General features: G+C 68.4%; 112 protein-coding genes, 2 tRNA genes and 2 pseudogenes (1 of these 116 only partly in view). 52 read left to right on the top strand and 64 right to left on the bottom strand.

The window, feature by feature from the left end:
* Positions 1-88 precede the first annotated feature (88 nt).
* The 5 genes from GTH33_RS06580 to GTH33_RS06560 all read left to right on the top strand — a co-directional run bounded on the left by GTH33_RS06580 (position 89) and on the right by GTH33_RS06560 (position 5,167).
* A complete protein-coding gene (locus GTH33_RS06580) occupies positions 89-1,492 on the top strand; it encodes an MFS transporter (protein ID WP_243848504.1) in 1,404 nt (467 codons plus the stop codon).
* 10 nt (positions 1,493-1,502) lie between these two features.
* Positions 1,503-2,402, top strand: coding sequence for a 2-dehydro-3-deoxygalactonokinase (locus GTH33_RS06575; protein WP_163957734.1), 900 nt, complete (start codon positions 1,503-1,505; stop codon positions 2,400-2,402).
* Positions 2,403-2,577: 175 nt separating this feature from the next.
* Entirely contained in the window at positions 2,578-3,216 is a 639-nt protein-coding gene (locus GTH33_RS06570) for a 2-dehydro-3-deoxy-6-phosphogalactonate aldolase (protein ID WP_163957733.1), read from the top strand.
* Positions 3,213-4,214 (top strand): AraD1 family protein, encoded by a 1,002-nt coding sequence (araD1, locus tag GTH33_RS06565; RefSeq protein ID WP_163957732.1) that lies wholly within the window; start codon positions 3,213-3,215, stop codon positions 4,212-4,214. The genes GTH33_RS06570 and araD1 overlap by 4 nt, the downstream gene beginning before the upstream one ends.
* Before the next feature lie 44 nt (positions 4,215-4,258).
* Complete coding sequence (locus tag GTH33_RS06560; protein WP_163959672.1) at positions 4,259-5,167, top strand: Gfo/Idh/MocA family protein; 909 nt, start codon at positions 4,259-4,261, stop codon at positions 5,165-5,167.
* Between the two features lie 190 nt (positions 5,168-5,357).
* Here GTH33_RS06560 and GTH33_RS06555 read toward each other — a convergent pair whose 3' ends face one another.
* The 3 genes from GTH33_RS06555 to GTH33_RS06545 are packed head-to-tail and all read right to left on the bottom strand — an operon-like array spanning position 5,358 to position 8,301.
* The gene (locus GTH33_RS06555; RefSeq protein WP_163957731.1) at positions 5,358-6,596 is read right to left on the bottom strand and encodes an adenosylmethionine--8-amino-7-oxononanoate transaminase; all 1,239 of its coding nucleotides are present in this window, start codon (positions 6,594-6,596) and stop codon (positions 5,358-5,360) included.
* Positions 6,593-7,210 carry a dethiobiotin synthase gene (gene bioD / locus GTH33_RS06550; protein ID WP_163957730.1) on the bottom strand — a complete coding sequence of 206 codons (618 nt, stop codon included), beginning with the start codon at positions 7,208-7,210 and terminating at the stop codon, positions 6,593-6,595. Before bioD ends, GTH33_RS06555 begins: the two co-directional genes overlap by 4 nt.
* Positions 7,207-8,301, bottom strand: coding sequence for an 8-amino-7-oxononanoate synthase (locus GTH33_RS06545; protein WP_163959670.1), 1,095 nt, complete (start codon positions 8,299-8,301; stop codon positions 7,207-7,209). Before GTH33_RS06545 ends, bioD begins: the two co-directional genes overlap by 4 nt.
* A 127-nt stretch (positions 8,302-8,428) precedes the next feature.
* Here GTH33_RS06545 and GTH33_RS06540 point away from each other — a divergent pair, with 127 nt between their 5' ends.
* The gene (locus GTH33_RS06540; protein ID WP_249055021.1) at positions 8,429-9,295 is read left to right on the top strand and encodes a DUF4886 domain-containing protein; all 867 of its coding nucleotides are present in this window, start codon (positions 8,429-8,431) and stop codon (positions 9,293-9,295) included.
* A 100-nt stretch (positions 9,296-9,395) separates the two neighbouring features.
* Here the strand turns inward: GTH33_RS06540 and dnaN are convergent, their stop codons facing one another.
* Together dnaN and GTH33_RS06530 are read right to left on the bottom strand one after the other, a co-directional pair.
* A complete protein-coding gene (gene dnaN, locus GTH33_RS06535; protein WP_163957728.1) occupies positions 9,396-10,511 on the bottom strand; it encodes a DNA polymerase III subunit beta in 1,116 nt (371 codons plus the stop codon).
* A 139-nt stretch (positions 10,512-10,650) separates the two neighbouring features.
* The gene (locus GTH33_RS06530) at positions 10,651-11,253 is read right to left on the bottom strand and encodes an outer membrane protein (protein ID WP_163957727.1); all 603 of its coding nucleotides are present in this window, start codon (positions 11,251-11,253) and stop codon (positions 10,651-10,653) included.
* Between the two features lie 133 nt (positions 11,254-11,386).
* On the opposite strand from GTH33_RS06530, the gene GTH33_RS06525 reads away from it, so the two are divergent.
* From GTH33_RS06525 to GTH33_RS06510, 4 genes are all read left to right on the top strand, one after another.
* Positions 11,387-12,037, top strand: coding sequence for a histidine phosphatase family protein (locus GTH33_RS06525; protein WP_163957726.1), 651 nt, complete (start codon positions 11,387-11,389; stop codon positions 12,035-12,037).
* Complete coding sequence (locus tag GTH33_RS06520) at positions 12,034-12,516, top strand: hypothetical protein (RefSeq protein WP_163957725.1); 483 nt, start codon at positions 12,034-12,036, stop codon at positions 12,514-12,516. Before GTH33_RS06525 ends, GTH33_RS06520 begins: the two co-directional genes overlap by 4 nt.
* 263 nt (positions 12,517-12,779) lie before the next feature.
* Positions 12,780-13,988: a dual-specificity RNA methyltransferase RlmN gene (rlmN, locus tag GTH33_RS06515; RefSeq protein ID WP_420877069.1), complete on the top strand. Its 1,209-nt coding sequence runs from the start codon at positions 12,780-12,782 to the stop codon at positions 13,986-13,988.
* A 9-nt stretch (positions 13,989-13,997) separates the two neighbouring features.
* Positions 13,998-14,756, top strand: a complete 759-nt coding sequence (locus tag GTH33_RS06510; RefSeq protein WP_163957723.1) for a sulfite exporter TauE/SafE family protein — start codon at positions 13,998-14,000, stop codon at positions 14,754-14,756.
* Between the two features lie 220 nt (positions 14,757-14,976).
* Here GTH33_RS06510 and GTH33_RS06505 read toward each other — a convergent pair whose 3' ends face one another.
* On the bottom strand, positions 14,977-15,594 hold the full coding sequence (locus tag GTH33_RS06505; RefSeq protein ID WP_163957722.1) for a flavin reductase family protein: 618 nt from the start codon (positions 15,592-15,594) through the stop codon (positions 14,977-14,979).
* Between the two features lie 26 nt (positions 15,595-15,620).
* Here GTH33_RS06505 and GTH33_RS06500 point away from each other — a divergent pair, with 26 nt between their 5' ends.
* From GTH33_RS06500 to GTH33_RS06475, 6 genes and pseudogenes are all read left to right on the top strand, one after another.
* Positions 15,621-16,346: a cytochrome b/b6 domain-containing protein gene (locus GTH33_RS06500; protein ID WP_163957721.1), complete on the top strand. Its 726-nt coding sequence runs from the start codon at positions 15,621-15,623 to the stop codon at positions 16,344-16,346.
* Positions 16,343-17,089, top strand: a complete 747-nt coding sequence (locus tag GTH33_RS06495) for a molybdopterin-dependent oxidoreductase (protein ID WP_163957720.1) — start codon at positions 16,343-16,345, stop codon at positions 17,087-17,089. Before GTH33_RS06500 ends, GTH33_RS06495 begins: the two co-directional genes overlap by 4 nt.
* An 18-nt stretch (positions 17,090-17,107) precedes the next feature.
* Positions 17,108-18,336: pseudogene (locus tag GTH33_RS06490) on the top strand (class I SAM-dependent methyltransferase).
* Positions 18,337-18,429: 93 nt separating this feature from the next.
* Positions 18,430-19,158, top strand: coding sequence for a peptidylprolyl isomerase (locus GTH33_RS06485; RefSeq protein WP_163957719.1), 729 nt, complete (start codon positions 18,430-18,432; stop codon positions 19,156-19,158).
* The gene (queA, locus tag GTH33_RS06480; protein ID WP_163957718.1) at positions 19,155-20,186 is read left to right on the top strand and encodes a tRNA preQ1(34) S-adenosylmethionine ribosyltransferase-isomerase QueA; all 1,032 of its coding nucleotides are present in this window, start codon (positions 19,155-19,157) and stop codon (positions 20,184-20,186) included. The genes GTH33_RS06485 and queA overlap by 4 nt, the downstream gene beginning before the upstream one ends.
* A gap of 2 nt (positions 20,187-20,188) precedes the next feature.
* Positions 20,189-20,644 carry an EF-hand domain-containing protein gene (locus GTH33_RS06475; RefSeq protein WP_163957717.1) on the top strand — a complete coding sequence of 152 codons (456 nt, stop codon included), beginning with the start codon at positions 20,189-20,191 and terminating at the stop codon, positions 20,642-20,644.
* Between the two features lie 16 nt (positions 20,645-20,660).
* Here GTH33_RS06475 and GTH33_RS17860 read toward each other — a convergent pair whose 3' ends face one another.
* Complete coding sequence (locus GTH33_RS17860) at positions 20,661-20,825, bottom strand: hypothetical protein (protein ID WP_166753188.1); 165 nt, start codon at positions 20,823-20,825, stop codon at positions 20,661-20,663.
* Between the two features lie 66 nt (positions 20,826-20,891).
* Between GTH33_RS17860 and tgt the strand changes: the two genes are divergently transcribed.
* The 3 genes from tgt to GTH33_RS06460 all read left to right on the top strand — a co-directional run bounded on the left by tgt (position 20,892) and on the right by GTH33_RS06460 (position 25,182).
* Positions 20,892-22,028 (top strand): tRNA guanosine(34) transglycosylase Tgt, encoded by a 1,137-nt coding sequence (gene tgt / locus GTH33_RS06470; protein ID WP_163957716.1) that lies wholly within the window; start codon positions 20,892-20,894, stop codon positions 22,026-22,028.
* A gap of 2 nt (positions 22,029-22,030) precedes the next feature.
* Positions 22,031-22,219: a hypothetical protein gene (locus tag GTH33_RS06465; protein WP_163957715.1), complete on the top strand. Its 189-nt coding sequence runs from the start codon at positions 22,031-22,033 to the stop codon at positions 22,217-22,219.
* Positions 22,220-22,344: 125 nt separating this feature from the next.
* Complete coding sequence (locus GTH33_RS06460; protein ID WP_163957714.1) at positions 22,345-25,182, top strand: M16 family metallopeptidase; 2,838 nt, start codon at positions 22,345-22,347, stop codon at positions 25,180-25,182.
* Between the two features lie 395 nt (positions 25,183-25,577).
* On the opposite strand, the gene GTH33_RS06455 is transcribed toward GTH33_RS06460, so the two are convergent.
* A complete protein-coding gene (locus tag GTH33_RS06455) occupies positions 25,578-25,976 on the bottom strand; it encodes an EF-hand domain-containing protein (protein ID WP_163957713.1) in 399 nt (132 codons plus the stop codon).
* A 135-nt stretch (positions 25,977-26,111) separates the two neighbouring features.
* Here GTH33_RS06455 and GTH33_RS06450 point away from each other — a divergent pair, with 135 nt between their 5' ends.
* From GTH33_RS06450 to GTH33_RS06440, 3 genes are all read left to right on the top strand, one after another.
* Positions 26,112-27,329 carry an argininosuccinate synthase gene (locus tag GTH33_RS06450; protein ID WP_163957712.1) on the top strand — a complete coding sequence of 406 codons (1,218 nt, stop codon included), beginning with the start codon at positions 26,112-26,114 and terminating at the stop codon, positions 27,327-27,329.
* Between the two features lie 389 nt (positions 27,330-27,718).
* Positions 27,719-29,431 carry a hypothetical protein gene (locus tag GTH33_RS06445; protein WP_163957711.1) on the top strand — a complete coding sequence of 571 codons (1,713 nt, stop codon included), beginning with the start codon at positions 27,719-27,721 and terminating at the stop codon, positions 29,429-29,431.
* 9 nt (positions 29,432-29,440) lie between these two features.
* On the top strand, positions 29,441-31,057 hold the full coding sequence (locus GTH33_RS06440; protein ID WP_208404124.1) for a hypothetical protein: 1,617 nt from the start codon (positions 29,441-29,443) through the stop codon (positions 31,055-31,057).
* On the opposite strand, the gene GTH33_RS06435 is transcribed toward GTH33_RS06440, so the two are convergent.
* The 4 genes from GTH33_RS06435 to GTH33_RS06420 all read right to left on the bottom strand — a co-directional run bounded on the left by GTH33_RS06435 (position 31,038) and on the right by GTH33_RS06420 (position 33,688).
* Complete coding sequence (locus GTH33_RS06435) at positions 31,038-32,180, bottom strand: GNAT family N-acetyltransferase (protein ID WP_163957710.1); 1,143 nt, start codon at positions 32,178-32,180, stop codon at positions 31,038-31,040. The two genes, GTH33_RS06440 and GTH33_RS06435, sit on opposite strands and share 20 nt — an antisense overlap.
* Positions 32,181-32,249: 69 nt before the next feature.
* Positions 32,250-32,714 carry a RidA family protein gene (locus GTH33_RS06430; RefSeq protein WP_163957709.1) on the bottom strand — a complete coding sequence of 155 codons (465 nt, stop codon included), beginning with the start codon at positions 32,712-32,714 and terminating at the stop codon, positions 32,250-32,252.
* 78 nt (positions 32,715-32,792) lie between these two features.
* Entirely contained in the window at positions 32,793-33,416 is a 624-nt protein-coding gene (locus tag GTH33_RS06425; RefSeq protein WP_163957708.1) for an HAD family hydrolase, read from the bottom strand.
* The gene (locus GTH33_RS06420; protein ID WP_163957707.1) at positions 33,413-33,688 is read right to left on the bottom strand and encodes a DUF3572 domain-containing protein; all 276 of its coding nucleotides are present in this window, start codon (positions 33,686-33,688) and stop codon (positions 33,413-33,415) included. Before GTH33_RS06420 ends, GTH33_RS06425 begins: the two co-directional genes overlap by 4 nt.
* A 36-nt stretch (positions 33,689-33,724) precedes the next feature.
* Between GTH33_RS06420 and GTH33_RS06415 the strand changes: the two genes are divergently transcribed.
* The gene (locus tag GTH33_RS06415; protein WP_163959665.1) at positions 33,725-34,087 is read left to right on the top strand and encodes a response regulator; all 363 of its coding nucleotides are present in this window, start codon (positions 33,725-33,727) and stop codon (positions 34,085-34,087) included.
* 180 nt (positions 34,088-34,267) lie between these two features.
* Here the strand turns inward: GTH33_RS06415 and GTH33_RS06410 are convergent, their stop codons facing one another.
* The gene (locus tag GTH33_RS06410) at positions 34,268-34,999 is read right to left on the bottom strand and encodes a MauE/DoxX family redox-associated membrane protein (RefSeq protein WP_166753187.1); all 732 of its coding nucleotides are present in this window, start codon (positions 34,997-34,999) and stop codon (positions 34,268-34,270) included.
* A 315-nt stretch (positions 35,000-35,314) separates the two neighbouring features.
* A complete protein-coding gene (rpmG, locus tag GTH33_RS06405; protein WP_017977469.1) occupies positions 35,315-35,482 on the bottom strand; it encodes a 50S ribosomal protein L33 in 168 nt (55 codons plus the stop codon).
* A 176-nt stretch (positions 35,483-35,658) separates the two neighbouring features.
* On the opposite strand from rpmG, the gene GTH33_RS06400 reads away from it, so the two are divergent.
* From GTH33_RS06400 to GTH33_RS06385, 4 genes are all read left to right on the top strand, one after another.
* The gene (locus tag GTH33_RS06400; protein WP_163957706.1) at positions 35,659-35,994 is read left to right on the top strand and encodes a hypothetical protein; all 336 of its coding nucleotides are present in this window, start codon (positions 35,659-35,661) and stop codon (positions 35,992-35,994) included.
* Between the two features lie 29 nt (positions 35,995-36,023).
* Positions 36,024-36,590 carry a TMEM165/GDT1 family protein gene (locus GTH33_RS06395; protein WP_163957705.1) on the top strand — a complete coding sequence of 189 codons (567 nt, stop codon included), beginning with the start codon at positions 36,024-36,026 and terminating at the stop codon, positions 36,588-36,590.
* Positions 36,591-36,688: 98 nt separating this feature from the next.
* A complete protein-coding gene (locus GTH33_RS06390; protein WP_163957704.1) occupies positions 36,689-37,180 on the top strand; it encodes a Dps family protein in 492 nt (163 codons plus the stop codon).
* A 93-nt stretch (positions 37,181-37,273) separates the two neighbouring features.
* The gene (locus tag GTH33_RS06385) at positions 37,274-37,459 is read left to right on the top strand and encodes a DUF1328 family protein (protein ID WP_163957703.1); all 186 of its coding nucleotides are present in this window, start codon (positions 37,274-37,276) and stop codon (positions 37,457-37,459) included.
* Between the two features lie 19 nt (positions 37,460-37,478).
* Here the strand turns inward: GTH33_RS06385 and GTH33_RS06380 are convergent, their stop codons facing one another.
* On the bottom strand, positions 37,479-38,309 hold the full coding sequence (locus GTH33_RS06380; RefSeq protein WP_249055019.1) for a metallophosphoesterase: 831 nt from the start codon (positions 38,307-38,309) through the stop codon (positions 37,479-37,481).
* 50 nt (positions 38,310-38,359) lie between these two features.
* On the opposite strand from GTH33_RS06380, the gene GTH33_RS06375 reads away from it, so the two are divergent.
* On the top strand, positions 38,360-39,955 hold the full coding sequence (locus GTH33_RS06375) for a cisplatin damage response ATP-dependent DNA ligase (protein WP_163957701.1): 1,596 nt from the start codon (positions 38,360-38,362) through the stop codon (positions 39,953-39,955).
* A gap of 48 nt (positions 39,956-40,003) precedes the next feature.
* Here GTH33_RS06375 and GTH33_RS06370 read toward each other — a convergent pair whose 3' ends face one another.
* From GTH33_RS06370 to GTH33_RS18285, 4 genes are all read right to left on the bottom strand, one after another.
* Positions 40,004-40,375, bottom strand: coding sequence for a VOC family protein (locus GTH33_RS06370; RefSeq protein ID WP_163957700.1), 372 nt, complete (start codon positions 40,373-40,375; stop codon positions 40,004-40,006).
* Between the two features lie 85 nt (positions 40,376-40,460).
* Positions 40,461-41,150, bottom strand: coding sequence for a helix-turn-helix transcriptional regulator (locus GTH33_RS06365; RefSeq protein WP_163957699.1), 690 nt, complete (start codon positions 41,148-41,150; stop codon positions 40,461-40,463).
* A 55-nt stretch (positions 41,151-41,205) separates the two neighbouring features.
* Complete coding sequence (locus GTH33_RS06360) at positions 41,206-42,003, bottom strand: glutaminyl-peptide cyclotransferase (protein WP_420853551.1); 798 nt, start codon at positions 42,001-42,003, stop codon at positions 41,206-41,208.
* 271 nt (positions 42,004-42,274) lie between these two features.
* A complete protein-coding gene (locus tag GTH33_RS18285; RefSeq protein WP_163957697.1) occupies positions 42,275-43,117 on the bottom strand; it encodes a cold-shock protein in 843 nt (280 codons plus the stop codon).
* A gap of 283 nt (positions 43,118-43,400) precedes the next feature.
* Between GTH33_RS18285 and GTH33_RS06350 the strand changes: the two genes are divergently transcribed.
* The 6 genes from GTH33_RS06350 to GTH33_RS06325 all read left to right on the top strand — a co-directional run bounded on the left by GTH33_RS06350 (position 43,401) and on the right by GTH33_RS06325 (position 48,678).
* Positions 43,401-44,021 carry a ribonuclease D gene (locus GTH33_RS06350; RefSeq protein ID WP_163957696.1) on the top strand — a complete coding sequence of 207 codons (621 nt, stop codon included), beginning with the start codon at positions 43,401-43,403 and terminating at the stop codon, positions 44,019-44,021.
* A 51-nt stretch (positions 44,022-44,072) separates the two neighbouring features.
* Complete coding sequence (gene lptC, locus GTH33_RS06345; RefSeq protein WP_163957695.1) at positions 44,073-44,702, top strand: LPS export ABC transporter periplasmic protein LptC; 630 nt, start codon at positions 44,073-44,075, stop codon at positions 44,700-44,702.
* 6 nt (positions 44,703-44,708) lie between these two features.
* Entirely contained in the window at positions 44,709-45,245 is a 537-nt protein-coding gene (locus GTH33_RS06340) for an LptA/OstA family protein (protein ID WP_163957694.1), read from the top strand.
* Between the two features lie 189 nt (positions 45,246-45,434).
* On the top strand, positions 45,435-46,214 hold the full coding sequence (gene lptB / locus GTH33_RS06335; RefSeq protein WP_163957693.1) for an LPS export ABC transporter ATP-binding protein: 780 nt from the start codon (positions 45,435-45,437) through the stop codon (positions 46,212-46,214).
* Between the two features lie 143 nt (positions 46,215-46,357).
* Positions 46,358-47,836 carry an RNA polymerase factor sigma-54 gene (rpoN, locus tag GTH33_RS06330; RefSeq protein WP_163957692.1) on the top strand — a complete coding sequence of 493 codons (1,479 nt, stop codon included), beginning with the start codon at positions 46,358-46,360 and terminating at the stop codon, positions 47,834-47,836.
* Positions 47,833-48,678 carry an endonuclease/exonuclease/phosphatase family protein gene (locus tag GTH33_RS06325; protein WP_163957691.1) on the top strand — a complete coding sequence of 282 codons (846 nt, stop codon included), beginning with the start codon at positions 47,833-47,835 and terminating at the stop codon, positions 48,676-48,678. Before rpoN ends, GTH33_RS06325 begins: the two co-directional genes overlap by 4 nt.
* An 8-nt stretch (positions 48,679-48,686) precedes the next feature.
* On the opposite strand, the gene GTH33_RS06320 is transcribed toward GTH33_RS06325, so the two are convergent.
* On the bottom strand, positions 48,687-49,490 hold the full coding sequence (locus GTH33_RS06320) for a hypothetical protein (RefSeq protein WP_163957690.1): 804 nt from the start codon (positions 49,488-49,490) through the stop codon (positions 48,687-48,689).
* A gap of 77 nt (positions 49,491-49,567) precedes the next feature.
* The gene (locus GTH33_RS06315) at positions 49,568-50,566 is read right to left on the bottom strand and encodes a ligase-associated DNA damage response exonuclease (RefSeq protein ID WP_163957689.1); all 999 of its coding nucleotides are present in this window, start codon (positions 50,564-50,566) and stop codon (positions 49,568-49,570) included.
* A gap of 191 nt (positions 50,567-50,757) precedes the next feature.
* Between GTH33_RS06315 and GTH33_RS06310 the strand changes: the two genes are divergently transcribed.
* Positions 50,758-53,163: a ligase-associated DNA damage response DEXH box helicase gene (locus tag GTH33_RS06310; RefSeq protein ID WP_163957688.1), complete on the top strand. Its 2,406-nt coding sequence runs from the start codon at positions 50,758-50,760 to the stop codon at positions 53,161-53,163.
* Positions 53,164-53,314: 151 nt separating this feature from the next.
* Here GTH33_RS06310 and GTH33_RS06305 read toward each other — a convergent pair whose 3' ends face one another.
* On the bottom strand, positions 53,315-55,249 hold the full coding sequence (locus GTH33_RS06305; RefSeq protein ID WP_163957687.1) for a potassium transporter Kup: 1,935 nt from the start codon (positions 55,247-55,249) through the stop codon (positions 53,315-53,317).
* 137 nt (positions 55,250-55,386) lie between these two features.
* Between GTH33_RS06305 and pdeM the strand changes: the two genes are divergently transcribed.
* Positions 55,387-56,049 carry a ligase-associated DNA damage response endonuclease PdeM gene (gene pdeM, locus GTH33_RS06300; RefSeq protein WP_163957686.1) on the top strand — a complete coding sequence of 221 codons (663 nt, stop codon included), beginning with the start codon at positions 55,387-55,389 and terminating at the stop codon, positions 56,047-56,049.
* Between the two features lie 49 nt (positions 56,050-56,098).
* On the opposite strand, the gene msrA is transcribed toward pdeM, so the two are convergent.
* The 4 genes from msrA to pabB all read right to left on the bottom strand — a co-directional run bounded on the left by msrA (position 56,099) and on the right by pabB (position 60,201).
* Positions 56,099-56,752, bottom strand: coding sequence for a peptide-methionine (S)-S-oxide reductase MsrA (msrA, locus tag GTH33_RS06295; RefSeq protein WP_163957685.1), 654 nt, complete (start codon positions 56,750-56,752; stop codon positions 56,099-56,101).
* Positions 56,753-56,790: 38 nt separating this feature from the next.
* Positions 56,791-56,937 carry a hypothetical protein gene (locus tag GTH33_RS17855; RefSeq protein WP_166753186.1) on the bottom strand — a complete coding sequence of 49 codons (147 nt, stop codon included), beginning with the start codon at positions 56,935-56,937 and terminating at the stop codon, positions 56,791-56,793.
* A 257-nt stretch (positions 56,938-57,194) separates the two neighbouring features.
* Entirely contained in the window at positions 57,195-58,394 is a 1,200-nt protein-coding gene (locus tag GTH33_RS06290) for a pyridoxal phosphate-dependent aminotransferase (protein ID WP_163957684.1), read from the bottom strand.
* A 34-nt stretch (positions 58,395-58,428) separates the two neighbouring features.
* The gene (gene pabB, locus GTH33_RS06285; RefSeq protein WP_208404121.1) at positions 58,429-60,201 is read right to left on the bottom strand and encodes an aminodeoxychorismate synthase component I; all 1,773 of its coding nucleotides are present in this window, start codon (positions 60,199-60,201) and stop codon (positions 58,429-58,431) included.
* 107 nt (positions 60,202-60,308) lie between these two features.
* Here pabB and GTH33_RS06280 point away from each other — a divergent pair, with 107 nt between their 5' ends.
* The 6 genes from GTH33_RS06280 to GTH33_RS06255 all read left to right on the top strand — a co-directional run bounded on the left by GTH33_RS06280 (position 60,309) and on the right by GTH33_RS06255 (position 64,338).
* Positions 60,309-60,983 carry an MBL fold metallo-hydrolase gene (locus GTH33_RS06280; RefSeq protein ID WP_163957683.1) on the top strand — a complete coding sequence of 225 codons (675 nt, stop codon included), beginning with the start codon at positions 60,309-60,311 and terminating at the stop codon, positions 60,981-60,983.
* A gap of 355 nt (positions 60,984-61,338) precedes the next feature.
* The gene (rpmF, locus tag GTH33_RS06275) at positions 61,339-61,518 is read left to right on the top strand and encodes a 50S ribosomal protein L32 (protein ID WP_163957682.1); all 180 of its coding nucleotides are present in this window, start codon (positions 61,339-61,341) and stop codon (positions 61,516-61,518) included.
* Positions 61,519-61,553: 35 nt separating this feature from the next.
* The gene (gene plsX / locus GTH33_RS06270; RefSeq protein ID WP_163957681.1) at positions 61,554-62,585 is read left to right on the top strand and encodes a phosphate acyltransferase PlsX; all 1,032 of its coding nucleotides are present in this window, start codon (positions 61,554-61,556) and stop codon (positions 62,583-62,585) included.
* Entirely contained in the window at positions 62,582-63,550 is a 969-nt protein-coding gene (locus GTH33_RS06265; RefSeq protein ID WP_163957680.1) for a beta-ketoacyl-ACP synthase III, read from the top strand. Before plsX ends, GTH33_RS06265 begins: the two co-directional genes overlap by 4 nt.
* A gap of 123 nt (positions 63,551-63,673) precedes the next feature.
* Complete coding sequence (locus tag GTH33_RS06260; protein ID WP_163959661.1) at positions 63,674-63,973, top strand: integration host factor subunit alpha; 300 nt, start codon at positions 63,674-63,676, stop codon at positions 63,971-63,973.
* A gap of 5 nt (positions 63,974-63,978) precedes the next feature.
* Positions 63,979-64,338 (top strand): MerR family transcriptional regulator, encoded by a 360-nt coding sequence (locus tag GTH33_RS06255; RefSeq protein WP_163957679.1) that lies wholly within the window; start codon positions 63,979-63,981, stop codon positions 64,336-64,338.
* Between the two features lie 171 nt (positions 64,339-64,509).
* Here GTH33_RS06255 and GTH33_RS06250 read toward each other — a convergent pair whose 3' ends face one another.
* From GTH33_RS06250 to GTH33_RS06235, 4 genes are all read right to left on the bottom strand, one after another.
* Positions 64,510-64,719: a hypothetical protein gene (locus GTH33_RS06250; RefSeq protein ID WP_163957678.1), complete on the bottom strand. Its 210-nt coding sequence runs from the start codon at positions 64,717-64,719 to the stop codon at positions 64,510-64,512.
* Positions 64,720-65,296: 577 nt separating this feature from the next.
* Positions 65,297-66,952: a peptide chain release factor 3 gene (locus GTH33_RS06245; protein ID WP_249055015.1), complete on the bottom strand. Its 1,656-nt coding sequence runs from the start codon at positions 66,950-66,952 to the stop codon at positions 65,297-65,299.
* Between the two features lie 183 nt (positions 66,953-67,135).
* On the bottom strand, positions 67,136-68,011 hold the full coding sequence (locus tag GTH33_RS06240) for an aldose 1-epimerase family protein (RefSeq protein WP_163957677.1): 876 nt from the start codon (positions 68,009-68,011) through the stop codon (positions 67,136-67,138).
* A gap of 115 nt (positions 68,012-68,126) precedes the next feature.
* Entirely contained in the window at positions 68,127-68,726 is a 600-nt protein-coding gene (locus GTH33_RS06235; protein ID WP_249055013.1) for a L,D-transpeptidase family protein, read from the bottom strand.
* A 206-nt stretch (positions 68,727-68,932) separates the two neighbouring features.
* Here GTH33_RS06235 and GTH33_RS06230 point away from each other — a divergent pair, with 206 nt between their 5' ends.
* A complete protein-coding gene (locus GTH33_RS06230) occupies positions 68,933-69,643 on the top strand; it encodes a murein L,D-transpeptidase catalytic domain family protein (protein WP_163957676.1) in 711 nt (236 codons plus the stop codon).
* Positions 69,644-69,994: 351 nt separating this feature from the next.
* On the opposite strand, the gene pheT is transcribed toward GTH33_RS06230, so the two are convergent.
* From pheT to rpmI, 5 genes are all read right to left on the bottom strand, one after another.
* Positions 69,995-72,385, bottom strand: a complete 2,391-nt coding sequence (gene pheT / locus GTH33_RS06225) for a phenylalanine--tRNA ligase subunit beta (protein WP_163957675.1) — start codon at positions 72,383-72,385, stop codon at positions 69,995-69,997.
* A gap of 138 nt (positions 72,386-72,523) precedes the next feature.
* A complete protein-coding gene (pheS, locus tag GTH33_RS06220) occupies positions 72,524-73,621 on the bottom strand; it encodes a phenylalanine--tRNA ligase subunit alpha (protein ID WP_208404154.1) in 1,098 nt (365 codons plus the stop codon).
* Between the two features lie 29 nt (positions 73,622-73,650).
* Positions 73,651-73,974 (bottom strand): GIY-YIG nuclease family protein, encoded by a 324-nt coding sequence (locus GTH33_RS06215; RefSeq protein WP_163957673.1) that lies wholly within the window; start codon positions 73,972-73,974, stop codon positions 73,651-73,653.
* A gap of 215 nt (positions 73,975-74,189) precedes the next feature.
* Complete coding sequence (gene rplT, locus GTH33_RS06210; RefSeq protein WP_037532450.1) at positions 74,190-74,555, bottom strand: 50S ribosomal protein L20; 366 nt, start codon at positions 74,553-74,555, stop codon at positions 74,190-74,192.
* A gap of 12 nt (positions 74,556-74,567) precedes the next feature.
* Positions 74,568-74,771, bottom strand: a complete 204-nt coding sequence (rpmI, locus tag GTH33_RS06205; protein ID WP_017977259.1) for a 50S ribosomal protein L35 — start codon at positions 74,769-74,771, stop codon at positions 74,568-74,570.
* A gap of 161 nt (positions 74,772-74,932) precedes the next feature.
* Between rpmI and GTH33_RS06200 the strand changes: the two genes are divergently transcribed.
* Positions 74,933-77,098, top strand: a complete 2,166-nt coding sequence (locus GTH33_RS06200) for an AsmA family protein (protein WP_163957672.1) — start codon at positions 74,933-74,935, stop codon at positions 77,096-77,098.
* Between the two features lie 158 nt (positions 77,099-77,256).
* On the opposite strand, the gene GTH33_RS06195 is transcribed toward GTH33_RS06200, so the two are convergent.
* Complete coding sequence (locus GTH33_RS06195; RefSeq protein ID WP_163957671.1) at positions 77,257-78,075, bottom strand: inositol monophosphatase family protein; 819 nt, start codon at positions 78,073-78,075, stop codon at positions 77,257-77,259.
* A 65-nt stretch (positions 78,076-78,140) separates the two neighbouring features.
* On the opposite strand from GTH33_RS06195, the gene GTH33_RS06190 reads away from it, so the two are divergent.
* Both GTH33_RS06190 and GTH33_RS06185 read left to right on the top strand, forming a co-directional pair.
* The gene (locus GTH33_RS06190; RefSeq protein ID WP_163957670.1) at positions 78,141-78,671 is read left to right on the top strand and encodes a peroxiredoxin; all 531 of its coding nucleotides are present in this window, start codon (positions 78,141-78,143) and stop codon (positions 78,669-78,671) included.
* 64 nt (positions 78,672-78,735) lie between these two features.
* Entirely contained in the window at positions 78,736-79,791 is a 1,056-nt protein-coding gene (locus GTH33_RS06185; RefSeq protein WP_163957668.1) for a GGDEF domain-containing protein, read from the top strand.
* A gap of 457 nt (positions 79,792-80,248) precedes the next feature.
* On the opposite strand, the gene GTH33_RS06180 is transcribed toward GTH33_RS06185, so the two are convergent.
* Complete coding sequence (locus GTH33_RS06180; RefSeq protein ID WP_163957666.1) at positions 80,249-80,869, bottom strand: YbhB/YbcL family Raf kinase inhibitor-like protein; 621 nt, start codon at positions 80,867-80,869, stop codon at positions 80,249-80,251.
* Positions 80,870-80,873: 4 nt separating this feature from the next.
* Positions 80,874-81,380 carry a hypothetical protein gene (locus GTH33_RS06175; protein ID WP_166753184.1) on the bottom strand — a complete coding sequence of 169 codons (507 nt, stop codon included), beginning with the start codon at positions 81,378-81,380 and terminating at the stop codon, positions 80,874-80,876.
* Between the two features lie 41 nt (positions 81,381-81,421).
* Here GTH33_RS06175 and GTH33_RS06170 point away from each other — a divergent pair, with 41 nt between their 5' ends.
* Positions 81,422-81,835, top strand: a complete 414-nt coding sequence (locus GTH33_RS06170) for a DUF1810 domain-containing protein (RefSeq protein ID WP_163957664.1) — start codon at positions 81,422-81,424, stop codon at positions 81,833-81,835.
* Between the two features lie 10 nt (positions 81,836-81,845).
* Here the strand turns inward: GTH33_RS06170 and GTH33_RS06165 are convergent, their stop codons facing one another.
* On the bottom strand, positions 81,846-82,199 hold the full coding sequence (locus tag GTH33_RS06165; protein WP_420853550.1) for a tRNA-binding protein: 354 nt from the start codon (positions 82,197-82,199) through the stop codon (positions 81,846-81,848).
* Positions 82,180-82,854 carry a glutathione S-transferase family protein gene (locus GTH33_RS06160; protein ID WP_163957662.1) on the bottom strand — a complete coding sequence of 225 codons (675 nt, stop codon included), beginning with the start codon at positions 82,852-82,854 and terminating at the stop codon, positions 82,180-82,182. The genes GTH33_RS06165 and GTH33_RS06160 overlap by 20 nt, the downstream gene beginning before the upstream one ends.
* Before the next feature lie 95 nt (positions 82,855-82,949).
* On the opposite strand from GTH33_RS06160, the gene GTH33_RS06155 reads away from it, so the two are divergent.
* Together GTH33_RS06155 and GTH33_RS06150 are read left to right on the top strand one after the other, a co-directional pair.
* A complete protein-coding gene (locus tag GTH33_RS06155; protein ID WP_163957661.1) occupies positions 82,950-83,216 on the top strand; it encodes a type II toxin-antitoxin system VapB family antitoxin in 267 nt (88 codons plus the stop codon).
* Between the two features lie 78 nt (positions 83,217-83,294).
* Positions 83,295-83,582, top strand: coding sequence for a type II toxin-antitoxin system VapC family toxin (locus GTH33_RS06150; RefSeq protein WP_163957660.1), 288 nt, complete (start codon positions 83,295-83,297; stop codon positions 83,580-83,582).
* Positions 83,583-83,586: 4 nt separating this feature from the next.
* Here GTH33_RS06150 and gltB read toward each other — a convergent pair whose 3' ends face one another.
* The 5 genes from gltB to GTH33_RS06125 all read right to left on the bottom strand — a co-directional run bounded on the left by gltB (position 83,587) and on the right by GTH33_RS06125 (position 92,048).
* Entirely contained in the window at positions 83,587-88,140 is a 4,554-nt protein-coding gene (gltB, locus tag GTH33_RS06145) for a glutamate synthase large subunit (RefSeq protein ID WP_163957659.1), read from the bottom strand.
* A 9-nt stretch (positions 88,141-88,149) separates the two neighbouring features.
* The gene (locus GTH33_RS06140) at positions 88,150-88,722 is read right to left on the bottom strand and encodes a DUF2059 domain-containing protein (protein WP_163957658.1); all 573 of its coding nucleotides are present in this window, start codon (positions 88,720-88,722) and stop codon (positions 88,150-88,152) included.
* Complete coding sequence (locus GTH33_RS06135) at positions 88,719-90,152, bottom strand: NAD(P)-dependent oxidoreductase (protein ID WP_163957657.1); 1,434 nt, start codon at positions 90,150-90,152, stop codon at positions 88,719-88,721. Before GTH33_RS06135 ends, GTH33_RS06140 begins: the two co-directional genes overlap by 4 nt.
* A 153-nt stretch (positions 90,153-90,305) precedes the next feature.
* Positions 90,306-91,103 (bottom strand): undecaprenyl-diphosphate phosphatase, encoded by a 798-nt coding sequence (locus GTH33_RS06130; RefSeq protein WP_163957656.1) that lies wholly within the window; start codon positions 91,101-91,103, stop codon positions 90,306-90,308.
* A gap of 15 nt (positions 91,104-91,118) precedes the next feature.
* Positions 91,119-92,048 (bottom strand): complex I NDUFA9 subunit family protein, encoded by a 930-nt coding sequence (locus tag GTH33_RS06125; protein WP_163957655.1) that lies wholly within the window; start codon positions 92,046-92,048, stop codon positions 91,119-91,121.
* 108 nt (positions 92,049-92,156) lie between these two features.
* On the opposite strand from GTH33_RS06125, the gene GTH33_RS06120 reads away from it, so the two are divergent.
* Positions 92,157-92,243: transfer RNA gene (locus GTH33_RS06120), tRNA-Leu, on the top strand.
* 637 nt (positions 92,244-92,880) lie between these two features.
* Here GTH33_RS06120 and GTH33_RS06115 read toward each other — a convergent pair.
* Positions 92,881-92,970: transfer RNA gene (locus tag GTH33_RS06115), tRNA-Ser, on the bottom strand.
* Positions 92,971-93,150: 180 nt separating this feature from the next.
* On the opposite strand from GTH33_RS06115, the gene GTH33_RS06110 reads away from it, so the two are divergent.
* Positions 93,151-93,906 (top strand): DUF1134 domain-containing protein, encoded by a 756-nt coding sequence (locus GTH33_RS06110; RefSeq protein ID WP_243848361.1) that lies wholly within the window; start codon positions 93,151-93,153, stop codon positions 93,904-93,906.
* Positions 93,907-94,004: 98 nt separating this feature from the next.
* Here the strand turns inward: GTH33_RS06110 and pyrC are convergent, their stop codons facing one another.
* The gene (gene pyrC, locus GTH33_RS06105) at positions 94,005-95,030 is read right to left on the bottom strand and encodes a dihydroorotase (RefSeq protein ID WP_163957653.1); all 1,026 of its coding nucleotides are present in this window, start codon (positions 95,028-95,030) and stop codon (positions 94,005-94,007) included.
* 70 nt (positions 95,031-95,100) lie between these two features.
* On the opposite strand from pyrC, the gene ygfZ reads away from it, so the two are divergent.
* Positions 95,101-95,829 (top strand): CAF17-like 4Fe-4S cluster assembly/insertion protein YgfZ, encoded by a 729-nt coding sequence (gene ygfZ, locus GTH33_RS06100; protein WP_163957652.1) that lies wholly within the window; start codon positions 95,101-95,103, stop codon positions 95,827-95,829.
* On the opposite strand, the gene GTH33_RS06095 is transcribed toward ygfZ, so the two are convergent.
* The 17 genes and pseudogenes from GTH33_RS06095 to GTH33_RS06015 form a co-directional block, all read right to left on the bottom strand.
* Entirely contained in the window at positions 95,808-97,118 is a 1,311-nt protein-coding gene (locus GTH33_RS06095; RefSeq protein ID WP_163957651.1) for a UDP-glucose dehydrogenase family protein, read from the bottom strand. The two genes, ygfZ and GTH33_RS06095, sit on opposite strands and share 22 nt — an antisense overlap.
* 1,379 nt (positions 97,119-98,497) lie before the next feature.
* Positions 98,498-99,619: an OmpA family protein gene (locus GTH33_RS06090; protein WP_163957650.1), complete on the bottom strand. Its 1,122-nt coding sequence runs from the start codon at positions 99,617-99,619 to the stop codon at positions 98,498-98,500.
* A 114-nt stretch (positions 99,620-99,733) separates the two neighbouring features.
* Positions 99,734-100,237 (bottom strand): DUF2793 domain-containing protein, encoded by a 504-nt coding sequence (locus tag GTH33_RS06085; protein ID WP_163957649.1) that lies wholly within the window; start codon positions 100,235-100,237, stop codon positions 99,734-99,736.
* A gap of 2 nt (positions 100,238-100,239) precedes the next feature.
* Entirely contained in the window at positions 100,240-102,405 is a 2,166-nt protein-coding gene (locus GTH33_RS06080; RefSeq protein WP_163957648.1) for a GTA baseplate fiber-binding domain-containing protein, read from the bottom strand.
* Complete coding sequence (locus GTH33_RS06075; protein WP_249055011.1) at positions 102,405-102,797, bottom strand: peptidoglycan endopeptidase; 393 nt, start codon at positions 102,795-102,797, stop codon at positions 102,405-102,407. Before GTH33_RS06075 ends, GTH33_RS06080 begins: the two co-directional genes overlap by 1 nt.
* Positions 102,790-103,587, bottom strand: a complete 798-nt coding sequence (locus tag GTH33_RS06070) for a DUF2163 domain-containing protein (protein ID WP_163957646.1) — start codon at positions 103,585-103,587, stop codon at positions 102,790-102,792. The genes GTH33_RS06075 and GTH33_RS06070 overlap by 8 nt, the downstream gene beginning before the upstream one ends.
* A pseudogene (locus GTH33_RS06065) lies at positions 103,584-105,859 on the bottom strand (DUF2460 domain-containing protein). Before GTH33_RS06065 ends, GTH33_RS06070 begins: the two are co-directional and overlap by 4 nt.
* A 351-nt stretch (positions 105,860-106,210) precedes the next feature.
* Positions 106,211-106,753: a tail tape measure protein gene (locus tag GTH33_RS06060; RefSeq protein WP_163957643.1), complete on the bottom strand. Its 543-nt coding sequence runs from the start codon at positions 106,751-106,753 to the stop codon at positions 106,211-106,213.
* On the bottom strand, positions 106,746-106,949 hold the full coding sequence (locus GTH33_RS06055; RefSeq protein ID WP_163957641.1) for a phage tail assembly chaperone: 204 nt from the start codon (positions 106,947-106,949) through the stop codon (positions 106,746-106,748). Before GTH33_RS06055 ends, GTH33_RS06060 begins: the two co-directional genes overlap by 8 nt.
* A complete protein-coding gene (locus GTH33_RS06050) occupies positions 106,946-107,260 on the bottom strand; it encodes a gene transfer agent family protein (RefSeq protein ID WP_163957639.1) in 315 nt (104 codons plus the stop codon). Before GTH33_RS06050 ends, GTH33_RS06055 begins: the two co-directional genes overlap by 4 nt.
* Positions 107,257-107,664 (bottom strand): phage major tail protein, TP901-1 family, encoded by a 408-nt coding sequence (locus GTH33_RS06045; protein WP_163957637.1) that lies wholly within the window; start codon positions 107,662-107,664, stop codon positions 107,257-107,259. Before GTH33_RS06045 ends, GTH33_RS06050 begins: the two co-directional genes overlap by 4 nt.
* Positions 107,665-107,677: 13 nt before the next feature.
* Entirely contained in the window at positions 107,678-108,106 is a 429-nt protein-coding gene (gene gp17 / locus GTH33_RS06040) for a tail completion protein gp17 (protein WP_249055009.1), read from the bottom strand.
* Positions 108,103-108,633: a head-tail connector protein gene (locus tag GTH33_RS06035; protein WP_163957634.1), complete on the bottom strand. Its 531-nt coding sequence runs from the start codon at positions 108,631-108,633 to the stop codon at positions 108,103-108,105. The genes gp17 and GTH33_RS06035 overlap by 4 nt, the downstream gene beginning before the upstream one ends.
* A 60-nt stretch (positions 108,634-108,693) precedes the next feature.
* A complete protein-coding gene (locus GTH33_RS06030) occupies positions 108,694-109,695 on the bottom strand; it encodes a phage major capsid protein (RefSeq protein ID WP_163957632.1) in 1,002 nt (333 codons plus the stop codon).
* Positions 109,696-109,734: 39 nt separating this feature from the next.
* The gene (locus tag GTH33_RS06025) at positions 109,735-110,118 is read right to left on the bottom strand and encodes an HK97 family phage prohead protease (RefSeq protein ID WP_338054404.1); all 384 of its coding nucleotides are present in this window, start codon (positions 110,116-110,118) and stop codon (positions 109,735-109,737) included.
* Positions 110,106-110,426 carry a DUF6127 family protein gene (locus tag GTH33_RS06020; RefSeq protein WP_163957630.1) on the bottom strand — a complete coding sequence of 107 codons (321 nt, stop codon included), beginning with the start codon at positions 110,424-110,426 and terminating at the stop codon, positions 110,106-110,108. The genes GTH33_RS06025 and GTH33_RS06020 overlap by 13 nt, the downstream gene beginning before the upstream one ends.
* A protein-coding gene (locus tag GTH33_RS06015) for a phage portal protein (protein WP_163957628.1) crosses the window boundary here: on the bottom strand, positions 110,423-110,552 show its end. It continues 974 nt past the right edge of the window; only the last 130 of its 1,104 coding nucleotides appear in the window; its start codon lies beyond the right edge, outside the window — the gene reads right to left on this strand; the stop codon is at positions 110,423-110,425. Before GTH33_RS06015 ends, GTH33_RS06020 begins: the two co-directional genes overlap by 4 nt.

Genomic DNA, 110,552 nt, shown 5'->3' with positions numbered 1-110,552 from the left:
TGACCCGGCGTATGGCGCCTTTATAGTCAGACAAATAACCGGGGCGCAAGGCGGCCCTACGTCGCCACGAGCGGAAGAGGATGGAAGAATGGCAGGACCGATAGCAATGCCGCCAAGGGCGGGCGCAACCACGGCACCCGCGGGCAAGAAATCCGGAACGATCCTTGCGCTGATCTATGTGACCACGCTGTTCTTCATCTGGGCCTTCGTCACCAACCTGATCGATCCGTTGGTGAAGAGCATGAAGGTGATCTACACCCTCAGCGACTTCGAGACGCAGCTCAACCAGTTCGCGTTCTTCATCGCCTATGGCGTCATGTCGATTCCCTCGGCGTGGTATCTGTCGCGCCGCGGCTACGCCAATTCGATCGTCCTCGGGCTCGCCGGCGTGATCGCGGGCTGCCTCGTCGCCTGGTCGACGACCTATTCGAACAGCTTCATCACCGTCCTGCTCGGCCTGTTCGTCGCGGCCTCGGGGATCACCCTGCTGCAGGTCGCCGCCAACCCGCTGATCGCGTCGATGGGCAGCCCGACCGGCTCGCACTTCCGCCTCAATCTCAGCCAGGCGTTCAACTCGCTCGGCGCCTATGTCGGCGGCACGTTCGGCGCGGCCTATCTGCTGCGCGGCGACCTGTTCGCCAAGGATGCGGTGCTGACGCCGGCACTCAAGACCGACAGCCTCGGTTTCGTGACGCACGTCTATCTGATGATCGCCGTCGTGCTGGCGGCCTTCACCCTCGCCGTCTTCTTCGCGCGGCGCACCATCGCGTCCCATGCGCCGGCACTCGCCGACAAGGTCGAATCGCCGCTGGCGGCGCTGCGCTCGCGCTGGGCCAACCTCGGCTCAATCGCGATCTTCCTGTATGTCGGTGCGGAGGTGTGCGTCATCTCCGGCATGATCTTCTTCCTTGAACAGCGGCACATCCTCGACGTGCCGGCACAGATCGCGGGCTATGTCGCGCCCCTGTTCATGCTGCTCGCCATGGTCGGCCGGTTCGGCGGCAGCGTGCTGCTCCGCTATTTCAAGGCGACGACGCTGCTGACGCTGGTATCGGCCGGCGCGTCGGTGCTGTGCGTGGTCATCGTGGCGACCTTCAACATGGACGCCAGCCCGCTCGGCGGCACGGTCACCCTGCCCGGCGGCTATGTCGCACCGCTGACGATGGGCTTCCTGCCCGCCGCCGCCGCGCTGCTGCTCGGCCTGTGCAACTCGATCATGTTCCCCACGATCTTCACGCTGACGCTGGAACGGTCGACCGCCCCCGCCTCCGCCACCTCGGGCCTGATGTGCATGGCGATCTGCGGCGGCGGGTTCGTCTCCGTGCTGTACGGCGCGGTAATCGATCAGTTCGCCCACGTGACGCAGGACGGTGCGCGGTCGCTCGCGTTCATCGTGCCCCTCGCCTGCTATGTCTACGTGCTCTGGTACGCCCGCGCCGCGCGCAACGCCGCGACGCACGTGATCGAAGAGACGGTCGAAGCGACGGCCTGAGGACACGGGGATGACGCCGACTTCCAGCGCTGCCGGTGGCGCGATCATCGCGGTCGATTGGGGCACCACCAATCGCCGCGCCTATCGGATCGACGCGGATGGCGTCGTCGTCGACAGCGTGCGGGACGATCGCGGCGTGCTGGCGATGGCGGCGGACGATTACGTGCCCGCCATCGCCACGCTGCGCGAACGGCTCGGCGACCTGCCGGTGATCGCTGCGGGCATGATCGGCTCGACCCGCGGCTGGCGGGAGGCGGCCTACGTCCCCGCCCCCGCCGATCTTGCCGCCCTTGCCCGGGCCGCGCTGCGGATCGATGCCGCAGACGTCACCATCGTCCCCGGCATATCCTGGGCCGACGGTCCGCGTGCCGACGTGATGCGCGGCGAGGAGGTGCAGGTGCTCGGCGCGATCACCGCCGGCCTTGCCCCGGCGGATGCGCTTTTCTGCCAGCCCGGCACCCATAACAAATGGATCGCCGCCCGCGACGCCCGCATCGTCGATGTGACGACCGTGATGACCGGCGAACTCTTCGCGCTGCTGAAGGCGCATGGCATCCTCGCGGGCATGCTCGACGGCCCCGTCGCCGACGGCGCTGCGTTTCGCGAAGGGCTCGCCCGCGGTGCCGGCGCCTGCGACCTCGGCGCGGCGCTGTTCGAAGTGCGCGCCGCCGTCCTTCTCGATCGCCGCCAGCCGGACGATGCCGCCGCCTATGCCAGCGGCGTGCTGATCGGCAACGACGTCGGCGCACGCGATGTGGCGGGCAACACCGTCCACCTGCTGGCGGACGGCACGCTCGCCGCGCTGTACACCGTCGCGATCGAAACGCTCGGCGGCCACGTGACGCCGGTGGATGCGACAACGGCCTTCATCGCGGGCATCCATCACCTACGCGCGCATCTCGCCGTATGAGGCACGCCCCCTTCGGTTTCCCGGCGCACGCCGGAACCCTTGGTCTTGCCCGGCGCATGAATCGCATCGCCGCCGTCCGCATGCCATCCTTGCGTCTCGGCCGGCGCCGGCGCGACGACGATGCATGGGCCGGCACCGATTCCCACCTGCCGCACCATCCCCCGGAGTATTTTCGATGACCGACCCGGCCACCCGCTTTGCGGAGGCGTTCGCCGCCTGTCCGCTCGTCGCGGTCCTTCGCGGCCTCACTCCCGCCGAAGCCGAACCGGTCGGCGACGCGCTGGTCGATGCCGGCTTCACCCTGCTCGAAGTGCCGCTCAACTCGCCCGATCCGCTCGCCAGTATCGCCGCCATGGCCAGGCGCTACGCCGGTCGCGCGATCGTCGGCGCCGGCACCGTCCTCACCACCGACGACGTTGCCGCGGTCGCCGATGCCGGCGGCGAACTGATCGTCTCGCCCAACACCGAGCCGGACGTCATCGCCGCCGCGGTCGCCCGCGGCCTGATCTCGCTGCCGGGTTACTACACCCCCAGCGAAGCCTTCGCCGCGCTCGCCGCCGGTGCGCATGGCCTGAAACTGTTCCCGGCCGAGGGCGCCGCCCCCGCCTTCCTCAAGGCACAGCGCGCCGTCCTGCCCAAGGCCACCAAAATCCTCGCCGTCGGTGGGATCACCCCCGACACCATGGCCGCCTGGTCCGCCGCCGGCGCGGACGGTTTCGGTCTCGGTTCCAACCTCTACCGTGCCGGCAAGTCCGCGGCCGCCGTCGCGCGCGACGCGGCCGCCTTCGTCACCGCAGTGAAAGCCCTCGCATGACCAGTTCCGCCATTCCCGCCCGTCTCGTCCAGCAGCGCCTGCCCGACGGCACGCGCCGCGTGATCCTCGCCGGGGAGGCCGCGCATGTCCTCACCGGCGTCGCCTCCACCCGCGATCTCGCTCTGGCCGCCATCGCAGACGGTGTCTCGCTGCTCGATGCCGCCCGCGCCCGCCGTTCCGACGAGACGGTGGACCTCGCCGCCGCGCTCGCCGCCGGCGAACTGCTGCCCGCGATCGACCATCCCGACAGCGCCCGCCTGATGCTGGCGGGCACCGGCCTCACCCATCTCGGCTCCGCAGCGGGTCGCGATGCGATGCACAAGGCCGCCGCCTCCGGCCAGCAGACCGATTCGATGCGCCTGTTCCTCGAGGGGATGGAGGGCGGCCGCCCCGCCGCCGGACAGGCCGGCGCGCAGCCCGAATGGTTCTACAAGGGCGATGGCCAGTCGCTCGTCGCGCCGGGTGCGCCGCTGACCTCGCCCGCCTTCGCACAGGACGGCGGCGAGGAACCCGAACTCGCCGGCATCTACCTGATCGGCGACGACGGCACCCCCTTCCGCCTCGGCATCGCGCTCGCCAACGAATTCAGCGACCATGTCACCGAACGCCACAACTATCTGTGGCTGGCGCATTCCAAGCTGCGCCAGGCGGCGCTGGGCGCGGAACTGCTGCTCGGCGAACCGCCCGCCGATATCCAGGGCACCAGCCGGATCGAACGCGATGGCGCGGTCCTGTGGGAAAAGCCGTTCCTGACCGGCGAGGCGAACATGTCGCACAGCCTCGCCAACCTCGAACATCATCACTTCAAATACGCCGCCTTCCGCCGTCCCGGCGATATCCACGTCCACTTCTTCGGCACCGCCACCCTGTCGTGTGCCGATGCCGTGCAGACGCAGGCGGGCGATGTGTTCGCGATCGAGGCCGCGCCGTTCACGCTGCCGTTGCGCAACCCGCTCGCCATCGCCCCCGCAGCCCCGGTCGCGGTGGCGCCGCTGTGAGCCAGCCGCACCGAACCGGCCCCCTTCGCCTGGCCCTCGTCGGCATGGGCAAGATCGCCCACGACCAGCACGTTCCCGCCATCGCCGGCAATGCCGACATCCAGCTTGCCGCCACCGTCAGCCGCGAGGGCAAGGGCGTCGCGGGCGTCCCCCATTTCCGCGACATCGCCGACCTGATCGCCAGCGGGATCGCCATCGATGCGGTCTCGCTCTGCACCCCGCCGCAAGTCCGCCGCGCCATCGCCGCGCAGGCGATCGCGCAAGGCTGGCACGTCTTCCTCGAAAAGCCGCCCGGCGCGACGCTGGCGGAGGTCGCGCAATTGCAGGGGGCAGCGGCGGCGGCCGGCATCAGCCTGTTCGCCGGCTGGCATTCCCGGTACGCCGCCGGCGTCGAACCCGCCCGCGCCTTCCTCGCCGAGGCCGCCATCCGTTCGGTGACGGTCACCTGGCGCGAGGACATCCGCGTCTGGCATCCGGGCCAGGCCTGGATCCTGCAGGCCGGCGGCTTCGGCGTGTTCGACCCCGGCATCAACGCCTTGTCCATCGTCACCCGCATCCTGCCCCGCCCCTTCTTCATCGCCGACGCCGAACTCGACTTTCCCGAGAATTGCGACGCCCCGATCGCCGCTCGGATCACGTTCGGCGACGACCACGGCCTGCGCATCGCCGCCGACCTCGACTTCCGCCAGGAAGGGCCGCAAAGCTGGGACATCGCCGTGGAGACCGATGCCGGCACGCTGATGCTGCACGACGGCGGCGGCCGGCTGGTAATGCCGGACGGCACCGAACCGACCCCGGTCGACGCCCTCCATGGCGAATATGCCGGCCTCTACGACCGTTTTGTCGCGGTGATCCGGGCGGGGAAGAGCGATGTCGATATCGCACCGCTGCGCCACGTCGCCGACGCGTTCCTGCGTGGGCGTCGGATGATCGTGGCGCCATTCGTGGAGTGATCCAAGCGCGGACCCGAAGGATGAAGGCGTTCACGCGCAGGGGGAAGGCGTTGCGCCCTGCGCACAGCGCCTTCCTCGACGATGGGCAGCGAAAGAACCCAACCGCTACCGCTGACGCGGCCTTTCTTCTCGACGCCTCCTCCACGCCTCCGCGCAAACGTCCCCCCGTCCCCGCGCGGCCCCGCGTCACTCAAGCCAGACCGGCAGCCGCCTCGCCGATCGCCGCATACACCGCGTCCAGATCGTCATCCCCGATGCAATATGGCGGCATGACATACACCACATTCCCCAACGGCCGCAGCAACAGGTCCCGCTCACGAAAGAACGCCAGCAACCGCGGCCCCAGCGCCGACATGTAATCCGCCCCCTCGGTTCCCAGGTCGACCGCGGCGATCGTCCCCAGCGTCCGGACGTTGCGCACGCCCGGCAGGGCCGATATCCGCACCGCCTGCCGCGCCGCGAGGTCGGCGATCCGCGCCAGCACCGGCTCCTCTTCCCAGATCGCGATGTTCGCCGCCGCCGCCGCACAGGCGATCGGGTTCGCGGTATAGCTGGACGAATGGAAGAACATCCGGGCGCGATCCTCGCTCCGATGCGCCTGATAGATCGCCTCGCTCGCCATCGTCACCGCCAGCGGCACCGCGCCCCCGGTCAGCCCCTTCGACAGGCACAGGATATCGGGCACCACGCCCGCCTGCTCGCACGCCAGCAAGGTTCCGGTCCGTCCCCAGCCGGTCATCACCTCATCCGCGATGAACAGCACGCCGTATCGCGCGCAGATCGCCCGCATCTCCGCCAGCACCCATGCCGGATAGACCAACATACCCCCCGCGCCGCACACCAGCGGCTCGACGATCAGCGCCGCCGGCGCCTCGCGACACGCCGTCTCCAGCGCGTCCAGCGTCGTCTGCTCCCGCCCGGCCGCGGGGAACGGGATCGTCGCCACGTCGAACAGCAACGGTTCGTACGCGCGATTGAACGCCCCGCGCGCACCGACCGACATCGTGCCGATCGTGTCGCCGTGATAGCCGTGTTCCAGCACCAATATCCGGTGCCGCGGCTCGCCCCGGTTCAGCCAGAACCCCAGCGCCATCTTCAGCGCCACCTCGACGCTGGTCGATCCCGAATCGGAAAAGAACACCCGCGTCAGCGTATCCGGCATCAGCCGTAACAACCCCGCCGCCACCGCCTCGGCCGGCTCGTGGGTCCAGCCGGCGAAGATGATCTGGTCCATGCGCGCCGCCTGATCGGCGATCGCCGCCATGATCCGCGGCTCGCGATGCCCGTGCGTCGTCACCCACCATGACGATATCGCATCGATCACCCGCCGCCCGTCGCTGGTGAACAGCGCCGCCCCCTCCGCCCGCACGACGGTCGGGATCGGTTCGCCCAGGCCATGCTGCGTGAACGGATGCCACACCGCGCTCATGCGAAATCCTCGATCCGAAACCCCGCGGCGAACGCCCGCGCCAGCCCGGCGGCATCCAGCGGGTCCACCCGCCCCAGCCGCCCCAGTCTTCGCACCGCACCGATGCGGCAGATCGTCGCCTCGCTGTCCTCCTGCGCATCGCCGTTGAACGCCACGCCCAGGATCGGCACGGCCCGCGCCCGCAACGCCTCGATGCTCAACAGACTGTGGTTGATCGTCCCCAGGCCGGTGCGCGCCACCAGCACCACCGGTGCGCGCCATGCCGCGAACATGTCGGCATACAGCATGTCGTCCGCCAGCGGCACCAGCACCCCGCCCGCACCCTCGACGACCAACGGCCCATCGACCACCGGCAGCGCCAATCGGGCGGGATCGATCGTCACCCCGTCGATCGCCGCGGCGCGATGCGGCGAACACGGCGTCGCCAGCCGGTACGCCTCGGGCAGCACCCGCTCGACGCCCAGCGCCCGCACGCCCGCGCCATCGCCGCCCTCGTCCAGCCCCGCCTGTACCGGCTTCCAATAGGTCGCGCCCAACGCCACGGTCAGCGCCGCCGCGAACACCGTCTTGCCGACGTCGGTGTCGGTCCCCGTCACCACGATCGCGCCGTTCATCGCAACACTTCTCCCAACCCGGCGATCGCCGCTTCATCGACGTTGCAGGTGATCGCCACCCGCAACCGCGCCGTCCCCGCCGCCACCGTCGGCGGCCGGATCGCACGCACGTCATACCCCGCCGCCTGACACCGTTCCGCACGGGCGACCGCCGCGCCGTCCTCGCCGACGATCACCGGGAACAGCTGCGATCCGCTCGCGAAGCCCAGCGCGCGCTCTGCGGCCGCCACCAGCGTCCACAATCGTGCCTGCCGCTCGGGTTCGTCGACCAGGCAGCGCAGCGCCTCGCGCACCGCCGCCGCGATCAGCGGCGATGGCGCGGTGGAAAAGACGAAGCCGCGCGCCCGGTTGACCAGCATCGCGCGCAGCAAGTGCGGCACGCACAACAGGCCGCCTTCCGCGCCCAGCGCCTTGCCGCAGGTATGCAGCGTCACGACGTTCTCGGCGCCGTGCAGCGCTTCGGCCAGGCCGCGGCCGGCGCTGCCGAACACACCGGTCGCATGCGCCTCGTCGATCAGCAGCATGGCATCGTGCCGCGCGGCGATCGCGACCAGATCGTCCAGCGGCGCCCGGTCGCCATCCATGCCATACAGGCTCTCGATCGCGATCCACGGCGTCCCCGTGCCGCCGTCCGTCCGCCATCGCCGGATCGCATCCTCGAACGCATCGGCATCGTTATGCGCCACCGTCACCCGGGGCGCCCGCCCCAACTGCATGCCGTCGTGCGCGCTTGCATGGACCAGCGCATCGTACACCACCAGATCGCCGGGTTGCGGCAGGGTGGCGAAAGCCGCCATGTTCGCGGCATAGCCATTGGCGAAGAACAACGCCGCCTCGCTGCCGAAATGCGCCGCCGCCTCCGTCTCCAGCGCCTCATGCTCGGGATCGTTGCCGCGCAGCAGTCGCGATCCGCCCGATCCGATCGCGACGCCGCGATCCAGCGCCGTCGCCACCGCCGCGCGCAGCCGCGGCGAACCGGCCAGTCCCAGAAAGTCGTTGGAGGAAAAATCGGCGCCGGCGCGCGGGCGCAGGCTACGCAACCGGTCGGCCGCGTCCAGCCGGGCCAGATCCTCGCGATAGAATTGCAGCATCGCCGCTCCTGTAGCGCCTTGGCGTCGGCATGCCAGCACCACATCCGGGCTGGCGTTCGGCGACGCCGATCCGGTACGGGCCTCGGCGTTGACCACCACGTCGAGGATGCCGCCGATGCTCTCACGCATGTTGATCGCCGCGGGGCTCGCCATCGCGGCCCCCGCCGCCGGCCAGCGCGCGCCGGCCCCCGTCCAGCTGCCGCGCACGATCCTGTTCGTCGGCAACAGCTTCACCCAGGGCGCGCATTCCGCCGTGCGCAACTGGCACGCCGACCGCGTCACCGACCTGACCGGCGCCGGCTATGGCGGCGTGCCCGCCTTGTTCAAGGAATTCACGCTCGAAGCCGGCCTCGCCTATGCGGTCAGCCTGGAAACGCAGGGCGGGCAAAGCCTCGCCTTCCATTACGACCAGCGCCGTCACCTGTTCGACCGGGCTTGGGACGTCGTCGTCCTGCAGGAATACAGCACGCTCGACCGCGATCGTCCGGGCGATGCCACCCGCTACATCCGCAGCGTGGGCCAGCTGGGTTCGCTCTTCCGCGTCCGCAACCACGCGGTGAAGGTCGAACTGATGGCGACCTGGTCGCGTGCCGACCAGACCTATCAGCCCGGCGGCGCCTGGGCCGGCCGGCCGATCGCCGCCATGGCCGATCACCTGCGCCTCGCCGCGGACCGCGCCAAACGCACCAACCTGTCGGTATCCGGGGTGATCCCGGTCGGCCAGGCGTGGAACCGTGCCTTCGCGGCGGGCATCGCCGATCCCGATCCCTATGATGGCATCGCCTTCGGCCAGACGGATCTGTGGTCCTACGACCATTATCACGCCAGCACCGCGGGCTATTATCTCGAAGCGCTCGTCGTCTTCGGCCACGTCACCGGCGTCGATCCGCGCACGCTCGGGCGCAACGAACGCGCCGCCGACGAACTGGGCCTGTCGCCGGACCTCGCCGTCGCGCTACAGGCGATCGCACGCGAACAATTGGTCGCGCGCTAGACCGGATTTCGCATCGGGCCACATCGCCGCCGCGACGGCGCCGGCGTTGCGGACGAACCCGGCGTTGGTAGCGGGGGGCAACGCCCCCCCGCTGGTGCGATCAGACGCGCATCGGCATCAGCACGTACAGCGCCGGTGCCTTGTCGTTCTCGCGGATCAGCGTCGGCGCGGCGGCATCGTTCAGGTGCACTTCCACCACGTCGCCGTCGATCTGCCCCAGGATATCGAGCAGGTAACGGCTGTTGAATCCGATCTCGAACGGCATCGCGGCATAATCGCCCGGCACCTCTTCGGCCGCCGTGCCGTTTTCCGGGCTGGTGACCGACAGCGTGATCTTGTCGCGATCCAACGCCATCTTCACCGCCCGCGTCTTTTCCGTCGCGATCGTCGACACCCGGTCGACACCCTCTTCGAAGCTGCGCGGATCGAGCTTCAGGATCTTGTCGTTCGCGGTCGGGATGACCCGCGAATAATCGGGGAACGTGCCGTCGATCAGCTTGCTGGTCAGCACCGCCTGCCCCAGGTCGAACCGGATCTTGGTGCCCGACAGCGACACGCCGACCGAACCGTCGACCTCGTCGAGCAGCTTGCGCAATTCGGCCACGCACTTCCGCGGCACGATCACGTCGGGCATTCCCGCCGCGCCTTCCGGTCGCGGCAGCGTGACGCGGGCCAGCCGGTGGCCGTCGGTCGCCGCCGCCTTCAGCGTCGGCTCGCTGGCGTCGTCCTGTACGTGCAGGAAGATGCCGTTCAGATAATAACGCGTCTCTTCGGTCGAGATCGCGAAGCGGGTCTTGTCGATGATCTGCTTCAGCGTATCCGCTGGCATCTCGAACTGGGTCGGCAGCTCGCCCTCGGCGATCACCGGGAAATCGTCGCGCGGCAGCGTGCCGAGGCTGAAGCGCGCGCGACCCGCGACGATCGACATGCGACCCTCTGCCGCGTGCAGCTGCACCTGGCTGCCCTCGGGCAGCTTGCGCGCGATGTCGAACAGCGTGTGGGCCGACACCGTGGTCGACCCCGGCTGGTCGACCGCCGCCAGGATCGATTCGTTGATCTGCAGGTCCAGATCGGTCGCCATCAGCCGCAGCTGGCCCTCGGCGGTCGCCTCCAGCAGCACGTTCGACAGGATGGGAATGGTGTTGCGCCGCTCCACCACGGACTGGACATGGCTCAGTCCCTTGAGGAGCGTTGCGCGTTCGATCGTCGCCTTCATCAGTCGTACCCCCGTCCCCCGAGTCCGGGGCGTGTCCCGCCTGTCCTACCCATGAAAAAGGGGTCGGAGCAAGCACTCCGACCCCTCGGGCGATTCCGGTTAACAGGGCGTTAGCGCGGCAGCCCGCCGGATCGCCGCATCAAAAGCGCATGCCGACGCCTACGACGATCTGGTGACGGTCGATGTCGATGTCGTAGCTGCCGTTCGCACCATTGGCGCTGCCATAGTTCGAATAGCGATATTCGCCTTTGACATAGGTGTTGGCGCCGAGCTGGTGCTCCAGGCCCGCACCCAGGCGGAAGCCGTCCAGATCGGTGTGGTCGCGGGTGCTGGCGGACCCGACGTCGTAGCGCGTCTCGACCCGGGCGTTCGTATAGCCCGCCTTGGCATAGGCCATCGTGGTCGGATTGAGCGGAAAGCCCACGCGTCCGCCGACATACAGGTCGCGCCCCATGCCGACGCGGAAGCGGTCGCCCGACACCAGCAGGTTGTCGGTGCGCGTGTCCGTGGTGGATCCGGTCAGTTCGCCCTCGGCGCCCACGACCAGATTGTTGAGCTGCACGTCATAGCCGACCGCACCGCCATAGACGATGCCGTCGTCGGACGCATGGCCATCGCGCAGCGCGTCATAGCCGGCGATGCCCTCGATGCGCAGGCCGGTGAACGGCGCCGGTGCCGTCTGGGCGAGGGCGGGGGTGGCGACGCTGCCGGCGACGAGCGCGGCGAGGATAAGATTACGCATAAGCAACTCCATGACTGCCATCCCGACTGCGGGACGGACGGCTCCAATGGCCGACGGGGGCGAGCGTTGCATGAACCTCAGCTAAACACGGAAAACCGTTGCTTTTGTGCCACAGCGATCCGACACCGGCGCGATGATGCAGACCGATCGCGCGACCGCCCGCAAGGGCCGTGACTTCATCGCCCGGCATGGCGAAACCGTGTTCAACGCCGCCCGCCGGCTGCAGGGCGATCATCCCCACACGCCGCTGACCCGCGCCGGCTTTGCGCAGGCGGACGAGATCGGGCGGGCGCTGCGCGACCTGCTGGGGGCACGCCCGGCGCTGACGTTATGGGCATCGCCGACGGGCCGGGCGTTGCAGACGCTGGCGGTGATTGCCGAACATCTCGAGCTCGACTGGCACGCCGCCGGCACCGACCCCCGCCTCTCCGAGATCGGCATGGGCAGCTGGGGCGGCCGCTATTACGCCGATGTCGTCGGCGAGGTCGGCCCGGTGGTGACGGCCGAGGGCCTGCTGCGCCCCGCCGCCGATGGCGAGGATTACCGCCAGATCGCGACCCGCGTCGGCGGCTGGCTCGCGGACACCGACGCCGACGCCGGCGACCGGCTGGTCATCTCGCACGGCATCTCCAGCCGGGTGTTGCGCGGGATGATGACCGGCGCGCACGATCATCCCGAATGGGGCGCACCCATCGCTGCCGGCCTGCCGCAGGGATCGCTGGTCCTCGTCGCGAACGGAGCCGAATCGATCGCCCACCTCGGCACCGGACACGCCCCGGCGTGAGGCCGATCGCTGCCGCCCAACTCCTGCTCCTGCTCCTCCCGTCCCCGGCAGCAGCGGCGCGAGAGACGATCGGCGTGTACAAAAGCTGGGGCGCCTTCCGCGACACCGCGCCCGCCCGCTGCTACGCCATCGCGCGTCCCGCGGTGGCCGGCGGGCGCAGCGGCGGCTGGGCGAGCGTCTCCACCTGGCCCGGTCGCGGCCTGCGCGCATCGCTCCACATCCGGCTGTCGCGCACCCGCGACCGTTCCGCCCCGGTAACGCTGACCATCGGCGAACGCCGTTTCGAGCTCACCGCCAACGGGATCGACGCCTGGGCCGCCGATGCCCCCAGCGACCGTGCGATCGCCGCCGCCCTCCGATCCGGCCGCAGCATGAGCGTCGAGGGCGTCGCCACCGGCGGCCGCCCCTTCGCCGACGTCTACCTCCTCGCCGGCGCGGCGACCGCGATCGACGCCGCGACGCTGGCCTGCGTCCGGTAGCGGATACGGGTCACGCGAGGCCGCGAAGACGCGAGCAGCGACCACCCTCTCAACTGCCTCGTCATCCCGACGAACGTCGGAATGACGGACGACGTGAAATACGTCCCCGCTCACTCCCCCTACTTCTCCGCGCCTCCGCGCCTCCGCGCCTCCGCGTGAACCAATCTTCCTCACATCTCCGCGTCTTCGCGTCATTACCCTCCCGTCTTTGCGCCCCACCCCACGGGATGGAAACCACGCCCGTTTTCGTCTATATGCGATCGATGCTTGACAGCGTTGCCCCGCCCATGCCCATTCCGGGCCACATCGACCCTGTGCCGGTTCCCCGCGCCAAGACCTTTCGCGATGACGGGCGGATCGACCTGATCGGCCTTGGCAAGGACGAATTGCGCCAGACGCTGCTCGATGCGGGTATGGAGCTGCGCCAGGCCAAGCTGCGCTCGAAACAGATCTGGCACTGGCTGTACAATCGCGGCGCCACCGAATTTTCCGCGATGAGCGACATTTCGAAGACGATGCACCCGTGGCTGGAGGAACGCTTCGTCATCGGCCGCCCGGAAGTGGTCGAGGCGCAGGTGTCGACCGACGGCACGCGCAAATGGCTGCTGCGCTCGCCCGACGGGCAGGATTACGAGGCGGTGTTCATCCCCGACGCCGATCGCGGCACGCTCTGCGTGTCGAGCCAGGTCGGCTGCACGCTCAACTGCCGCTTCTGCCATACTGGCACGATGCGCCTCGTCCGCAACCTGACCGCGGGCGAGATCGTCGGCCAGGTCATGCTGGCCCGCGACGCCCTCGGCGAATGGCCCAGCCAGCCCGAAGGCCGCATGCTCACCAACATCGTCATGATGGGCATGGGCGAACCGCTGTACAATTTCGACGCGGTGCGCGATGCGCTGAAGCTGGTGATGGACGGCGACGGTCTCGCGCTGTCGAAGCGCCGCATCACGCTTAGCACCAGCGGCGTCGTCCCGATGATGGCGCGTGCGGGGGCGGAGATCGGAGTCAACCTGGCCGTCTCGCTGCACGCCGTCACCAAGGAGGTGCGCGACGAGATCGTGCCGCTGAACAAGAAATACGGCATCGAGGAGCTGTTGCAGGCCTGCGCCGACTATCCCGGCGCCAACAACGCCCGTCGCATCACGTTCGAATATGTCATGCTGAAGGACAAGAACGATTCGGATGCGGAGGCGCACGAACTCGTCCGCCTGCTCAAGAAATACAACCTGCCCGCCAAGGTCAATCTGATCCCGTTCAACCCCTGGCCGGGCGCCGCCTACGACACCTCCACCCCCGAACGAGTGCGCCGGTTCAGCGACATCGTGTTCGAGGGCGGCATTTCCGCACCCGTCCGCACCCCGCGCGGGCGCGACATCGACGCCGCCTGCGGCCAGCTGAAGACCGCCGCCGAAAAGAAGAGCCGCGCGCAGATGGACCGCGAGGCCGACGAAAAGATGGCCGCGCTTGGCTGATCGCGCCTGATGACCGACTGGGGCGCGCTTGCGCTGGCGGCGGGCGCAGGCATGCTGGGCGGGGCGATGAACGCACTGGCGGGCGGCGGTTCGTTCGCGACGATGCCGACGCTGATCGCGCTCGGCCTGCCCTCGACGGTCGCCAACGCCACCAGCAACGTCGCGGTGCAGCCGGGCGCGGTCGCGAGTGCCTGGGCCTATCGCGCCGGCCTCGCCCCGATCGGCGGCATCGGTATCCGCACGCTCGCCGGCATTACCTTCGCCGGTGGCCTCGCCGGCAGCCTGCTGCTCGCCTGGACGCCCGCGCGGGCGTTCGACGTGATCGTGCCGTGGCTGCTGCTCGCCGCGACCATCGCCATCGCGCTCGGCCGCCACGCGTCCGACTGGCTTAGCGCGCGCTTCGCCGCCGGGCCGCGCAGCATCGTCGCGGGGCAGGCGTTGCTCGGCATCTATGGCGGCTATTTCGGCGGCGGCGTCGGCATGATGCTGACCGCGATGTGGGGCCTGCTCACCGGCGCCAGCCCGGCATCGCTCGCCGCCCCGCGCACGCTGATGCTGGCGGTCGCCAACACCGCCGCGACGATCGTGTTCATAGCGAGCGGCATGATCGCCTGGACCCTGTGCCTGCCGATGATGATCGGGTCGATCGCCGGCGGCTATTGCGGCGCGCTGGTCGGTCGTCGCCTGTCGCCCGGCATCATCCGCGGCTGGACGCTGCTGGTGACGATCGTCACCACCGCCGTGTTCTTCTGGCGCGCCTACGCCTGACCCGTCGGACGCCGACCGCCGCAACCCGTTGCTCCGGTTTGCGAATCGGGCCGGGCCTGTCCTACGCCGCCACGACGCGATACCGCCCGTCGGTTATCGGCGCCGTCTGGCATTATCGCCGAAACGGAAACGATCGGACCGTCAAGTTTCCGTACGGGTGCTTAAGTTGCTCATGTCGCTCCGCTGGCGCGCTCCCGCACCGGCTGTCGGCGCACCATCGTCAGCCGGGCCGCCGCATCCGGAACAGGTTCGCCTCGGTCACCTCGAAATAATCCGCCGGTCCCCCGCCGCGCAGGATCGGGCGGGCGCGGGCGGTCTGGTACACGCCGTCCTCCAGCATCGCGGTGTCGATGTGGATGCCGATCGCCTCGCCGATCACCAGATACTGGTCGAGGTCCGCGCCATGCCGGTCGCGCAGGCGTATCAGCTGCGTCAGCTTGCATTCGAACGCCACCGGGCTCGCCGCCACCCGTTCGAGCGCCACCAGCCGCGACGGCGTGGTCGCCAGCCCCGCCAGCGCGAATTCGTCGACGTCCGCCGCCACCGTCGCCGATGTCGCGTTCATCGCCTCCGCCAGATCCCGCGTCGCCAGGTTCCAGACGAATGCGCCGGTCGCCTCGATGTTGGCGACGCTGTCCTTCCACCCCATGCTGGAAAAGGCGATCAGCGGCGGCGTGTAGTTGACCAGGTTGAAGAAGCTGTAGGGCGCGATGTTGCGCACCCCGTCGGCCGACACGCTGCTGATCCAGCCGATCGGGCGCGGCGCCACCATCGCGTTGAGGGGGTCGTGCGGCAGGCGGTGGCCGTCGCGGGGCTCGTAAAAATGCCATTCGGTCATGGCTGCATAACTGCTACAACCCGGGGATGGACCCAATAGCGCCCGTGGCCGGTACATCGATCTTTCGCCATGCGCTGGCGACCCGCATCTGGCACTGGATCAACGCCGTCGCGATCTTCATCCTGATCGGCAGCGGCCTTGGCATCTCCAACGCGCATCCGCGGCTGTACTGGGGCCGCTACGGCGCGAATTTCGATCATGCCTGGGCGCAGCTGCCGCGCTTTCCGGCGTGGATCACCATCCCCGCCAACTACAATCTCGCGCTGTCCCGGCGCTGGCACCTGCTGTTCGCGCTGGTACTCGCCTTCGGCCTGCTCGGCTTCATGATCGCCAGCCTCGTCAACCGCCACTTCCAGCGCAACCTCCGGCTGACGCGCGCCGACGTCAGCCCCGCGCATCTGGCGCAGGACGTGCGCGACCATCTCGACTTCCGCTTCCACGACGCCGACGATCCCGGCGCCTACAACAGCCTCCAGAAATGGAGCTACATCGTCACCATCTTTATCCTGTTGCCGTTGATGATCCTGACCGGACTGGCGCTGTCGCCCGGGATGGACGCGGCATGGCCGTGGCTGCTGGAGGTCTTCGGCGGTCGCCAGTCCGCGCGCTCGATCCATTTCGTCACCTGCGCCGCGATCGGCGGCTTCGTCGTCGTCCACCTGACGCTCGTCATCCTCGCCGGCGCGGGCAACGAACTGCGATCGATGATCACCGGCAGGTGGAAGGTGCCCCCCACCGGAGACCGGACATGATTCTCCCTCGCCGTACCCTGCTCGCCGGCGGCGCCGGCCTGCTGCTCGCCGGCTGCGACAAGGTCGCGGCCATCCCGCAGGCGCGCAAAATCCTGTTCTCGGGCGAGGACATGCACCGCGGCCTGCAACGCGCGCTACAGGATCGCGGCGCGCTGGCACCCGAATTCACCCCCGAACAGATGTCGCCGATTTTCCGCGCCAACGGCACCCGCGATCCGGGCACCCCGGCCTATGCCGCGATGGTCGCCAACGACTTCGCCGACTATCGCCTGCACGTCGGCGGCCTCGTCGACCGGCCGCTGTCGCTCAGCCTGGCGCAGCTCGCCTCGATGCCGGCCCGCAAGCAGATCACCCGCCACGATTGCGTCGAGGGGTGGAGCGCGATCGGCGCGTGGCAGGGTCCGATGCTCGGCACCGTGCTGCATGCGGCCGGGATGCGGCGTTCCGCCCGCTACGTCGTGTTCACCTGCGCCGATCTCTACAACGGCCGTCCCTATTACGAATCGATCGATACGGTCGACGCCTTCCACCCGCAGACGATCCTGGCGCTCAAGATGAACGGCGCCCGCCTGACCGTGCCGCACGGCGCCCCCGTCCGCCTGCGGGTCGAACGGCAACTGGGCTACAAGCACGCCAAATACGTGACCGGCATCGACGCCGTCGACAGCCTCGCCGGGATCGGCAAGGGCAAGGGCGGCTATTGGGAAGACAACGTCGATTACGATTGGTATGCAGGCATATAGCGGATTAAAGGCGTCGCCATGGCGCTGATCGATATGTTCCTCAGCCGCGCCGTGAAGCGTGGCCAACTCACCCTCCATCGTCCCGGCAAACCGCCCGCCACCTTCGGCACGCCCGATCCCGAATATGGCCACGTCACCATTCGCTTCGCCGATCACGGCGTCGCTGCCCGGATCGTGCGCAACCCGGCGCTGGCGGCCGGCGAGATGTACATGGACGGCCGGCTCACCGTGGACCGCGACGACATCATGGGGCTCGTCCGCCTGCTCAAACGCAACAGCGCGTGGGAACGTGGGCAGAACGCGCTGAAGCCGTCCGCCTTCGTCACCGGCCTCGGCGCGGTGAAGCACCGGCTCGACCGCATCAACATGGAACGGCGCTCGAAGCGGAACGTCGCGCATCACTACGACCTGTCGGCGCGGCTCTACGACCTGTTCCTCGACGCCGACAAACAATATAGCTGCGCCTATTACACCAGCCCGGACAATCCGCTGGAACAGGCGCAGACCGACAAGCTCGCGCATATCGCCGCCAAGCTGGCGCTGCGCCCGGGCATGCGCGTGCTCGACATCGGCTGCGGCTGGGGCGGCATGGCCCTGTACCTCAACAGGCATTTCGGCGTGGAAGTGCTCGGCGTCACCCTGTCCGAGGAACAGTTGAAGATCGCCCGCGAACGCGCCGCCGCCGCGGGCGTGGCGGATCAGGTGCGCTTCGAACTCATCGACTATCGCCGGGTGGATGGCCGGTTCGACCGCATCGTGTCGGTCGGCATGTTCGAACATGTCGGCCCCCGCAATATCGCACCTTCTTCCGCAAATGCCGCGACCTGCTCACCCCCGACGGCGTAATGCTGCTCCACACCATCGGCCGGCTCGGCCCGCCCAGCGTCACCGACGACTGGACCACCAAATACATCTTCCCGGGCGGCTACAACCCGGCGCTGTCGGAGGTCATGCAGGCGTTCGAGGGGCTGAAGCTGTTCCTGACCGACGTCGAGGTGCTGCGCCTGCACTATGCCTATACGCTGCACGAATGGTATGCCCGCACGCTGGCGGCGCGCGACGCGATCGTCGCCCTGTACGACGAACGGTTCTACAGGATGTGGACCTTCTATCTGGCGGGTGCCGCCAATGCGTTCGAAAACGGCGGGCTGGTCAACTATCAGATCCAGTTCAGCCGCAGCCGCACCGCACTGCCGATCACCCGCGACTATATGATCGAGGGTGAACGGGCGCTGCGGCGGGGCTGACCCGGCCATCGCCGTATTGCCGCCATGATGTTCAGTTTGGTGCAACCTGCGATTTGCTCTAAGCCGCCCCGCATTACCTAGGTTGGGAATTCCATGCGTCCGTTCGCCCGTTTGCTAGCGCTCCTGCTGTGCCTGTTCGCCTTGCCGGCGCTGGCCTCGTCCGCATCGGCCCAGACCGCGGTCGTGCCCCAGGAACGCCCGACACCGCCGCTGACCACCGACAAGGAAAATCTGTGGCTCCTCGACCTGTCGGACGGCGGCCGCGTGACGATCTGGCTGCGCCCCGACGTCGCGCCCAAGATGGTCGAACGGATCAAGACGCTGACCCGGCAGGGCTTCTACAACGGGCTGGCGTTCCACCGCGTCATCGATGGCTTCATGGCGCAGGGCGGCGATCCCAAGGGTGACGGCACCGGCGGATCGACGATGCCGAACGTCGATGCCGAATTCAACTATCTGCCCCATGTCCGCGGTGCCGTGTCGGCGGCGCGTGCCGATGCGGAAAACAGCGCGAACAGCCAATTCTTCATCGTTTTCCAGCCGCGGCTCAGCCTCGATAAGAAATACACCGTCTTCGGCCGCGTGATCGACGGCATGCAATATGTCGACGCCATCGAGCGTGGCGAGCCGCCGACGGACCCGACCAAGATCGTCCGCGCCTATATCGCGGCGGACAATCCCCCGCCCTACACGCCCGCCGCCGCACCTGCGCCGGTGACGCTCGGCGCTCCGGTGACCTTGCCCAGCAGCAGTCTGCCCGCTGGCAAGTCCGTGCCGAAGCGCGCGCCGGCCGCCGCCAAGGCGCCTGCTGCCAAGCGGTGAAGGTCGACCTTTTCGATTTCGAACTGCCGCCGGAGCGTATCGCGCTGCGGCCGGCGGTGCCGCGGGACGCCGCGCGGCTGCTCGTCCTCGCCGGCGATACGACACGCGACCTGATCGTGCGCGACCTGCCCGGCCAGTTGCGTGCCGGCGACTGCCTCGTCTTCAACGACACCCGAGTTATCCCCGCACAGCTCGAAGGGCGCCGTGGCGATGCGTCGATCGGCGCGACGCTGCACAAGCGCGAGGGGCCGCGCCGCTGGCGCGCCTTCATCCGCAACGCCAAGCGGCTACGCGACGGCGATCGCATCGACTTCGGCAACCATGTCGCCGCCATCGCCTCCGACCGAGCGGATGACGGCAGCTTCGCGCTGGACTTTGCCGGCGACGAGCCGGTGGAACTGCTGCTCGAACGCGCCGGCCGCATGCCGCTGCCGCCATACATCGCCGCCAGGCGTCCCACCGATGCGCAGGATGCGGCGGATTACCAGACGATGTTCGCTGCCGAACCCGGCGCGGTCGCCGCGCCCACCGCGGCGCTGCATTTCACCCCCGACCTGATCGGCGCCCTCGATGCGGCAGGGATCGCGCACGAAACGCTGACGCTGCACGTTGGCGCCGGCACATTCCTACCCGTCAAGGCGGACGACACCGCCGATCACCGCATGCACGCCGAATGGGGGCGCATCGACACCGCCACCGCCGATCGGCTCAATGCGGTGCGCGCCGCGGGCGGGCGCGTGATCGCCGTTGGCACGACGTCGCTGCGCCTGATCGAAAGCGCCACCGGTCCCGATCGCGTCATCCGCCCCTTCGACGGCGATACGTCGATCTTCATCACGCCCGGCTACGTCTTCGGCGGCATCGACGGCCTGCTCACCAATTTCCACCTGCCCAGATCGACCCTGTTCATGTTAGTATCGGCGCTGATGGGGCGTGAGCGGATGCAGGCGGCCTATGCGCATGCCATCGCGCATGGCTATCGCTTCTACAGCTATGGCGATGCCTCGCTGTTGCTGCCATCGTCGTGACCATGCTCATCGCCCTGCTCCTGCAAGCCGCGGTTCCGCCAGCGCCGGCTCTGCCCGCGGTCCCGGGTCAGCCGCCAGCGACCTTCGTCGTCGAGCCGGTCGGTATGGCGCTCGCCGGCTTCGATGCGGATGGCGACGGGCGTACCAGCCGGTCCGAGATGGAGGCCGGCATCCGCCGCAGCTTCGCCGGCGTCGATGCCACCCGCAGCGGATCGATCGGCTATATCGCCTTCGCCGACTGGGCGGAGCGCTGGCTGGGCGATCGCAACGCACTGCCCAGCCCGTTCGAGGTCGATGCAGACGGCGACGATCGTATCACGCTCGCCGAATTGCAGGCGGCATTCGCCCGCATCTTCGCGCGCCTCGACATCGACAAGGACGGCAGCCTCAGCCGCAAGGAATTGCTCACGATCCGGGCGATGGCCGGCCGTCAGATCGGGCCGCGCGGCAAGCGCTAGCCGCAACCAATCGCGGTCAACCGCCGCCGATCCCCTCGATCACCGTGCCGCTGCCTTCGCATACCGGACAGGTGCCGCCTTCCAACGACCCGCTGCCGTTGCAACGTGGGCAGACGTTCTCGCCGGTGCCGGGGGTGCCGGCGGGGGCCTGATCGCCCGGCGCCATGGTGTCGCCGCTCATCGTTCGTCTCCTTACCGCTGCCCAACGCTCGACACCGCGTGCCGGCTTCGCCAAAGCGCGAGGATCATGTCGTCCCGCTTCGCCTTTTCCATCGCCGCCACCGATGGCCGCGCCCGCACCGGCTCGATCCGGATGCAGCGCGGCACGATCCGCACCCCCGCCTTCATGCCGGTCGGCACCGCCGCGACGGTGAAGGCGATGAAGCCCGCCGACGTCGCCGCGTCGGGCGCGGACATCATTCTCGGCAACACCTATCACCTGATGCTCCGCCCCGGCGCGGAACGCGTCGCGCGGCTTGGCGGCCTGCATGCCTTCATGGGCTGGGATCGCCCGATCCTCACCGATTCGGGCGGCTATCAGGTGATGAGCCTCGCCGACCTCACCAAGCGGTCCGAGGAAGGCGTGTCGTTCAAGTCGCATCTCGATGGCACCCGCCACCTGCTCAGTCCGGAACGCTCGATCGAGATCCAGCGGCTGCTCGGCTCCAACATCGTCATGGCGTTCGACGAGCTGGTCCCCACCACCTCGACGCGCGAGGTGCAGGCGGCGGCGATGGAGCGATCGATGCGCTGGGCCAGGCGCAGCCGGGATGCCTTCGACGCCGGCGGCGAGCATGGCGCCAACAACGCGATCTTCGGCATCCAGCAGGGCGCGCTGGACGAGGGGTTGCGCAAGGCGTCGGCGGATGCGCTGATCGATATCGGCTTCGACGGCTACGCGGTCGGCGGCCTCGCGGTGGGTGAGGGGCAGGCGGCGATGTTCGGCTGCCTCGACTTCGCGCCGGGGCAATTGCCCGCCGACAAGCCGCGCTATCTGATGGGGGTGGGCAAGCCCGACGACATCGTCGGCGCGGTCGAACGCGGCATCGACATGTTCGATTGCGTCATGCCGACGCGATCGGGGCGCACCGGCCAGGCGTTCACGCGCACCGGCCCGATCAACCTGCGCAACGCGAAGTTCGCCGAGGATCAGGCGCCGCTCGATCCCGCCTGCGCCTGTCCGGTCTGCACCACCTGGAGCCGAGCCTACATCCATCATCTCGTCCGGGCGGGCGAGATCCTCGGCGCAATGCTGATGACCGAACACAACATCTGGTTCTACGAGGCCTTGATGGCGGACCTGCGGAGCGCCATTGCGGCCCAGGCATTGACCCCGTTCGCCGAGGCCTTCCGGGCGACATACCAGCGGGGCAAGGGAGAGTGAACATGTCGGACCAGCCCAACGAAATCCTCGAAGCCGCCGCCGCGGCCAAGGCGCAGCAGGACGCCGCCGCCAAGTCGCGCGGCAAGGTGAACCGCAACCATTGGCCGATGCGCATCATCGGCGTCGGCATCGGCTCGGCCGCCGTGGCGGCGGCGGTGCTGTTCGCCAATTCGGGCCGGAAGAAGGATTGAGGTCCACCCTCCGCCACCCGGCGCGCCGCGTGATGACGGACGGCGGGGTGGCGGTGCATTGACACCATCGCCCCGCTCCGGTTGAACCTGCGGCATTCATCCCGCTGAGCCGGAGCCTTCGATCCATGCGCCTCGTCCGTGTCGCCCTGTTGCTCGGGGCCGCGCTGCTGCCCCTGTCCGCCACCGCCCAGACGATCGCGCCGAAGCCGGACAGCACCGCCGTCAAGCCGATCGCCTACACCGAACGGACGCTGGCGAACGGCCTGCGCGTCTATGCGTTGCGCGATACGACCACGACCAACGTCGCCGTGCAGGTCTGGTACGACGTCGGGTCGAAGGACGATCCGCAGGGCCGCTCCGGCTTTGCGCACATGTTCGAACATCTGATGTTCAAGGCCACGCGCAACCTCGTCAGCGAACAGATGGACCGGCTGACCGAAGACGTCGGCGGCTATAACAACGCCTCGACCAACGACGATTACACCAATTATTACGAGGTCGTGCCGGCCAACCACCTGCAACGCCTGCTGTTCGCCGAGGCGGACCGGATGGCGAGCCTGGTCGTCGAGCCCAAGAGCTTCGCCAGCGAACGCGACGTGGTGAAGGAGGAATTGCGTCAGAGCACGCTCGCGCAGCCCTATGGTAAGCTGTTTTCGACCTATCTGTCTGCCGCCGCCTACACCACGCACCCCTATGCGCGCTCGACGATCGGCAGCATCGAGAATCTGGAAGCGGCATCGATCGACGACGTCCGCGGCTTCCACGCTACCTATTACCGCCCCGACAATGCCATTCTCGTCGTGTCGGGCAATTTCGATCCCCGGCAGCTGGATGCCTGGATCGACCGCTATTTCGCCGGGATCGCCAGGCCGACCACCGCCATCCCGCGCGTAACCGTCAAGGAACTGGAACGGACGAAGGCGGTGCGCTACACCGTCTACGAACCCAATACGCCGCTGCCCGCGGTGCTGATGAGCTGGCACGTGCCCGCCGACCGGGATGCCGACCTGCCGGCGCTCCACGTGTTGCAGACGATCCTGTCGACCGGGGAAAGCAGCCGGCTCTACGAAAGCCTCGTCTATCGCGACCAACTGGCGCAGGACGCCTCGTCGTTCCTCGACAGCAAGCAGGGGACCGGCAACCTTGTCGCCTATGCGATCCTCGCCGGCGGCAAGACCGTCGATCAGGGCGAGGCCGCACTGAAACGCGAGATCGCCCGCTTCCGCGACGCGCCGGTGACGGCGGCCGAATTGGGCGAGGCGAAGAACGAAATCCTCACCGCCGCGATCAAGAGCCGCGAAACCGCGGAGGGCAAGGCGCGCATCCTCGCCAGTTCGGTCATCATCGATGGTGATCCCCGTACCGCCGACCGCCAGCTCGCCGCTATCGCCCGGGTCACCACCGCCGACATACAGCGGGTCGCACGCCGGTATCTGGGCGAGAACCAGTCGGCGACGATCCGCTACCTGCCCGATACGGCCAGGCCGGCCGGCAAGACCGGCGATACGATCACCGTCGCATCGACCGTGCAGACCGCTCCGTTGCAGGCGCCCGCCACGATCGCGATCGTCACGCCGGCACCCGAGGGGCAGCGCATCCAGCCCCCCGCCCCGGCCGCACCGATCAAGGCGAACCTGCCGCAGCCGGTCGAGACGCGACTCGCCAACGGGCTCCGCGTCATCACCGTCGAACGTCACGATCTGCCGATCGCCACCGCTTATCTGGTGTCGAGCGGCGGGCAGGCGCTCGACCCCGCTGACCGCTCCGGTGTCAGCAGCCTGGCGGCGACGCTGATGACCAAGGGAACGGCGACCCGCTCCGCGACCCAGATCGCCCGCGAGATCGAGAGCCTCGGCGGGGCGATCGGCACCGATGCCGCTTATGGTGGCGGCTCGGTGGACGTGACGGTGAAATCGGACCAGCTCGCACCGGCGATGGCCATCCTCGCCGATGTCGCGACGCATCCCGCCTTTTCCGCGGAGGAACTGGAGCGCGCCCGGGCGCAGCAGATCGACGGCGTCACCGTCGCCCTCAAGAACCCCAGCCAGCTCGCCGCCCTGGTCGCCGACCGTGCGGCGTTCGGCAGCGCCCCGTTCGGCGCCCCCGGCAGCGGCACGCCCACCTCGCTCAAGGCGATCACGCGCAGCGACGTCACCGCCGCTTATGCACGTACGTGGCGTCCGGACCATGCAGCGTTGATCCTGGTGGGCGACGTCACCCCGGCGCAGGCAAGGTCGTTGGCGCAGGCACAGCTCGGCAGCTGGCGGACGTCCGTCGCCGCCAGCACTCCGGCTCCCGCATCCGCCACGCTTCCCGCCCCGCGTACCATCGTCGTCGACATGCCCGGCGCCGGCCAGGCCGGGGTCGTCGTCGAACGACCGGCGATCGCGCGGTCGGATGCGCGCTACTATCCGTTCGCCGTCGCCAACACCGTCCTCGGTGGCGGCTTCTCGTCGCGATTGAATCAGGAGATCCGGATCAAGCGCGGCCTTGCCTATGGCGCGTCGAGCAGCGTCGATGCGGCGCGCGAGATCGGCAGCGTCGCCGCCCGGACACAGACCAAGAACCAGACCGCGGCAGAGGTGGTGACGCTGATGACCGCCGAGATGGCGCGGCTGGGTACCGCGCCGGTGCCGGAGGCGGAACTCGCCACGCGTAAGGCGGTGCTGGTCGGCAGTTTCGGTCGAACGGTCGAAACCACCGGCGGCATCGCCGACATCCTCGGCGAATACGTCCTGGACGGCGTGCCGCTCGGCGAATTGCAGAGCTACACGGCCAAGGTCGAACAGGTCACACCGGCAGCCGCCCAATCGGCGGCGGCGGCATTACTCGACCCGGCGACGGCAAGCGTCGCGGTGGTCGGCGATGCGAAACAGTTCATCGCCCCCCTGAAGGCCGCCCGGCCGGGTACCGAAACCCTGACCGAAGCCCAACTCAACCTCGACAGCGCAACACTGAAATAACCCCGCCCCGTTCCCCGGCGAGGGCCGGAGCCAGTCGGGGAACACTTGGTAACGAAGCGACATGCGTCGTCACCATCGTGCCGTAACTGGACCCCGGCCTCCGCCGGGGAAAGGATGGGGAGGCGCCGGCCACGCATTCGTCGAGGCCGTTGCAGTGCTACGGCGGTACGCAAGAAGCCGTTCATCGCGGAACTAAAAGACCGCTCGGTCAGCGAATGAGACGCTGACCGAAGCCCAACTTAATCCCAACAGCGCAACGCTCGAATGAACCCCACACCCGCTCCCCGGCTAAGGCCAGGCCCAGTTTGGGGACAGTTGATAACGGAGCGACGCGCGCCGTCACAATTGTTCAGCCACTCGCCCCGGCCGCCGCCGCAATGGGCCGGCGCGAAGCGTCAGCGTCCCGTCGGCCCCGCCGCCGGCCCGATCACCGCCGCCCGCGCCGCGGCACGCTCGTCCAGGCTGACCACGCCGTCGTGGTTCGTGTCGTAGCGCGACGCGAGCGCGCGGAAGAGCCCCTGCATCTCGGTCGGCGTCACTTTGCCGTCGTGGTTCGCGTCCGCGGTATTGAACCAGGCACCGCTGATCGCCTTCGCCTTGCCCGGTGGCAGCTTGGCCTTGCCGACGTCCATCCGGGCGACCCGCGCGTCGATCTCGGCGCGGGTCAGCACGCCGTCCTTGTTCGCATCGGTCCTGTCGAATTCCGCCCTGATCTTCGGGTCGATCTTGTCGGCCGCCAGTGACGGCGCGGCGACGATCAGCAGGGGCAGCACGGCGAACAAAGGACGGAACATGACGTCTCCGAAAAAATCTGGTGTCGGACCGGCCCTAGCCGGCAGCCGTTAAACCCGCGGTGAACGCAGACGTTGCGTGCGCGGGCGCGGGGGCCTAGGGGCGCGGCCATCCCCTTATCATCAAGGATGCTGCCCGTGACCGATCAGATCAACCGTGTCGTTCTCGCCTATTCGGGCGGGCTGGATACGAGCGTGATCCTGAAATGGCTGCAACAGACCTATAATTGCGAGGTCGTCACCTTCACCGCCGACCTCGGCCAGGGCGAGGAACTCGAACCCGCACGGCAGAAGGCGCAGATGGCCGGCGTCAAGCCGGAGCATATCTTCATCGACGACCTGCGCGAGGAATTCGTGCGCGACTACGTCTTCCCGATGATGCGCTCGAACGCGCTGTACGAGGGGCTGTACCTGCTCGGCACGTCGATCGCGCGGCCCTTGATCGCCAAGCGCCAGATCGAGATCGCGCGCATGGTCGGCGCCGACGCGGTCAGCCATGGCGCGACCGGCAAGGGCAACGACCAGGTCCGCTTCGAACTCGGCTATTATGCGCTCGCGCCCGACATCAAGGTGATCGCGCCGTGGCGCGAATGGGACCTGACCAGCCGCACCCGCCTGATCGAATTCGCCGAACAGCACCAGATCCCCGTCGCCAAGGACAAGCGCGGCGAATCGCCCTTCTCGACCGATGCGAACCTGCTGCACACCTCGTCGGAAGGGAAGGTGCTCGAAAATCCGTGGGATGAGGTCCCCGACTACGTCTATTCGCGCACCGTCAATCCCGAGGACGCGCCTGACTCGCCCGAATATATCACCATCGATTTCGAGCGCGGCGACGGCGTCGCGCTGAACGGCGAGGCGACCAGCCCGGCGACGCTGCTGACCAAGCTGAACGAACTCGGCCGCCGCCACGGCATCGGCCGCCTCGATCTCGTTGAGAACCGCTTCGTCGGCATGAAGAGCCGCGGCATGTACGAAACGCCGGGCGGCACCATCTATCACCTCGCCCATCGCGGCATCGAACAGATCACGCTCGATCGCGGCGCCGCGCACCTCAAGGACGAACTCGCACCGCGTTATGCCGAACTGATCTACAACGGCTTCTGGTTCTCGCCGGAACGCGAGATGCTGCAGGCGGCGATCGATCACAGCCAGACAAAGGTCAGCGGCACCGTGCGGCTGAAGCTGTACAAGGGCGGCGTCTATATCGTCGGCCGCAAGTCGCCCAATTCGCTGTATTCGGAAAAGGTGGTGACGTTCGAGGACGATCAGGGCGCCTACGACCAGCGCGACGCGGCCGGCTTCATCAAGCTCAACGCGCTGCGCCTGCGCCTGCTCGGCCGCCGCGACGCCTGACCGTGATCGAGGAAACGGGGGTGGCGGTGACACGCCGCCATCCCCGCTCTCCGCCTCCGGCATCCCGACCAACATAGCGTCCATGGCCACGCCGCAGGGGCAGCCTTCCCCCGCCGCACGTCCGAACCCTGCATACCGATAACTGCTGGCGCGACAGCCCGTCGATGGCACTGTCACGGGAAAACGCCGACCCTCGCACCGTCCGTCATGCCGCGCCATCCGGCGAGGATGACGCGGCCCACAGGAAACCGGCGTTGCCGGGGCAGCAACGCGATCCGGAGTCGTCAGCGCGGACCGACGGACCTTTCGCCCCGCTCCCAACGGCCGATCCACCCCATCCTCGCCCCCTCTAACGCAGCGTTAAGCATCATGGCCTAACGCTGCACGCGATGTCCGCCCGCCTTCGCCACGACGCGCTCCTCGCCTGTGCGCTCGCCGTGCTGATGACGCTGGCATGGGGCTGGTCCGACTGGGCGCACCTGTCCGCGCTGCGCCTGCCCGACACCGACGATGTCGTCCGCCTCCAGCAGATCCGCGACTGGCTCGGCGGGCAGCGATGGGGCGACCTGACGCAGCACCGGCTCGGCCCGCCACCCGGTCTGCCGATGCACTGGAGCCGCCTCGCCGATCTCGGCCCCGCCGCGATCATCGCGGCGCTGACGCCATGGACCGGCAGCGCCCGTGCCGAACTGGTCGCGATACTCGTCTGGCCGGGCATGCTGTTCGCCGTCGCACTGTTCCTGATCGCGCGGATCGCACGACGTGTGGGCGGCGGCGATATCGTCCCTGCCGCCACCGTGGTCGCCGCGATCGCCTATCCCGCGACGACAATCTTCCTGCCCGGCCGGATCGACCACCACAATCTGCAAGTCGTGCTGCTGCTCGCCGCCGTCGTCGCGGTCCTGCACGGCGGCACGCGCGCGGCCGTGCTGGCGGGGGTCTGCGTCGGCGCCAGCCTGATCGTCGGGCTGGAAACGCTGCCGATCCTTGCCGCGCTCGGCGCGGTGATGCTGTGGCACTGGACCGGCCGCGGCACCGCGCCGCTCGCGGCCTTCGGCCTCGGCACGATCGCAGCGCTGCTCGCCGGCCGGATCGCCTTTGCCGGCGACGGCTTTGCCTTCCCCGCCTGCGACGGCTTCACCACTCCGGCCTTTACGGCGGCGCTGGTACTGGCCTCGGCCCTGCCCGTCGTCTCCATCCTTGCGCGGCGCGCCACCGATCGTCCCGGCCGCATGCTGGTGGCCGCCGCCACAATCGTCCCCGCCGCATGCATCGCGTTGATGCGCGCGCCGCAATGCCTGTCGCCCTACGGCGCCGTCGACCCGCGCCTCGCCACGCTGTGGCTGTCGCATGTGGAAGAGGCGCAGTCGGTGTTCGCCGCATCGCCTGCTACCATTGTCGGCTATATCGGCCTGGCGGTCGTCGGCCTGATCGCGACGGCGTGGCAGGCCTGGCGACACCGATCCGCGGGATGGACGATGCTCGCCCTGTTGCTCGCCGTCGCGACCGCCATCGCCGCGGTGCAATTGCGCGGCGCCTATGCCGCGGCGATCCTGTCCGCGCCGGGCCTTGCCGCAGCGATCGCCGCCGCCCGCACCCGCGGCGGGGGGTGGCTCATCGCGGCATGGCTCGTCTCCGCGGGAATGCTCTACCCGCTCGCCGCCGCCGCCTTCGCCACCCGGCCCGCGCCGGCGGTGCGGACGACAGCGCACGGCGACTGCGGCTCCGCCGCCGCGATGCGGACGCTCGCCCGCTTGCCGCGCGGCATCGTGATGGCGCCGGTCGACGCCGGCGCCTGGGCGTTGGCCGCAACGTCGCATCGGGTGCTCGCCGCGCCCTATCATCGCAACGCCGTCGGCAACCTGGCCGCCTATCGCTTTTACGCCGCCACGCCGGAACGGGCGGCGCGGATCGCCGCAGCCCTTCACGTCGACTATGTCATGGCCTGCGCGAACCTTCCCGGCGCGGACGATCCCGACAGCGCCGCCGCCGCGCTGGTGGCCGGGGGCAGTGTTCCCGGCTTCGTCCACCGCGCCGATGCGACGGACGGAACGATGATCTTTGCGCGACAACGCTTGTCGGGGGCCGCCCCCACACCTTAAGGCGGTCGGATGCAGGGGCACAGGCTGCACTGGTGGCAAACGCGGTGGTTCGTCGTGGCGGTGGTGATCGCGACGGTGATCCCGTTGCTGTGGCCGACGATCCCGCCGCTGGTCGACCTGCCCGGACACATCGGCCGCTATCGCGTCCAGCTCGACGGCCCCGCCTATCCCTGGCTGGCGGACTGGTACGATTTCCGCTGGTCGATGATCGGCAATCTCGGCATCGACCTGTTGATCGAACCGCTCGCGCCGATCGTCGGGCTGGAACTGGCGGTCAAGCTGATCGTCATGGCGATCCCGGCGCTCACCGTGTCGGGCCTGCTGTGGATCGCGCGCGAGGTGCATGGCCGCATCCCCGCAACCGCGCTGTTCGCGCTCCCGCTGGCCTATGGCTATCCCTTCCAGTTCGGCTTCGTCAATTTCGCGCTGTCGATGGCGCTGGCGCTCAATCTGTTCGCGCTCTGGCTGCGGATGGGCCGGCTCGGCGCGGTGCGGCTGCGGGCGGTGCTGTTCGTGCCGCTGTCCTGCGCCTTGTGGGTCTGCCACACCTTCGGCTGGGGCGTGCTCGGCATTCTCGCCTTCTCGGCCGAGATGATCCGCCAGCACGACCTGCGCAAGGACAGGCAAAGTGGCCACTGGCTGCAAAGCTGGATCCGCGCCGGCATCGGTTGCCTGCCGCTGGCGCTGCCGTTCGCGATGATGGTGCTGTGGCGGTCGGGCGACCACGTCACCGGCAACACGATGGACTGGTTCAATTGGCGGGCAAAGGTCGGCTGGGTCATCATGGTGCTGCGCGATCGCTGGATGGCCTTCGACCTCGCCTCGGTGACCGTCCTGTTCGTCATCCTGCTGAAGGGCGTGCGCGACGAACGGGTCGAATATTCACGCAACCTGCTGCTCTCGGCGCTGTTCCTCAGCGCGATCTTCGTGCTGCTGCCGCGCATCGTATTCGGATCGGCCTATGCCGACATGCGGCTGGCGCCGTTCGCGCTCGCCATCGCGCTGATCGCCCTGCGGCCGAAGCGCGGCCTGTCGTTCCGGGGCGCATCGACGCTGGCGGCCTTCGGCCTCGCCTTCTTCGGGGTGCGCCTGGCGGGAACCACGGTCAGCTACTGGCTCTACGCCCGGGATTACGACCGCACGCTCGCCGCGCTCGACCATGTGCCGCAGGGTGCGCGGTTGTTGACGATGGTCGGGCGGTCATGCCGCGACGACTGGGCCTCGACCCGGCTGGAACATGCCGCCGGCCTCGCGCTGGAACGCCGCCTCGCCTATGCGAACGATCAATGGTCGATGGCGGGCGGGCAATTGCTCACGGTGCGCTACACGCCCGCCGGCCGCTTCGCGCACGATCCCTCGCAACTGGTCACCGACCGGCGCTGTCGCGGCGAATGGTGGCGCCCGCTGAAGGTATCCCTCGCCTTCCTGCCGCGACAGGCGTTCGACTACGTCTGGCTCATCAACCCGCCCCCGGTCGAGGCGGCGTTCCTGACCGGCCTGACGCCGGTCTGGCGCAGCGGTCGCGACAGGCTCTATCGCATCGACGATCGCACGCCCGCTGCCGTCGTGCTCGACCCGGTGCTGCTGCCGCCACCCCGGCCGCGGTTCATGCAGCGCCCTTCCTGAACGGCGCCAGTTCGGTGAGGCAGGCGTGCTCATGCTCCACCGCGGCCCGCTCGCGCACCAGGAAATCGCCCACCGCGCGCCTGAACCCCGCATCGGGGATGTAATGCGCCGACCAGGTCGGCACCGGCACATAGCCGCGCGCCAGCTTGTGCTCGCCCTGCGCACCCGCCTCTACCGTCGCCAGCCCGCGCGCGATCGCGGCGTCGATCGCCTGGTAATAACATAGCTCGAAATGCAGGAACGGCACATCCTCGGTGCATCCCCAATAGCGCCCGTACAATGTGTCCGCCCCGATCAGGTTCAGCGCCCCGGCGATCGGCACGCCGTCCCGCTCCGCCAGGATCAGCAGCACGCGTTCGCCCATCGTCGCGCCCAGCAGCGGGAAGAACGCGCGCGTCAGGTACGGCTGGCCCCATTTCCGGCTGCCGGTATCCTGATAGAAAGTCCAGAACGCATCCCAATGCTCCGGCCGGATGTCCGCGCCGGTCAGATGCCGGATCGTCAGACCTGCGACCGCCGCCTCCCGCTCCTTGCGGATCGCCTTGCGCTTGCGGCTCGCCAGCGCGCCCATGAAATCGTCGAAGCTGCGATAGCCGTCGTTCGCCCAATGGAACTGCGTCCCCTCGCGGACCAGCCACCCGGCCTGTTCGAACATCGGCACCTGCTCGGGCGCGACGAAGGTCGCATGCGCCGATGACAGGCCGTGACGATCGGTCACCGCCTCCAGCGCCGCGATCAGCGCCGGCGCGGCATCCCCCTCGCGCAGCAGCAGCCGGGGTCCGGGCACCGGGCTGAACGGTGCCGCGATCTGCAACTTGGGGTAATAGGCACCCCCTGCCCGCTCCCATGCATCCGCCCACGCGTGGTCGAAGACATATTCGCCCTGGCTGTGGCTCTTGGCATAGGCCGGCGCGATCCCGACCGGCACGCCATCGGCGTCGTCGACGACGATCGGGATCGGCTGCCACCCCGATCGGCCGCCGGTGCTACCGGATTCCTCCAGAGCGGCCAGAAAGGCATGGCTGACGAACGGATTGGCGGTGCCGGCACAGGCATCCCACTGATCCGCCGGAACGGCACGGACGCCATCGACGAGGCGGGCGGCAACGGTGGTGGAGGTCATCGCCCCCGATATAGGAGCGCGATCGCGCGTTGCGGAGGGGGGCGGACGCGTCCCCTCCGCGTCACGGGCTCAGGCCAGTTCGATGATCGCGTCGATCTCGACCGCGGCACCCAGCGGCAGCACCGGCACGCCGACCGCGCTGCGCGCATGCTTGCCGGCATCGCCGAACAGCGCGGCCATCAGTTCCGATGCGCCGTTGGCGACCTTGGGCTGGTCGGTGAAATCGGCATGCGAATTGACGAACACGCCCAGCTTCACGATCCGCTTCACCCGCGACAGATCGCCGCCCAGGTGCTTCTTGACCTGCGCCACGATCATCAGGCCACACAGCTTTGCCGCCTCCTGACCATCCGCCAGCGAAACGCTGTCGCCCAGCCGGCCGGTGACCAGCTGGCCATCCTTGAACGGCAACTGCCCGGACAGGTGGAGCATCCCGCCCGCCTCGACCACCGGCAGGTAGGCGGCCACCGGCGCCGCCGCTTCCGGCAGGCTGAGGCCGAGTTCTTCGAGCTTGCGATCGACGTGCGTGGTCATGCTGGGTCCTTGCTGGATGAAGGCTGAATGAAGTCGGCAACGCTGTAGAGGATCGCCGCCAAGGCGCAAAGCGGGGCGTCAGGCGGCGGCGATGCCTGCGTCGAAGCGCGCCGCGATCCAGTCCGCCGCCTCGCGCCAGTCGTCGATCCGTGCGTGCGCATGCTCGGCGGGTGATACCCGCGGCGCCAGCGATGGCTCGGACACCATGTGCAGCCGGTGGACGCCCGGCGCATGACGCGCGACCGATTCGTGGTGGACCGCCAGATCGTCGACGAACACCGTCACCGGATCACCATGTTCCGCCACCAGCCGCGCCACGGGATCGCCCTTGCCGCCCTGGTTGCATTCGACGCGATGCCTGATGCCGAACGCCGCCAGCTGCTCGATCCGCGCCGCCCTGCAGGCGTCGGTGATATTGGTGAGGATCACAATATTTGCGCGTTCCGCCAGCCGCGCCAGCGCCTCGGCGGCGTGCGGGACCAGCGTCTGCCGATGCATCTGCGCGGGGAAGAATCCGCCCAGCATCGCCCACATCTCATCGCGACTCGGCACCGCGCCGGTCGTCCGGTGGCGCATGCTGTTGGCGAAATCCGCGCCATCGGGGGTGAATTCGATATCGTGCGCCTCGCCCAGCCAGACGCCGAAGTGCTTCACCATATGCACTAGCACTTCGTCACAATCGGAAATCAGCAGCGGCTTCATCGGGCCTCCAGGGCAGCATGGGCGGCGACCAGCGCCTCGGGGGACATGTTTAACGCAGACGCACAGGCGACCAGGTCGGGTTCGTACGACTCGAGGTAACCGATGACGGCGGCCAGCACCGCTGGCTCCCCGGCGCGGGCGCGCAGGTCGTCGGGATCGAGGCCGGTGACAGCGATCAGCCGGCTGGCGCGATCGGGATCGCCGATCGTCCACACCAGGGCCTGCAATCCGACCACGTCCGCATCGGGAAGGTTTGTATCGCGCGTGCGCATTGCTATCGTTCCGGTTTGGAAAGGTTGGTGACGCACGTGGCGAAACGGGTGCTCGTTGTCGAGGACAACGAACTCAATCTGAAGCTGTTCTGCGATCTGCTGCGCGCGCACGGCTTCGTCGCCGAACCGGTGCGCGACGGTCGCGAGGCCGTGGCACGGGCGCGCGCACTCACGCCCGACCTCATCATCATGGACATCCAGATGCCGCACGTCACCGGCTATGAGCTGATCCTGGAACTGATGGCGGACGACGAACTGCGTGCGATTCCGGTGATGGCGGTCACCGCCTATGCCGGGCGCGACGACGAGGATCGCATCCGCGCCGCCGGCGCCCGCTCCTACGTGTCCAAACCGATCAGCCTCGCCCGCTTCATGGATGCGGTAAACGCGCTCCTGTAATTCGCCGGCGCGCGGGCGGCGGCGCGCTTCTCGCTCGCAAAGACGCCCTGCCCATGCGGGCGGCATCGACAGGGCGTCGCGAGCTCCCAGTGCCCCTGCCCCCCGAAAAGGGCTGGGTGCTGCAAGCCATGTCATAACGTGGGTCGGCAGCCGGTGGTTCCCGATGCTGCCCGCCCGGCGTCATCCCAGCATCATCCACAACGCCATCGCGACCATCATCACGTTCTCGGTCAGCGATACGAAGCCGAGCGGCACGTTGCTGTCGCCGCCGACGCACGCGCATCGCAACTCGCGCCGGTCGACATAGACCGCCTTCACCACCGACCCCGCGCCGACCCCGCCGATGACCAGCGCCACCGGCACCGACAGCCAGGGCGCGACATGTGCGATCATCAGCACCGCCGCCAACCCCTCCAGATACGGATACAACGTCGCATACGGTACCCAGCGCTGCGCCAGCAGATCGTAGCCCAGGAACATGGTCGCGAAACGCTCGACGTTCTGCAGCTTCAGGATCGCCAGCACCGCCATGCTGAATGCGACGAACCATTCGACGGTGCGCATGCCGAACGGCGTGCCGAACGTCCCCATGCTCGTGGCCAGCGCCATCAGCGCGGTCATCGCGAACACCGCGGCGATCGGTCGATAGCGCATGGCCCCGGGATCGGCGATCGCCAGGCCGAAAAAACGGCGCAGATCGTCGTATCCGCCGATCCGCTTTCCGTCGATGACGGTCTGCGGCGTCGTCGCGACGCCGTGCGCCGCCTTGAACGCATCCACCTCCGCACGCGTAATCAGGTGATGGTCCTCGACCGTGTAGCCGTTGCGCCGCAACAGGTCGCGCGCCTTCAGGCCAAAGGGACAGACATGGGTCGGCATGACCATACGGTAGAGGACGGCGTGTCGGGACATCAGCTGGATGTGGTCACGATTATGGTCCGATGCCAGCCGGTTGCGCGGAAAACACCGCCCGAAAAACCAAGGGCGGCACCCTCCGAACGAGGATACCGCCCTTAGCCCGTAGTGACGCGATACAGGGCGACCGGAATGTCCGGTCGCCGGCCGCCGCTATGACGTGTCAAGATGAACGCAATGTGTCCGAACGCGGACGCGGTCGAGACACACCGCCGCAAAGGCATACATGCACGAAAAGCCGCCGGCGCATCGCGCGCAGGCGGCTTTCGGGAAGCAAGCGGGCAGGGACGGCGATCCGATCGCCGTCGATGCTTACTTGATCTTGGCTTCCTTGAACTCGACATGCTTGCGCACGACCGGATCGTACTTGCTGAAGCTCAGCTTCTCGGTCTTGGTGCGCGGGTTCTTCTTGGTGACATAGAAGAAGCCGGTGTCGGCGGTGCTGACGAGCTTGATCTTGACGGTAGTCGGCTTGGCCATGAGCCCTAATCCTGAAAACAAGGAGAGCGGCAGCACCAACGCCGCCGCTCGATCAGCCGCGGCGCATGGCGGAGTTGCACCGACAAGTCAACCGCGCAACCCTCGTGGATGGTCTCTCAACCGCCCGTTTACCATTGCCGGCGCAGGATATCGCCTGGAATCGAGGGGAGCGGACGATGGGGCGGGCAATCGATGTCGAGATGACCATGATCGAGTCGGTACGTGCCGACCTTGCCGCGCGAATCGCGGCGATCGATGTGAAGGCGCCCTACACCTGCGCCCGCGACCTCAAGCCCGATATAAACCAGATTCGCCTGATCGCGCATCGCAACGGGCTCAATCCGGCGGTGACCGTCGCCCATTTCGTCGATTCGGCACTGTCGCGCGGCGAACATGGCGCACTGGTCCATGGCTGGTTGTCGGTCCTTGGCGATGCGGTGGCGTGCGAACGACAGGACGTGCGCGCCTGCGACGCCTTCGCCGCCGCCTGTTCGGTGCGGCTTGCCGGCTGACGGGCGCCGGCTGATAGGGGCGCGTTGACATGGATGCACTGATGGCGGCGTTCGTCGCTGCGGCCCTGGCGCAGGTCGGCGACCGGCCGGCATGGCTCGCCGCGATCCTCGCCGATCGCTATCGCGCGCCCGGTCTGGTCATCGCGATGGCAGCGCTGGCCTTGCTGGGCGCGGGGCTGCTCGCCGCCGCCGCCGGCGCCGTGCTCGCACCCCGCCTGACGCCGGAGGCGAAGCAGCTGTTCCTGGCGTTGGCGCTCCTGTTCCACGGGGGCGGCGCGTTGTTCCCCGTCAAGGCACCCGAGCGGCTCGATCGCTGGCGCATCGGTGCGGCTGCGACCAGCCTTGCCGGGCTGTTCATCCTCGCATTCGGCGACGGCGTGCAATTCGTCGTGCTGGCGCTTGCCGCCCGCGCCGACCTGCCGTGGCTCGCCGCCGCCGGCGCGACGCTCGGTTCGCTGGCGGTGATCGTGCCTGCGGCGGTGCTGGGGGAGCGCGGCTGGACCGCCTTGCCTCTGGTGCCGATGCGCCGGATCATCGGCGCGCTGTTCGTCGTCGCCGCACTCTGGCTGGGCCTCGACGCGCTCCGCCTGATCTAGCGGATCGATCAGACTGGCCGGCGAAATGCCAGCCGTATCGGGAGCATTTCGGCTATCGGATCGTTGCCGCAACGACCCCTATCCCAGGAGCTATTCCGATGGCCGACATCAACCCGGCACTCAACACGCCGACCGACCTCACCAATACCCGCAGTGTCGCCGACGCGCTCAACGCCTCGCTCGCCGATTGCTATGCGCTGTACCTCAAGACGAAGAACTTCCACTGGCACGTCTCCGGCCCGCATTTCCGCGACTATCACCTGATGCTCGACGATCAGGCGACGCAGATTCTCGGCGTCACCGATGCCGTTGCCGAACGCGTCCGCAAGACGGGCAACACCACGCTGCGTTCGATCGGGGACATCAGCCGCCGCCAGACGATCGCCGATAACGACCGGGATTTCGTCGACGCTGCATCGATGCTCGCCGAACTGCGCGAGGACAATCTGAAGCTCGTCGAGGCGTTCCGCACCGTCAAGGATGCGGCGGAAGCGGCGAAGGACAATGCCACCAGCGGCATCGTCGACGACTGGACTGATCAGGCGGAAGAACGCGCCTGGTTCCTGTTCGAAGCCAGCCGCAAGGGCTGACGGAACCAGCCCGTCCTTCGTTCGGTTGACCGTGTAACGCCCGGCACCGAACGCCGGCATCCGAACGCCAGTACCCAAACGAAGGACACCACCATGCTAAAACTCGCCCTTACCTTTCTCGTCATCGGTCTGGTGCTGGGGCTGCTGGGGTTCGGTGGGATCGGCGGCGCCTTCGTCGGCATCGCCAAAATCCTGTTCTTCATCGCGATCGCGCTGTTCCTGCTGTTCCTCGTCATCAGCCTGCTCGCCGGCAAGGCAGTGAAGGACGCGGTCGACTGATTGCGGGCGGCTAGCGGGTTCAGCGTCCGCCCAGCCCGACGCGCACCAGCCAGACGTCCGGCGGCGCGCCATAGCGGACCGGCAGGTTGCTCGTCCCCAGCCCGGCGGTGACGATCGTGACTCGGCCGGGATCGTGGACGATGCCGCAACGATCATGCGGCGATGTCACCTCGAACGGCGCGCCGATCAGCGGCAGCACCACTTGCCCGCAATGGGTATGGCCGGCGAGCAGCAGCCGGGTCCGCGATGACAGCTGCGGCGCGATCGCGGGCGAATGCGCCACCATCACGCCCGCCCCCTGCAACGCCGCCAGCGCCTCCAGGGTCTTCTCCGGCCGGGCGCGCGACGTCGCCGGATCGTCGAGCCCGCCGACCGCCAGCGGACCGATCTCCCGCCCCTCATTGGCCAGCACGACGATGCCGATCCGCCGCAACATGGCGGCGAGTGGAGCCGGGTCTGTCCAGTGATCGTGGTTGCCCAGCACCGCCACCCGCCCCAACGGCGCCCGCAACCGGGCGAGCGGCCGCGCCAACAGGGGTATCGCGCGCGCCGCCTCGTCGACGCCGCGCCCCTCGATGAAATCGCCGGCCAGCACGATCAGGTCGGGATGCAGCGCATTGACCTGATCGACGATACGATCCAGCCGCGCCGCGTCCATCGCCGCGCTTTCCATATGGATGTCGCTCAACAACGCGATGGTGACCGGCGGCTGTCCGGCCGGCCAGCCGGGCAGCGCCACCGCGGCACGGCGCACGATCGGATCGGCGCGCGCATTGCGATAGCCGACCAGAAACGCCGCGCCGATCAACAGGATGAGGGCGAGCAGGACAAACGACAGACGACGGATCACACCGTCGCCCCTAACGGGAGCGGATCGATCGCGCCATGCGTTTGCCATCCATGCACGCTTTCGCCGCGCTCCTCGATTCGCTCATCTACACGCGCGGCCGCAATGCCAAGCTGAAGCTCATCGTCGACTATCTGCTCGCGACGCCCGATCCCGATCGCGGGTGGGCGATGGCGGCGCTGACCGGCGATCTCGACCTGCCCGGCATCAAGCCGGCGCAGATCCGCGCGCTGATCGAGGCGCGGGTCGACCCCGTGCTGTTCCGGATGAGCCGCGACTATGTCGGGGACACCGCGGAAACGGTGGCGCTGCTCTGGCCCACGCCCGTCCCCGCTCCGGTCGCTACGGCGCCATTGTCGATCACCGCGACGATCGACGCGCTGCGCCACCTGTCGCGTGCCGACGCGCCGGCGGTTCTCGCCGGCATGCTCGATCGCCTCGATTCCGAGGAACGGTTCGCGCTCCTCAAGATGGCGACCGGCGGCTTGCGCATCGGCGTTTCCGCCCGCCTCGCCAAGACCGCGCTGGCGCAGGCCTTCGGCCTCGACCTCGATGCCGTCGAAGAGGTGTGGCACGGCCTCGCCCCGCCCTATGCCGCGCTGTTCGCCTGGGCGGAGGGGACCGGCGCGCAGCCGACGCCCGCCGACGTGCCGGTGTTCCGCCCGTTCATGCTCGCGCACGGGCTGGAGGATGCGCAGGTCGACCTCGCCGATTATGCCGCCGAATGGAAATGGGACGGCATCCGCGTCCAGATCGTCCACGTCGCCGGCCAGACCCGCCTCTACAGCCGCACCGGCGACGACGTCACCGCCAGCTTCCCCGACGTCGCAGCCGCCTTCACGACGCCCGGCACGCTCGACGGCGAATTGCTGGTCAAGGGCGCGGTGCAGGGCGGCAGCCTCGAGGATGGCGGCGGCGCCGCCAGCTTCAACGCGCTGCAACAGCGCCTCGGTCGCAAGGCGGTGTCGGCGAAGATGCTGGCCGACTATCCCGCCTTCGTCCGGCTCTACGACATCCTGCTCGACGGCGCGGACGACCTCCGCCCCCTTCCCTGGACCGAACGCCGCGCCCGGCTGGAGGCGTTCGTCCCGCGCCTCGATCCCGACCGTTTCGACATCAGCCAGGTGATCGACGCCGCCAGCTTTACCGAACTGGAAGCGATCCGCGCCGGGGCCCGTGACGCCGCGATCGAGGGCGTGATGCTGAAGCGCCGCGATTCGCCCTATGTAGGCGGGCGCCGCGCTGGGCTATGGTACAAATGGAAACGCGACCCGCTGACCGCCGATTGCGTCATCATGTACGCCCAGCGCGGCAACGGTCGCCGCTCGTCCTATTACAGCGACTACACCTTCGGCTGCTGGACCGGGGAGGGCGAATTGCTGCCCGTCGGCAAGGCCTATTCGGGCATCACCGACGAGGAATTGCGCCTGCTCGACAGCTTTGTACGCCGCCACACGCTCAACCGCTTCGGCCCGGTACGCGAGGTCGAAAAGACCATGGTCCTCGAAATCGCGTTCGATTCGATCCATGCCTCCACCCGCCACAAATCTGGCATCGCGATGCGTTTCCCCCGCATCGCCCGGATCAGGACCGACAAGCCCGCCGCCGAGGCGGACCGGGTCGAGACATTGCAGAAGCTGGTGACATAATCGCCGGTGCGGGCGGCCAGCCTTCGCGACGACCGCCCGCGAATGGGATCATACGGCGGCGGGGGCGAAGACGCGCAGGCGATGACCATCGGGATCGCATGCGACGAAGGTAGTCCCGAACGCCATGGATGTCGGCGCCTGGACGATGGTCAGCCCCCGTCGCGACCAGTCGGCATGGACGCGGTCGACGGCATTTGCATCGGCGACGGTGAACGCGAGCTCGCTGGCGCCGGTCAGGCCGGTGCTTTCCGGTTCCACCGTCTCGCTGGACCACAGGCCGAGCATCACCCCGTCTCGCAACGGCAGGATGGCGATATCCGCCTTCTGCTCGACGATCGGACTGCCGAGCAACGCGTGGTACAGCGTGGCGCTGGCGACATGATCGCGGACATGCAGAAGCACGAAATTGAAGTCCGGCATACGTTCCCCTTTTCGATTGCCGACACGCGGGATCGGTGCCGGCAGGTCGGGGATGCGCCTCCGCTGTGTCAGTTTCCGTCAGCAGTCATTGCTCGGGAATGCCCTGAACGGCATGCCAGTCCTTGAGCATCCGCCCGCGGCGGCGGGGGTAGCGCTCGTCGCGGTCCTCGACCGATACGATGCGATCGATACGGAAATGGCGATAGCCGTCCCGCAGTTCGCACCAGGCGACGACGACCCTCACGCGGTCGAAGAAGGCCACGGCGATCGGCCAGATAACCCGCTCCGTCGCCTCGCCCCGTTCGTCGGCATAGGCCACCGCCAGCTTTCGTTCACGCCGGATCGCGTGGCGGATCGTCGCCAGTGCCCCATCCAGCGCAGCCATCGGCTCACCGGGGCCGATCAGCAGGCCCGACCCTTCGACCCCCGCCTTCAGTTCAGGCGGAAGGACGGCGCTGATCTTCGCAACGACGGCCTGCGCAGCCTTGCCGAGCGGTCCGTCGGCCTGCTCCGCCACCCAGCGTGAGCCCAGCACCAGCGCCTCGATCTCGTCCTCGGTAAACATGAGCGGCGGCAACAGGAAGCCGGGGCGGAGCACATAGCCGACGCCGGCCTCCCCCGCGATATCCGCACCCTGCCCCTTGAGCGTGTCGATGTCGCGATAGACGGTCCGCACGGACACGCCGAGCGTAGCGGCCAGCGTGACGGCCGCGACAGGTCGCCGATACTGACGGAGCAGCTGGATCAGGTCCAGAAGGCGTTGCGTGCGTGACATCGGCATGCCCCCAACAGGCAATGGCACGCCGCCGGTGCCGCGATCGAATGGCGGATTATTGCGAAGGCTGCGCCCGCCCCACCTCGTCGCCCAGCTTGATCTCGAACAGCGTCGGCCAGTATTTGCCTGTCACGAACAGGCGGTCGCCGCTCGGGTCGTAGGCGATGCCGTTCGCCACCGCATCGGGGTCGGCATTGGCGATCTCGGCGATGATCGGGCGCAGGTCGATCAGGCCGTCGACCTTGCCGGTGGCGGGATCGATTCGCGCGACGAAGCCGGTCATCCAGACGTTCGCCAGGATGCGACCGCGATACGCCTCCAGTTCGTTGAGCTTCTGCAGCGGCCGCCCGTTGAGCGATACCGCGATCCGGCCGCGCTCGGCGAAGGTCGCCGGGTCCATCCGCCGAAGCGTCGGCGTGCCGTCGGACAGGATGATATCGCGGCCGTCGCTCGTCATGCCCCAGCCCTCGCCGGCGTATCGGAACGGCTTGCCGGCGCGGGTCAGCGCAGGCAGCGCCCAGCGAAAGCCCAGTCCCGTCTTCCACGTCACGCTCAACAGCGTGTTCTTCCAGCAGCCGATGCCTTCGCCGAACAGGTCCGGCGCGATCCTCGCGCGTGCCAGCACCTTGCCATCGAACAGGTTCACCCGGCGTATGTCCGACGCGCCCTCCTTGCCCGTGCTTTCGTACAGCGCGCCGCCGCAGAACAGCAGCCCCTCGGTGAACGCACCTGTATCATGCGGAAAGCGCGCGACGACGGTCGCGGCATAGACCGGCACGCCGGCTTCGGCGGCCGGCGTCGGCCCAAGCTGCCCAGCCTGGCCCATCGGCCCGACCTGCCCAGCCTGCCCCATCGGCCGGGCCTGCCCGGTTTGCCCGGCTTGCGCGACGGCGGCGGCGGGCGGTGCCTGTGTCGTCGGGCGAGTCGCCTGCCACGCCGATCCCCCGATTGCGCCGACGATCGCGAGCGCCACTGCCACCTTCACCACACGCATTCCTTTTCGTGTCCCCATCCACTGCCGTTCCGGCCGGACGACCACCGGGCGCACCGGCCTGCCCCATAACGCGAAAAGGCCCGGCGCCGCAGAAAGCGGGCCGGGCCTCGTCATACGCGTATCGGGAAGCTTACAGGGCCGACAGGTTCACGGCCGCATGCTTGCCGCGACGATCGACCTCCAGCTCGAACTGCAGCTTGTCGCCCTCGTTCAGGGTCGACATGCCGGCACGCTCGACGGCCGAGATGTGCACGAACGCATCGGGCTGTCCGTCGTCGCGCTGAATGAAGCCGAAGCCCTTCATCGCGTTGAAGAACTTGACCGTGCCAGTCGCCTTCTCGCCGGTCAGCTGACGCTGCGGGCCACCGGCGCCTGCGCCACCCGGACGCGGACCACGATCGCCGAAGCCGCCTTCGCGCGGTTCGCGGGGCGCACGCTCGGTGACGGCCATCGGCTCGCCATCGATCTTCAGCTCGGTCGCCGAAATACGGCCACCGCGGTCGACCAGGGTGAAGCCGAGCGGCTGACCCTCTGCCAGCGCGCTCATGCCAGCCTGTTCGACGGCCGAGATGTGCACGAACACGTCTTCGCCGCCGTCGTCACGGACGACGAAGCCGAAGCCCTTCTGCGCGTTGAAGAACTTGACCACGCCGGTGCCTTCGCCGACGACCTGGGGAGGCATGCCGCGGCCACCGCCGCTGAAGCCGCCACCACCACCGCCGCCGAACCCGCCGCCGCCGCCACGGAAACCGCCGCCACCACCGCCGCCGCCGAAGCCGCCACGATCGCCGCCGCCGAAGCTGCTGCCGCCACCGAAGCCGCCACGGTCACCGCCGCCGAAGCCGCCGCCACCGAAACCGCCGCCGCCGAAGCTGCTGCCACCACCGAAGTCGCTGCTGCCGCCGCCGAAATCATCGCGCTTGTCGCGACCACGTCCGCCACGATTGCCGCGGCCACCTTTGTCGTAACCCATAAACCTGTTCGTCTTCCCGGTTCGCCCGCATCCAATCCGTTCGAAGAACCCGTGCGCCGGACGACGAACGCGAGCCCTCGGGCGCCATACCTATTGCGCCTTGGGACTCGTCATAGCGCAGAAAACAAGTCCCCGCGAACGAATTCGTCGTATCTGCCGCCCAACTCATGGGGATACTTGCCTCGACTGGTCGCAGCCGCCACGATTCTGCCCGATTCGCCGCTCCGCCCTGCCCCGCACGCTTCCCCATTGAGCGCGATCCCGCTGTGTCGTAGGGCGGGGCATGACCGTTCACTTCCACGAGGAAGACCTCCCCGCCGACGTCTTCGCTCCCGGCACCTCGATCGCCGTCGATACCGAGACGATGGGCCTCATCACGCCGCGCGACCGGCTGTGCGTCGTCCAGCTGTCCGATGGCGGCGCCGACGAACATCTCGTTCGCTTCGGCCCCGACAGCGACTATGCCGCCCCCAACCTCAAGGCGGTGCTGGGCGATCCTGCGCGGGTGAAGCTGTACCATTACGGTCGCTTCGACATCGCGGCACTCCAGCATTATCTCGGGATCGTGGCAGGCCCCGCTTACGATACCAAGATCGCCTCGCGCCTCATCCGCACCTACACCGATCGCCACGGGCTGAAGGAGCTGGTGCGCGAACTGCTCGGCCAGGAACTCAGCAAGCAGCAGCAATCCTCCGACTGGGGTTCGCCCGACCTGTCGGACGCGCAGAAGGATTACGCCGCCAGCGATGTCCGCTTCCTCCATCGCCTGCAGGCCGAACTCAACCGCCGCCTGGTCCGCGAAGGCCGGATGGAACTCGCGCAGCGATGCTTCGACTTCCTGCCGACCCGCGCCGCGCTCGACCTTGCCGGCTGGCCCGACATCGACATCTTCGCGCATGCCTGATTCGCATTGGCCCGCCCCCCTCGCCGGCGGCCTGGCGGCGTGAGTGCCGCGATGGCCGAACGCGTCCGCTCGACGCGACAGCGCTGGGCCGCGCCCGGCGGCCGGCACGATCGCTTCGTCGCCTTGCTCAATACGGGCCTGCCGGTCGGCATCGGCGTGCTCGCCGCCTTCCTGGTGATGGCACCGCTGACCGCGGGCAACGAGGTGTCGTTCGTCCTCGACAAGAACAAGGTCGAGGTCGCGAAGGAACGCATGAAGCTCCAGGCCGCCACCTATCGCGGCCAGGACGACAAGGGCCAGGCGTTCGCGCTCAACGCCGGATCGGCGGTGCAGCAGAGCAGCAGCGTGCCGGTCGTACGGATCAACGGCATGACCGCCGACCTCGCGTTGCAGGACGGCCCCGCGAAGCTGCGCGCCGACCAGGGCCGCTACGACCTCAACACCGAACAGATGAAGGTCGACGGGCCGATCACCTTTCGCGCCGCCAACGGCTATCGCCTCGACACCAGCGATGCCACGATCGACCTCAAGTCCAAGACGATGAACAGCCAGGGCAAGGTGACCGGCACCGTGCCGCAGGGCAATTTCAGCGCCGACACCCTCAACGCCGATCTCGAGGGGCGCACCGTGCGGCTCAGCGGCAATGCCCGCTTGCGGTTCGTCCCCGGACGGACGAAATAGCGCACCATGCGTCCTGCCCTTTCGCTCGCCCTGATAGCTCTCGTCGCCGCGCCGCTCGCCGCGCAGACGAAGCACAATTCGAATGCGCCGATCGACTTCGGTGCCGACAACATCGAATTGCAGGACAAGGCGAATCGCGGCGTGCTGACCGGCAACGTATCGGTGAAGCAGGCGGAAATGACGCTCAACGCCGCGCGGATGACGGTCAGCTATACCGGACAGGTCATCGGCGGCTCGCCGTCGATCTCGCGCCTCGATGCCAGCGGCGGCGTCACCGTCCGCCGGCCGGACCAGACCGCCAGAAGCCAGTTTGCGATCTACGACCTCAACCGCCGCGTCATCACCATGCTCGGCGCGGTGACGCTGACCCAGGGCGGCAATACCGTCAACGGCGGCCGGCTGACGATCAACCTCGACACCGGGCGCGCGGTGATCGACGGATCGTCGGTGCGCGGCAGCAGCGGCGCGACCGGCGGCGGCACCACCACCGCGGCGCCGGGCGGCCGCGTCACCGGTACCTTCTCGGTCCCCAAGCGCGACTGATCCGCGGCCGGTCGATCGGGCTTGTAAGGCGGGCCCGTCGATCCGGCACGCGGGGCGGCTGCCGCAGCGCGGCGTCGACCTGCCTAAACAGGCTTCCCTCCGCCGCCCGCCCGCGCCATGACGCATTCCCATGCACGAATCCTGCCAAGGCAGGACTTCGGTAACCCATTGCTGCGAGGCATCACGCTTATGGACGCCGCCGTCACCGACCTCCAGACTGCCGAGCCGATCCACGAAGCGCCGGCCAGCCGCGGCCTGCAGGCGATCTCGATCGCCAAATCCTACGACAAGCGCGTCGTCCTCACCGACGTGTCGGTATCGGTCGACCGCGGCGAGGTCGTCGGCCTGCTCGGCCCCAACGGCGCCGGCAAGACGACCTGCTTCTATTCGGTGATGGGCCTCGTAAAGCCGGATTCGGGCCGGATCATGCTCGACGGCGAAGACATCACCAAGCTGCCCATGTACCGCCGCGCGATCCTCGGCCTCGGCTATCTGCCGCAGGAAACCAGCATCTTCCGTGGCCTGTCGATCGAGAAGAATATCGGCGCCGTCCTCGAACTCTCCGAGCCTGATGCATCGAAGCGGCCTGCGAAGCTCGACAAGCTGCTCGACGAATTCGGCCTCACCCGCCTGCGCGCATCGCCGGCGATGGCCTTGTCGGGCGGTGAGCGACGCCGCGCCGAAATCGCCCGCGCGCTCGCCGCGGAACCCTCTATCATGCTGCTCGACGAACCCTTCGCGGGGATCGACCCGATCTCGATCGCCGACATCCGCGATCTGGTGAAGGACCTCAAGCGCCGCGACATCGGCGTGCTCATCACCGATCACAACGTGCGCGAAACGCTCGACATCGTCGATCGCGCCTACATCATCTACGACGGCCGCGTCCTGTTCGCCGGCTCCCCGGAAGAACTCGTCGCCGACGCCAACGTCCGCCGCCTGTATCTGGGCGAAGGCTTCTCGCTGTAGACCATGGCCTGCGCATCCGCCTTCCTCCCCCCTCCCACCGGGAGAGGGGCAAGCCGCACAGCGGCGCGGGGTGAGGGCAGGAGCGAAACGTCCGCGCCTCTGTCGCCCCTCACCCCTCCGCCCTCCCGATGGGGGAGCGCTTCGTGAGCCTCGCCCCGCGCCTCGACCTTCGCCAGTCGCAATCGCTGGTGATGACGCCGCAGTTGCAGCAGGCGATCAAGCTGCTGGCGCTGTCCAACCTCGAAATCGAAGGGTTCATCGCCGAAGAGGTCGAGAAGAACCCCCTCCTCGAAGCCGCACAGACCGACGAGGTCGTCCGCCCCGAACGGGTCGAGCGCGAGGAACCGGCGGGTTGCGACGACCTCATCGGCGGCACCGCCAGTGCCGACCCGATCGACGTCGACTATGCCACCGAAAGCCACCAGCAGGACAGCGTCGCCGACGGCGGCGGCGGCTTCGACGGCGGGCTGTCGATGACCGGTGGCAGCGGCGGCAGCGGAGCGGGCGGCGAAGACCTCGACTTCGATTCCTTCGCAGAGCGCGACGGCACCCTCGCCGATCATCTGCTGGCGCAGGCGGGCGCGGTGGTCGACGGTGCCGACTGGTTCATCGCCCAGCATCTGATCGACCAGATCGACGAGGCGGGGTACCTCGCCATCCCGTTGCTCGACATCGCCAACCGCCTCGGCACCTCGCTCGCCCGGGTCGAACGCGTCCTCGCCCTGATCCAGACGCTGGACCCGACCGGCGTCGGCGCCCGCGACCTTGCCGAATGCATCGCATTGCAGGCGCGCGAGGCCGATCGCTACGACCCCTGCATGGCCCGGCTGATCGACAACCTCGATCTGCTCGCCCGCGGCGACCTCACCCGCCTCAAGCGGATGTGCGGCGTCGACGACGAGGATATGGCCGACATGATCCGCGAATTGCGCGGCTATGATCCCAAGCCCGGCTGCCGCTACGGCGGCGAACCCGCCCTCGCCGTCACCCCCGACCTGTTTGTGCAGAAGACGAAGACCGGCTGGGGCATCGAACTCAATGCGGCGACACTGCCGCGCGTCCTCGTCAACCGCCGCTATTACCACGAACTCAGCCACGGTCCGCAGGACAAGGCGTCCAAGGCCTGGCTGTCCGACGCGCTCGCCTCGGCCAACTGGCTCATCAAGGCGTTGGACCAGCGCCAGCGCACCATCATCAAGGTCGCCGCCGAAATCGTGAAGCAACAGGAAGCCTTCTTCCTGAAGGGCGTCGCCCACCTCAAGCCGATGACGCTCGCCCGCGTCGCCGACGCCATCGAGATGCACGAATCGACCGTCAGCCGCGTCACCAGCAACAAATATCTCAGCTGCGCGCGCGGTGTGTTCGAACTCAAATACTTCTTCACCAGCGCGATCCAGGCCGCGGACGGCGGCGATGCGGTGTCGGCGGAAGCGGTGAAGAGCGCCATCCGCGCGCTGATCGCCGGCGAAGGCGCCAAGATCCTCTCCGACGACACGCTGGTCGAACTGCTGCAGGCGAAGGGTTTCGACATCGCCCGCCGCACCGTCGCCAAATATCGCGAATCCATGGGCATCGGCAGCAGCGTACAGCGTCGCCGCGCCCGCACTCTGGAGGGCACATGATCTCGCGCCGCCTCACCCTCGCCGCCATCGCCGCCACCGCTGCGCTCGTGCTGACCGGCGCGGCTCGACCGGTGCCGGTCCTGACGGTGATGACCTTCAACGTCCGCTGGCCGAACCCGGACGATGGCGCCAACATCTGGTCCGCCCGCCGCGCGCTGTTCGCGCGCACCGTCGCCGCCGCCGATCCCGACCTGATCGGCACGCAGGAACTGTTCAAGGCGCAGGGCGACGACATCGTCCGCGCCCTGCCCCGCTACCGCTGGTTCGGCCGCGACCGCCGCGGCGGTCATGGCGATGAACACATGGGGATCTTCTATCGTCCCGACCGGCTCACCCTGCTCGACCACGGCGATTTCTGGCTGTCCGACACGCCCGACGTCCCCGCCAGCATCAGCTGGGGCCACCCGTTGCCGCGCATGGTCAACTGGGGCCGTTTCCAAACCCGCGACGGCCGCCGCTTCGTCGCGCTCGACACGCATTTCCCCTATCGCGACGCGGACGAACCGGCGCGTGAAAAGGCCGCCGCCCTCATCGTCGCCCGCCTGCCCGCGATCGCCGGGGGCGATCCCGTCGTCCTGCTGGGCGACTTCAACACCACGCCCACGACCCGCACCCACGCGATCCTGACGGCCGCGCTCGCCGATGCGCGCGACGCGGTGCCCCGCCCCGTCGGCCCCGCCGAAACCTTCCACGACTTCACCGGCAAGCCCGACCGCCGCATCGACTGGATCCTGACCCGCGGCGTGACGCCGCTCACCGTCGAAACCGTGACCCGTCACGACGGTGCGCGATATCCCTCGGATCACTTCCCCGTGGTGGCGAAACTGCGCTTCGCGCGCTGACCGACGGGTCAGTCGCTGATCGTCCACCCCTGTTGCGGGTCGCCGCCGCGCACCGGCTGGCTGGCCTTGAGCGCGCGCTGGAACCGCTCGTCCGGCGTGAGCGGGACGGCGCCGCGCGGCATCACCCGACCGGCAGGCATCACCGGCACCGCCACGACCTGCACCGGCCGCGCCGGGGCAATCACAACCGGAACGGGAGGCATCGGGGCTGCGGGTATCGCAGCGCGGGCAGCCGCCGGTGCGGCGCCGGTGATCGTCACGCCCTTGTCGACGATCGTCATCATGCGACTGCCGCCACCACCACCCGGCACCAAAGTCGCCACCGCGCCGGTGCCATAGCCCGACAGATAGACCGCGCGGCCATATTCGTCGCGATGGTCGACGATCGCGACACCGGGCTGCGTGCCGTCCGGCCCGCCCAGAATGCGCAGCACCTCCGCCACGTCGGCGGTGTAGCAGGTCGTCGCCTTGCGTGACCGACAGCCGACCGGCGCGACGGCCTCATGGCTCGGCCGCGCGTATAGCGTCGCGCTGTTCATCCACAGATTGCGTCGCCCCGTTCCACCGAGAAGGAAGACGTACCGATAGCCCGCGTCCCGCGCGCGCTCCGCTGCGCGATACAGGGCCAGGTCGATCGCGTCGTACGGGCCGCGCCTCGCAGCCTCGACCCGCCACGTCCCGTCCTTCTCGACATGATCCTTGTAGCCAACGCCCTGCCAGCCCTTCATCGGCCCGTAATACGGACCCTCTTCGCGCCCCGCCAAGGCGGGTTGCGCCAGTGCCAGCAGCATGAGGCAGGGCCAGAAACGCATGATCGCCATCCTTGTTGATTTGGCCGATGCGCTAACCGCGGGGCGTTAACGTCGGGTTGAAGGCGTGCGGCGGCGGATCAATCGTCCTCGTCCTCGAACCCCACCAGCGCCAGCGCGCGGGCCTTCATCTGGCGTTGCTCGCACCAGTGGACCAAAGCCTCCTCGCGCCCGTGCGTCACCCACACCTCCTTCGGCGCGATCTCGGTCAGCGTGTCGGTCAGCTCGTCCCAATCGGCATGATCGGACAGGATCAGCGGCAGTTCGACATTCTTCTGTCGCGCCCGCTGCCGCACGCGCATCCACCCGCTCGCCATCGCGGTGATCGGGTCGGGAAGCCGCCGCGACCAGCGATCGTTCAGCGCACCCGGTGGGCACATCACGACATGCCCCGCCATGTCCGCCTTCCGGGCATCCGCCACCGGCAGCAACTCCCCCAGCCGCACGCCATGGTCGGCATACAGGTCGCACAACCGCTGCAACGCGCCGTGGATGTAGATCGGCGCGTCATGCCCCCGCTCGCGCAATTCGGCGATCACCCGCTGCGCCTTGCCCAGCGCATAGGCGCCGACCAATACGCAGCGATCCGGGTTGGCGTGCAGCCGTGCGATCAGCTTGTCGATCTCGTCGCCCGTGTCGGGATGCCGGAACACCGGCAACGCAAATGTCGCCTCGGTGACGAAGACGTCGCATGCGACCGGCTGGAACGGGGTGCAGGTCGGGTCCGGCCGCCGCTTGTAGTCACCCGACACCACCACCCGCTCGCCGCGATAGTCGAGCACGATCTGCGCCGATCCCAGCACATGCCCGGCGGGGACGTAGCCCACCTCGACCTCGCCCATGCGGATGCTCTCACCGTACGCGACGGGATGCCCCGCCTGCTCGCCATAGCGCGCGTCCATGATCGCCAGCGTCTCGGGCGTCGCCCACACCGCGCCGTGGCCGCCGCGTGCGTGATCGGCATGGCCATGCGTCACCAGCGCGCGCGCTTCCGGCTCGGACGGGTCGATCCACGCATCCGCCGGCGCCACATAGATGCCGTGCGGATGCGGTTCCAGCCAGTCGCCCAATCGTGCCATGACGCTACTACGCGCCAGAGGGGGCAAGGTGCCCAATGCCTCCGTCACCCCGGACGTGTTCCGGGGTCCACAATGCCGCAACGGAATCCCTCTGAGCATCCAGCCTTTCCCTCGCCGCGAAGTGGACCCCCGGACCAAGTCCGGGGTGACGGAGTGGTTTAGGCGACGCCCGTCCCCTACATACACCAGCGATGGACCTTCCCCAGCCGCTCGCCGATTGGTTTTCGACTCGCGGCTGGCGGCCCCGCCGGCATCAGCTCGACATGCTGCGCGAAGGGCGCGCCGGCCACCATGCGTTGCTCGTCGCCACCACCGGCGCCGGCAAGACGCTCGCCGGCTTCCTGCCAACCCTCGCCGAACTGATCGAACATCCGGTCGAGGGCCTGCACACCCTCTACGTCTCGCCGCTGAAGGCGCTGGCGGTCGACATCCAGCGCAACCTCGTGACGCCGCTCGATGAAATGGGCGTCGACATCCGCGTCGAAACCCGCACCGGCGACACGCCGTCCGACCGCAAGGCGCGCCAACGGGTCAAGCCGCCGCACATCCTGCTCACCACGCCCGAATCGCTGTCGCTGCTGCTCAGCTACCCCGACAGCTTCACCATGTTCCAGGGGCTGCGGACGATCGTCGTCGACGAGGTCCACGCATTCGCGACCGGCAAGCGCGGCGACCTGCTGTCACTCTGCATGGCACGACTCCAGCGGATCAGCCCCGGCCTGCGCCGCGTCGCGCTGTCCGCCACGGTGGCGGACGGCGACGGCTACCGCGCCTGGCTCGCGCCGGACGGCGACATCGATCAGGTCGCGATGGTCCACGGCGAAGCGGGCGCCGATCCCGACATCGCCATCCTGCTGCCCGAAGGCCGCGTACCCTGGTCGGGCCATTCGGGCCGCTACGCCGCGCAGCAGGTCATGGCGGAGATCGAGACGCACAAGACCTCGATCATCTTCTGCAACACCCGCAGCCTCGCCGAACTGATCTTCCAGGACCTGTGGAAGGTCAACACGCTGTCGTTGCCGATCGGCGTCCATCACGGCAGCCTGGCGCTGGAGGCGCGCCGCAAGGTGGAGGGCGCGATGGCATCCGGCCGCCTGCGCGCGCTCGTCGCCACCGCCAGCCTCGACCTCGGCGTCGACTGGGGCGATGTCGATTGCGTCATCCAGATGGGCGCGCCGAAGGGGTCGAGCCGCCTGCTCCAGCGCATCGGCCGCGCCAACCACCGGCTCGACGAGGCCTCCGAAGCGATCCTCGTCCCCGGCAACCGCTTCGAATATCTCGAGGCGCGCGCCGCGCTCGACGCGGTGGAGGCGGGCGAGCTCGACCCCGACCTGTTCCGCCCCGGCGCGCTCGACGTGCTGGCGCAGCATGTCATGGGGGTCGCCTGCGCCGCGCCCTTCGACCAGGCGGCGCTGCTCGACGAGGTCCGCTCCGCCCTTCCCTATTCGGCGCTCACCAACGAGACGTTCGATCGCGTCCTCGGCTTCATTCGCGACGGCGGCTACAGCCTCAAGGCCTATGACCGGTTCAAGCGCCTGACACAGGAGGCCGACGGCCTGTGGCGCGTCAGCCATCCGAAATTCGTCACCCAGCATCGCCTCAACGCCGGCATCATCGTCGAGTCGACGATGCTCAACGTCCGCTTCAAGAACGGCCGCAACCTCGGCAAGGTGGAGGAAGGGTTCGCCGCCCAGCTGTCGCCCGGCGACACCTTTTTCTTCGCCGGCCTGTCCTGCGAGGTGCAGAAGATCGATACCGAGGATCTGATCGTCCGCGCTTCGTCCAAGCCCGCACGCATCCCCACCTACGGCGGCTCGCGCATGCCGCTGTCCACCAATCTCGCCGACCGCGTCCGCGGCTTCCTCGCCGAGCCGGGGCAATGGGCGCGCTTCCCCGACGACGTGCGCGAATGGCTCGAATTCCAGGCGAAGCGCTCGGCTCTGCCCCGCCCCGGCCAGCTGCTGGTCGAAACCTTCCCGCGCGAAGGCCGAAACTACATGGTCGCCTATAGTTTCGAAGGGTGGAACGCGCACCAGTCGCTGGGCATGCTCATCACCCGCCGCATGGAGGCGGAGGGGCTGAAGCCATTGGGCTTCGTCGCCAACGACTATGCGCTCGCGGTCTATGGCATCGAAAAGATCACCGACCCCGCCGCCTTGTTCAGCCCCGACATCCTCGAACACGAATTCGTCGACTGGGTGCAGCAATCGCACCTGTTGAAGCGCGCCTTCCGCGAGGTCGCGGTGATCGGCGGCCTGGTGGAACGCCAGCACCCCGGCAAGCGCAAGACCGGGCGGCAGGTCACCTTCTCCACCGACCTCATCTACGACGTATTGCGCAAATACGAACCCACCCACCTGCTGCTGCAGGCGGCGTGGGACGACGCCCGCGCCCGCATGACCGACGTCGGCCGGCTGGCGGGCCTGCTCGACCGCGCCGCCGACACGATGCTCCACGTCGATCTGGAACGGGTGACGCCGCTGGCGGTCCCGGTCCTCACCCTCATCGGCCGCGAAAAGGTATCGACCGGTTCGGCCGACGATCATCTGCTGATCGAGGCGGAGGCGCTGGCCGCCGAGGCGATGACGCTCGACTGATCGTTCGCCGCCACAACACACGACCGTCATCCCCGCGCAGGCGGGGATCCAGACGCGCAGGCCTGCGTCAGGGTCGCCGACGCCAGCATCGATGGATTCCCGCCGGCGCGGGAATGACGGATGGGGCGTCGGATGCGCGCCCCATTCGCCCCTACACCGTCACCTGTTCGCCCAGTTCCAGCACCTTGCCCGGCGGGATCTTCAGGAAATCGGTCGGGTCGCTGGCGTTGCGCTGCATGAACATGAAGATGCGGTCCTGCCACAACGGCATCCCCACATCCGCCTCCGGCTTCAGCGTGTTGCGCCCGATGAAGAAACTGGTCTTCATCGCATCCAGGCTGCGCATCTCGGTCTTGCCGCCCACGCCCAGGTCGGCAGGCACGTCGGGCGATTCCATGAAGCCGTAGTTCAGCACGACGACCTCGAAATTGTCGTCCAGCCGCTCGGTGGTCGACCGGTGCTCGGCATCCACCACCGGACGGTCGGTGGTGCGGATGCTCACCACCAGGTTGCGCTCGTGCAGCACCTTGTTGTGCTTGAGGTTGTGGAGCAGCGCGCCCGGTGCCGAGCGCGGGTTGGCGGTCAGGAACACCGCGGTCCCCGGCACGCGTTCCGGCGGGCGCTTGGCGAGCGCCGCGGCAAGGTCGGCGAGCGGGATGCTCTGCCGCGCCTCGAACGCGCGCACGATGCCCTTGCCGCGCACCCAGGTGAAGATCAGGAAACCGATCGCCCCGGCGATCACCAGCGGCACCCATCCGCCCTCGATCACGCGCAGGATGTTGGCGCCGAAGAATATGAGGTCCAGCGTCAGGAACGGCAGCACCGCGGTCAGCGCCCACCCCCGCCGCCAGTGCCACACGTGCCGCGCGACCAGATAGCCGAGCAGGCTGGTCACCACCATCGTGCCGGTCACCGCGATGCCATAGGCCGCCGCCATCGCCGACGACGTCTTGAACTGGATGATGAGCACCAGCACGCCCACCAGCAGCAGCCAGTTGATCGCGGGCAGGTAGATCTGGCCCACGAACGACGCCGAGGTCTGGCGCAGCTTCATCCGCGGCAGCAGGCCCAGCTGCACCGCCTGCTGGGTCAGCGAGAATGCGCCGGTGATGACCGCCTGGCTGGCGATCACCGTGGCGAAACCGGCAAGCACGATCAGCGGCCCGCGGAACGCTTCGGGCGCCATCAGGAAGAACCAGTCCTGGTTGACGAACGGCTTGCCCGCCGCCGCTGCCGCCTCCAGGTGCGACAGCGCGAACGCGCCCTGCCCCAGATAATTCAGCATCAGCGCCGGAAAGACGAGGATCAGCCAGGCGATGCGGATCGGCTTCTTGCCGAAATGCCCCATATCGGCGGTCAACGCCTCCGCGCCGGTCACCGTCAGGAACACCGCGCCCAACACGAACAACCCGACCGTGCCGTGCGTCGCCAGGAACCGGATGCCATAGCTCGGCAGCAGTACGCGAAAGATCGAAAGCTCGTCGGCGATGTGCCAGATGCCAAGCCCGCCGATGACCAGGAACCACACGATACACACCGGGCCGAACAGCCTGGCGACCATCGCCGTGCCGCGCTTCTGGATCAGGAACAGCGCGATCAGAATGCCGATCGTCAGTGCCCGGATCGTCCCCTCGTCGAACAGCTTCGCGGCGGAAGGGATCGTCCGCAACCCCTCCATCGCCGACAGCACCGACAGCGACGGGGTGATGATCGCATCGCCATAGAACAGCGCCGCGCCCGCCGCGCCCAGCACCAGCGCCACCCGGCTGCGCATCCCGATCGATCGCCGCGCCAGCGCCGCCAGCGCCAGCACGCCGCCCTCGCCATGATTGTCCGCGCGCATCAGGAAGGTGACGTATTTGACCGTGACGATCAGCGTCAGCGTCCACAGCGCCAGGCTCAGCACGCCCAGGATCTCGCTGGGGTCGATGCCGTCGCCGGCGGACTGGCCCAGCGCCTCGCGGAACGCATAGAGCGGGCTGGTGCCGATATCGCCGAACACCACGCCGATCGCGCCGATCGTCAGGCCGATCAGGGCGGGGTGCGGCGGGCTGGAGGATGCGGAGGCGTCGACGGCGGGCGACATGGCGCGCGGCTACCTTGAAAAGACCGTCCCGACGGAAGGACGGCGCGCTTTACGCTTATTCGCCCGACGCGCAAGCGGATTTGCACGGCCGCGCACAACCGCTTGATCGCCCGACTCTTTGCGGGCAAGGCGCAGCCATGGTTCCCTTTTCGTTCGGCGGCCACATGCTCCAGGCCCTTCCAGAGGGGGCATTGCTGTGGCCGGCGCGGCGCGCGCTGCTGGTCGCCGACCTGCATTTCGAAAAGGCGAGCTGGTTCGCCGCGCGCGGCCAGATGCTGCCGCCCTATGATTCGCTGGCGACGCTCGCCGACCTGGCGGCGCTGGTGGCGAAGACGGGGGCCGAGGAATTATGGTGCCTTGGCGACAGCTTCCACGACAGCGACGGCTGCGACCGGCTGCCGCAGGAAGCGCGCATCCGCCTGCGCGCGTTGACCGAGGGGCTGCGCTGGACGTGGATCACCGGCAACCACGATCCCGACATCAAGGATCGCTGCGGCGGCGAGGTCGCGGGGGAGGCGATGGTGGACGGCCTGATCCTGCGTCACGAGGCCGATCCGCGCGACACCCGTCCCGAACTGTCCGGCCATTTCCACCCGAAATTGCGCGTCGCGGTCCGCGGCAAGCAGATCGCCCGCCGGTGCTTCGTCGCCACCCCGCGCAAGATCGTGTTGCCCGCATTCGGTGCGCTGACCGGCGGCCTCGATGTCGACCATCCGGCGCTGACGAAGGCGGTCGGCCGCGGTGCGGAAGCGCTGATCGCGATCGAACAACGCCTGCTCCGCTTCCCGATCGCCGCCTGACCTGACCCGGCCCGCCATCCGGCTAGCAGGTCGTCGTACGGTCGGCGACCTACCGGTAGAGCGTCGGAAATCCCGCCTTGAACGCCGCGACCTTCGGCTTGTCCCAATGCACGATATACGGGTGCGTCGGGTTCCGGTCGTAGAAATTTTGGTGGTACGCCTCGGCCGGATAGAAGCCACCTTGCTCGATCCGGGTGACGATCGGCGCCCGGAAGCTCTTCGCCGCGCCCAGCTGCGCGATATAGGCGCGCGCCACCGCCGCCTGGCGCGCATCCTGCGGGAATACCGCGGAGCGATAGCTCGGGCCGCTGTCCGGCCCCTGCCGGTTCAGCTGCGTCGGATCGTGCGCGATCGAGAAATAAACGCGCAGCAGCGTCGCATAGCTGACCTGGCGGGGATCGTAGACGACCTTGACCGCCTCGGCATGCCCGGTCCTCTCGGTCGACACCGCGTCGTAATTGGCGGTATCGCGCGTACCGCCGGCATAACCCGCGGTGACGCCGCGCACGCCTTTCACATGTTCGAATACCGCTTCCATGCCCCAGAAGCAGCCGCCGGCGAACACCGCGGTCTGCGTCGGGCCGGCCGCCGGCACGTCGATCGCGGCGGCGGGGATCGGCACCGCGCGTTCGGCTGCGGCGAACCCGGTGGACGCGATCACGGCGGCGGCGACACCCGCGACGGGGAGCAAAATTTTCATCATGCCACCAACATGGGGAGCCGCCGCGCGCATGGAAGGGATCAGCGGACCGCGACGATCGGCGATGCCGCCGGGATCGGCTGCGCGCCCTGCGCACTCGCCGGCTGGAGCGTGACGACACCGACCGCGCCGATGGCGAAGCCGCCGACGAATTGCCAGAAGAAGCCGCTCTTGATGACCTTGCGCATGACGCACCTGTTCGTTGTGACGAGCGCAGCTACGTCGCCGCGCCCCGTTCGGATGCCGAAATCGTCGTTCCGGCTTCCAGGCTCAATGCCGTTTATAGAAACGCTGCATTAACGCGGCGTGGCGGGGTCATTCATCCGGCGTAATGTTGTACCGGAATGGCCTCACCCTCACCCTTTGCGCGGCTGTGCCACTCCCTCCCTCTCCCCTCGGGAGAGGGATAGACGCCGAAGGCGGCGCTGGGTGAGGGTGAGCGTCCCTACTTCAGGTCCGCGCATGCCTGCTGGATCCGCGTGCACGCCTCGCGCAGCAGCGCGTCCGACGTCGCATAGCTGATCCGCATCGCCGGCGACAGACCGAACGCCGCGCCCTGCACCGCCGCCACCTTGGCATCGTCGAGCAGATAGCCGACGAACGCCTCGTCGCTGTCGATCACCCGGCCCGATGGCGTGGTCTTGCCGATCAGCTCCGCGAACGACGGATAGACGTAGAAGGCGCCCTCCGGCGTCGGGCAATGCATGCCGGGGATCGCGTTGAGCATTCCCACCACCAGGTCGCGCCGCCCCTGGAACGCCGCGGCGCGCTCCTTCAGGAAATCCTGCGGCCCGTTCAGCGCGGCCACCGCCGCCGCCTGCGCGATCGAACAGGGGTTGCTGGTCGACTGCGACTGCAGTTTCGCCATCGCCTTGATCAGCCACGGCGCGCCCGCGGCATAACCGATCCGCCAGCCGGTCATCGCATAGGCCTTCGAACAGCCGTTCACGGTCAGCGTGCGCTCGTACAGGTCGGGACACACCTCGGCGATCGTCGCGAAGCGGAAACCGTCGTAGACGATATGCTCGTACATATCGTCGGCGAAGATCCACACGTGCGGATGCCGGGCCAGCACCGCGCCCAGCGCCTTCAGCTCGTCCACCGTATAGCCCGCGCCGGTCGGATTGGACGGCGAATTGAGGATCACCCACTTGGTCCTGGGCGTGATCGCCGCGTCCAGCGCTTGCGGAGACAGCTTGTAATCCTGCTCCGGCCCGGCGATCGCGAACACCGGCGTACCGCCTGCGAACTGCACCACGTCGGGATAGCTCACCCAATAGGGGGCAGGGATCACCACCTCGTCGCCCGGATCGACGCTCGCGACGATCGCGTTGAACAGCGTGTGCTTGCCGCCGACGTTCACGCTCACCTGATCGGTGGTATAGGTCAGACTGTTGTCGCGCGCGAACTTGGCGACGATCGCCTGCTTCAGCTCGATCGTGCCGTCGACGTTGGTATATTTGGTCTTGCCGTCGCGGATTGCCTGGATCGCCGCCTCTTTCACGAAGTCGGGCGTGTCGAAGTCCGGCTCGCCCGCACCCAGCCCGATCACGTCGACACCGGCGCGCTTCAACTCGAGCACGCGGCTGGTGATGGCGAGCGTGGGGGACGGGCTGATGCGGCCGAGGGCGGCGGAGGGCTTCATGGACACGGGCCTTATGGCGAAAAGAACGCGCGCCCTATAGCGACAGCGGGTCCGTTTTCGCAACCGCGCGCGTCGCCGGCATCAGCCCGCGCAGCGCATTCCCGACAAAAAATTGCCCTGACAGGTCGTCGGGCGACAGGTTCGTTTCGATTGCCCGTGCCGAATCAATCATTTGTGAGCGGAGCACACCCGGCAGCAGTCCGGCCGCCAGCGGCGGCGTCAGCAGCATGCCGTCGTTGCGCGCCACGAACACGGTGGTGAAGCTGCCCTCGGTCAGTGCCCCGTCGGGTCGCACGAACACCACCTCGTCCGTGCCCGCCGCGATCCGCGCTGCATCGTAGAAGCCGCGATCGCTGGTCTTGTGCCGCAACCGGAAGTCGCCCGGATCGACCGGCAGCGGCACCACCGCGACGCGCAGCGGCCGCTCGAACGGCACCGGCGCCGGTGCCACCTCGATCGCGATCGCACCGCTCTGCGCCAGCAGCAGCCGGACGCGCGCCGGCGCGCGCAGGCGAAAGGTCGCCGCCTGCAGTTCGTTGCGCGCGCCGTGCCGGTCGAACCGGAATCCCAGCGCCCGCGCACTCGCCCGCATCCGTTCCAGGTGCGGGTCGAGCAGGGCCAGCCCCTGCTCGGGATCGAACGCCATCGTCTCGATGAGGTCGAGCGGTCGCTGCCCGGCGGTGACGAACGCACCCTTCGCCAGGCATTCCGCCCATTCCTCGTCACCGCGGCTGTCGGCGACGATCCCCGATCCCAGCCCGAGTTCGGCCGTGCCGTCGGTCACCACCAGCGTCCGGATCGCCACGTTGAACGCCGCATCGCCATCGCGATCGATCCGCCCGATCGCGCCGGTATAGGCGCCGCGGCCCGTATCCTCGACCGCGGCGATCACCTCCATGCTGCGCTGCTTGGGCGCGCCGGTGATCGATCCGCAGGGAAACAGGGCGGTCAGCACGTCCACCGCATCGCGGCCGTCCGCCAGCGTCGCCGTGACGGTCGAGGTCATCTGGTGCACCGTCGGATAGGTTTCGACGGTGAACAGCGCCGGCACCGCGACGCTGCCCGGCACCGCGATCCGCGACAGGTCGTTGCGCATCAGGTCGACGATCATCAGGTTCTCGGCCCGCTGTTTGGGATCGCCCTCCAGCGTCGCGATCCGCGCCCGGTCCTCGTCGGCGGTGTCGCCCCGCGTCGCTGTGCCCTTCATCGGCCGGCATGCCAACGCGCCATCATCCAGCGTGAAGAACAGCTCGGGCGACAGCGACAGCAGGTGCCGCTCGCCCGTGGCGACGAGCGCGCCATGGCCTGCTGCCGATCCCTGCCGCAGTCGCGCGTACAGCGCCGCCGGATCGCCCGCGATCCGCACGTCGGCGCGCAGCGTCAGGTTCGCCTGATAGATATCGCCCGCGCGGATCATCTCCAGCACCCGGCCGAGCGCATCGTCATAGGCGTGGCGTTCGATCCGCGGCGACGGTGCCGCCGCCCACGCGCCCGCCGGATCGGGCAGCCACGCCGCCACCGCCGCGGCATCCATTCGCCGATAGTCCGCGAACAGGCCGAACCACAGCAGCGGCCCGTCGACCGCCCGCGTCGGCAACGCCCGCGGCATCAGCGCCGCCCCGGCTTCGTAGGTCAGGTATCCCGCCGCGTGCAGCCCGCGCGCGCTGGCCGACCGCAATCGCTCCAGCGCTGGCACGACCGCCTCGGGCCGATCGGCCGCGACGATCTCGACCGGATCGACGTACAGCCGCGCCCCCGCGCCGCCATCACGGGCATCGTCGAGCAATACGAAGGGCGCGGTCGGCATCCCCCGTCAAATGCACGGCCCCATGCGTCGCACGCAAGCAGCGATTGCGCCACTTGGGTGGCGGGCGGCGATTGTCCCACCGCCCCCGTCCGCCTATCTCCTGCCCCATGACCGACACACCCTCGCGCGTCGCGCCCCTGAAAGCCGTCATCGTCCAGGTGACGCCCTTCCAGCAGAATTGCACCCTGATCTGGTGTACCGAGACGATGAAGGCCGCGATCGTCGATCCCGGCGGCGACCTGCCCCGGATCAAGGCGGCGGTGGCGCAGGCCGGCGTGACGGTCGAAAAGATCCTGCTCACCCACGGCCACATCGATCATGCCGGCGAGGCAAAGCCGCTTGCCGACGATCTCGGCGTGCCGATCGAGGGGCCGCACGAGGCGGACCGGTTCTGGCTCGCCCGCCTCGACGATGACGGACGCAATTACGGCATGACAGGCGTCACCTTCGAACCGGACCGCTGGTTGGTCGAGGGCGATACCGTGACGATCGGCAATCTCACCCTCGACGTCTACGAAACACCCGGACACACGCTCGGCCACGTCATCTTCCACCACGCGCCCTCGAAGTTCGCGCAGGTCGGCGACGTCCTGTTCCAGGGATCGGTCGGCCGCAGCGACATGCCCGGCGGCAACCACAAGCAGTTGATCGAGACCATCGTCACCAAATTGTGGCCGCTTGGCGACGACACCGCCTTCATCCCCGGCCACGGCAATCCCAGCACCTTCGCGCACGAACGCGCGAACAACATGTTCGTCAGCGACCGCGCGCTGGCGCAATAGGTCGGGCGAACGCTGTCCTACACGGCGCCGGTCGTGTAACGCTGCACTATGGTCGATCCTCGCTTCCCTCTCCTGTCGCGCGCTGCGGCACCGGGCGGGAACGCGTTCCGGTCGCGACGTAGTGTCAACTTCGGCAACTTCCGGCCGGACGACTCGGACACCCCCGTCGCAGCCGATATCCGACTCGCCCTTGCGCCCGTGAAGCTTGCAACAGCCCGGAAATTCGCTATAGGCCCGCGCTTCGCGATGCGTCCGGTTATCGGTGGCGTCCGGCAGCCGGCTTCGTCGGTTGCCTGCACGTCCCGTCGGGCTCATCGGATTTCCGCAAGCCGATTTTCTAGAACAAGGTGCCGAAATGGCCGTCCCCAAGCGAAAGACCTCTCCCTCCAAGCGCGGCATGCGTCGTGGTCACGACTCGCTGACCATCGCGTCGTTCCAGGAATGCCCGAACTGTGGCGAGCTGAAGCGTCCGCACAACCTGTGCACCGCATGCGGCCACTACAACGGCCGCGAGATCGTTTCGGTCGAGGGTTAATCCCCCTCCCCTCCCATCCGGATAAGCGCTGAACCATGCCCGACAATTCCTGGATCGCCGTCGATGCGATGGGCGGCGACAAGGGGCTGGCGGTCATGCTCGCTGGCGTCGCTGCGGCACGCCGGCGGTTCGAGGGCATGCGCTTCTTCCTGGTGGGCGACGAGGCCGCGGTTCGCGAGGAACTGAAGTCTCACCCGAATCTCAGCCAGCATAGCGAGATCGTCCACGCGCCGGAAACGGTCGCGTCGAACGACCGGCCCAGCCAGGCGATCCGCCGGTCCAAGACCACGTCGATGGGGATCGCCATCGATCTGGTGAAGCAGGGCCGCGCCGGTGCCGCCGTGTCGTCGGGCAACACCGGCGCGTTGATGGCGATGGCGAAGCTCGCGCTGCGCACCCTTCCCGGCATCGACCGTCCGGCGCTCGCCGCGCCGCTGCCGACGCTCGGCGACAACGACGTCGTCATGCTCGACCTGGGTGCGAATACCGAGGTGGACGCGCGCAATCTCGTCCAGTTCGCGGTGATGGGCGCGGCCTATGCGCGCACGATCATGGACCTCGACAGCCCCCGCGTCGCGCTGCTCAACATCGGCAGCGAAGACCAGAAGGGCACCGACGAGATTCGCGACGCCGCCGCGGTTCTCAGGGGCCAGTCGCACCTGCCGCTGACCTTCACCGGCTTCGTCGAGGGCGACCAGCTCGCCCGCGGCAACCATGACGTGATCGTCTGCGACGGCTTTGCCGGCAACATCGCGCTGAAGACCGCAGAAGGCACCGCGCGCTTCGTCGCCGACCTGCTCAAGCGCGCGTTCAGCTCGTCGGTCCGCTCGAAGGTCGGCTTCCTGATCTCGCGCCCCGCCACCGAATTGCTGCGCGACCACCTCGATCCCAACAACCACAATGGCGCGGTCTTCCTGGGCCTCAACGGCATTGTCGTAAAGAGCCACGGCAGCGCCAATGAACGCGGCGTCGCCACCGCGATCGGCAATGCCGCCAAGATGGTGCGCGCCGACCTGACGCGCCGGATCGCCGACGACCTGGGCAATTTCGAGAAGAGGGCCGCATGATCCGCTCGGTCGTCCGTGGCACCGGATCGGCGCTGCCCGAGAACCGGGTGTCGAACGCCGATCTCGCCGATCGGCTGGACACCAGCGACGAATGGATCGTCGAGCGGACCGGCATCCGCTTCCGCCACATCGCACAACCGCACGAAACCACCTCGACGCTCGCGGCGGAGGCATGCCGCGGCGCGCTCGCGTCGTCGGGCCTCGTCGCGCAGGACATCGACCTGATCGTCCTCGCCACCGCGACCCCCGACCAGACCTTTCCGGCCACCGCCACCAAGGTGCAGGCGATGCTGGGCATCGACGATTGCGTCGCCTTCGACGTGGCCGCCGTGTGCTCGGGCTTCCTCTATGCGGTGCAGGTCGCCGATGCGATGCTGCGCACCGGCATCCATCGCCGCGCGCTGGTGATCGGCGCCGAGACGTTCAGCCGCATCCTCGATTGGGAAGACCGCACCACTGCGGTCCTGTTCGGCGACGGCGCCGGCGCGATCGTGCTGGAGGGGCAGGAGAGCGACGCGGACACCGGTCGCGGCATCCTCGCCACCAAGCTGCACGCCGATGGCCGCCACAACGAACTGCTCTATGTCGATGGCGGACCATCGACGACCGGTACCGTCGGCAAGCTGCGGATGAAGGGGCGCGAGGTGTTTCGCCACGCCGTCGTCAACCTCGCCGCGGTCATGCAGGAAACGCTGGTGATCGCCGGCCTGACCCCCGACGACGTCGACTGGGTGGTCCCGCACCAGGCCAACGCCCGCATCCTCGATGCCACCAGCCGCAAGCTGGGTCTGCCCGCAGACAAGGTGGTGGTGACGGTCGACCGCCACGCCAATACGTCGGCCGCATCCGTGCCGCTGGCCCTCGACACCGCGGTGCGCGACGGACGGATCGTCCAGAACCAGATCGTCGTGCTGGAGGCGATGGGCGGCGGTTTCACCTGGGGCGCCGCCGTCATCCGTTTTTGACACATAGGCCCGCCAGGCGCATATTGTGCCGCATCAACGCAAGAAAGTCACTTTCGGACATTTCTTCTCTGGTGTAGCTTGCTTGAGGAGCATTCTAGTGAATGGAGTGGGGCAAGCGTGTTGATGACTACCGCGGGCACGTTGACGCGGGCCGACCTTTCGGAAGCACTGCATCGTCAGATCGGCTTGTCTCGGACGGATTCGGCCAAGATCGTCGAACAAATCCTGACCGAAATGTGCGAAGCCTTGTCGCGTGGCGAAAACGTCAAGATCTCGGGCTTCGGCACCTTCGTCCTGCGCGACAAGGGTGAACGGATCGGCCGCAACCCCAAGACGGGCATCGAGGTGCCGATCGCGCCGCGCCGCGTACTCACTTTCCGTGCCAGCCAGATGATGCGCGAGCGCATCGTCACATCGAGCTGACCCCGGTGCCCTCCGGCACGCCAAAGGCGAGCGGAGCATTCAGGACGATCGGGGAGGTTTCCGAGGAAACCGGCCTTCCCCAGCATATCTTGCGCTATTGGGAAACGCGTTTTCCCCAGTTGCGCCCGGTCACACGCGCCGGCAACCGCCGCTATTACCGGCCCGAGGACGTCGCGCTGATCCGTCGCATCGACGGCCTGCTCAACCGCGACGGCTATACCGTGCGCGGCGTGCAGCAATTGCTGGGTGACCGCCGCCAGTCGGCCCCGGTGGCGCCCGATACCGGCATCGATCCGATACGGCGGCTGCGGACGATCCGCGACCAGCTGGCGCAGGCGCTGCGCCAGGACGAGCACCCCGCCTGAGCGACGCCGCTGTCGACGTCAGCCGACCGCTCGCCCGTCGGTCCGTTGCGCGACCAAGGTGGCCCGATTCACGATCCGCGGCCGGTGTTCGCGAGCCTCTGCACGAAGCGCTGCCTTGCCGGCGTCCGAGCGGTCTTCCCGCTGCGTGAACGGGGATGATGGCGTCCGTACTTATCCGTTGATCGGATCGGGCCAGCCCTTCGTGTGCGGCATCGGGCCACAACGTTTGCGGCAATCCATAGGCACCACGGCGTCGAACGACGGTCGATCCGGACCACGATAGATCAGCGCGACGACGCGGACGGCGGCAGGCGGAGCAACATGAACAACATGAACAACCGGGGCACTCGTACGGAAACGTGCGGCGGCGATCGTTTTCATTTTGGCGATGATGAGAAAGAGCGGGTGTCAGCGAGGATCAGCCAGCGCCGGTCGGCGTTGTAGGACAGTGGCCGCCATTTTGCCCTGCAACGTCATGGGTTGCGCGCGGTTCCGACCAACACGCCCTGCCGATCGGGTCCCGTCGTCGCTTACCATTCGCGAGTCGCTCCGAGGGCTATTCGTACGGCAACGTACGGCGGCGATTGTCTCCGTTTCGACGATGATGAGAAAGAGCCGGTGTCGGCAAGGGTCAGCTCGCGCCGGTCAGAAGTGTAGGACAGTGGCCGCCGTTTTGCCTGCAGCATCAGGTTTGCGTGCGATCCCGACCAAGACCTCCCTGCCGGCCGGGTCCCGTCGTCGCTTACCGTTCGCGAGTCGCCCCGAGGTTCGTTCGTACGGAAATGTGCGGCGGCGATCGTTTCCACTTTTTCCGATGATGAGAAAGAGCTGGTGTCGGCAAGGATTAGCTGACGCCGGTCAGCGGTGTAGGACAGTGGCCGCTGTTTTGCCCTGCGACGTCATGGGGTTGCGCGCGGTCCCGACCAACATGCGCGTGCCGGCCGGGTCCCGTCGTCGCTTACCGTTCGCGAGTCGCCGCGAAGCGTACCTTTGCGTAGCGGTCGGCGATGTAGTTTACTTCCCAGGCGCTCTTCGCGAGGAAAACGGGGTTATTGTCGCGGTCCTTGGCCATGGCGGAGCGGTTGAGGTCCATGAACTGCTTGAGGTCTGCCGGGTCCTCGGCCGATACCCAGCGCGCGGTTTCGAACGGCGCGGGTTCGAGGCCGGCAGCGACCTTATATTCCGCATCCAGCCGCGACAGCAGCACCTCGAGCTGGAGCTGGCCGACGACGCCGATGATCCAGTTGGACCCGATTTCCGGATAGAAGACCTGCGTCACGCCCTCTTCGGCCATGTCGTCGAGCGCCTTGCGCAGCTGCTTGGTCTTGGTCGGATCCTTCAGCTGGACGCGGCGCAGGATTTCGGGCGCGAAATTGGGCAGGCCGGTGAAGCGTACGTCGGCGCGTTCCGACAAGGTATCGCCGACGCGCAGCGTGCCGTGATTGGGGATGCCGATGATATCGCCGGGAAACGCCTCGTCCGCGACTTCGCGATTCTGGGCGAAGAACAGGATCGGCGAATGCACCGCGATCGGCTTGCCGCTGCCCGAGGGGGTCAGCTTCATGCCGCGCTTGAAGGTGCCCGAGCACAGCCGCATGAAGGCGATGCGGTCGCGGTGGTTGGGGTCCATGTTCGCCTGGACCTTGAACACGAAGCCGGTGACTTCGTCGTTGTCGGGCGAGACGGGGGCGGGTTCGGCCGGCTGGGCGCGCGGCGGCGGTGCGTGTTCGGCGAGCGCGCCGATCAGTTCGGCGACACCAAAGTCCTTGAGCGCGGAACCGAAATAGACCGGTGTCAGGTCGCCGTTGCGATACGCCTCCGCATCGAAGGGGGCATAGCCGGCCTGTGCCAGCTCGATCTCCTCCGTCCAGCGTTCGGACAGGGCCGGCGCGTCTTCGGTCTTGCCGAGAAAGGCGCGGCTGTCGCCCTCCGGTCGGCTGATGCGGTTGGTGACGAGATCGAGCACGCCCTCGAACTCGCCGCCCATGCCGACCGGCCAGCTCATCGGGCAGACGTCGAGCGCGAGCATGTCGGCGATCTCGTCGAGCAGTTCGAACACCGGGCGGCCTTCGCGATCGACCTTGTTGACGAAGGTGATAATCGGCACGCTGCGCAGGCGGCACACCTCGAACAACTTGCGCGTCTGCGGCTCGATTCCCTTGGCGGCGTCGATCACCATCACCGCGGAATCGACGGCGGTCAGCGTACGATAGGTATCTTCGCTGAAGTCTTCGTGGCCCGGCGTGTCGAGCAGGTTGAAGGTGATGCCGTCGCGTTCGAACGTCATCACCGACGACGTCACCGAAATGCCGCGCTGCTGTTCGATCTTCATCCAGTCCGACCGGGCGCGGCGGTTCGCCCCGCGCGCTTTCACCTCGCCCGCCAGATGGATCGCACCGCCGAAATACAGCAGCTTTTCCGTCAGCGTAGTCTTGCCGGCGTCGGGGTGGGAGATGATCGCGAAGGTGCGGCGGGGGAGGTCACTGGATCGGGTCTCGGAATGATGCGCGACTCGGGCGAGCGACGCGGAAGTTGGCGAAGTTGACGGTACGTCGGGTTCGGAAGCGCCCTCCGCACGCTGCCCGCGGAACGGGCGGCGACAGGCGGACGGCATGGGTCATGGCCGCGCTTTGCCAGATTGGCGGCGTGTAGGACAGGGGGTTGCGTGCGCCCCTATCGTCCTGTCGCCGAACGTCGCGGCCCGCGGGCAGCACGCCATCGGCATCCGCGCGGCGCCATCGGGTTCGCCGCCACCGTGAGTCCCGGCCGCCGGGACGGCGGATGGGGCGGTGGCGCCCTATTCCTCCAGCGTCACGCGCATCGCGATGCGTTTCTCTCCACCTGCCGCGACGTCGAAGACACCGGGCTTGGCACGGTAATCGCCGGTATAGCCTTCGGGATCGGCGATGCCGTGCCACGGTTCGACGCAGACATAGGCCGCGCCCGGCTTCGTCCAGATGCCGAGCATCGGCGTGTCGGGAAAGGCGATGCGCAGGCGCGGGCCATCGGCCGCACCATAGACGACGGCGTCCGATCGCACCGCGTCCCACACCAGCGCATCGTCGACGAACAGGTCGTCGCGAAGCAGCAGGTCGCGGCCATCGAGCGGGGATGGCTTGCGGGCCGCGGCAATCGTGCCGTCCGCGGCGATGGTGCGCAGCGTATCGGGTTCGTCGGCGTCGAAGCGGATGCGGTGCGCGGCGCGATCCCGTCCGTACGGCAGCGGCCAGGCGAAGGCGGGATGGAAACCGAAGCTGGCAGGCAGCACGGTGTCCGCCGGGTTGATGATCCGCGCGGTGATATCCAGCGTCGCACCGTGCAGCGTGTAGGTGAGTTCCAGACGGAAGGCGAAGGGGTAGCTGGCCCGCGTCGCATCGCTGTCGGTCAGCACGAAGGTCGCACTCTCGTCGTTCGCTTGCACGACATCGAACGATGCGCCGCGGGCGAAGCCGTGCTTCTTCATCGGATAGGGGCGACCATCGAGGTGGATCGTCTCTTCGAATGGCGCGCCGACGACCGGGAACAGGATCGGCGCGTGTCCGGTCCAGAACGCGGGATCGGCGTTCGTCATCAATTCGCGATCCCCGGCATCGCGCAAATGGGTCAGTTCCGCGCCGAGCGGGTTGATCGCCGCGGTCAGGACGTCCGAGCGGATGGTGACGAATTCGGTCATGTGCACAAATCCCAACGCAAGTCCCAACAATGGGAGATGCGATTGCCCGGCGCACCACCGATGGTCAACGCGGACGATCGGGTAACGCCGGTCAACCGGGCGACCGGCGGGGCGGTCAGCGGGCGACCGTTTCCAGCGCGGCGGCATTGGCGCTGGCGGTTTCGGCCTGCATAGCCTGCGCATCGTACGGCGTCGGCGGCGTCCAGCCTTCCGCAGCGGACGCGTCGGTGACGAGCACCGGCGTTCCCTTGCTGGTCACCGCGAACAGTTTTTTGGCGAAGGCCGTCGGCACGCGGATGCAGCCGTGTGACGCCGGGAAGCCCGGGTTCATGCCGGCATGGATGGCGACCCCGTCCCAGGTCAGCCGCTGCATGAACGGCATCGGCGCGCTGTCGTACAGGTTGCTTTTGTGCTGTTCCGATTTCTGCAGGATCGGGAACACGCCGAGCGGCGTGTCCTTGCCATCCTTGCCCGTCGACACCGTCGAGGCGCCGATCAGCAGGTCGCCGCGGTAGACGTAGGCCTTCTGGTCGGGGATCGAGATGCCGATGCTGACCGGTTCCAGCGTCGCGCTGTCGTTCCAGAGAAAGCGGTTGGGTGCCAGCGTCGTGATTTCGGGCGCGAGCGCATCGATCGCAGCGAGTGCCGGCGTGGGCGCGACGACGAGGAGGATGGCGGGGATCGCGTTACCTGCCATGACGAGCCACTGCTTCACGAAATCAACCTTTCTACGCCCGCCCCCTTCACCTCGATCAACGCACGATGATGTGATTCGTGCCTCGGACGGATCGGGATCAATCGAGCCCGACCCGCGCCCAACCGTGCAACCAAAGGGCCAGCCGGGGACGCGGGTTGCAGAAAATTAAGTCCAAAGCTGCTATATGGTCTTTAGCGGGATCAAACCGGGGCTTTTAAATTTCGATGCAAATTGAGCACGATAGCGCACATGATCGGCGCGCGCTTTTGAAGAACGGACTGGTGTTGGCGGCGACGCTGGCGGTGCCGAGCACGGTATCGGCAGCGACGCGCCGGCTGACCCAGCGCGACCTGCGGCCGATCAGCGAACCGCCGGTGCCCGCGCCGCGGCCGATGGTGGTGGCCCGTCCGGTCACCTCGCCCAGGGTGGTGCGCCCCGACCTGATGCGTCAGGCGCTGGCGGCGCTCAACACGCATGGCCGCCGCGTGGCGCATCGCGACCGCATCGCCATCGCCGACATGTCGGCGCCGTCGTCGCAGGCGCGGTTCCACCTGGTCGACCTGGTATCCGGCAAGAGCCGGTCGTTCCTGGTGGCGCACGGCAGCGGTTCGGACCCTGCGCACACCGGTTTCCTGAAGCGCTTCTCCAACGATCCCGGTTCGAACGCGACGTCGGAAGGGTCGTTCGTCACCTCGGACTATTACGTCGGCAAGCATGGCCGGTCGCAGCGGCTGATCGGGCTGGACCCGACCAACGACAATGCGCTGGCGCGGGCGATCGTGGTGCATTCCGCCTGGTATGCGAACCGCGACATGCTGCGCACGCACGGCATGCTGGGGCGCAGCCAGGGCTGCTTCGCGGTCGGGGAAGGCGACCTCAGCGACGTGTTCGCGCAGCTGGGCGAAGGCCGGATGATCTTTTCCGCCAAGGTGTGATCGCAGCATGAGGCGTAAACGGCCCGCCCGCGGATGCGTGGCGGGCTTTTTGCTGCGTGCGTCCGGCGCAGCGCGCGCGCCCGACTGGCCATGGGCAGCGACCCCCATCCCCATGGGAGGTGACGGGTGAGGCGGCGTTCGCGATCGGGATAGAATATGGTCGCCGGCCTTGGCCCTTGCTCCAAAGGCGCTGCGCTGCGCGGCGTTGCGGTGTTGGAGGGGGCGGTGACGGAGGGGCGGTGACGGAGGGGCGGTGACGGAGGGGCAGCCGGGCGGCGTCTGCGCTCCGGGTCGCCCCTCCCCCGCGCCGACCCGCGGTGGTCCCCTGCCCCCCGTACCGGGGAGGGATGGTCAGCCGCGCAAGGCGGCGCCCTGTTTCGCGGCGGCGGCGACGACCTTGTCGGCGATCCCCTTCAGCATGTCGTCGGTAAAGCTCTTGTCGCCGGGTTGCAGCGTCACCTCGACCGCCACCGATTTCCTGCCATCCTCGACCCCCGCGCCGGTGAAGACGTCGAACACGCGTGCCGCGACGATCGCGGCCTTGTCGGCGCTACGGACCGCGCGGACGAGCGCGTCGGCGCTCACCTCCGCCGGCACGAGGAACGCGAAGTCGCGGCGCACCGATTGCAGCGCGGGCGGCGCGAAGGCGGGGCGCATGAAGCCACCCCCGTCCTTCAGCGCGCGCCGGGCGGGCAGCGCATCGAGGTACAGTTCCACCGCGGCGACCGCGCCATCGAGGTCGAACGCCTTGAGCAGGCTGGGGTGGAGCATGCCGAACGTCGCCAGCACGGTCTTCGGACCGAGGCGCAACGTGCCGCTCTGGCCGGGATGCCATGCATCGCCCGCCTCGCCCATCACCTGCACATTGTCGACTGGCGCACCGGCGGCGGCGAGCAGCGCCAGCGCCTCCGCCTTGGCGTCATAGGCGTCGAACCCCGCGGCCTTGCCGTCGCGCCAGCCGCGTTCGCGGCGGTTGCCGGCGAGGACGAGACCCAGCGTCGGGCGTTCGGCATCGGCAAGGTAACGGCGGCCGACCTCGAACAGGCGGACCGCGGTGATGCCGCGCTTGAGGTTGCGTTCGGTCGCCGAGAGCAGGCCGGGCAGCAGCGATGGGCGCATGACCTTGAGGTCTTCGCTGATCGGATTGGCGAGGGTCCACGCGCCGCCGCCGAAGGGCGCCGCCTGTGCCGCGGACAGGAAGCTCCACGTCACCGCCTCGTCGAGGCCACGCGCGGCGGCGGCGCGGCGGACGCGGCGTTCGAGCTTCTGTCCGGGAGTGGCGGTCGGCCGGGCGACACCCGGCATGCGGGGCAGCGGCACGGGCGCGACCTTGTCGATCCCCTCGATCCGGATGACCTCCTCGACGAGGTCGGCGGTGCCGTCGATGTCGCGGCGCCACGTCGGCACGGTGACGTTCCAGTCGGCATCGACGCCGAAGCCGAGCGATTCGAGGATCGCGCGCTGGCGATCGGCGGGAACGGCGAGGCCGCCCAGCGTCTCTGCCCTGGCGGTGTCATAGGCGTAGACACGCGGGGCGAGCGGCGGCTGGCCGGCGCGGGTGACCGGCGATGGCGTGCCACCGCACAGATCGAGCACCAGACGGGTGGCGATAGCGAGGCCGTCGTCGAGGAAGGCCGGATCGACACCGCGTTCGAAGCGCTGGCGGGCATCGCTGGTCAGCAGCAGCGCCTGGCCGGTGCGGGCGATATGATCGGGATCGAAGAAGGCGCATTCGATCAGCACGTCGGTGGTGCCGGACGACACGCCGGAATCCTCACCACCCATGATGCCGCCGATATCGTGGACCTGGCGATCATCGGCGATGACGGTCATCGCCGGGGTCAGCGCATAGGTCTTGCCGTTGAGCGCGACGATCCGTTCGCCGTCGGTCGCCCGCCGCGCGACGAGGCCACCAGCCAGTTTCGCACGGTCATAGACGTGGAGCGGGCGGCCGAGATCGATCGAGACGTAATTGGTGATGTCGACCAGCGCGCTGATCGGCTTCTGCCCGATCGCGGCGAGGCGCCGGCGCATCCATGCGGGTGCCTCGCCATTGCTGACGCCGCTGACGTTCTGCGCGTAGAAGGCGGGGCAGCCGGCGGGATCGTCGGTGCGGACGTCGGGGGCATCGCCCTCGCCCGCGACGGGCGCGACGGCGAGCGGCCGGAGCGTGCCGAGACCGGCGGCGGCGAGATCGCGGGCGATGCCGCGCACGCCCATGCAATCCTGTCGGTTGGGAGTGATGCTGACGTCGATCACCGCATCGTCGAGACCGGCGTAATCGGGATAGGGCGTGCCGACGACGGCATCGGCGGGCAGTTCGATGATGCCGTCATGGTCGTCGCCCAGTTCCAGCTCGCGGGTCGAGCACATCATGCCGTTCGATTCAACGCCGCGGATGGCGGCGACCTTCAGCGTCACGTCGAGGCCGGGGACATAGGCGCCGGAAGGGCCGAACACGCCGACGAGGCCGGCGCGGGCATTGGGGGCGCCGCAGACCACCTGCAGCGGGGCCCCGTTGTTGACATCGGGGCCGGCATCGACCGACAGCACCTGGAGCTTGTCCGCCTGCGGGTGGCGTTCGGCGGTCAGCACCTTCGCCACGCGGAACGCCTTCAGCGCGTCACCGGGATTGTGGACGCCCTCCACCTCCAGCCCGATGCGGGTCAGCGCGTCGACGATCGCGTCGAGGCCGGCGTCGGTGTCGAGATGCTCGTGGAGCCAGGACAGGGTGAATTTCATAGCGATTCCAAACCTTCGTCATCCCGGTTGACGCCGGGACCCGTGGGTGCGGGCGGCCGCTGTCGACCGCCTGCACCCGCCATCATGCTCGACCTGTCCATGGCTCCCGGCGCGCCGGGATGACGGACAGGACCGCGGTCACGCACCTGCGCCGACGCCGCCGGACAGGGTCGGCACGTCGAGCGTCGAGAAACCGTAATGCTTCAGCCAGCGGATATCGCCGTCGAAGAACGGGCGCAGGTCGTCCATGCCGTATTTCAGCATGGCGAGCCGGTCGATGCCGCAGCCGAAGGCGAAGCCCTGCCATTCGTCGGGATCGAGACCGCAGGCGGCGATCACCTTTGGGTGGACCATGCCGGAGCCCAGCACTTCCATCCAGCCGGAGTCCTTGCCCTCCGGGGAGCCGCCGATGACGCGCTTGCCCTTTTCCATCGTGTAGCCGACGTCGACCTCCGCCGAGGGTTCGGTGAAGGGGAAATAGCTGGGCCGCAGGCGCAGGACGATGTCGTCCCGCTCGAAGAACGCCTTCAGGAACGTTTCGAGCGTCCACTTCAGGTGGCCGAGCGTGATGCCCTTGTCGATCACCAGCCCCTCGACCTGATGGAACATCGGGGTGTGGGTGGCATCGCTGTCGGAGCGATAGGTGCGGCCGGGCGCGATGATGCGGATCGGCGGTTGCTGGCCCAGCATCGTGCGGATCTGCACCGGCGAGGTGTGGGTGCGCAGCAGGGAAAAGGTGGTGCGTTCGTCGGCGGTTCCCGCCGCCTTCGCATCGAGGCCCTGCTGGAGATAGAAGGTGTCGTGCATCGCCCGCGCCGGATGCGTGTCGGGAATGTTGAGCGCGGTGAAATTGTGCCAGTCGGTCTCGATCTCCGGCCCCGTCGCGACGGCGAAGCCCAGATCGGCGAAGATCTCGGCGAGTTCGTCCATGACCTGGCTGACCGGATGGATCGTGCCGGTCGGCGCACCGTCGGCAGGCAGCGTCATGTCGAGCGTCTCGCCGGCGAGGCGCGCGTCGAGCGCGACGCGTTCCAGCGCCGCCTTGCGCGTGGCGATCGCCCCGGCGACGGCTTCGCGCAGGCCGTTGATGCGTGGGCCCTGGGTCTGGCGTTCGTCCGGTGTCATCTTGCCGAGCGTCTTGAGCAATTGCGTGACGCTGCCCTGCTTGCCCAGCGCCTCGACCCGCACCGCCTCCAGCGCGTCGAGGCCGGTCGCGGCATCGATCGCCGTCAGCATGTGGTCGCGCAGGGTATCGAGGTCGTCAGTCACGTGTTGCTCTCTTTCACTGGTGCCGGCGGCAGCCCGAGGCCGATCGCCAGATCATCCCATGCGGGATTGCGTTCTTCGATCAGCCGCAGCTTCCAGTCGCGGTTCCATCGCTTGAGCTGCTTCTCGCGGACGATAACAGCCTCCATCGTGTCCGCCACGTCGTACCAGACCAGACGGTGAACGCCGTAGCGGGAGGTGAACCCCGGGATCAATCCTTCGCGATGCTGAACCAGCCGACCGGGCAAGTTCGACGTGACGCCGACGTACAGCGTGCCATGTGGCCGGCTTGCGAGAATATAGACGCAGGGTTCACGATCCATGCTGTTCCCTCATGATCGTCATCCCCGCGCAGGCGGGGATCCATATGGGGGAAGGTAGCGGATTGTCGGCGACGTTGCGCGTCTGGATCCCCGCCTGCGCGGGGATGACGATTGTTGTGGAGTGGAGGGCATATACCCACCCAACCCCGCTACGGAAAAAGGGCGCCGGTGGTTTCCCACCGACGCCCCGTTTCTAAAAACCTTGCACCGGTCGCTTATGCGGCCTGGGGCAGTGCCGCCTTCGCCTGGGCGATGATGGCGCTGAATGCCGCGCCTTCGTGCATCGCGATGTCGGCCAGGACCTTGCGGTCGAGCTGGACGCCGGCGAGCTTCAGGCCGTGCATGAACTGCGAATAGGTCAGGCCCTCGGCGCGGACGCCGGCGTTGATGCGCTGGATCCACAGACCACGGAAGGTCCGCTTCTTAACCTTGCGGTCGCGATACGCATATTGGCCGGCCTTTTCGACGGCCTGGCGGGCGATGCGGATGGTGTTCTTGCGGCGGCCGTAATAGCCCTTGGCCTGCTCAAGAATCCTCTTGTGCTTGGCGCGGGTGGTTACACCACGTTTGACGCGTGCCATATCCTGTTATCCTTACTTGAGGCCGTACGGCGCCCAGGCCTTCACCGTGGCGGTGTCGGCCTTCGACAGCACCTTGGTGCCGCGGTTCTGGCGAATGTACTTGCTGTTGTGGCTAATCAGGCGGTGGCGCTTGCCGGCGACGCCGTGCTTCAGCAACCCACTGGCAGTGAGCTTGAAGCGCTTCTTGACGCCGCTCTTGGTCTTGAGCTTGGGCATTTTGGTCCTTTCGCTATGAGCATGGCATGGACAGCCGCGGCAGCCCTTGATGGCCGGGCAGTCCTGTAGCGCCTCGCTCGGGAAGCGCGGCCCTTAGCGAAGCCCCGCAGGAAACGCAACCGATGCGGAACCGGAACGAGCGCGGGGCGCTTGATGGTGTCATGGACACCGCCACCCCCGCGACGGATACCCCCGCCACCCCAGCCGCCCCGGCGGCCCCAGCGGCCCCAGCCGCCCCGGCGGCGACGGAGCGGCGGCGCAGCTGCGGCTGGCGGATCGCCCGCAACATCGCGCTCGCCCTCGTCGGGCTCATCGTCGCGATCTGGCTGGTGCTGTACATCACCAAGGGGCGGTTCCTGAAGCATCCGTTCGAGCGATTCGTCGGCGGGCAGACGCATCGCCCGGTCACCGTCGCCGGCGATTTCCAGCTGTATTTCGCACCGTTCCGCATCAAGTTCCTCGCGGAGAAGATGACGATCACCAATCCCGGATGGGCGACGAAGCCGTACCTGTTCCAGGCGGAACGAATCGACACCCGGATCGCGCCGCTGTCGCTGATCTGGGGCAAGCGGCGCCTCTACTGGCTCGACCTGGCGAATGGCGCGGTCGACCTGGAATGGAATGCGGCGCATACCGCCAACACCTGGACGTTCAGCGACAAGAAGGGCGGCAAGCCGCTGGAATTCCCGCGTATCGACGTGGCGACGGTGCGCGGCACGACGGTGCGCTACCGCGATCCGCGCATGCAGCTGCTCGCCGACCTGAGGGTCGAGGACATCCGTTCGACCGATGCACGGATCGGCAAGGCGGTGGGGGTCGACGGCGACGGTACCATTCGTGGCACGCCGTTCCGCGTCACCGCCCAACTGCTGTCGCCGGATGCGACGGTCAATCGCGGCCGCAACCAGCTCGTCGCGCGCGCCTGGGCCGCGCACAATATCGTCGACGTGTCCGGCACGCTGCCGTCGATCGCGGGGATCGAGGGCGTGCCGTTGCAGACCCGCGCGCGCGGGCGCAACCTGTCGGAACTGCTCGGCATCATCGGCGTGGTCATCCCCAACACGCGCAGCTACCGGCTGAAGGCGCAGCTGGTGCAACAGGGCCAGGACTATGTCTTCACCCGGATGAGCGGCACCGTCGGCAAGAGCGATGTCGCGGGCAAGCTGACGATCACCAACGGCGACCGGCTGCATCTCGATTCGGTGCTGACCACCAGGAGCCTCGACATCGTCGATGCGGCACCGTTCATCGGCTATAACCCGGACATCGTCGCGACCAAGGGGGCTATCGCCGCAGCCGCCGCGACCGGGGCCGCGCCGCAGCGGATCATGCCGGACGCCGAACTGCCGATCGAGACGATGCGGCGATTCGATGCCGACCTCAAATGGACGATCGGCGTCGTGCGGTCGCGCAACCTGCCGATCAGCAATATCGACATGACGCTGAACCTCGACCGGGGACGGCTGGCGCTGTCGCCGCTCAGCTTCGCGATGGCGCGAGGCAATGTCGCATCGGACGTGGTCTTCGACACGCGACAACGGCCGACCGCGGTCAGTTACGACATCCGGCTGGCGCCGACACCGATGGGGCGCCTGCTCGCCGGCTATGGCGTGGCGGAGGCGGGTACGACGGGGACGATCAAGGGCCGCATCAAGCTGGACGGACGCGGTGATTCGATCCACGATTCGCTCAGCACCGCGGCCGGACGCATCGCCTTCGTCATGCCGCAGGGCCAATTGTGGACGCGCAACGTCCAGCTGGCGGAGCTGGATCTCGGCACCTTCGTGCAGAAGATGTTCGAGGACAAGCTGAAGAAGCCGGTCGAGGTGAATTGCGGGCTGATCGGTTTCACCGTGCGGAACGGCGTCGCGGCGGCGGACCCGATCCTGATCGACACGACCAAGAACGTCATAGTCGGGCGCGGCGGCTTCAGTTTCCGGACCGAGGCGATCGACCTGGCGTTCCGCGCCGATGGCAAGAAGTTCAGCCTGTTCTCGGGCCAGTCCCCGGTCGGCGTCGGCGGGGTGTTCGCCGGACCGAAGCTGAACGTGATCAGCGACCAGCTGCTGGGGCGCGCCGGCGCCGGACTGGGGCTGGCACTGGTGGCGACGCCGGTGGCGGGAATCCTGGCGTTCGTCGACGTCGGCGATGCGAAATCGGCGGCGTGCGGCCCGGTGCTGGCCGGCGCGACCGCCAAGGCGCAGCGCACCACCAAGGGCAATGCGCGCGACGACGTCGGCAAGGGGACGACGGCGAAGGACGAAAGCGGCAAGGCGTCCGGCGGCGAGAAGAAGGACCAGCGGAAGAAGTTTCTGGGGATTTTTTGAAGGGTCGGGCCTGCCATCCGTCATCCCGCCCCGTCCGTCATCCCGGCGCACGCCGGGACCCATGATTACGGTTACAGGCCGTCGCGCGCACCAGCAGTCACGCCCCATCCATGGGTCCCGGCGTACGCCGGGATGACGATGTGGGTCAGGTCAGCCGATCAGTGGTCGTGAGATCCGTGGCCGGCCGTCGCGCGGATCGCTTCCAGCACGTCGTCGGTGCGGGCCGGATCGCCGATCGCCAGCACGTGCCCGGCGCTGTCGGCGGTGAGCGGATCGCCGTTCCAGTCGCACATGCGGCCGCCGGCGCCCTCGACCACCGGCACGAGCGCGGCGAAATCGTAGAGTTGCAGACCCGATTCGGCGACGATGTCGAGATGGCCGCTCGCCAGCAGGCCGTAATTGTAGCAGTCGCCGCCATAGACCGGCCCCTGCCGTACGTGGCCGCCCGATGCCGCGGCGACCAGCGCCATGTAATGCGGCACGTCGCCCTCGCCGAACAGGTGCGGACTGGTGGTCGCCAGCACCGCGCCCGCCAGCGCCGGGCAGGCGCGGGTGCGGGCGGGCTTGCCATTGAACGTCGTCGGGCGCCCGGCGACGCCGAGCCAGCGTTCGCGCTGTACCGGCTGGTCGATGATGCCGAGCAGCGGCCAGCCATCCTCGACCAGCGCGATCAGCGTGCCGAAGATCGCGCGGCCGACGGTGAAGCTGCGCGTGCCGTCGATCGGGTCGAGCACCCAAGTGCGCCCGGTCACGCCGGGCTTCTCGCCATATTCCTCGCCGATCACGCCGTCGCCCGGCGCCTCGGCATCCAGCAGCTTGCGCATCGCCGCCTCCGCCTCGCGATCGGCGCGGGTGACGGGGGAATGGTCGTCCTTCAGCTCGACGCCATGCTGGCCACGGAAATAGGGGCGGATCGCGGCGCCGGCGGCATCGGCGAGGCGGCTGGCGAGCTGGATGTCGGCGGCGGTGATCGGCATGGCCTGCGCCCTATCGCGCCCGGCCGCGCTACGCTAGGGTGCGGTAACTTCGAGAGGATCGTTCCATGCGCCTGTTTCCCCTGCTTGCCGCCGTCGCCGTCGTCGCCGCTCCTGCCGCCGCCGCCGGCCTCGCCGTCGGGGCCAAGGCGCCGACCTTCTCCACGCGCGGCGCGGTCGCGGGCAAGGTGGTGAACATCGACCTCGCGCAGCAGCTGAAAAAGGGGCCGGTGGTGCTGTACTTCTTCCCGGCGGCGTTCACCGGCGGCTGCAACGCCGAGGCGCATGCCTTTGCCGAGGCGATCCCCGATTTCCAGAAGGCGGGCGCGACGGTGATCGGCATGTCGGCGGACGACGTGCCGACGCTGCAGCGCTTCTCGGCGGAAAAGTGCGCGGGCAAGTTCGCCGTCGCCAGCGCCGGCCCCAACGTCATCAAGGGCTACGACGTCGCGCTCAGCGCAATGGGCAAGTCGCTGACCAAGCGCACCAGCTACGTCATCGGTCGCGACGGCCGCGTCGCCTATGTGCATGACGACATGAACCCGGCACAGCATGTCGCACTGACGCTGGCGGCGGTAAAGAAGCTTCCCCATTCCTGACCGAAGCGCAACGGTCCGATAACCTATCGCCCGTAGAACCACGGCGGAGATCGAAGGGTGGGGTATGGGCGGACCGTTCGCGGCGAGGAAGGACGAGAAAGGCGACCTGTTTTCACAGATCGGCGCCTTCCTCTCGGCCCATGCGCTCAGCCCCGAACCCGCGCATTACAATTTCGCCTATGACGTGATCGCCAACCCGGACGGCATGCTCGCCGGGGCGGTGGCGCGGTTGACGGATGGCGGGGTACGGCTGAGCCGGTCCGACATCGAATCGCTGGGCGGCCGGGTGGTGATGGGCGGCAGTGCGCCGCCGCCGCGCCGCGACGACCATGCCGCCGAACAGCAGGCGGATGCCGAGGCCGCCGAACTCGTCGCGCAGACGCAGGCGCAGGTCGACGGCTTTGCCGACATGATGCGGGCGATGCAGGACGAAACGCGCGGATTCGGCCGCGACCTGGCGCAGAGCGCCGCTGCGATCGAACGCACGGCGCCGGTATCGCAGACCGCGGCGGGACTGGACGAGATCGCACGCATCACCGGATCGATGCTGTCGCGCATCCGCGATGCCGAAGTCCGGCTGGCGCAGGCGACGCACGAGGCGGATGCGTTGCGCGCCAAGCTGGCGGAGGCCAACGATACCGCACGCCGCGACGCGCTGACCGGCCTGCCCAATCGGCGCGCGTTCGACGAGGCGTTCACGACGCGGCACGAGCCCGATGGTCCGTTCTGCCTGGCGATGTGCGACATCGACCGGTTCAAGCGGATCAACGACGCCCATGGCCACCAGATCGGCGACCGCGTGCTGAGCGCGGTCGGCCGGACGCTGGCGGAGGAATGCGCGGGGCATCTGGTGGTGCGCCATGGCGGCGAGGAGTTCGCGATATTGCTCCATGGTATCGCTTTGGCCGATGCCGCCGCCCATCTGGACGGCGTGCGCAGCGTCATCGCCGCCAAGCGGTTCCGCCTGCGCGAGACGGACAAGCCGCTGGGCCAGGTGACGCTGTCGATCGGCGTCACGGCAGTCCAGCCGAACGAGCCGATCGCGGCCGCATTCGGGCGCGCCGACCAGTTGCTGTACACCGCCAAGGCCGATGGCCGCGATCGGGTTTGCGCCGCCTGATATTGGCGCAATGCGCGCCATGAGGTTGGCGAAATTCACCAACACTTTTGGGGTTTGAATGGCTTTTCGTGATAATTCAGCCATTTAGATAAACTGGCACGGCAGCTGCAAATCCCTTGGCATCGATGAGCGAATGTCTCGCTCCGATCACCAAAGGGAAGTCACCATGTTCCTCCGCTTCGAACTCGCCCAGCGCGCCGCCTTCTCGGTCGTCGCCGCTCTCGCCTTTGCCGCCCTCGCGATCAGCGCCGCCGTCCCCGTCGTTCCGGTCGCCTGAGCCCCGCGGCTCATCGGGAGAATCACCATGTATCGCAGCCTGTTCCTCGGTCTCGCTTCGTTCGCGACGACCATCCTCGTGATCGCCAGCCAGGGCGGCGCGACCGTCGGCTAAGTCCCATGCCAGAGCGGGTCGGGCCCGGCGCGTGCCGGCCGGGCCACCCCCCTCCCCCTCATGCCATCAGGCGGTCGCCGCCGCGCCGACCGGTCCAGCCGGTACCGCTTCGCCGCGGCTGTACGTGCCGATGAGCACCCCTGCGGCCAGCACATGGCCCGCCATCGCATCCAGCATCGCCGACCGACCGGGCGTTTCACCCGGGTCGCCGGCCCCGGCATCGAGCGCGAACAGCTGAAAGGCGTAGCGATGCGCGCCATGGCCAGTCGGGGGATCGGGTGGCAGCCAGCCTTCACGGAAATAGGAATTGCGGCCGACGTCGCGATCGGGCGTGCCGGCGCCATCGGCAGTCACCGCACCCTCCGCCAACCGCCCCGCATCGGCGGGAAGGCCCCAGACCACGGCGTGGACCAGCGGCTGCGGCGCGGGTGCATCGGCATCCTCGACCAGCAGCGCCAGATGCGCGGTACCGGCCGGCGGCGATCCCCATAGCAACGGCGGCGATACGCCCGCCCCATCCGCGGTGAAGCGTTCCGGCAACCGCGCGCCGTCGGCGAAGGCGGGGCTGGACAGATCGAGCGACGGCAGGCCGCTATCCGTCACCATCCGGGCGACGCCCAGCTTCTCCATCCCGGCGCGGACGTCGCCCAGCGCCTTGCCCAACCAGGCGGGTACATGTTCGAGCATCGGTCTACTCCTGCGGACAATCGCCGGGGCGCGATCGCGGGGCCACACCGGCGGCATACCAGCGGCTGGTCGCGCCCATCGTCGCGGCATCGTGATAACAAGCCTCGCCGTTGCTGCCGTCCTCGGCGACCAGGAAGGTCCAGTTGGCGTCGGCGCAATTATGCGCTTCGCAGCCGTGTGCCGCGATACGCTTGTCCTTGGTCGCGAAGATCGGGACGGTAACTGCATCGCGCGCCGTGAAGCGGCGGCGGACCTTGTCCTCCCCTACCGCGTCGATCAACGCGCGCGCGACTTCGGTCCGGTCGTAGAAGCCGACGCCGTCGACCGTGTCGGTCGGGTATTTGCCGACATAGGCCGTGATCGGATTGCTGTGCGCCTGACCGGGGATCGGCGTCGGTGCCTGCGTCGGCGGCGGCACGAACGCCGCCGCGGCGGCATTGTCCGCCGGCTTTTCGGTTCGGCTGCCGCACGCGGCGAGCAGCAACAGCGGGATGAGCGGGATGAGGCGCATGGGGGTGGAACGCAGCGGGGTACGAGCGGGTTGCCTGAACGATGGCGCAGAACCTCGATCGTTTCGTTTCCGCACAGGCGCGGACCTATCCCCAAGCGCTCGACGAGTTGCGGGCCGGGCGCAAGGCGAGCCACTGGATGTGGTTCGTCTTTCCCCAGATCGCGGGATTGGGGCGGAGCGAGACCGCTCGCTTCTATGCGATCGTCGACGAGGCGGAGGCGCGGGCATATCTGTCGCATCCGCTGCTGGGCCGGCGATTGATCGAGGCGACGCAGGCGGCGATCGCGGCGCCAGGCAGCGCGACGGCGATCTTCGGCGGGATCGATGCGGTGAAGCTGCGATCGTCGATGACGCTGTTCGCCGCGGTCGCGGACGATCCGGCGCCGTTCGTCGCGGCACTCGACCGGTTCTTCGACGGCGAGCGGGACGATGCGACGCTGGCGTTGCTGCGCTAGGCGGGGGAAATCAGAACAGCTTGCCGCCGTCCGGCACGGGCAGCCCGGGGCCGATCAGCACGACCTTGCCGTCCGCATCCGGAAAGCCGAGCGTCAGAACTTCGGACATGAACGGGCCGATCTGCCTAGGCGGGAAATTGACCACCGCCGCGACCTGCCGACCGACCAGCGCATCGGGCGTGTAATGATCGGTGACCTGTGCCGAGGATTTCTTCACGCCGATCTCCGCACCGAAATCGATGCGCAGCTTGATCGCAGGCTTGCGCGCTTCGGGGAACGGTTCGGCGGCGACGACGGTGCCGACGCGGATATCGACCGCCTCGAAATCGGCGTAGGCGATGGGCTTAGAAATCGACATTGTCATAATGTGCCGGCGGGCCGATCATCTCCATGCGTTCGGACAGCAGGGGGCGGAAGCTCGGCCGGCTCTTGAAGCCGCGATACCAGCGCGCGGTCTGGTCATGGCCCTTCCAGTCGATCCCGCCGAGGTAATCGGCGACCGAAATCTGCGCCGCGGCGGCGAGATCGGCGAGGCTCATCGTCGCACCGCCCAGCCAATTGCGGTGATCCAGCAGGTAATCGGTATAGTCGAGGTGGCTAACCGCGGCCTTCATCGCCTCGCGCAGCCCCCTGGCATCGGGTGCGGCGCGGTGGGCCAGACGCTTGACGACGCGTTCGTGCAACAACGGCCCGGTGACGTCACGATAGAAATGGGTGTCGAACCAGCTGACCAGCCGGCGGATTTCGGCGCGGTTGGCGGCGGTGCCGTTGATCGTCGCCGCCTTGTCGACGGTTTCCTCGAAATATTCGCAGATCGCCATCGAATCGATCAGCGGCGCGCCGGGGCGCGAGGCGTCGACCATGACGGGTGTTTCCCCGGCGGGGTTCATGTCCATGAACTCGTCACGCCGATCCCAGGGCGATTCGCGCACCAGTTCGTAACCGATGCCCTTCTCACCCAGCAGCAGGCGCACCTTGCGGCTGAACGGACAAAGGGGAAATTGGTAAAGCTGCCACATGGCGACACCTGTAGGGCTGGCAGGGGGCGAGGTGAAGCCGTTGCGGGTCGGCGCCGCATAATCTAATCTACGGCTTTCAACCGCACAGGTGACCCGTGGGTATCCACATCGATCAGACGGAGGTCGAACAGGCGATCCATGCCCTGGCCGAGTTGCGCGGTCAGTCGCCGCTCGACACGATCGGACAGGTCATGATGAGCGAATTATCACGCGAATTGTCGCTCCGCGTGAACTTGTCACCCGAGCGGCGGACATGGCTCGACGACGTGCGCCAGGTACAGGCACGCATTCGCACGCTACCGGTCCTCGATCCGCGTTCCCCCGACGAGATACTGTACGACGAAGATGGCCTGCCACGGTGATCGTCGTCGATGCGTCGGCAATCGTCGCCATCGCACTGGAGGAAGCCGACGCGGAACGCGACCGCCGACACCATCGTCATGCCGGCTCCGACGGCGCTCGAAGTCCATCTCGTCCTTGGCAAAAGACTGGGGTCTGCTGGTCATGCGATCGTGGCGCCGCTGTTTGGACATGGCGTCATCACCATCGTCGACTGGGCCGTCACCCATCTGCCGTTGGCGCAGGAGGCGTTCCGACGGTTTGGCGGACGGCCTGCCCGCCTGAACTTCGGCGATTGCATGGTCTATGCCGTGGCTAAGGCGCTCGACGCCCCCCTCCTCTACAAGGGCGAGGATTTTGCGCGGACCGATATCCGGCCCGCGCTCTAACCCCTTATTCCGCCGCCACCAGTTCGACCGTGTCGTCGAGCGGATGCGCCTGACGCGACAGCATCTCCTTCGGCACCACCTGCCAGAAATCGCCCGCGATGCGGTCCCAGTCGGCCAGCAGGCCCTTCGACCATTTGCTGTCGGTCGCCCTTGCGTGGCGTTCGATCAGATCCTTCAGCACGCCTTCCCAATGGGCCGAGGCCAGGCGCTGCCAGACGATGCTTTCGGGGTTGGCGCGCGCGGTGAACTCGCCGTCGGGATCGTAGACGAAGGCCATGCCGCCGGTCATGCCGGCGCCGAAATTCTGGCCGACCTTGCCGAGCAGCACCGCGACGCCGCCGGTCATATATTCGCAGCCATTGGCCCCGCAGCCCTCGACCACCACGGTCGCGCCGGAATTGCGCACCGCAAAGCGCTCGCCCGCCTGCCCCGCCGCGAGCAGCGTGCCCGATGTCGCGCCGTAGAGGCAGGTATTGCCAGCGATCGTATTGTCCTGGCTGGCGAGCGGCGAGGATACCGCCGGGCGAAGGATGATCGTGCCGCCCGACAGGCCCTTGCCGACGTAATCGTTGGCGTCGCCGAACACTTCGAGCGTGATGCCCTTGCACAGGAACGCGCCCAGCGACTGGCCCGCCGACCCACGCAGGCGAATGGTGACGTGGCCATCGGCCAGCTTGCTCATCCCGAAGCGCCGCGTGATCTCCGACGACAGCCGGGTGCCGACCGCACGATGCGTGTTGCGCACCGAATAGGTGAGCTGCATCTTCTCGCCGCGGCTGAAGACGGCGGCGGCATCCTTGATGATCTGCGCATCGAGGCTGTCGGGGACTTCGTTGCGGAAGGTCGACAGCGAGAACCGGCGTTCCGCGTCGGTCGCATCGACCTTCGCGAGGATCGGATTGAGGTCGAGGTCGTCGAGATGTTCGGCACCGCGGCTGACCTGGCGCAGGAATTCGGTGCGGCCGATCACCTCGTCGAGGCTGCGCACGCCCAGACGGGCGAGGATGTCGCGCACCTCCTCGGCGATGAAGGTCATCAGGTTGATGACCTTTTCCGGCGTGCCGACGAACTTGCCGCGCAGCGCCTCGTCCTGCGTGCAGACGCCGACCGGGCAGGTGTTGCTGTGGCACTGGCGGACCATGATACAGCCCATCGCGACGAGGCTGAGCGTGCCGATGCCATATTCCTCCGCACCGAGGATCGCGGCGATGACGATGTCGCGCCCCGTCTTGAGCCCGCCGTCGGTGCGCAGCCGCACCCGGCCGCGCAGGCCGTTGAGGGTCAGCACCTGGTTGACTTCGCTGAGGCCCATTTCCCAAGGCGTGCCGGCGTATTTGACGCTCGTCTGCGGGGATGCGCCGGTGCCGCCGACATGGCCGGCGACGAGGATGACGTCTGCGTGGGCTTTTGCGACGCCCGCGGCGACGGTGCCGATGCCCGACGAGCTGACCAGCTTGACGCAGACGCGCGCGCGCGGATTGATCTGCTTCAGGTCGTAGATCAGCTGCGCGAGGTCTTCGATCGAATAGATGTCGTGGTGCGGCGGCGGGCTGATGAGTGTCACGCCGGGCGTTGCGTGGCGCAACTTGGCGATGAATTCGGTCACCTTGAAACCGGGCAGCTGCCCGCCCTCGCCGGGCTTGGCGCCCTGCGCGACCTTGATCTCGATCTCTTCGCAGGCGTTGAGATATTCGGCGGTGACGCCGAACCGGCCCGACGCGATCTGCTTGATCGTCGAATTGGCGTTGTCGCCGTTTTCGTAGGGTGTGAAGCGCTTGGTATCCTCGCCGCCCTCGCCCGACACCGCCTTCGCGCCGATGCGGTTCATCGCGATCGCCAGCGTCTCGTGCGCCTCGGGCGACAGCGCGCCGAGCGACATGCCGGGGGTGACGAAGCGCTTGCGAATCTCGGTGATCGCCTCGACCTGATCGACCGGTACGCCCTCGTTCGGGAAATTGAACTGGAGGAGGTCGCGCAGATACACCGGCGGCAGGTCGGCGACGCCGCGGCTGAATTGCAGGTAGCTGGTATAGCTGTCGGTCGACACGGCAGTCTGCAACAGGTGCATCAGCTGCGCCGAATAGGCGTGCGTTTCGCCGGTGTGGCGCTGGCGGTAGAAGCCGCCGATCGGCAGCTTCGCGACCGCCTCGTCCCATGCCAGTTCGTGGCGGACCAGGGCGCTGTGATGCAGCGAATTATAGCCCTCGCCCGAGATCTTGGCGGGCATGCCGGGGAACAGGTCGTTGACCAGGCTGCGGCTGAGGCCGACCGCCTCGAAGTTGTAGCCGCCGCGATAGGAGGAGATCACCGCGATCCCCATCTTGCTCATGATCTTGAGCAGTCCTTCCTCGATCGCATGGCGATGCCGCTTGAGGCATTCGTCGAGGGCGAGGTCGCCGAACAGGCCGCGCTGCTGGCGATCGATGATCGCCGCTTCGGCCAGATAGGCGTTCACCGTCGTCGCGCCGACGCCGATCAGCACCGCATAATAATGCGTGTCGAGGCATTCGGCCGAGCGCACGTTGATCGAGGCGTAGGAGCGCAGGCCGCGGCGGACGAGGTGCGTGTGCACCGCCGCCGCCGCCAGCACGCCGGCGATCGCGATCCGGTCTTCGGAGACATGCTCGTCGGTCAGGAACAATTCGCTCTTGCCCTGGCGCACGGCCTGTTCGGCCTCGTTGCGGATGCGCTGGATCGCCGCGCGCAGCTTTTCGGGGCCGCCGTCCGCATCGAAGGTGCAGTCGATCTCCGTCGCGCTGCCTGCGAAATGCGCCCGCAGCCGCGCCCAATGCTGGCCGGTCAGCACCGGCGAATCGAGCACCAGCACGCGATCGCGCTGATCCTCGGTGTCGAGGATGTTGGCAAGGTTGCCGAACCGCGTCTTCAGCGACATCACATAGCGTTCGCGCAGGCTGTCGATCGGCGGGTTGGTCACCTGGCTGAAGTTCTGGCGGAAGAACTGGCTGATGAGGCGCGGCTTGTCGCTGATGACGGCGAGCGGCGTGTCGTCGCCCATCGACCCGATCGCTTCCTTGCCCGTCTCGACCATCGGCGACAGGATCAGCTCCATGTCCTCCAGCGTCTGGCCGGCGGCGACCTGCCGCCGTGCAAGACCGGCGCGGTCGTAGCGGACGAGCGCGTCCGGCACCTCGGGCAGATCGTCGAGCGTGTGGAATTCGCCGATCATGGCGGCATAATCGTGTTCGCCGCTGATCCGGTCCTTGACCTCGCGGTCGTTCATCACGCGGCCTTCGTCGAGGTCGACCGCGATCATCTGGCCCGGCCCGAGCCGGCCCTTGGCGACGACGGTCGATTCGGGGACGACGACCATGCCGGTCTCCGACCCGACGATCAGCAGCCCGTCGGACGTCTGCGTATAGCGCAGCGGACGCAACGCGTTGCGATCGACGCCCGCCACCGCCCAGCGGCCGTCGGTCATCGCCAGCGCGGCGGGGCCGTCCCACGGCTCCATGACCGACGCGAGATACTGGTACATCGCGGCATGATCCTCGGGGATGCCGGTATCCTTCTGCCACGCTTCGGGCACGAGCATCAGCTTGGCGGTCGGCGCATCGCGCCCCGACCGACAGATCGCCTCGAACACCGCGTCCAGCGCGGCGGTGTCGGACGCGCCGGCCGGGATCACCGGTTTGATGTCCTCCGAATTGTCACCGAACGCGAGGCTCGCCATGCGGATTTCGTGGCTGAGCATCCAGTTCTTGTTGCCGCGGACCGTGTTGATCTCGCCATTGTGCGCGAGGCAGCGGAACGGCTGCGCCAGCCACCATTGCGGGAAGGTGTTGGTGGAATAGCGCTGGTGAAAGATCGCGACGCGCGATTCGAAACGCTGGTCCTGCAAGTCGGGATAGAAGACCGACAGGCTTTCGGCGAGGAACAGGCCCTTGTAGACGATCGAGCGGCACGACAGCGAACAGATGTAGAAACCCTGGATCTGCGCGGCGATGATCCGCTTTTCGATCCGGCGACGGACGAGGTACAGGTTCTTTTCGAATTCGGCGGCCGACACGTCGTCGGGCCCATTTTCGTTGTTGCCGCCTTGCGGCAAGGGGGGCCCGGCGATCATGATCTGTTCGATTTCCGGCCGGGTCGTCTGCGCCTTCATGCCGATGACCGAGACGTCGACCGGCACCTGCCGCCAGCCGTAGATGGTATAGCCCGCCTCGATGATCGCACTCTCGACGATCGTGCGGCAGTTTTCCTGCGCGCCGAGATCGGTACGCGGCATGAAGATCATGCCGACCGCCAGCCGGTTCGGCAGCACCTTGTGCCCCGAGGCGACGACCGCATCGTCGAAGAAGCGGTGCGGCAGGTCGATATGGATGCCGGCGCCGTCGCCGGTCTTGCCATCGGCGTCGACCGCGCCGCGGTGCCACACCGCCTTCAGCGCATCGACCGCCGACTGCACGACGCGGCGAGACGCGCGCCCGTCCGTGGCGGCGACCAGCCCGACGCCGCAGGCATCGCCCTCGCTGTCGGGACGGTACATGCCGTGTTCGGCTAGATATGCGCGTTCGTCGGTCTTCATGGGGTCGGTCATCGGTCGATCCTATTTGGCCGTGGGGGCGCCGAGCGCCGCGAGACGGGCCTGAATCCTGGGAAAGGCGGCCATGCCGGCTTCGCGCCCGAGCACCCTGCCCTGTTCGGACAGCACCTGCTGCAACTGCGGCTGCGCCTGCAACAGCTTGGCCCCCGCAGGCGAGGTATAGAAGGCGAGAATGGCACGCAGTTCCGGCTCACTGAACAGCTTGCGATACTCTTCGGCCGCCGCGGCTCCGATATCGGGATAGCGTTGGCGAAACGCGGCCGTGAACTCTTCGGCGATGATCGTGCCGACCTGCTTGCGCCCCGCATCCGTCCCCAGCCGCGATTTCAGCGGGTCGGGCGTCCGCGCATCGGCCAGCATCGCATTTTCGACATTGGAGATCATCAGCGGCATGATCTGCTGGAACAACGGATCCATCGTACGGTCGATCTGCATGCGCGCGACGATCGCCCGCGCCGTGTCGATCGATCCCGGAACCGCCACCGAAGCCACCGGAGCGCCCGGCGCGACCTGAGCCGCCGCCGGCAACGGCGTCGGCAGCAGCATTGCGGTCAGCAGGATAATGGGGCGACTCATGCCGCGACCCTCGCCGCCTTCACCTTCGCCTTGAGCCACTTGTGCATCGTTGCGGCGACGTCGCGGCCGTCGCGGATCGCCCAGACCACCAGGCTCGCGCCGCGCACGATGTCCCCCGCCGCGAAGACGCCGTCGAGGCTGGTCATCAGCGTCTTGCCGTCGACCAGTACCGTGCCCCAGCGGCTGACGCCCAGTTCCGGTGCGCCGAACAGCGCGGGCAGATCCTCGGCATCGAAGCCGAGCGCCTTCACCACGAGGTCGGCGTGCAGCGTGAAGTCGCCGCTCGGGTCGGCCTCCGGCGCGCGGCGGCCGCTGGCGTCGGGCGCGCCGAGCCGCATCCGGCGGGCGCGGACCGTGCCGTCGGCGTCGAAGGCGGCGGGGGCGGACAGCCAGACGAATTCGGCGCCCTCCTCTTCCGCATTGGTCACTTCGCGCTGGCTGCCGGGCATGTTGGTGCGGTCGCGGCGGTACAGGCACTTCACCGACGCCGCGCCCTGGCGGATCGCGGTGCGGACGCAGTCCATCGCGGTGTCGCCGCCGCCGATCACGACGACGTGCTTGCCCTCGGCATTGAGGCTGCCCCCGTCGAACGCGGGAACCGCATCGCCGAACCCCTTGCGGTTCGAGGCGATGAGGAAGTCGAGCGCGGCCACCACGCGTTCGTCGTCGCCGCCGGCGACATCGAGCGCGCGCGCCTTGTAGACGCCGGTCGCGATCAACACCGCATCGTGGCGCTGGCGCAGGTCGTCGAGGCTGGCGTGTTCGCCGACGCCGAAGCCTTCGTGGAAGACGATGCCGCCCGCTTTCAGCCGCTCGACCCGGCGCATGACGACGGGCTTTTCCAGCTTGAAGCCGGGGATGCCATAGGTCAGCAGGCCGCCGGCGCGATCATGCCGATCGTAGACGTGGACGTCATAGCCATGACCGCGCAGGTATTCGGCGGCGGTCAGGCCCGCCGGCCCGGCGCCGATCACCGCCACCGATTGCCCGCGCGCCGGCCCGGCGACCAATGGCTCGACCCAGCCTTCTTCCCAGGCGGTGTCGGTGATGAACTTTTCGACCGATCCGATCGTCACCGCGCCGTGGCCGGTGAATTCGATGACGCAATTGCCCTCGCACAGCCGGTCCTGCGGGCAGATGCGGCCGCAGATCTCGGGCATGGTCGAGGTCGCGTTGCTCAGCTCATAGGCCTCGCGCAACCGCCCCTCGGCGGTCAGCCGCAGCCAGTCGGGGATGTGGTTGTGCAGCGGGCAATGCACCGAGCAATAGGGCACGCCGCATTGCGAACAGCGCCCCGCCTGATCCTCCGCTGTCGGCGGCGCGTAGCGGGCGGCGATCTCCGCGAAATCTTCCGCGCGGACGTCCGCCTGTCGCTTGGCCGGATACGCCTGCGGCCGGTCAACGAACTTGAGCATCGAATCGTGCGCCATGAGGCCCTCCTGCTTCGCCGCTACGAAGCCGGAGGGGTCATGTCACGCATAAAATGCATAAAATGTCAGCTGTACTGACCGTGTTTCGTCAAATATCTTAGGCTTCGATCAGTGGTGCTCGTCTAGATCCCAATAATAGATATGGAATCGGTCCTATCGTAGCTGGAGGGCAACGAGCGCCACCGCACCGACGACGATCCGGTACCAGGCGAAGGGCGCAAAGCCGTGGCGGCTGACGATGCCGACGAACCAGCGGATGACCACCAGCGCCACGACGAACGACACGACGAAGCCGATCGCGATGCTCAGCCACTCCCCCTCGCCCAGCACCGCGCCCGACTTCAGCAGGTCGTAAGCGGAGGCGGCGAGCATCGTCGGTATCGCCAGGAAGAACGAGAATTCCGCCGCGGCCTTGCGATCGACGCCCAGGCTCAGCGCGCCCATGATCGTCGCTCCGGAACGGCTGACGCCGGGGATCATCGCCAGGCACTGGATCACGCCGACGCCCAGCGCCGTCGTCCAGGGCATCGCCTCAACCGATTCGATGCGCGCCTGCTTCACCATCCGCTCGATCGCCAGGATGGCGATGCCGCCGACGATCAGCGCGGCCGCGACCACCGTCGGGCTTTCGAGCAGCGCCTTCACCGCCTTGTAGACGATCACGCCGATCGCCGCGGCAGGCAGGAAACCGAGCGCGATGTTGCGGACGAAGGCGAACGACCGCGGCTGTCCGGCGAACAGCCCTGTCGCGACGTCCCAGAAGCGGCGCCAGTAGAGCACCACGACCGCCAGGATCGCGCCCAGCTGGATGACGATGTCGAACGTCGCGGTCGCCTTGTCCTGCACGCCGAGCAGTGTGCCGGCGAGGATCAGGTGCCCGGTCGACGAAACGGGCAGGAACTCGGTGACCCCCTCGACGATGCCGAGGAGGATGACGGTGAGAAGGTCCATGAACGTTCCTAAGGCTTAAGCGGCAAGCGTATCGGCGCGGCGTCCGAACCGGCCGGTCCGGCGAAAGCGCACCAGCCATTCGGGTGCGACCGACTGCAGCGGCGTCGCATCGATCCCGAGGGTATCGAGACCGGCGGCGCCCGGCGCGACGACATTGTCGCGCTGGAGCATCAGCCACTGGTCCTTGCTGATTGGCGCTAGCGGCAGGCTGGCGAGCAGCGATCCCGCCATGTCGGGCAGTTCGACGATCGACGGCGACCGCCCGATCGTCGCGGCGATCCAGCGGATGATCGCGCCCATGCTCATCACGTCCGGGCCGCCGAGTTCGAACGTCCGCCCGGCGAAGCGCGGGTCGGTGGCCGCCGCCATCGCATCGCCGACATCGCCGACGAACACCGGCTGGAACTTCACCGGCGCGCGCAGCACCGGCACCACCGGCGATTTGCCGATCATCGCGGCGAACCGGTTGATGAACTGATCCTCGCGACCGAAGACGATCGACGGGCGGATGATCGCGGCGTTCGGGAAGGCGGCGCGCACCGCCTCTTCGCCGCGCCCCTTGCTGCTGCCGTAGGCGGACGCTGCGGCGGGATCGGCGCCGATCGCCGACATGTGCACCAGCGCTTCGGCGCCCGCCGCCGCCGCCGCTTCGGCGACGTTGCGCGCGCCGGTGACGTGGATGCGCTCGAAATCGCCGGCGAGCACGCCGACCATGTTGATGACCACGTCGGCCCCCGCCACCGCCCGACGCACCGTCTCGGGCAGCGTCACGTCGGCAGCGACGAACTGCGTCTGGCCGAGGCCACCCAGCGGCTTCAGGAACCAGGCATGGCGCGGATCGCGCTCGGCGATGCGAACCCGTGCGCCGCCGCGCAGCAGGGCCTGCACCACGTAGCGGCCGACGAAACCGCCGCCCCCGAAGATCGTAACCAGCTTGTCCTTCATGCGCCTGCAGCCTTTTTTCGTCGCTTTCCTGACGATCTGCCCCTTGCCCCGCGAAACCCGTGTTGACAAGCGCGCCGACCGCCCCCTAAAGGCCGCCGCCTACCCCGTGCCCAGATGGCGGAATTGGTAGACGCACCAGCTTCAGGTGCTGGCGATCGCAAGGTCGTGGAGGTTCGAGTCCTCTTCTGGGCACCATTTTCCCCCAAGGCTTAGAAAGCCTGGGGTTTGGCGGAAATCCGAGGATTTTCGCGAGCGTCTGGTACGAAGGTACGAAGACGACAGCCAATGTATTCACACCTCCATCGCGCTCCGAACGAGGGCCATTATTTTCCGAGTGAAGACACCGGCGGATATGCGTGCCGTTATGGCGGGCAAGCGGGAGCTAAAGCGGTCGCCAGGTCTGAGGGGCCGGGAGGTGGCCAAGGCCCTTGCTCTCGATGACCAAGGCGGCTCGGTCTCTGCCGAGCGACTTGAGCAGGTTTAGCCTGCTGCGTTCAAGTTCGTCATACGGAAGAATAGGGCGCTGCACTGTCTGCATGATCAGGCGAAAGGGCCGGGGCGCCACCGAAGCGCTTGCCCGACGGGCGCTAGGCGCCGCACATCGCTCGACCAGATCGAATGGATGGCCTGCCCGACGGGCGCACGAAGACCGATTTGTCCGTCGCCAGGCTCCGGCCATCACAACCGGCGTTGCCGCGCACCAGGTTCATAGCCCGTCAGGTGACGATATACCGGACAGCCACGCGAATACCGGCACGACATTTGAAAGCGTCTCAAGCGAATGCGCCGGAAGCGGGACCCAAGGCCGGTCGTTTATCCTGCGGCAGCGATATGGCGGAGACGGAGGGATTCGAACCCTCGGTACGGTTTCCCGTACGACGCTTTAGCAAAGCGTTGGTTTCAGCCACTCACCCACGTCTCCGGCTGCGGCAGGAGTGGGGCTATAGCGACGGTCTGCGGTGCGATCAACAGGGCTGGCGGCTGCGATCGGACGTAATTTCACGCCAGATCGCCGTTCGTTCATTGCCGGGCAACCGCGACACTGGTTAACGTCGTCGCGTCGGTGCTGCAGCGGGGCGCCGGGATTGCGATGGGGGACGTCATGCGTGTGATGGGATTCGGGATAGCGATAGCGAGCCTGCTCGCCGGGAGCGCCCCTGCACAGGTGACGACGATCGACCCCAATCGCGCGATCGACGGCGATCTTTCCACCCCCGTCCGGCCGACGCCGCGCGCCACCCCCCGGACTGCAACGCCCGCCCCGGTCCGGCAGGAGGCCCCCGCGCCCGGTTTCGATCCCGCGCCGGCGCCCTATCCCGCCGCCGCCTCGCCCGCGCAGCAGGAGGCGCGTGCCGAGGCGACCAGCCAGGCCGCCGCCACGTACCAGCGCGAGGATCTGCTTGCCGCGGGTGAAGGCGTGTTCGGCAAGGGCGCCGCAGGGCTCGCGGGCATGCTGGAGAAGGTCCTGAAGGACCAGGGGCAACCCAACGCCTATATCGCGGGGCGCGAAGCCGCTGGCGCGTTCGTCGTCGGCCTGCGCTACGGATCGGGTATCATGAGCCACAAGGTCGAGGGGCAGCAGCCGGTCTACTGGACCGGACCGTCGGTCGGCTTCGACGTCGGCGGCGATGCCAACAAGGTCTTCGTGCTGGTCTACAACCTCTACGATACCGAGGATCTGTTTCACCGGTTCCCGGCGGCGGAGGGGCGGCTGTACCTCGTCGGCGGATTCGCCGCGACCTATCTGCGCCGCGGCAATATCGTACTGATCCCGATCCGCCTCGGCGTCGGCTATCGCGCCGGCGTCAACGTCGGCTACATGAAGATCACCCACACCGCGAAGTGGATGCCGTTCTAGGCCGAGCGCTTAGGGCAGCAAGGTCCGCCAGCCAACCGGCGGACCGAGCCCGTCACACGCCGCGTCGTCGGCTGCGACGCGTGGGTCCCGAGCGCAGGCTAACCCTCGAACCGCCAGCCCAGCGTCTCGCCCGCCAGGAACGGCACGACGTCGCCGATCCGATCCGGCACCGTCACCGCCTTGCGCACCAGCGTCACGGTCCCGTCGTTCAACGGCAGGCCATAGAAACGCGCGCCATGTTCGGACGCGAATCCTTCGAACCGGTCGAGCGCGTTCTCCTCTTCGAACACCCGCAGATATGCCTCCAGCGCGAATGGCGCGTTGAAGATACCGGCGCATCCACAGCCCGATTCCTTTGCGCCGACGACGTGCGGAGCGCTGTCGGTGCCGAGGAAGAAGCGGGGACTGCCAGACACTGCCGCCCGGCGTACCGCCAGCCGGTGCGTCTCGCGCTTCAGCACCGGCAGGCAATAGGCATGCGGCCGCAATCCACCATCGAAGATCGCGTTGCGGTTGATGAGAAGATGCTGCGGCGTGATCGTCGCTGCGATCGGATGCGCCGCCTCTGCCACGAACGCGGCGGCTTCGGCCGTGGTGATATGTTCCAGCACGATCTTCAGCGCCGGATAGTCGCGGGTCAGCGGCGTCAGCACCCGCTCCACGAACACAGCCTCGCGATCGAAGATATCGATGCTGCGATCGGTCACCTCGCCATGGATTAGCAGCGGCATGCCGATCCGCTGCAGCGTCTCGAGCACGGTCGTCAGCCGCAGGATATCGGTGACGCCATGCGCCGAATTCGTCGTCGCATGCGCCGGGTACAGCTTGCACGCGGTGAACACGCCCGCCGCATGGCCCGCCGCGATCTCCTCCGCATCGCTATGGTCGGTCAGGTAACAGGTCATCAGCGGCATGAAGTCGACGTCCTCGCCCAGCGCGGCGCGGATGCGGTCGCGATACGCCTGCGCCATCGCGATGCCCGTCACCGGCGGTGTCAGGTTCGGCATGATGATCGCCCGCGCGAACTGGCGGGCGGTGTGGCCGGCCACCGCCTGCAGCATCGCGCCGTCGCGCAGGTGGACGTGCCAGTCGTCGGGGCGGCGGATGGTCAGGCGATCGGTCATGCGCCCTCCTACCGGTCGCATCGCCGCGCCGCCACCTTGGAAAACGCGCCGCAACGCCTAGGTGGCGTAGATGCATGCCACCACGCTCGCGACCCGCGCCGTCGTCCGCCTGTCCGGAGAGGACGTTCGCGGTTTTCTTCAGGGCCTCGTCACCAACGATGTCACGGGGCCATTGCCGGTCTGGGCGGGATTGCTGACCCCGCAGGGCAAGGCGCTGTTCGACTTCATCGTCTGGGCCGATGGCGACGACCTGCTGCTCGATGTGGAGGCGGCTGTGGCGAATGCGCTGATCCGCCGGCTCGGTCTCTACCGGCTTCGGCGTGCCATCGTCATCGCGCGCGACGATGCGCTGGCGGTTCACTGGTCCATCGATGGCGACGACGGCGTTCCCGATCCCCGCCTGCCACAGCTAGGCCGGCGCTGGCTGGCCGTCCCCTCCACCGCCGCGCAGGGATGGCTGGCGCATCGCCTTTCACTCGGCGTCACCGAAGGCGTCGGCGAGCTCGGCAATGGCGAAACCCTCTGGCTCGAATGCAACGCGCGCGAACTGAACGGGGTCAGCTTCACCAGCGGCTGCTATATCGGGCAGGAGAACACCGCCCGCATGCATCACCGGGCAAAGGTCAACCGCAGGCTGGTGGTCGCACCGTTGGCGGAAGCGGGCGATCGCACCCGCGCCACCTATCCCGATCTCGGTCTGGCGATCGAACATCGCCGCGTCGACAATCTCGGCGACGCCTGCATCCCGGACTGGCTGGCGGCGGCGCTATCCGAAGATCAGCGCCCGACCGCCGTATAGGTGAAGCCCGCGCCCTCCACGTCGTCCCGACGATAGATGTTGCGCAGATCGACCAGCACCGGTGCAGCCATGATCGCCTTCAGCTTGGGGAGATCGAGCGCGCGGAACGCATCCCATTCGGTGACGATCACCACCGCATCCGCCCCGCTCGCCGCCTCATAGGCGTCGTTGCAATAGGTCAGGTCGGGCATCATCCGCTGCGCGGGCTCCATCCCCTCGGGGTCATAGGCACGCACGGTGACGCCGGCATCGGTCAGCGCCTGCGCGATCGCGATGCTGGGTGCATCGCGCATATCGTCGGTATTGGGCTTGAAGGTCAGCCCGAGCAAAGCGACGGTCTTGCCCTTCGCCTCGTCGTCGCCTGCCGCCAGCGCGTGCAGCACCTTGCGGCCCATTGCCCGCTTGCGGCTATCGTTCACCTTCACCACCGCCTCGACGATGTGGATCGGGCTCTCGACATCCTCGGCGGTCTTCAGCAATGCCAGCGTGTCCTTGGGAAAGCACGATCCGCCATAGCCTGGACCTGCATGCAGGAACTTCTTGCCGATGCGGTTGTCGAGACCGATGCCGCGACTGACGTCCTGGACGTTCGCACCCACCGCCTCGCACAGGTCGGCGATCTCGTTGATGAAGGTGATCTTGGTCGCCAGGAACGCGTTCGCCGCATATTTGATGAGTTCCGACGTCCGCCGCCCGGTGAACAGGATCGGCGATTCGTTGAGGTACAGCGGGCGGTACACGCCGCGCATCACCTTGCGCGCGCCCTCGTCGTCGGTGCCGATGACGATGCGATCCGGCCGCTTGAAATCGCCGATCGCCGCACCCTCGCGCAGGAATTCGGGGTTCGAGACGACCTGGATGTCGATGTCCGGACGCTGTTCGCGCAGGATCGCCTCGACCTTGTCGCCGGTACCGACCGGGACCGTCGACTTGGTGACGACGACGGTCGGTCCGGTCACCGCGGCGGCGATTTCCGCAGTGGCGGCGAACACATAGCTGAGGTCGGCATGGCCGTCCCCACGGCGCGACGGAGTACCCACCGCGATGAAGATCGCATCGACGCCTGCCACCGACGCGGCGAGATCGGTGGTGAAGGTCAGCCGCCCCGCCGCGACATTGGTCGCCACCAGAGCATCCAGCCCCGGTTCGTAGATCGGCATCCGCCCGGCCTTCAACGCGGCGATCTTGCCGTCGTCCTTGTCGACACAGATCACGTCGTGGCCGAAATCGGCGAAACAGGCGCCGGACACCAGGCCGACATAGCCCGAACCGATCATCGTGATGCGCATCGATACCTCTTGGCGATGGGACGAGCCCCGGACGAGCGCTCTCTACCCCAACAGCCGAAGATTGCCAGCCATCCCCGCGGGCATCCGGGTGCGCGTGGGGGTGCTCCTGCCCGGCGCACCAGCCGCTCCTGCGAAGGTCGGCGAACCGCGCGCGTACCTCCCTCAGCCGGCGGGGCCGCTGCCGTTTGTTGGCGGTCGACCGGTGGAATCGGCACTCCCGCTCAGCCGGAGATGCAAGGAATGCATTTGCGATGACCTGCCAAAGGACTCGGATGGGACGGGTCTGAAGCGAGCGGAACGCTGCCTTCTCGCTACTCCTGGCGGCACCGCCTCCGTCACATCATGGCGTCCCGCTACACAGGTCAGCCTTAAAGACACGTCATCCCGACGGACGTCGGGAACCATGGTTTCGGCTGGCCCTGCTGCTGGAAGGCACCATCGCCCGGTGCCGCCATTCGTCGAGATGCCCAAACACCGGTTTGGCGGGTATCTCCGACCGAAGTGCACCTTCTCAGCCGGCGACGCCGCTGTCGTTTGTTGGTGACCAACCATGCGGGATCAGCACGCGGGTTCAGCCGACGCCGCAAAGAATTGATTTGAGACGACGCGCCAAAGCTCAGAGAAATGAGCTGTACCTAGTGAACGCCGCCTTCGTGCGCCGCCTTATGACATCACCTCCGTCACATCACGGTGTCCTGCAACACCCGTTAGCCTGCAAGACACGTCATCCCAAGGGACGCCGGAATCTGACACCGTTGCCCTCAGTCCATCGTTGCCGGCATGCGTTGGGATGCCAAACCACGGGTTTTGCGGGTATTTCCGACAGCGTGCACCTTCCTGATCTAGCGATGCTGCTGCCGTTTGTTGTCGGTCGATCATGCAGAATTCGTACGTGGAGTCGGCCACGACGCACCGGATAGATCGGACGTGCAAAGGCGCGATGGACGGGCTTGGAACGAGCGGCACGCCGCCATCCCGCGACACCTCCGCGGCACTGCCTCCGCACACTACGGCGCCCCGCAACACGAGTCGGCCCGCAGAATACGTCGTCCTGATCGACGTCGGGATCTATGGATTCGTCAGCCTGCTGCGGGAGGCATCGTCGTCCACAGGTCCATCGGTGCCGACATTCCTCGGAATGCCGCAAAAGCGGTGGGATCGGCGCGACAACCGGCGTCAGTTGCGGCGACGCGCGTCACACGGAAGCACGACCGGAGCCGCTCAACCGGGGCGTTCCGCTTTTCCGCGAGGACGCATGCGTCCCTGCCAGCTATTCATCGCCTCGCTCACCGCCCAGCTTCCGATCCACGCCGGACAACAAAAAGGGAGGCCGGCTTGCGCCGACCTCCCGATTTGCATTCCAACGGTGGATGCTGGTCTTACTGACCTGCGCCCGGACCGTAGGTGACTTCCACGCGGCGGTTCTGAACCTCGCGGACGCCATCGGCGGTGTCGACGCGCGGACGGCTTTCACCGAACGCTTCGGTCGAGATCACACCGTCGGGGATGGCGTGCGACGTGAGATACGCCTTCACCGAGTCCGCGCGACGCTGCGACAGGCCGACGTTGTACGATGCCGAACCCGACTTGTCGGCGTGGCCGGCAAGCATGACCTGCGCGTTACCGCAGCTCTGGTACTGGCTGACGGCGTTGTCGAGGATCGACGCGGCCTCAGGCGTGATGTCCGACTTGTCCCATTCGAAGAACACGATGAACGGACCAGGCGAGCAGACCGGAGCCTCTGCAACCGGCGCCGGAGCGGGCGGCGGGGGCGGCGGCAGATCGGCCGGCGGCGGCGGCGGCGGAGGCGTCGGCGAACCGAAGTTGTACGTCACGCCGCCCAGGATGCTGTGCGAACGGAACCGGCCCTCGAAGGTACGGTTGGTGACGTCCACCAGCTTGACGTTGTCGGCGTTGAAGAAACGATACTTCAGCGTCGCGTCGATGTGGTCGGTCAGCGGAGCGCGCACGCCCGCCAGGCCCTGCCATGCGAACACGGTGTCCGAATCGTCCACGAAGTTACCGCGCGTGGTCAGGCCATAGTTGGCCTTAACGCGAGCGACACCGACACCGCCGCCGACGAAGCCCTGGATGCCGTCATCGTCACCGAAATCGAGCAGGCCGTTCAGCATGAAGCTGAGCGCCGAGGTCTTGCCACCGGCATAGTCATAGGTGCCGGCCGGGGTAGCGACGATCGCACCGGCGGTGTTGTACCGCGGCGTGGTCAGCGTCGAGCTGTAGCCATCGACGGTCGCGCTCTTGTAACCGACTTCGGTTTCGACGCGGAAACCGCCGAAATCGTAGCCGATGACGCCATCGACGTCATAGCCATAGTCGTGATCGACCGAGGCTGCATTGTTGGTTGCACCGATGTCGTAATCGATGTCTTCGACGATCATCGCACCGCCTTCGATGCCGACGTACCACGACTTGTCGCGGGCGAGGGCAGGAGTGGCGAGTGCGGTGGAGGCCAGTGCCAGAACGACGGCAAGCTTCCGCATAGAAGTCCCCTTTCTTGAGTGTCACTACGGACAGCGCAAACTCACTATCTCGGGGTTGGTTTCCACGCAAGCGTGCAATAGCCCGGACCTGTGGCAAGTATGCCACACTTCGGCCTAGCTCGCGATCAGCCCGTGCTGCCGCAACGCGCCCAGGATCGCGATGATCGCCTGCCGCGCCGGTTCGTCCACGCCCGTGCCGCCGGCGGGATCGGCGATCGCGGCCGTCCGCGCACCCACCACGCGAAGCCCGCCGATCATCAGCCGATCCGCCGACACGTCACCTTCGTGCCACAGTCCATTGTGGTAAGCTATTGGTTTTGCCGTGGAAATACACCAGGCCGAAAAGCCCTCGCGCGGACCGACGAACCGCCAGCCGCCATCGGTCCAGCCAGCCAGCGCCGCCGCATGCCCCGCCCACGCCCCGGCCGGCGCCGGTCCCACGACCCAGCATTGGCCGGCGATCGGCTCGGCCGGCGGATTGTTGACGCCGATCGCCACCACGGCGGGCTGCACGAGCATATCCAGCCGCGCCAGCGCTTCGTTGTGCATCAGTTCCTTGCCCGCCTGCCCGGCCGCGAGCAGCGGCATCGCGAGTCGCGCGGTCGCCAGATCGGTCATGGTCATGCTCCTGCATCGAGAAAAAGTCTTACCGGCGGGGAACTTGCCAGCGTGCCGTGCTGTACGATCGCGATCACGGCAGCCCCGCGGGGTCGCGCCGCCGCGGACAGGACCAGCCGCGGCCCGTCGACGTCGACGATGCGCTCCTCCCCGCCGGCGGTGACCGTGACGCGATAACGTTCCGCCTCCTCGGCCAGCGGCACGTCCGCGCCGTCGATCCACGACCATCCCGCCCGGCTCCGCCGCGTCCATGCGATCACCAGCCCGCCGTCCGGCAGGTCGTTGGCCGAGACATGCACCGGGGCGGGCGGCGCCACCGATGCGCCGCTCACCACGATCGTCGCCTCGACCGGCTCGGCATCCCCCGTCCCGCTCGCCAGCACGCGCAGCCGCCGACCGATCGCCGACACCGGCAAGGCGATCGAAGCCACGCCGTCGGGCTCAATCAGCGCAAAGCGATTCCCCGCCCGCTGCGTCCCGATCGCCGTCTCCGTCCCGCGCAATCCGCGCAGCAGGTCGGACAGCGCCCAGCGCCCGCCACCCAATGGTTCCGCCCGCGCGAACTGGACCAGTTCGTCGCCCAGCAGCGCCAGGTTCGCCCCCTGTGCCAGCATCGCCGCATCGGCATCGCCCAGCACCATGTCCGGCCGGGCCAGCGCCACCACCGCCCGGCTGCGACGATCCGCCAGCCAGGCTGCGGTGGCGACCGGCGCCACCTCGATCCGGCCGATCACCGCCGGCGCCGCGGTGCCGCCCGCCGCGGTCCAGCTCGCCCCCTCGTCCAGGCTGTAGAGCAACGCCGCCTGTCGCCACCCCGCCCCGCTGCCCGCCGCCCACACGCACACCCGCGGCGTGGCGAGCGGCGCATCGCCGAGCGCCGGCAGTTCCGCCGCCATCAGCAGCGTCCGCCCGGCCACCAGGTCCGGCGCAGCCAGGACCGCCCCGCTGCTCGCCCGCGCCGCCACCGGCATCGCGGCGAGCGGCACGAGGTCCAGCGTCGTCGCCAGCCCCACCACGCTGCTGCTCGCCACCCGCCAGCGTCCCGCCTCGCCCGCGACCGCGACGATCGCGCCCGGCGCGACGCCGATCCCCTCGATGCCGAGCGTCACGCGCCGCCGCGTCCGCTCCGCCTCGCCGCGCGCGACCAGCGCCGCCGCCACCCCCTTCGCCGCGCCCGCATCCAGCACCGCGGGCAGCTCGACCCGGTCGATCCGCGTGCCCGCCCCCGGTCGTCGCACCCGCTGCACCCCGATCTGGTAATCGCGCGCCGGATCGTGATGCGCGACCGCCACCTCGCGCGGCGCCGTCTCCAGCGCCGCCACCGTCCGCCGCCGCCGTGGCGCGCCGAAGCCGGCATCCGTCACCACCACCGCCGCACCCGCATCGCTTCGCCGCATCAGCCGCCCGCCATCGGGCTGCCACCAGCTGCCCTCCAGCACCGCCAGCGTATCCAGCACGCCGCGCATGCTCGCCCCTGCGGCGGCAAAGCCGCCCAGCGTCATGCCCCCGTTCCCGACCGCGCGCCCACCCGCGCCCGACATCACCTCCGGCGCCAGCGCCGCCGCCACATCGCCGCTCGTCACCACGCCGGCATCCGCCACCACCTCGAAGGTGAGCGACGGAATACGGTGGCCGTAATCGGCCAGTTGCATCCCCTCGAACACCGCATAGGCCAGCCCGCGATACGCCGGCGTCACCCCCATCGCCGACGCGATCAACGGATCGGCCACCTGATCCTCGCTCCCGGTGTGCAGCCGGAATCCGGTCCGCCCCTTCCAGTCGCCCGCCGCCCCGCGCAACAGCTTGCCCTCCGCCCAGATCCGCCGCACCCCGACGATCGGCCGCGCCGACAGCGCCACGGCGAAGCTCGCCGCATAGCTGTAGGTGTTCGTCCCCGGCTGCCCCTTGCCGCTGCGGCTGGTGCTGCGCGTTTCGATGAGGTCGGTCGACCAGATCACCGTCCCCGCCACCCGCATCGTCCCGAACAGCCTGGGGATCTGCGTGCCGTAGCTCGACGTCTGCACGGCGAGTTCGGTCAGCCGCGGCCCCTCGCGTGCCGCGCCGCGAAACAGGCGCCCGTCGATCGCCTGCCCGGCCAGCGCGCCGAGCGCGCCGCCGATCGGCCCGCCGATCGCCCGCCCCACCGTCGTCAGCACCAGCGTCGCCATCAGCCCCTCCCCTCGTAACGCCACGCGCCGACCGGCGCCCAATCCGGTACGCCCGGCCGCATCACCACCCGCCGCAGTCCCGCATCGGCGTGGACGATGCCGCCGCCCACCCGCACCGCGCCATGCAATTGCCCCGGTCCCACCCGGAACAGCAGCACGTCGCCCACCGCATCATCGCCGCGCGCCAGCGCCGCATCGAACCGCGCCGCCACCGCCGCCGCCTCGCCCCCGCGCAAGGCATAGCCGCTCGGCACCACGCCGGCCCAACCCGCCGCCCGCAGCGCCGCCGCGATCACGCCGATGCAATCGAGGCCATGCGCGGGGTCGCGCCCGTGCAGCCGGAACGGCGCGCCGACCAGCGCCAGCGCGCCCGCCGCGACCGCCTCACCCACCGGGATAGCGGGTCAGCAGGTCGATGCCCGGCAGGTGCGGTTCGCCGCGGAAGTTCGCGGCATTGCCGAACCGCCCCGCACAGGTCGCCAGGCTCTTGTCGCATCCCTCGATCACCTCGACCAACGTCCCCGGTGCCACCGCGAAGGGCGGTGGCCCGCGCAGTGTCACCTGCCTCCCCGCCGAAGCGTCCACCGCCTGCTCCAGCCCGCCGTTCGACCCGCCGAACCAGCGCAACCGCCCACCCGCATAGCCACCCGCCGCCGGCTCGGCGGTGTCGAGCGTCACCACCCGCTCTACCACGCTCAGCACCCGCGCGAATCGTCGTCGCCCGCCCATCGCCACCCGGCACCGCCGGTCGCCCAGTTCCGCGCGGCATTCCGCGGAGGTCTCCTCCACCACCGGCCGCGCCAGCGCCGCGCTGGCCCCCGCCAGCTCGGCGGTGAAGCCGTCCTCGCCCAGTTCGACCGCACCGATCCGCCCCTCACCCAGTGCGGCGATCGTCGCCCCGGTTTCCCAATCCACCGCGAACAGCCGCACCCGCGCCCCATCCCAGCGCCCTGCCAGCAGATCCGCTTCTGCGATTCCCGCGCTGCTCAATGCACCGCCGACATCCATCGTATCCGCCTCCAGCCCCGCCGACCGCTCGATCGCCGACGGCGTCATTCCCGGCGCGGCGCGGTGCACCAGCCCGTCGACAAGGATATCGCGGTCATGCGTCGTCAGCCCGATCGCGACGCCGTCGCCGCGCTCGACCCGCCAGCACACGGCGATGCAGCCAAGCGTGCTCATGCCCGCACCTCGATCAGCGGCACGGACACCGCCTCTCCCGCCAGGAACGTCGCCCTCGCCACCCGCAACCGGTCCTCGGCAAAGCGCACCGTCACGTCGAACGTGAAGCTCGCGGTCACCGCCGCCCCGGTGCGTGGCGCGGTGTCCAGCACCACGACCCCGCCATCCTCCACCGCAAAGCCCTGCGTCGCGACGCCGTCGATCGCCACGCGCACGCTGCCCGTCACCGGCCGCACGATACGCCGCGTGGCTGCACCATAGTGTTTCACCAGGTCGAACCGCCGCCGCATGCCGTCGCCGCTGCCGATCGCCTCGTCGGTACCGGTCGCATCGAACGGGTCGCGCAACCGGAACGCGCGCGCCGGCCCCATCCGCGCGCGAAAGAACGCCAGCAGCATCGCGATATCGGCCTCCGACCGCAGCCCCGGCCCGACGTCGTAGCTGGTGCGCGCCTCCACCCACCCGGCATGGCGCTGTTCGGCGCCACCGGCGGCGGTCAGCACCGTCGTCGAAAATGCCGGCGCCACCTCCGCCTCGCGTCCCAGCGCGATCGGGAACAACACGTCGTCATAATCCTGCACGTCCTCATCCCCCTCGAAATGCACGAAGCCGTCCCGCATCACCTGCGGCAGCGCCCACAGGAACACAGCGGCAACGCCGCGCGCCCGCGCCGCCAGTCCGGCCGCCTCGATGAACCGCCATTGCGCTGCCTGGTCGGGTCGCAGCACGAAACCGGACAGGTAATGCTGGCGATGGCGCGGATAGCCGAGCCGCTGCGTCGCCGCCGCGACCCCGCGCGCGGTGGCGGCGGCATCGCCGTCAGTCACCCAGTCGTAATCCTCCAGCTGCAACACGTCGAAGGCGGGCGACGCCCAGCCGATCGGCATGTTGGCGCGCTTCAACTCCGGCGCCGCCCGGTCGAGCACCGTCGGCAGATAGGTGAGCAGCAGCGTCTCGCACGCCGGAAACCGCGCCTTCATCGCCGCGGTCAGCGCCGCGGTCGATGCCGCCAGCGCCGCACCGGCACGATCCATCGTCGCCGTCTGCGCCGCGGTCATCGCCGCCCGCACGCTGGCAATCGGCACCGGCGCGAACGCCGCCATCGCCGCCACATCGTACAGGCACGGCCGCCCGTCCGGCATCGTCCACCACCACGGCTCGCCGATCTGGAACTTCGCCGCCAGCCCCGCCGCGACGCCGATCCCGACGAACGCCGTCGCGACCTGGCGCAGATAGCCCATCGCACCATCATGGCACGGCGACAGCAACGTCGACGGCGGCACCCATCCGGTCTGCGCCGGCGCGCCGTCCGCCGCCCGCTGCTTCCAGTTGTTCCAGCAATGCGCGTCGAACAATTCGTAGCTCAGCGACCAGATGACGTCATAGCCCAGCCGCGCCGCCCGCTCCGCGAAGTCGCGGTGCCACGCCGCGCACGCCGCATTCAGCACGCCGCCGTTCAGCCCGACGTAGAAGCCGCCGTACAGCGCATCGAGCCGGAAATAGTGGCTCATGCCGACGTAGTGCGTGATCGCGCCGCGATACCCCAGGTGCAGCGCGTTGCGCAGCAGCCGCGCCGGCGTCAGATTGTAGCTGTCGTCATAGCCGCTCGCGATGGCGAAGCCGTGTTCCGGCACCACCGCATCGCCGATGTCGAGCACCGATCCCGGCCCGTCGCAGGCGATGCCGGTCCATTCGACCCATCCCTCCCGTGCGCCCCCCTGCACCGGCGCCGGCGGCTCGGCACCGCCGTCATAGTCGGGCGCGACCAGCGATACGAACATCCGGTCGACATCGCCCGCCCACACCGGGTCCGCCTCGCCCGGCAACAGGAATCCGCCCGCCAGGTCGGCGAAATCGATCGCGATCGATGCGTCTTCCGGCGTTCCGACCGCATAATTCCACAACCGCACGTACCAGGCACGCGCCACCCCCGTGGCGTCGCGTCCCTCGATCGTCAGCGTCGGGCCGTTCACCGCATCCAGCGGCTTGATCCCCGCCGATCGCCAGCGGAACCGCAGCCGGCATGCCCGGAAATCCCGCGCCGTCTCGTATTTCAACAACGGATGATCGAACCGGTCCTCCGCCTCCCAGATCAGCCCCGCCAGATCGCCGCGCGTGTAGAATACCGCATCCACCCGCAGCGCATCCGCCGCCGGATTGGTCACCGCCGCCATCATCGGCCGCGGGAAATTGACCGTCCAGAACCGCGGGTCGAAGCGGCTCACCACCCCCCGACCTGCCCCTCCCGCCGCGAACACAGCCAATGCGCCACGCTATCTCTCCTCGATATTGGTCGCACGCCCGACCGGGCACGGCAGCAGCACGGCGTGTCGATGCGAAGGCGCGGAGGCGAAGGTTTTCCGCGCGGCGGCAAGGCTGCGAGGCCGCACCACCCCACCCACACCAATGGTCATCCCGACGAACGTCGGGACCCACGGCCACGCAACGCCACTGATCGCCCACACCACACATCACGCCGAAACCACGGGTTCCGACGTCGGTCGGCATGACGAAAGGGACGGGAACGGCGCCCCTTCGCACCAACCCACCTTCTCGGCCCACCGACGCGCTTCTCCTCCGCGCCAACCCTCTTCTCGTCGCAACCACCCCGCCCCAAACCGCGCTACGCGTCCAGCGCCGCCCGCACCGCCCGCGCCACCTGCCGCCCCGATCGCTGCAACGCCGCCGGCGCCTCGCCCGCGTGCGCGTTGACGGTGATCGTCACCCGCACGTCGCGCCCACCGCCGGCCGGTGCGCCGGTCTCCACTCGCCCGCTCGATGTCGGCACGAACAGCTCCGGCCCGCGCTCGCCGACGACATAGCCGCGGCCCGGCGCCACCGGACCGCCCGTCGCCCGCCCCGGCAGGCCGGCCAGCCCCGCCAGCCCGCCGCTCAACGACGCGCCGCCAGTCACCCGCTCGACGCCGGCATGCACCGCCGCCCGCGCGATATCGGCCAGCACCGCCAGCGCGACGCCCTTCAGCTCCTCGAACCCGAACTTGCCCGACCGCACCGCCCGCAGCAGCGCGCCCTCGATCGCCCGTCCCGCCCGCTCCGCTCCGGCGCCCAGCGATCCCTCCAGCGTGCCCCGCATCGCCTCCACCTCACGCGCGAACCCCGCCGTGTCGGCGCGCACGCCGATCGTCATCCGCTCCACCTCATCCATCCGGAAACGCCTCCCGCATCCGGGCCAGCGTGGCCGCGTCCGGCGGCGTCATCGCCGCCGCGCCGCCGCCGCTCGCCGCCATCACCACCGCCGCCAGTTCGGCCGGCGTCGCCCGCCAGAACGCCGCCGGGCTCCACCCCAGCACCGCCCCGGCAAATCCCGCCAGCCGCACCGCCCCGTCCGCAAAGCAGGTCATCGCCCCGCCAGGATCTGGCCGAGCAATGCGCGCAGCACCGGCGTCGCCTTCGCCAGCCCCAGCTGCACCACCGCCTCGCCCAGCCGTTCGCGCGTCATCCCGTCGGGCAGATCGCGCAGGCAATGCCAGAACAGCGTCACCAGCTCGGCCAGCGCCAGCCGCCCCTCGACCGCCCGCTCGACCAGCGCGAACAGCGGCCCCAGTTCGCCCTCCGCGGCGACCAGCGCCTCGAACGACGGTCGCAGCACCAGGTCGCAACCATCGACGCGTAGGCCGCATTCGCCCCGCGCCGGATTGGCAGGCCCGCTCATGCCACCACCACCGGCCCGGAACTCTCCAGGCTCAAGGTGTAGGATCGCTCGCCGTTGAAATCGCCGGCATAATCCAGTCGCGTCACCAGGAACCGCCCGGTCATGCTGTCGCCGCTCTCGAAGCTCAGCCGGTAATCGTCGAGCACGCCCGACAGCGCGCTCGCCTTGATCCGCACCTCCGCCACCGATCCGGTGAAGACGCCTGCGCCCGACACGCTGACGCTGCGCACGCCCGCGCCCGACAGCAATTGCCGCCAGCCGCCCGAATCCTTGCTGGTCACCACCACCGCTTCGCCGTTGACGCTCAATTGCGTCGTGCGCAGCCCCGCCACCGTCGCGAATGTGGGTACCTGCCCGCCGTCGCCGACCTTCAGCAGGAACGCACTGCCCCGTTCCACCGCCATGCCCGTCTCTCCTTTAATTGCTGCGGAACATCCGCACCGCGAACACGCTCGATGCGGTCCAGCGTTCGCCCTTGCCCTGCGTCACCTGGCTCCGCGCCAGCCGCACCGACGTCACCCGCCACCCCTCGCGCAATTGCGGCGGCAGGCCGGCCATCGCCGCCTCGACCGCCGCCAGCAGCGCCCGCGCCCGCACCGGCGACACGCCGCCGTCGACGCATGCGATCGCCACCGTGCCGCTCCGCCCGGTGATGCCCACCGCATCGCTCGCCATCAGCACCGGGTCCTCGACCACCACATACGGCAGCGCCGCCCGCGCCGGAGGCGCATCGAACACGCGCGCCGGGGGCGCATCGGGGGCTAGCGCCGGGAGCGCATCGGGCGCCCGCATCGCCCCCGCCAGCTGCACCACGACCGCCGCGTGCAGCACCCTCGCCGCGCTCACAGCCGCATCCGCCGGAACGGCCGCCACAGCGCCGCCACCGCCGCCGGCGGGGCAGCGCTGCCCTCGCGGTGTTCGAACAGATGCGCCGCCAGCAGCGTCACGCCCTGCGCCACCGGCTCGGGCAGCGCGTCCCACGCCGCCGCCAGCCCCGCGGTATAGCTCACCGCCACCCGCATCGCCGCGCCGGGTGTGGTCACCCGGACCCAGCCGTTGCCGTCCGCATCGATGTCGACCGCATAGGCATCCACCGGCAGCACGAACGGCGCCCCCGGCGCCTGCAGCCCGGTCAGCCCCCGGATCGCGCTGACCGGCCGCTGCGCCAGCCGCTGCCAGTCGCGCCCCACGCCGATCACATCCTCGCACGCCCGCCCGATCAGCCGCTGCCCGCAGAATGCCTCGGCCAGCGCCAGCGCCGTTCCCGCGCCCTGCGTCAGCACCGCATCGGGTGCCTCCGCGATCCGCAGATACGCCCCCGCCGCGGCCGCCGCAGCCGCGACCACCCCGGCCGGCATCGCCGCCCCCTCCATCGCTCTGTCCCCTCGTGAAAAAAGCCGCCCCCGCCACGTCGGCGGGGGCGCAAGCGCCGGTCAGGCGGTGGCGAACTTCATCAGCTTGATCGCCTCGCTGTCGGCGACGCAGCCGCCGATCCGCTTGGTGGCGTAGAAGCCGACGAACGGCTTGTTCGAATAGGGATCGCGCAGGATCGCCGTCTCGGCCCGTTCGGCGATCAGATAGCCGGCGCGGAAATTGCCGAAGGCGATGGCGAAGGCATTGGCGGCGATGTCGGGCATGTCCTCCGCCTCGACCACCGGATAGCCGAGCAGCATGGCGGGCTGCCCGCTCGCCAGGCTCGGCTGCCACAACGGCATGCCGTCGTTGCTCTTGAACTTGCGGATGCGCGCCAGCGTCGCTGCGTTCATCACCCAGCTCGCGCCCTGCCGGTACGGCGCGCGCACCGCCTGCACCAGGTCGATCAGCCGTTCGTCCGGCGCGGTGCCGAAATCGCTCGCCGCCCCGCTCGGCAGATATTGCAGCGTGCCGAGCGGCCGTACCCCGTCCTTCGCGCTCGACATCGCGCCGGTCAGGAACCCCCTGGGCCGGTTGACGCCGTTGCCGCCGATGAAGGCCGCACCCTCCGCCCGCGCGAACTCCGCCGCGATCTCGCCCGCCAGCCATGCCTCGACGTCGAACGCCGCATCGTCCAGCATCGCCTGGCTGGCCGAAGGGTTGGCGTACAATTCGCCCATCGGCGGCACCAGCTCGGCGAAGACCGGGCTCGCCGTCTCCGGCCGCGGCGCCGTCTCCGCCGCCCAGCCCGACGGAGTCCCGCCGGTGGTGATGAGCTTGCGGTATCCCGCCGATCCCACCTTCACGACATTGGCGATGGCGCGGATCGGCGATGCCCCCTTCAGCACCGCCGCGATCTGCGCATCGATCTCGCGCGGCACCGCAAAGCCGCCCGCATCCCCGCTCACCCCGGTGAACGCCTTCATCTCCAGCGTCGTCCCCGCCCGGACGAATCCGGCAAAGGCCCCGTCCGCCTGCACCACGCGCGCGCCATCCAGCGCCGGCCGTTCGATCACGTCCACGTCATTCTCCTTGTTGAAACTCAAAATTCTTCGAAAAAGTCAGTCGATCCGGTCGATCCGCGCGAGCGCCTGCATCGGCACCGCCACCACGCTCACCTCGGCCAGCATCACGCGCAGCAACTCGCGCCGCGCGCCCTGCCGCACCACCAGCGGGCGATAGCCGACCGACAGCCCGTCCAGCGTCCGCGCGCCGACCAGCCGCGCGACATCCGCATCGTCGATCTCGCCCTCGACGCGCAGCCCCCGCGCATCCTCGCCGAGCGCGACGATCCGGCCGACCGGCGTCCCATGATGCTGCCACAGCAGCGGCACCGGGCCGGCATCGGCAAAGGCGCCGGGCCGCATGACGTCGCCGGCGCGATCGACCAGCCCGAACACCGCGGCATAGCCCCCGAACCGGACCGCCGCGGTCACTTCAGCCACCCGCCGAAGCCCAGCTTCACCGCCAGCCCGGTCAGCACCAGCGCGCCGACCAGCCGCACGCACCAGCCCGCCGCCGCCTTCCACACCGACCGCTTGGCATCGCGCCACGCCGCCAGCAGCTCGCGCAGGTCGGCCAGGTCGACCCGCGCCGCCTCGTCCGCCAGCCCCAGCCGGGTCAGCGCCCGCATCGCCGACAGCTCGCCCGCCTCCTCCGCCACCGCGCGCATCGTCGCCAGGTCGGCGCCCTCGCGCGCCGCCTGCGCCATCAGCTGCGCCAGCACGCCCGTATCCGCCTGACCGCCGCTCATGCCCCGATCCCCACCATCCGCCGCTTGTCCTCATCCGACAGGAAATCCGCCGCCGCGACGCTCGCCCACAATCGCTCGCGATCCTCGGACAGCGCCGGCACCGCATCCAGGTCGACCGCCAGCGTC

Origin of the sequence: Sphingomonas insulae, from assembly GCF_010450875.1 — a bacterium.
GTDB lineage: Bacteria > Pseudomonadota > Alphaproteobacteria > Sphingomonadales > Sphingomonadaceae > Sphingomonas > Sphingomonas insulae.
The sequence above is the reverse complement of the archived record's forward strand: the minus strand, read 5'-3'. Positions and strand labels throughout refer to the sequence as shown.

What these genes read in the sequence shown, in the direction of transcription:
- GTH33_RS06435 (WP_163957710.1), bottom strand. Translation starts at nt 32,180, where the DNA reads ATGACCTCCACCACCGTTGCCGCCCGCCTCGTCGATGGCGTCCGTGCC.
- lptB (WP_163957693.1), top strand. Translation starts at nt 45,435, where the DNA reads ATGGACGCCGCCGTCACCGACCTCCAGACTGCCGAGCCGATCCACGAA.
- GTH33_RS06530 (WP_163957727.1), bottom strand. Translation starts at nt 11,253, where the DNA reads ATGCGTAATCTTATCCTCGCCGCGCTCGTCGCCGGCAGCGTCGCCACC.
- GTH33_RS06395 (WP_163957705.1), top strand. Translation starts at nt 36,024, where the DNA reads ATGGATGCACTGATGGCGGCGTTCGTCGCTGCGGCCCTGGCGCAGGTC.
- GTH33_RS06350 (WP_163957696.1), top strand. Translation starts at nt 43,401, where the DNA reads ATGACCGTTCACTTCCACGAGGAAGACCTCCCCGCCGACGTCTTCGCT.
- GTH33_RS06385 (WP_163957703.1), top strand. Translation starts at nt 37,274, where the DNA reads ATGCTAAAACTCGCCCTTACCTTTCTCGTCATCGGTCTGGTGCTGGGG.
- GTH33_RS06390 (WP_163957704.1), top strand. Translation starts at nt 36,689, where the DNA reads ATGGCCGACATCAACCCGGCACTCAACACGCCGACCGACCTCACCAAT.
- pheS (WP_208404154.1), bottom strand. Translation starts at nt 73,621, where the DNA reads ATGCTGACGGCGATCGATGCCGCGACCGGCCTCGACGCGCTGGAGGCG.
- GTH33_RS06420 (WP_163957707.1), bottom strand. Translation starts at nt 33,688, where the DNA reads ATGCGCACGCGCGATACAAACCTTCCCGATGCGGACGTGGTCGGATTG.
- pheT (WP_163957675.1), bottom strand. Translation starts at nt 72,385, where the DNA reads ATGAAATTCACCCTGTCCTGGCTCCACGAGCATCTCGACACCGACGCC.
- GTH33_RS06165 (WP_420853550.1), bottom strand. Translation starts at nt 82,199, where the DNA reads ATGACAATGTCGATTTCTAAGCCCATCGCCTACGCCGATTTCGAGGCG.
- GTH33_RS06400 (WP_163957706.1), top strand. Translation starts at nt 35,659, where the DNA reads ATGGGGCGGGCAATCGATGTCGAGATGACCATGATCGAGTCGGTACGT.
- GTH33_RS06325 (WP_163957691.1), top strand. Translation starts at nt 47,833, where the DNA reads ATGATCTCGCGCCGCCTCACCCTCGCCGCCATCGCCGCCACCGCTGCG.
- rpmI (WP_017977259.1), bottom strand. Translation starts at nt 74,771, where the DNA reads ATGCCCAAGCTCAAGACCAAGAGCGGCGTCAAGAAGCGCTTCAAGCTC.
- GTH33_RS06580 (WP_243848504.1), top strand. Translation starts at nt 89, where the DNA reads ATGGCAGGACCGATAGCAATGCCGCCAAGGGCGGGCGCAACCACGGCA.
- GTH33_RS06560 (WP_163959672.1), top strand. Translation starts at nt 4,259, where the DNA reads ATGGGCAAGATCGCCCACGACCAGCACGTTCCCGCCATCGCCGGCAAT.
- GTH33_RS06545 (WP_163959670.1), bottom strand. Translation starts at nt 8,301, where the DNA reads ATGCTGCAATTCTATCGCGAGGATCTGGCCCGGCTGGACGCGGCCGAC.
- ygfZ (WP_163957652.1), top strand. Translation starts at nt 95,101, where the DNA reads ATGCATGCCACCACGCTCGCGACCCGCGCCGTCGTCCGCCTGTCCGGA.
- GTH33_RS06575 (WP_163957734.1), top strand. Translation starts at nt 1,503, where the DNA reads ATGACGCCGACTTCCAGCGCTGCCGGTGGCGCGATCATCGCGGTCGAT.
- GTH33_RS06465 (WP_163957715.1), top strand. Translation starts at nt 22,031, where the DNA reads ATGTCGGACCAGCCCAACGAAATCCTCGAAGCCGCCGCCGCGGCCAAG.
- rlmN (WP_420877069.1), top strand. Translation starts at nt 12,780, where the DNA reads ATGCTTGACAGCGTTGCCCCGCCCATGCCCATTCCGGGCCACATCGAC.
- GTH33_RS17855 (WP_166753186.1), bottom strand. Translation starts at nt 56,937, where the DNA reads ATGCGCAAGGTCATCAAGAGCGGCTTCTTCTGGCAATTCGTCGGCGGC.
- GTH33_RS17860 (WP_166753188.1), bottom strand. Translation starts at nt 20,825, where the DNA reads ATGAGCGGCGACACCATGGCGCCGGGCGATCAGGCCCCCGCCGGCACC.
- GTH33_RS06175 (WP_166753184.1), bottom strand. Translation starts at nt 81,380, where the DNA reads ATGCGCCTCATCCCGCTCATCCCGCTGTTGCTGCTCGCCGCGTGCGGC.
- GTH33_RS06060 (WP_163957643.1), bottom strand. Translation starts at nt 106,753, where the DNA reads ATGGATGAGGTGGAGCGGATGACGATCGGCGTGCGCGCCGACACGGCG.
- GTH33_RS06440 (WP_208404124.1), top strand. Translation starts at nt 29,441, where the DNA reads ATGCAGGGGCACAGGCTGCACTGGTGGCAAACGCGGTGGTTCGTCGTG.
- GTH33_RS06365 (WP_163957699.1), bottom strand. Translation starts at nt 41,150, where the DNA reads ATGTCACGCACGCAACGCCTTCTGGACCTGATCCAGCTGCTCCGTCAG.
- GTH33_RS06485 (WP_163957719.1), top strand. Translation starts at nt 18,430, where the DNA reads ATGCGTCCGTTCGCCCGTTTGCTAGCGCTCCTGCTGTGCCTGTTCGCC.
- GTH33_RS06460 (WP_163957714.1), top strand. Translation starts at nt 22,345, where the DNA reads ATGCGCCTCGTCCGTGTCGCCCTGTTGCTCGGGGCCGCGCTGCTGCCC.
- GTH33_RS06195 (WP_163957671.1), bottom strand. Translation starts at nt 78,075, where the DNA reads ATGCCGATCACCGCCGCCGACATCCAGCTCGCCAGCCGCCTCGCCGAT.
- GTH33_RS06280 (WP_163957683.1), top strand. Translation starts at nt 60,309, where the DNA reads ATGACCGACACACCCTCGCGCGTCGCGCCCCTGAAAGCCGTCATCGTC.
- GTH33_RS06050 (WP_163957639.1), bottom strand. Translation starts at nt 107,260, where the DNA reads ATGAGCGGGCCTGCCAATCCGGCGCGGGGCGAATGCGGCCTACGCGTC.
- GTH33_RS06130 (WP_163957656.1), bottom strand. Translation starts at nt 91,103, where the DNA reads ATGGACCTTCTCACCGTCATCCTCCTCGGCATCGTCGAGGGGGTCACC.
- GTH33_RS06370 (WP_163957700.1), bottom strand. Translation starts at nt 40,375, where the DNA reads ATGCCGGACTTCAATTTCGTGCTTCTGCATGTCCGCGATCATGTCGCC.
- GTH33_RS06500 (WP_163957721.1), top strand. Translation starts at nt 15,621, where the DNA reads ATGGACCCAATAGCGCCCGTGGCCGGTACATCGATCTTTCGCCATGCG.
- GTH33_RS18285 (WP_163957697.1), bottom strand. Translation starts at nt 43,117, where the DNA reads ATGGGTTACGACAAAGGTGGCCGCGGCAATCGTGGCGGACGTGGTCGC.
- GTH33_RS06260 (WP_163959661.1), top strand. Translation starts at nt 63,674, where the DNA reads ATGACTACCGCGGGCACGTTGACGCGGGCCGACCTTTCGGAAGCACTG.
- GTH33_RS06095 (WP_163957651.1), bottom strand. Translation starts at nt 97,118, where the DNA reads ATGCGCATCACGATGATCGGTTCGGGCTATGTCGGCCTGGTGTCCGGC.
- GTH33_RS06160 (WP_163957662.1), bottom strand. Translation starts at nt 82,854, where the DNA reads ATGTGGCAGCTTTACCAATTTCCCCTTTGTCCGTTCAGCCGCAAGGTG.
- GTH33_RS06185 (WP_163957668.1), top strand. Translation starts at nt 78,736, where the DNA reads ATGGGCGGACCGTTCGCGGCGAGGAAGGACGAGAAAGGCGACCTGTTT.
- GTH33_RS06085 (WP_163957649.1), bottom strand. Translation starts at nt 100,237, where the DNA reads ATGACCGATCTGGCGACCGCGCGACTCGCGATGCCGCTGCTCGCGGCC.
- GTH33_RS06020 (WP_163957630.1), bottom strand. Translation starts at nt 110,426, where the DNA reads ATGAGCGGCGGTCAGGCGGATACGGGCGTGCTGGCGCAGCTGATGGCG.
- pdeM (WP_163957686.1), top strand. Translation starts at nt 55,387, where the DNA reads ATGGTTCCCTTTTCGTTCGGCGGCCACATGCTCCAGGCCCTTCCAGAG.
- araD1 (WP_163957732.1), top strand. Translation starts at nt 3,213, where the DNA reads ATGACCAGTTCCGCCATTCCCGCCCGTCTCGTCCAGCAGCGCCTGCCC.
- GTH33_RS06090 (WP_163957650.1), bottom strand. Translation starts at nt 99,619, where the DNA reads ATGCGGAAGCTTGCCGTCGTTCTGGCACTGGCCTCCACCGCACTCGCC.
- GTH33_RS06360 (WP_420853551.1), bottom strand. Translation starts at nt 42,003, where the DNA reads ATGGGGCAGGCTGGGCAGGTCGGGCCGATGGGCCAGGCTGGGCAGCTT.
- GTH33_RS06265 (WP_163957680.1), top strand. Translation starts at nt 62,582, where the DNA reads ATGATCCGCTCGGTCGTCCGTGGCACCGGATCGGCGCTGCCCGAGAAC.
- GTH33_RS06070 (WP_163957646.1), bottom strand. Translation starts at nt 103,587, where the DNA reads ATGAGCACGCTTGGCTGCATCGCCGTGTGCTGGCGGGTCGAGCGCGGC.
- GTH33_RS06170 (WP_163957664.1), top strand. Translation starts at nt 81,422, where the DNA reads ATGGCGCAGAACCTCGATCGTTTCGTTTCCGCACAGGCGCGGACCTAT.
- GTH33_RS06035 (WP_163957634.1), bottom strand. Translation starts at nt 108,633, where the DNA reads ATGGAGGGGGCGGCGATGCCGGCCGGGGTGGTCGCGGCTGCGGCGGCC.
- rpmF (WP_163957682.1), top strand. Translation starts at nt 61,339, where the DNA reads ATGGCCGTCCCCAAGCGAAAGACCTCTCCCTCCAAGCGCGGCATGCGT.
- GTH33_RS06240 (WP_163957677.1), bottom strand. Translation starts at nt 68,011, where the DNA reads ATGACCGAATTCGTCACCATCCGCTCGGACGTCCTGACCGCGGCGATC.
- GTH33_RS06245 (WP_249055015.1), bottom strand. Translation starts at nt 66,952, where the DNA reads ATGCCGTCCGCCTGTCGCCGCCCGTTCCGCGGGCAGCGTGCGGAGGGC.
- GTH33_RS06215 (WP_163957673.1), bottom strand. Translation starts at nt 73,974, where the DNA reads ATGGATCGTGAACCCTGCGTCTATATTCTCGCAAGCCGGCCACATGGC.
- bioD (WP_163957730.1), bottom strand. Translation starts at nt 7,210, where the DNA reads ATGAACGGCGCGATCGTGGTGACGGGGACCGACACCGACGTCGGCAAG.
- GTH33_RS06080 (WP_163957648.1), bottom strand. Translation starts at nt 102,405, where the DNA reads ATGGCGACGCTGGTGCTGACGACGGTGGGGCGGGCGATCGGCGGGCCG.
- rplT (WP_037532450.1), bottom strand. Translation starts at nt 74,555, where the DNA reads ATGGCACGCGTCAAACGTGGTGTAACCACCCGCGCCAAGCACAAGAGG.
- GTH33_RS06200 (WP_163957672.1), top strand. Translation starts at nt 74,933, where the DNA reads ATGGACACCGCCACCCCCGCGACGGATACCCCCGCCACCCCAGCCGCC.
- GTH33_RS06410 (WP_166753187.1), bottom strand. Translation starts at nt 34,999, where the DNA reads ATGTCCCGACACGCCGTCCTCTACCGTATGGTCATGCCGACCCATGTC.
- GTH33_RS06125 (WP_163957655.1), bottom strand. Translation starts at nt 92,048, where the DNA reads ATGAAGGACAAGCTGGTTACGATCTTCGGGGGCGGCGGTTTCGTCGGC.
- GTH33_RS06375 (WP_163957701.1), top strand. Translation starts at nt 38,360, where the DNA reads ATGCACGCTTTCGCCGCGCTCCTCGATTCGCTCATCTACACGCGCGGC.
- GTH33_RS06250 (WP_163957678.1), bottom strand. Translation starts at nt 64,719, where the DNA reads ATGAAAACGATCGCCGCCGCACGTTTCCGTACGAGTGCCCCGGTTGTT.
- msrA (WP_163957685.1), bottom strand. Translation starts at nt 56,752, where the DNA reads ATGATGAAAATTTTGCTCCCCGTCGCGGGTGTCGCCGCCGCCGTGATC.
- GTH33_RS06290 (WP_163957684.1), bottom strand. Translation starts at nt 58,394, where the DNA reads ATGAAGCCCTCCGCCGCCCTCGGCCGCATCAGCCCGTCCCCCACGCTC.
- GTH33_RS06230 (WP_163957676.1), top strand. Translation starts at nt 68,933, where the DNA reads ATGCAAATTGAGCACGATAGCGCACATGATCGGCGCGCGCTTTTGAAG.
- pabB (WP_208404121.1), bottom strand. Translation starts at nt 60,201, where the DNA reads ATGCCGACCGCGCCCTTCGTATTGCTCGACGATGCCCGTGATGGCGGC.
- GTH33_RS06150 (WP_163957660.1), top strand. Translation starts at nt 83,295, where the DNA reads ATGCCGGCTCCGACGGCGCTCGAAGTCCATCTCGTCCTTGGCAAAAGA.
- rpmG (WP_017977469.1), bottom strand. Translation starts at nt 35,482, where the DNA reads ATGGCCAAGCCGACTACCGTCAAGATCAAGCTCGTCAGCACCGCCGAC.
- GTH33_RS06110 (WP_243848361.1), top strand. Translation starts at nt 93,151, where the DNA reads ATGCGTGTGATGGGATTCGGGATAGCGATAGCGAGCCTGCTCGCCGGG.
- plsX (WP_163957681.1), top strand. Translation starts at nt 61,554, where the DNA reads ATGCCCGACAATTCCTGGATCGCCGTCGATGCGATGGGCGGCGACAAG.
- GTH33_RS06510 (WP_163957723.1), top strand. Translation starts at nt 13,998, where the DNA reads ATGACCGACTGGGGCGCGCTTGCGCTGGCGGCGGGCGCAGGCATGCTG.
- GTH33_RS06320 (WP_163957690.1), bottom strand. Translation starts at nt 49,490, where the DNA reads ATGCGTTTCTGGCCCTGCCTCATGCTGCTGGCACTGGCGCAACCCGCC.
- GTH33_RS06570 (WP_163957733.1), top strand. Translation starts at nt 2,578, where the DNA reads ATGACCGACCCGGCCACCCGCTTTGCGGAGGCGTTCGCCGCCTGTCCG.
- dnaN (WP_163957728.1), bottom strand. Translation starts at nt 10,511, where the DNA reads ATGAAGGCGACGATCGAACGCGCAACGCTCCTCAAGGGACTGAGCCAT.
- GTH33_RS06445 (WP_163957711.1), top strand. Translation starts at nt 27,719, where the DNA reads ATGTCCGCCCGCCTTCGCCACGACGCGCTCCTCGCCTGTGCGCTCGCC.
- GTH33_RS06505 (WP_163957722.1), bottom strand. Translation starts at nt 15,594, where the DNA reads ATGACCGAATGGCATTTTTACGAGCCCCGCGACGGCCACCGCCTGCCG.
- GTH33_RS06045 (WP_163957637.1), bottom strand. Translation starts at nt 107,664, where the DNA reads ATGGCGGTGGAACGGGGCAGTGCGTTCCTGCTGAAGGTCGGCGACGGC.
- GTH33_RS06310 (WP_163957688.1), top strand. Translation starts at nt 50,758, where the DNA reads ATGGACCTTCCCCAGCCGCTCGCCGATTGGTTTTCGACTCGCGGCTGG.
- GTH33_RS06430 (WP_163957709.1), bottom strand. Translation starts at nt 32,714, where the DNA reads ATGACCACGCACGTCGATCGCAAGCTCGAAGAACTCGGCCTCAGCCTG.
- GTH33_RS06555 (WP_163957731.1), bottom strand. Translation starts at nt 6,596, where the DNA reads ATGAGCGCGGTGTGGCATCCGTTCACGCAGCATGGCCTGGGCGAACCG.
- gltB (WP_163957659.1), bottom strand. Translation starts at nt 88,140, where the DNA reads ATGACCGACCCCATGAAGACCGACGAACGCGCATATCTAGCCGAACAC.
- GTH33_RS06055 (WP_163957641.1), bottom strand. Translation starts at nt 106,949, where the DNA reads ATGACCTGCTTTGCGGACGGGGCGGTGCGGCTGGCGGGATTTGCCGGG.
- tgt (WP_163957716.1), top strand. Translation starts at nt 20,892, where the DNA reads ATGTCGTCCCGCTTCGCCTTTTCCATCGCCGCCACCGATGGCCGCGCC.
- GTH33_RS06140 (WP_163957658.1), bottom strand. Translation starts at nt 88,722, where the DNA reads ATGAGTCGCCCCATTATCCTGCTGACCGCAATGCTGCTGCCGACGCCG.
- GTH33_RS06540 (WP_249055021.1), top strand. Translation starts at nt 8,429, where the DNA reads ATGTTGATCGCCGCGGGGCTCGCCATCGCGGCCCCCGCCGCCGGCCAG.
- GTH33_RS06425 (WP_163957708.1), bottom strand. Translation starts at nt 33,416, where the DNA reads ATGAAGCCGCTGCTGATTTCCGATTGTGACGAAGTGCTAGTGCATATG.
- pyrC (WP_163957653.1), bottom strand. Translation starts at nt 95,030, where the DNA reads ATGACCGATCGCCTGACCATCCGCCGCCCCGACGACTGGCACGTCCAC.
- GTH33_RS06315 (WP_163957689.1), bottom strand. Translation starts at nt 50,566, where the DNA reads ATGGCACGATTGGGCGACTGGCTGGAACCGCATCCGCACGGCATCTAT.
- GTH33_RS06135 (WP_163957657.1), bottom strand. Translation starts at nt 90,152, where the DNA reads ATGGCGCACGATTCGATGCTCAAGTTCGTTGACCGGCCGCAGGCGTAT.
- GTH33_RS06180 (WP_163957666.1), bottom strand. Translation starts at nt 80,869, where the DNA reads ATGCTCGAACATGTACCCGCCTGGTTGGGCAAGGCGCTGGGCGACGTC.
- GTH33_RS06305 (WP_163957687.1), bottom strand. Translation starts at nt 55,249, where the DNA reads ATGTCGCCCGCCGTCGACGCCTCCGCATCCTCCAGCCCGCCGCACCCC.
- GTH33_RS06340 (WP_163957694.1), top strand. Translation starts at nt 44,709, where the DNA reads ATGCGTCCTGCCCTTTCGCTCGCCCTGATAGCTCTCGTCGCCGCGCCG.
- GTH33_RS06495 (WP_163957720.1), top strand. Translation starts at nt 16,343, where the DNA reads ATGATTCTCCCTCGCCGTACCCTGCTCGCCGGCGGCGCCGGCCTGCTG.
- lptC (WP_163957695.1), top strand. Translation starts at nt 44,073, where the DNA reads ATGGCCGAACGCGTCCGCTCGACGCGACAGCGCTGGGCCGCGCCCGGC.
- GTH33_RS06190 (WP_163957670.1), top strand. Translation starts at nt 78,141, where the DNA reads ATGCGCCTGTTTCCCCTGCTTGCCGCCGTCGCCGTCGTCGCCGCTCCT.
- GTH33_RS06455 (WP_163957713.1), bottom strand. Translation starts at nt 25,976, where the DNA reads ATGTTCCGTCCTTTGTTCGCCGTGCTGCCCCTGCTGATCGTCGCCGCG.
- GTH33_RS06475 (WP_163957717.1), top strand. Translation starts at nt 20,189, where the DNA reads ATGCTCATCGCCCTGCTCCTGCAAGCCGCGGTTCCGCCAGCGCCGGCT.
- GTH33_RS06525 (WP_163957726.1), top strand. Translation starts at nt 11,387, where the DNA reads ATGATGCAGACCGATCGCGCGACCGCCCGCAAGGGCCGTGACTTCATC.